This is a genomic window from Streptomyces sp. GLSS-08 (assembly GCF_056387915.1).
In genome coordinates this window covers 170044-283502 of record NZ_JBWJAQ010000008.1, presented here as the reverse complement: position 1 = coordinate 283502, position 113459 = coordinate 170044, and the positions used below count along the sequence as shown (strand labels likewise).

The 113459-nt window shown below is 72.2% G+C and carries 95 protein-coding genes and 7 pseudogenes (2 of these 102 only partly in view); 55 read left to right on the top strand and 47 right to left on the bottom strand.

Annotated elements, in window-relative coordinates; translation table 11 throughout:
- The 4 genes from AC0ZLC_RS17115 to AC0ZLC_RS17100 all read left to right on the top strand — a co-directional run.
- Window positions 1-1151: the 3' portion of an ABC transporter substrate-binding protein gene (locus tag AC0ZLC_RS17115; protein WP_476752814.1), read on the top strand. It extends 169 nt beyond the left edge of the window; the window shows 1151 of its 1320 coding nt (coding positions 170-1320); its start codon lies beyond the left edge, outside the window; its stop codon occupies window positions 1149-1151.
- A 75-nt stretch (window positions 1152-1226) separates the two neighbouring features.
- Complete coding sequence (locus tag AC0ZLC_RS17110; RefSeq protein WP_476752813.1) at window positions 1227-2222, top strand: carbohydrate ABC transporter permease; 996 nt, start codon at window positions 1227-1229, stop codon at window positions 2220-2222.
- Window positions 2215-3087: a carbohydrate ABC transporter permease gene (locus AC0ZLC_RS17105; protein WP_476752812.1), complete on the top strand. Its 873-nt coding sequence runs from the start codon at window positions 2215-2217 to the stop codon at window positions 3085-3087. The genes AC0ZLC_RS17110 and AC0ZLC_RS17105 overlap by 8 nt, the downstream gene beginning before the upstream one ends.
- A gap of 29 nt (window positions 3088-3116) precedes the next feature.
- On the top strand, window positions 3117-4475 hold the full coding sequence (locus AC0ZLC_RS17100; RefSeq protein WP_476752811.1) for a GH1 family beta-glucosidase: 1359 nt from the start codon (window positions 3117-3119) through the stop codon (window positions 4473-4475).
- A 107-nt stretch (window positions 4476-4582) separates the two neighbouring features.
- Here AC0ZLC_RS17100 and AC0ZLC_RS17095 read toward each other — a convergent pair whose 3' ends face one another.
- Complete coding sequence (locus AC0ZLC_RS17095) at window positions 4583-5437, bottom strand: glycoside hydrolase family 16 protein (RefSeq protein WP_476752810.1); 855 nt, start codon at window positions 5435-5437, stop codon at window positions 4583-4585.
- A gap of 121 nt (window positions 5438-5558) precedes the next feature.
- Here AC0ZLC_RS17095 and AC0ZLC_RS17090 point away from each other — a divergent pair.
- Window positions 5559-5913: pseudogene (locus AC0ZLC_RS17090) on the top strand (GNAT family N-acetyltransferase).
- Between the two features lie 242 nt (window positions 5914-6155).
- Here the strand turns inward: AC0ZLC_RS17090 and AC0ZLC_RS17085 are convergent.
- Complete coding sequence (locus AC0ZLC_RS17085) at window positions 6156-6785, bottom strand: TetR/AcrR family transcriptional regulator (protein WP_476752809.1); 630 nt, start codon at window positions 6783-6785, stop codon at window positions 6156-6158.
- 173 nt (window positions 6786-6958) lie between these two features.
- Between AC0ZLC_RS17085 and AC0ZLC_RS17080 the strand changes: the two genes are divergently transcribed.
- Entirely contained in the window at window positions 6959-10180 is a 3222-nt protein-coding gene (locus tag AC0ZLC_RS17080) for a bifunctional cytochrome P450/NADPH--P450 reductase (RefSeq protein ID WP_476752808.1), read from the top strand.
- 134 nt (window positions 10181-10314) lie between these two features.
- Window positions 10315-11361, top strand: a complete 1047-nt coding sequence (locus AC0ZLC_RS17075; RefSeq protein ID WP_476752807.1) for a zinc-binding dehydrogenase — start codon at window positions 10315-10317, stop codon at window positions 11359-11361.
- 305 nt (window positions 11362-11666) lie between these two features.
- Here AC0ZLC_RS17075 and AC0ZLC_RS17070 read toward each other — a convergent pair whose 3' ends face one another.
- Window positions 11667-12305, bottom strand: a complete 639-nt coding sequence (locus AC0ZLC_RS17070) for a TetR/AcrR family transcriptional regulator (protein WP_476752806.1) — start codon at window positions 12303-12305, stop codon at window positions 11667-11669.
- A 136-nt stretch (window positions 12306-12441) separates the two neighbouring features.
- On the opposite strand from AC0ZLC_RS17070, the gene AC0ZLC_RS17065 reads away from it, so the two are divergent.
- The 11 genes and pseudogenes from AC0ZLC_RS17065 to AC0ZLC_RS17015 all read left to right on the top strand — a co-directional run bounded on the left by AC0ZLC_RS17065 (window position 12442) and on the right by AC0ZLC_RS17015 (window position 24319).
- Window positions 12442-13587 carry a VOC family protein gene (locus AC0ZLC_RS17065; RefSeq protein ID WP_476752805.1) on the top strand — a complete coding sequence of 382 codons (1146 nt, stop codon included), beginning with the start codon at window positions 12442-12444 and terminating at the stop codon, window positions 13585-13587.
- Window positions 13584-14522, top strand: a complete 939-nt coding sequence (locus AC0ZLC_RS17060; protein WP_476752804.1) for a fumarylacetoacetate hydrolase family protein — start codon at window positions 13584-13586, stop codon at window positions 14520-14522. The genes AC0ZLC_RS17065 and AC0ZLC_RS17060 overlap by 4 nt, the downstream gene beginning before the upstream one ends.
- Window positions 14519-16138, top strand: coding sequence for a bifunctional 3-(3-hydroxy-phenyl)propionate/3-hydroxycinnamic acid hydroxylase MhpA (mhpA, locus tag AC0ZLC_RS17055; RefSeq protein ID WP_476752803.1), 1620 nt, complete (start codon window positions 14519-14521; stop codon window positions 16136-16138). The genes AC0ZLC_RS17060 and mhpA overlap by 4 nt, the downstream gene beginning before the upstream one ends.
- A 16-nt stretch (window positions 16139-16154) precedes the next feature.
- Complete coding sequence (locus tag AC0ZLC_RS17050) at window positions 16155-18173, top strand: acetoacetate--CoA ligase (RefSeq protein WP_476752802.1); 2019 nt, start codon at window positions 16155-16157, stop codon at window positions 18171-18173.
- A gap of 117 nt (window positions 18174-18290) precedes the next feature.
- Window positions 18291-18908, top strand: coding sequence for a malonic semialdehyde reductase (locus AC0ZLC_RS17045; RefSeq protein ID WP_476752895.1), 618 nt, complete (start codon window positions 18291-18293; stop codon window positions 18906-18908).
- A gap of 83 nt (window positions 18909-18991) precedes the next feature.
- A pseudogene (locus AC0ZLC_RS17040) lies at window positions 18992-19120 on the top strand (alpha/beta fold hydrolase); the annotation flags it as partial.
- Window positions 19121-19239: 119 nt separating this feature from the next.
- Window positions 19240-19557, top strand: a pseudogene (locus AC0ZLC_RS17035) (ABC transporter substrate-binding protein); the annotation flags it as partial.
- A gap of 145 nt (window positions 19558-19702) precedes the next feature.
- Window positions 19703-20197 (top strand): FBP domain-containing protein, encoded by a 495-nt coding sequence (locus AC0ZLC_RS17030; protein WP_476752801.1) that lies wholly within the window; start codon window positions 19703-19705, stop codon window positions 20195-20197.
- A gap of 390 nt (window positions 20198-20587) precedes the next feature.
- Window positions 20588-21865: an FUSC family protein gene (locus tag AC0ZLC_RS17025; RefSeq protein ID WP_476752800.1), complete on the top strand. Its 1278-nt coding sequence runs from the start codon at window positions 20588-20590 to the stop codon at window positions 21863-21865.
- 50 nt (window positions 21866-21915) lie between these two features.
- Window positions 21916-22965, top strand: a complete 1050-nt coding sequence (locus AC0ZLC_RS17020; RefSeq protein WP_476752799.1) for a hypothetical protein — start codon at window positions 21916-21918, stop codon at window positions 22963-22965.
- Window positions 22966-23080: 115 nt separating this feature from the next.
- Entirely contained in the window at window positions 23081-24319 is a 1239-nt protein-coding gene (locus tag AC0ZLC_RS17015) for a lactonase family protein (RefSeq protein WP_476752798.1), read from the top strand.
- On the opposite strand, the gene AC0ZLC_RS17010 is transcribed toward AC0ZLC_RS17015, so the two are convergent.
- Window positions 24287-25012 (bottom strand): DUF2470 domain-containing protein, encoded by a 726-nt coding sequence (locus AC0ZLC_RS17010; RefSeq protein ID WP_476752797.1) that lies wholly within the window; start codon window positions 25010-25012, stop codon window positions 24287-24289. The two genes, AC0ZLC_RS17015 and AC0ZLC_RS17010, sit on opposite strands and share 33 nt — an antisense overlap.
- Window positions 25013-25104: 92 nt before the next feature.
- The gene (locus AC0ZLC_RS17005; protein ID WP_476752796.1) at window positions 25105-25722 is read right to left on the bottom strand and encodes a TetR/AcrR family transcriptional regulator; all 618 of its coding nucleotides are present in this window, start codon (window positions 25720-25722) and stop codon (window positions 25105-25107) included.
- A 118-nt stretch (window positions 25723-25840) separates the two neighbouring features.
- On the opposite strand from AC0ZLC_RS17005, the gene AC0ZLC_RS17000 reads away from it, so the two are divergent.
- Window positions 25841-27331 (top strand): cytochrome P450, encoded by a 1491-nt coding sequence (locus tag AC0ZLC_RS17000; RefSeq protein ID WP_476752795.1) that lies wholly within the window; start codon window positions 25841-25843, stop codon window positions 27329-27331.
- On the opposite strand, the gene AC0ZLC_RS16995 is transcribed toward AC0ZLC_RS17000, so the two are convergent.
- From AC0ZLC_RS16995 to AC0ZLC_RS16975, 5 genes and pseudogenes are all read right to left on the bottom strand, one after another.
- The gene (locus AC0ZLC_RS16995; RefSeq protein WP_476752794.1) at window positions 27293-28138 is read right to left on the bottom strand and encodes a pentapeptide repeat-containing protein; all 846 of its coding nucleotides are present in this window, start codon (window positions 28136-28138) and stop codon (window positions 27293-27295) included. The two genes, AC0ZLC_RS17000 and AC0ZLC_RS16995, sit on opposite strands and share 39 nt — an antisense overlap.
- 123 nt (window positions 28139-28261) lie before the next feature.
- Window positions 28262-28477, bottom strand: a complete 216-nt coding sequence (locus AC0ZLC_RS16990) for a hypothetical protein (protein WP_358852076.1) — start codon at window positions 28475-28477, stop codon at window positions 28262-28264.
- Window positions 28478-28541: 64 nt separating this feature from the next.
- On the bottom strand, window positions 28542-29843 hold the full coding sequence (locus AC0ZLC_RS16985; protein WP_476752793.1) for an alpha/beta fold hydrolase: 1302 nt from the start codon (window positions 29841-29843) through the stop codon (window positions 28542-28544).
- 136 nt (window positions 29844-29979) lie between these two features.
- Window positions 29980-31005, bottom strand: a complete 1026-nt coding sequence (locus AC0ZLC_RS16980) for a LacI family DNA-binding transcriptional regulator (protein WP_476752792.1) — start codon at window positions 31003-31005, stop codon at window positions 29980-29982.
- A 76-nt stretch (window positions 31006-31081) separates the two neighbouring features.
- A pseudogene (locus AC0ZLC_RS16975) lies at window positions 31082-31342 on the bottom strand (Tat pathway signal sequence domain protein); the annotation flags it as partial.
- Window positions 31343-31760: 418 nt separating this feature from the next.
- Here AC0ZLC_RS16975 and rhaI point away from each other — a divergent pair.
- The 7 genes from rhaI (at window position 31761) to AC0ZLC_RS16940 (ending at window position 40974) form a co-directional block, all read left to right on the top strand.
- Entirely contained in the window at window positions 31761-32921 is a 1161-nt protein-coding gene (gene rhaI / locus AC0ZLC_RS16970; protein WP_476752791.1) for an L-rhamnose isomerase, read from the top strand.
- 401 nt (window positions 32922-33322) lie between these two features.
- The gene (locus AC0ZLC_RS16965) at window positions 33323-35362 is read left to right on the top strand and encodes a bifunctional aldolase/short-chain dehydrogenase (protein ID WP_476752790.1); all 2040 of its coding nucleotides are present in this window, start codon (window positions 33323-33325) and stop codon (window positions 35360-35362) included.
- A 5-nt stretch (window positions 35363-35367) separates the two neighbouring features.
- Window positions 35368-36804 (top strand): rhamnulokinase, encoded by a 1437-nt coding sequence (locus AC0ZLC_RS16960; protein WP_476752894.1) that lies wholly within the window; start codon window positions 35368-35370, stop codon window positions 36802-36804.
- Between the two features lie 101 nt (window positions 36805-36905).
- Window positions 36906-37661: a (Fe-S)-binding protein gene (locus AC0ZLC_RS16955; RefSeq protein WP_476752789.1), complete on the top strand. Its 756-nt coding sequence runs from the start codon at window positions 36906-36908 to the stop codon at window positions 37659-37661.
- Window positions 37658-39133: a LutB/LldF family L-lactate oxidation iron-sulfur protein gene (locus AC0ZLC_RS16950; protein ID WP_476752788.1), complete on the top strand. Its 1476-nt coding sequence runs from the start codon at window positions 37658-37660 to the stop codon at window positions 39131-39133. Before AC0ZLC_RS16955 ends, AC0ZLC_RS16950 begins: the two co-directional genes overlap by 4 nt.
- Complete coding sequence (locus AC0ZLC_RS16945) at window positions 39130-39777, top strand: LutC/YkgG family protein (protein WP_476752787.1); 648 nt, start codon at window positions 39130-39132, stop codon at window positions 39775-39777. The genes AC0ZLC_RS16950 and AC0ZLC_RS16945 overlap by 4 nt, the downstream gene beginning before the upstream one ends.
- Window positions 39778-39945: 168 nt before the next feature.
- Entirely contained in the window at window positions 39946-40974 is a 1029-nt protein-coding gene (locus tag AC0ZLC_RS16940; RefSeq protein ID WP_476752786.1) for a phosphotransferase, read from the top strand.
- A 2-nt stretch (window positions 40975-40976) separates the two neighbouring features.
- Here the strand turns inward: AC0ZLC_RS16940 and AC0ZLC_RS16935 are convergent, their stop codons facing one another.
- Entirely contained in the window at window positions 40977-41780 is an 804-nt protein-coding gene (locus AC0ZLC_RS16935; protein ID WP_476752785.1) for a SigB/SigF/SigG family RNA polymerase sigma factor, read from the bottom strand.
- A 432-nt stretch (window positions 41781-42212) separates the two neighbouring features.
- On the opposite strand from AC0ZLC_RS16935, the gene AC0ZLC_RS16930 reads away from it, so the two are divergent.
- From AC0ZLC_RS16930 to AC0ZLC_RS16920, 3 genes are all read left to right on the top strand, one after another.
- Window positions 42213-43712 (top strand): metallophosphoesterase family protein, encoded by a 1500-nt coding sequence (locus AC0ZLC_RS16930; RefSeq protein WP_476752784.1) that lies wholly within the window; start codon window positions 42213-42215, stop codon window positions 43710-43712.
- Between the two features lie 771 nt (window positions 43713-44483).
- Entirely contained in the window at window positions 44484-46568 is a 2085-nt protein-coding gene (locus AC0ZLC_RS16925; RefSeq protein ID WP_476752893.1) for a transglycosylase domain-containing protein, read from the top strand.
- 58 nt (window positions 46569-46626) lie between these two features.
- The gene (locus AC0ZLC_RS16920; RefSeq protein ID WP_476752783.1) at window positions 46627-47922 is read left to right on the top strand and encodes a polysaccharide deacetylase family protein; all 1296 of its coding nucleotides are present in this window, start codon (window positions 46627-46629) and stop codon (window positions 47920-47922) included.
- Between the two features lie 48 nt (window positions 47923-47970).
- Here the strand turns inward: AC0ZLC_RS16920 and AC0ZLC_RS16915 are convergent, their stop codons facing one another.
- Both AC0ZLC_RS16915 and AC0ZLC_RS16910 read right to left on the bottom strand, forming a co-directional pair.
- Window positions 47971-48423 carry a hypothetical protein gene (locus AC0ZLC_RS16915; RefSeq protein ID WP_358852095.1) on the bottom strand — a complete coding sequence of 151 codons (453 nt, stop codon included), beginning with the start codon at window positions 48421-48423 and terminating at the stop codon, window positions 47971-47973.
- A gap of 435 nt (window positions 48424-48858) precedes the next feature.
- The gene (locus AC0ZLC_RS16910; protein ID WP_476752782.1) at window positions 48859-49773 is read right to left on the bottom strand and encodes an SDR family oxidoreductase; all 915 of its coding nucleotides are present in this window, start codon (window positions 49771-49773) and stop codon (window positions 48859-48861) included.
- A gap of 197 nt (window positions 49774-49970) precedes the next feature.
- Between AC0ZLC_RS16910 and AC0ZLC_RS16905 the strand changes: the two genes are divergently transcribed.
- The 3 genes from AC0ZLC_RS16905 (at window position 49971) to AC0ZLC_RS16895 (ending at window position 54543) form a co-directional block, all read left to right on the top strand.
- Complete coding sequence (locus AC0ZLC_RS16905) at window positions 49971-50426, top strand: SRPBCC family protein (protein ID WP_476752781.1); 456 nt, start codon at window positions 49971-49973, stop codon at window positions 50424-50426.
- A gap of 69 nt (window positions 50427-50495) precedes the next feature.
- On the top strand, window positions 50496-52121 hold the full coding sequence (locus AC0ZLC_RS16900; protein WP_476752780.1) for a phytoene desaturase family protein: 1626 nt from the start codon (window positions 50496-50498) through the stop codon (window positions 52119-52121).
- 223 nt (window positions 52122-52344) lie between these two features.
- Complete coding sequence (locus tag AC0ZLC_RS16895; RefSeq protein ID WP_476752892.1) at window positions 52345-54543, top strand: FUSC family protein; 2199 nt, start codon at window positions 52345-52347, stop codon at window positions 54541-54543.
- A 22-nt stretch (window positions 54544-54565) separates the two neighbouring features.
- Here AC0ZLC_RS16895 and AC0ZLC_RS16890 read toward each other — a convergent pair whose 3' ends face one another.
- Window positions 54566-55516: a hypothetical protein gene (locus tag AC0ZLC_RS16890; RefSeq protein WP_476752779.1), complete on the bottom strand. Its 951-nt coding sequence runs from the start codon at window positions 55514-55516 to the stop codon at window positions 54566-54568.
- A 234-nt stretch (window positions 55517-55750) separates the two neighbouring features.
- On the opposite strand from AC0ZLC_RS16890, the gene AC0ZLC_RS16885 reads away from it, so the two are divergent.
- The 6 genes from AC0ZLC_RS16885 to AC0ZLC_RS16860 all read left to right on the top strand — a co-directional run bounded on the left by AC0ZLC_RS16885 (window position 55751) and on the right by AC0ZLC_RS16860 (window position 62760).
- A complete protein-coding gene (locus AC0ZLC_RS16885) occupies window positions 55751-58534 on the top strand; it encodes a SpoIIE family protein phosphatase (protein ID WP_476752778.1) in 2784 nt (927 codons plus the stop codon).
- 316 nt (window positions 58535-58850) lie between these two features.
- A complete protein-coding gene (locus AC0ZLC_RS16880) occupies window positions 58851-59039 on the top strand; it encodes a hypothetical protein (protein ID WP_476752777.1) in 189 nt (62 codons plus the stop codon).
- Between the two features lie 13 nt (window positions 59040-59052).
- On the top strand, window positions 59053-59760 hold the full coding sequence (locus AC0ZLC_RS16875; RefSeq protein WP_476752776.1) for a hypothetical protein: 708 nt from the start codon (window positions 59053-59055) through the stop codon (window positions 59758-59760).
- A complete protein-coding gene (locus tag AC0ZLC_RS16870) occupies window positions 59757-60752 on the top strand; it encodes a DUF6895 family protein (protein WP_476752775.1) in 996 nt (331 codons plus the stop codon). Before AC0ZLC_RS16875 ends, AC0ZLC_RS16870 begins: the two co-directional genes overlap by 4 nt.
- On the top strand, window positions 60749-61669 hold the full coding sequence (locus AC0ZLC_RS16865) for a DUF6895 family protein (protein WP_476752774.1): 921 nt from the start codon (window positions 60749-60751) through the stop codon (window positions 61667-61669). The genes AC0ZLC_RS16870 and AC0ZLC_RS16865 overlap by 4 nt, the downstream gene beginning before the upstream one ends.
- Window positions 61666-62760, top strand: coding sequence for a serine hydrolase domain-containing protein (locus AC0ZLC_RS16860; RefSeq protein WP_476752773.1), 1095 nt, complete (start codon window positions 61666-61668; stop codon window positions 62758-62760). The genes AC0ZLC_RS16865 and AC0ZLC_RS16860 overlap by 4 nt, the downstream gene beginning before the upstream one ends.
- Window positions 62761-62844: 84 nt before the next feature.
- Here the strand turns inward: AC0ZLC_RS16860 and AC0ZLC_RS16855 are convergent, their stop codons facing one another.
- Complete coding sequence (locus tag AC0ZLC_RS16855) at window positions 62845-64206, bottom strand: carbohydrate-binding protein (RefSeq protein ID WP_476752772.1); 1362 nt, start codon at window positions 64204-64206, stop codon at window positions 62845-62847.
- 194 nt (window positions 64207-64400) lie between these two features.
- Window positions 64401-66065 (bottom strand): alkaline phosphatase D family protein, encoded by a 1665-nt coding sequence (locus AC0ZLC_RS16850; RefSeq protein WP_476752771.1) that lies wholly within the window; start codon window positions 66063-66065, stop codon window positions 64401-64403.
- A 461-nt stretch (window positions 66066-66526) separates the two neighbouring features.
- On the opposite strand from AC0ZLC_RS16850, the gene AC0ZLC_RS16845 reads away from it, so the two are divergent.
- Together AC0ZLC_RS16845 and AC0ZLC_RS16840 are read left to right on the top strand one after the other, a co-directional pair.
- Complete coding sequence (locus tag AC0ZLC_RS16845; protein ID WP_476752770.1) at window positions 66527-67633, top strand: PP2C family protein-serine/threonine phosphatase; 1107 nt, start codon at window positions 66527-66529, stop codon at window positions 67631-67633.
- A gap of 59 nt (window positions 67634-67692) precedes the next feature.
- The gene (locus tag AC0ZLC_RS16840; RefSeq protein WP_476752769.1) at window positions 67693-68070 is read left to right on the top strand and encodes a hypothetical protein; all 378 of its coding nucleotides are present in this window, start codon (window positions 67693-67695) and stop codon (window positions 68068-68070) included.
- Window positions 68071-68236: 166 nt separating this feature from the next.
- On the opposite strand, the gene AC0ZLC_RS16835 is transcribed toward AC0ZLC_RS16840, so the two are convergent.
- The gene (locus AC0ZLC_RS16835; protein WP_476752768.1) at window positions 68237-69202 is read right to left on the bottom strand and encodes a YihY/virulence factor BrkB family protein; all 966 of its coding nucleotides are present in this window, start codon (window positions 69200-69202) and stop codon (window positions 68237-68239) included.
- Window positions 69203-69380: 178 nt separating this feature from the next.
- On the opposite strand from AC0ZLC_RS16835, the gene AC0ZLC_RS16830 reads away from it, so the two are divergent.
- The gene (locus AC0ZLC_RS16830; protein WP_476752767.1) at window positions 69381-70400 is read left to right on the top strand and encodes an LLM class flavin-dependent oxidoreductase; all 1020 of its coding nucleotides are present in this window, start codon (window positions 69381-69383) and stop codon (window positions 70398-70400) included.
- A 58-nt stretch (window positions 70401-70458) separates the two neighbouring features.
- Complete coding sequence (gene glgX / locus AC0ZLC_RS16825; RefSeq protein ID WP_476752766.1) at window positions 70459-72588, top strand: glycogen debranching protein GlgX; 2130 nt, start codon at window positions 70459-70461, stop codon at window positions 72586-72588.
- A 148-nt stretch (window positions 72589-72736) separates the two neighbouring features.
- On the opposite strand, the gene AC0ZLC_RS16820 is transcribed toward glgX, so the two are convergent.
- The 25 genes from AC0ZLC_RS16820 to AC0ZLC_RS16700 all read right to left on the bottom strand — a co-directional run bounded on the left by AC0ZLC_RS16820 (window position 72737) and on the right by AC0ZLC_RS16700 (window position 97123).
- A complete protein-coding gene (locus AC0ZLC_RS16820; protein WP_476752765.1) occupies window positions 72737-73846 on the bottom strand; it encodes a YihY/virulence factor BrkB family protein in 1110 nt (369 codons plus the stop codon).
- Between the two features lie 40 nt (window positions 73847-73886).
- Window positions 73887-74744, bottom strand: coding sequence for a DMT family transporter (locus AC0ZLC_RS16815; RefSeq protein WP_476752764.1), 858 nt, complete (start codon window positions 74742-74744; stop codon window positions 73887-73889).
- An 81-nt stretch (window positions 74745-74825) separates the two neighbouring features.
- Complete coding sequence (locus AC0ZLC_RS16810; protein WP_476752763.1) at window positions 74826-75143, bottom strand: gas vesicle protein K; 318 nt, start codon at window positions 75141-75143, stop codon at window positions 74826-74828.
- Window positions 75119-75367 (bottom strand): gas vesicle protein, encoded by a 249-nt coding sequence (locus tag AC0ZLC_RS16805; RefSeq protein ID WP_476752762.1) that lies wholly within the window; start codon window positions 75365-75367, stop codon window positions 75119-75121. Before AC0ZLC_RS16805 ends, AC0ZLC_RS16810 begins: the two co-directional genes overlap by 25 nt.
- Window positions 75364-76317, bottom strand: a complete 954-nt coding sequence (locus tag AC0ZLC_RS16800; protein ID WP_476752761.1) for a GvpL/GvpF family gas vesicle protein — start codon at window positions 76315-76317, stop codon at window positions 75364-75366. The genes AC0ZLC_RS16805 and AC0ZLC_RS16800 overlap by 4 nt, the downstream gene beginning before the upstream one ends.
- On the bottom strand, window positions 76314-76655 hold the full coding sequence (locus AC0ZLC_RS16795) for a gas vesicle protein (protein ID WP_476752760.1): 342 nt from the start codon (window positions 76653-76655) through the stop codon (window positions 76314-76316). Before AC0ZLC_RS16795 ends, AC0ZLC_RS16800 begins: the two co-directional genes overlap by 4 nt.
- A 15-nt stretch (window positions 76656-76670) precedes the next feature.
- Window positions 76671-77822 (bottom strand): SRPBCC family protein, encoded by a 1152-nt coding sequence (locus AC0ZLC_RS16790; protein ID WP_476752759.1) that lies wholly within the window; start codon window positions 77820-77822, stop codon window positions 76671-76673.
- 6 nt (window positions 77823-77828) lie between these two features.
- A complete protein-coding gene (locus tag AC0ZLC_RS16785) occupies window positions 77829-79196 on the bottom strand; it encodes a histone protein (protein WP_476752758.1) in 1368 nt (455 codons plus the stop codon).
- A complete protein-coding gene (locus AC0ZLC_RS16780) occupies window positions 79193-79474 on the bottom strand; it encodes a gas vesicle protein GvpG (protein WP_476752757.1) in 282 nt (93 codons plus the stop codon). The genes AC0ZLC_RS16785 and AC0ZLC_RS16780 overlap by 4 nt, the downstream gene beginning before the upstream one ends.
- 4 nt (window positions 79475-79478) lie before the next feature.
- Window positions 79479-80228 (bottom strand): GvpL/GvpF family gas vesicle protein, encoded by a 750-nt coding sequence (locus tag AC0ZLC_RS16775; RefSeq protein WP_476752756.1) that lies wholly within the window; start codon window positions 80226-80228, stop codon window positions 79479-79481.
- Between the two features lie 2 nt (window positions 80229-80230).
- Entirely contained in the window at window positions 80231-80746 is a 516-nt protein-coding gene (locus AC0ZLC_RS16770) for a gas vesicle structural protein GvpA (RefSeq protein WP_476752755.1), read from the bottom strand.
- A gap of 37 nt (window positions 80747-80783) precedes the next feature.
- Complete coding sequence (locus tag AC0ZLC_RS16765; RefSeq protein WP_476752754.1) at window positions 80784-81110, bottom strand: gas vesicle protein GvpO; 327 nt, start codon at window positions 81108-81110, stop codon at window positions 80784-80786.
- 595 nt (window positions 81111-81705) lie between these two features.
- Window positions 81706-82479: an SDR family NAD(P)-dependent oxidoreductase gene (locus AC0ZLC_RS16760; protein WP_476752753.1), complete on the bottom strand. Its 774-nt coding sequence runs from the start codon at window positions 82477-82479 to the stop codon at window positions 81706-81708.
- Window positions 82480-82512: 33 nt separating this feature from the next.
- Complete coding sequence (locus AC0ZLC_RS16755) at window positions 82513-84093, bottom strand: APC family permease (RefSeq protein WP_476752752.1); 1581 nt, start codon at window positions 84091-84093, stop codon at window positions 82513-82515.
- 189 nt (window positions 84094-84282) lie between these two features.
- Entirely contained in the window at window positions 84283-85533 is a 1251-nt protein-coding gene (locus AC0ZLC_RS16750; protein ID WP_476752751.1) for an MFS transporter, read from the bottom strand.
- 2 nt (window positions 85534-85535) lie between these two features.
- Entirely contained in the window at window positions 85536-86981 is a 1446-nt protein-coding gene (locus AC0ZLC_RS16745; protein ID WP_476752750.1) for an amidase family protein, read from the bottom strand.
- On the bottom strand, window positions 86978-88225 hold the full coding sequence (locus AC0ZLC_RS16740) for an ATP-grasp domain-containing protein (RefSeq protein WP_476752749.1): 1248 nt from the start codon (window positions 88223-88225) through the stop codon (window positions 86978-86980). The genes AC0ZLC_RS16745 and AC0ZLC_RS16740 overlap by 4 nt, the downstream gene beginning before the upstream one ends.
- Before the next feature lie 25 nt (window positions 88226-88250).
- Window positions 88251-89489 carry an ATP-grasp domain-containing protein gene (locus AC0ZLC_RS16735; RefSeq protein WP_476752748.1) on the bottom strand — a complete coding sequence of 413 codons (1239 nt, stop codon included), beginning with the start codon at window positions 89487-89489 and terminating at the stop codon, window positions 88251-88253.
- Window positions 89486-90688: a 3-deoxy-7-phosphoheptulonate synthase gene (locus AC0ZLC_RS16730; protein ID WP_476752747.1), complete on the bottom strand. Its 1203-nt coding sequence runs from the start codon at window positions 90686-90688 to the stop codon at window positions 89486-89488. The genes AC0ZLC_RS16735 and AC0ZLC_RS16730 overlap by 4 nt, the downstream gene beginning before the upstream one ends.
- Window positions 90685-92211 carry an aromatic amino acid ammonia-lyase gene (locus AC0ZLC_RS16725; RefSeq protein WP_476752746.1) on the bottom strand — a complete coding sequence of 509 codons (1527 nt, stop codon included), beginning with the start codon at window positions 92209-92211 and terminating at the stop codon, window positions 90685-90687. The genes AC0ZLC_RS16730 and AC0ZLC_RS16725 overlap by 4 nt, the downstream gene beginning before the upstream one ends.
- A complete protein-coding gene (locus AC0ZLC_RS16720; protein ID WP_476752745.1) occupies window positions 92208-93245 on the bottom strand; it encodes a class I adenylate-forming enzyme family protein in 1038 nt (345 codons plus the stop codon). The genes AC0ZLC_RS16725 and AC0ZLC_RS16720 overlap by 4 nt, the downstream gene beginning before the upstream one ends.
- A complete protein-coding gene (locus AC0ZLC_RS16715) occupies window positions 93242-93541 on the bottom strand; it encodes an acyl carrier protein (protein ID WP_476752744.1) in 300 nt (99 codons plus the stop codon). Before AC0ZLC_RS16715 ends, AC0ZLC_RS16720 begins: the two co-directional genes overlap by 4 nt.
- A gap of 100 nt (window positions 93542-93641) precedes the next feature.
- Window positions 93642-94043 (bottom strand): hypothetical protein, encoded by a 402-nt coding sequence (locus tag AC0ZLC_RS16710; RefSeq protein WP_476752743.1) that lies wholly within the window; start codon window positions 94041-94043, stop codon window positions 93642-93644.
- Between the two features lie 54 nt (window positions 94044-94097).
- A complete protein-coding gene (locus AC0ZLC_RS16705; protein WP_476752742.1) occupies window positions 94098-95810 on the bottom strand; it encodes a prenyltransferase/squalene oxidase repeat-containing protein in 1713 nt (570 codons plus the stop codon).
- Window positions 95807-97123, bottom strand: a complete 1317-nt coding sequence (locus AC0ZLC_RS16700) for a phenylacetate--CoA ligase family protein (RefSeq protein WP_476752741.1) — start codon at window positions 97121-97123, stop codon at window positions 95807-95809. Before AC0ZLC_RS16700 ends, AC0ZLC_RS16705 begins: the two co-directional genes overlap by 4 nt.
- Before the next feature lie 183 nt (window positions 97124-97306).
- Between AC0ZLC_RS16700 and AC0ZLC_RS16695 the strand changes: the two genes are divergently transcribed.
- Window positions 97307-98518 carry an AMP-binding protein gene (locus tag AC0ZLC_RS16695; protein WP_476752740.1) on the top strand — a complete coding sequence of 404 codons (1212 nt, stop codon included), beginning with the start codon at window positions 97307-97309 and terminating at the stop codon, window positions 98516-98518.
- An 85-nt stretch (window positions 98519-98603) separates the two neighbouring features.
- On the top strand, window positions 98604-99482 hold the full coding sequence (gene ddaH, locus AC0ZLC_RS16690) for a dimethylargininase (RefSeq protein ID WP_476752739.1): 879 nt from the start codon (window positions 98604-98606) through the stop codon (window positions 99480-99482).
- A gap of 80 nt (window positions 99483-99562) precedes the next feature.
- Here ddaH and AC0ZLC_RS16685 read toward each other — a convergent pair.
- A pseudogene (locus AC0ZLC_RS16685) lies at window positions 99563-100435 on the bottom strand (LysR substrate-binding domain-containing protein); the annotation flags it as partial.
- A 361-nt stretch (window positions 100436-100796) separates the two neighbouring features.
- On the opposite strand from AC0ZLC_RS16685, the gene AC0ZLC_RS16680 reads away from it, so the two are divergent.
- The 3 genes from AC0ZLC_RS16680 (at window position 100797) to AC0ZLC_RS16670 (ending at window position 103176) form a co-directional block, all read left to right on the top strand.
- Window positions 100797-101063: a hypothetical protein gene (locus AC0ZLC_RS16680; RefSeq protein WP_476752738.1), complete on the top strand. Its 267-nt coding sequence runs from the start codon at window positions 100797-100799 to the stop codon at window positions 101061-101063.
- A 130-nt stretch (window positions 101064-101193) separates the two neighbouring features.
- Window positions 101194-102405: a helix-turn-helix domain-containing protein gene (locus tag AC0ZLC_RS16675; protein ID WP_476752737.1), complete on the top strand. Its 1212-nt coding sequence runs from the start codon at window positions 101194-101196 to the stop codon at window positions 102403-102405.
- 270 nt (window positions 102406-102675) lie between these two features.
- Window positions 102676-103176 (top strand): SRPBCC family protein, encoded by a 501-nt coding sequence (locus AC0ZLC_RS16670; RefSeq protein WP_476752736.1) that lies wholly within the window; start codon window positions 102676-102678, stop codon window positions 103174-103176.
- A 13-nt stretch (window positions 103177-103189) separates the two neighbouring features.
- Here the strand turns inward: AC0ZLC_RS16670 and AC0ZLC_RS16665 are convergent, their stop codons facing one another.
- Window positions 103190-104155, bottom strand: coding sequence for a pirin family protein (locus AC0ZLC_RS16665; protein WP_476752735.1), 966 nt, complete (start codon window positions 104153-104155; stop codon window positions 103190-103192).
- Between the two features lie 189 nt (window positions 104156-104344).
- Between AC0ZLC_RS16665 and AC0ZLC_RS16660 the strand changes: the two genes are divergently transcribed.
- The 5 genes and pseudogenes from AC0ZLC_RS16660 (at window position 104345) to AC0ZLC_RS16640 (ending at window position 108143) form a co-directional block, all read left to right on the top strand.
- Complete coding sequence (locus AC0ZLC_RS16660; RefSeq protein ID WP_476752734.1) at window positions 104345-104692, top strand: tetratricopeptide repeat protein; 348 nt, start codon at window positions 104345-104347, stop codon at window positions 104690-104692.
- A gap of 635 nt (window positions 104693-105327) precedes the next feature.
- Window positions 105328-105552, top strand: a pseudogene (locus tag AC0ZLC_RS16655) (Tn3 family transposase); the annotation flags it as partial.
- A 137-nt stretch (window positions 105553-105689) separates the two neighbouring features.
- Window positions 105690-106424, top strand: coding sequence for a MerR family transcriptional regulator (locus AC0ZLC_RS16650; protein WP_476752733.1), 735 nt, complete (start codon window positions 105690-105692; stop codon window positions 106422-106424).
- Window positions 106421-107260, top strand: a complete 840-nt coding sequence (locus tag AC0ZLC_RS16645) for a hypothetical protein (RefSeq protein ID WP_476752732.1) — start codon at window positions 106421-106423, stop codon at window positions 107258-107260. Before AC0ZLC_RS16650 ends, AC0ZLC_RS16645 begins: the two co-directional genes overlap by 4 nt.
- A gap of 226 nt (window positions 107261-107486) precedes the next feature.
- Window positions 107487-108143 carry a peptide deformylase gene (locus tag AC0ZLC_RS16640; protein ID WP_476752731.1) on the top strand — a complete coding sequence of 219 codons (657 nt, stop codon included), beginning with the start codon at window positions 107487-107489 and terminating at the stop codon, window positions 108141-108143.
- A gap of 199 nt (window positions 108144-108342) precedes the next feature.
- Here AC0ZLC_RS16640 and AC0ZLC_RS16635 read toward each other — a convergent pair whose 3' ends face one another.
- On the bottom strand, window positions 108343-109776 hold the full coding sequence (locus tag AC0ZLC_RS16635; RefSeq protein ID WP_476752730.1) for a dihydrolipoyl dehydrogenase family protein: 1434 nt from the start codon (window positions 109774-109776) through the stop codon (window positions 108343-108345).
- A gap of 156 nt (window positions 109777-109932) precedes the next feature.
- Between AC0ZLC_RS16635 and trxA the strand changes: the two genes are divergently transcribed.
- Window positions 109933-110331 (top strand): thioredoxin, encoded by a 399-nt coding sequence (trxA, locus tag AC0ZLC_RS16630; protein ID WP_476752729.1) that lies wholly within the window; start codon window positions 109933-109935, stop codon window positions 110329-110331.
- On the opposite strand, the pseudogene AC0ZLC_RS16625 reads toward trxA, so the two are convergent.
- Together AC0ZLC_RS16625 and AC0ZLC_RS16620 are read right to left on the bottom strand one after the other, a co-directional pair.
- A pseudogene (locus tag AC0ZLC_RS16625) lies at window positions 110327-110629 on the bottom strand (FAD-dependent monooxygenase); the annotation flags it as partial. The gene trxA and the pseudogene AC0ZLC_RS16625 sit on opposite strands and share 5 nt — an antisense overlap.
- A gap of 23 nt (window positions 110630-110652) precedes the next feature.
- Complete coding sequence (locus AC0ZLC_RS16620; RefSeq protein WP_476752728.1) at window positions 110653-111687, bottom strand: LacI family DNA-binding transcriptional regulator; 1035 nt, start codon at window positions 111685-111687, stop codon at window positions 110653-110655.
- Between the two features lie 189 nt (window positions 111688-111876).
- Here AC0ZLC_RS16620 and AC0ZLC_RS16615 point away from each other — a divergent pair, with 189 nt between their 5' ends.
- Both AC0ZLC_RS16615 and AC0ZLC_RS16610 read left to right on the top strand, forming a co-directional pair.
- On the top strand, window positions 111877-113298 hold the full coding sequence (locus tag AC0ZLC_RS16615; protein ID WP_476752727.1) for an amidase: 1422 nt from the start codon (window positions 111877-111879) through the stop codon (window positions 113296-113298).
- 62 nt (window positions 113299-113360) lie between these two features.
- Window positions 113361-113459, top strand: partial view of a hypothetical protein gene (locus AC0ZLC_RS16610; RefSeq protein ID WP_476752726.1) — the 5' portion only. The gene runs 120 nt beyond the window's last position; the window shows 99 of its 219 coding nt (coding positions 1-99); it begins with the start codon at window positions 113361-113363; its stop codon lies off the right edge, out of view.

Genomic DNA, 113459 nt, shown 5'->3' with positions numbered 1-113459 from the left:
AGATTCTCACGCCCGAGCTGAAGAAGTTCGAGAAGCAGACCGGGATCAAGGTGAAGCTGGAGGTGGTCCCCTGGTCCGATCTGCTCAACCGGATCCTCGCGGCGACGACCTCGGGCCAGGGCCCGGACGTGCTCAACATAGGCAACACCTGGTCCGCCTCGCTCCAGGCGACGGGTGCGCTGCTGCCCTGGGACGACAGGAACTTCGACAAGATCGGCGGCAGGGACCGCTTCGTGGAGTCGGCGCTCGGCTCGGCCGGCGCGTCCTCCGCCGACCCGGCCGCGGTGCCGCTGTACTCGATGGCGTACGCCCTCTACTACAACAAGAAGATGTTCGCCGACGCGGGAATCTCCAAGCCGCCCGCGACCTGGGACGAGCTCGTCACCGACGGCAGGAAGATCTCCAAGGACGAGAAGTGGGCGCTGGGCGCCGAGGGTTCGAACCTCTCCAACAACATCCACCAGGTCTTCGTCCTCGCCAAACAGCACGGTGCCGACTTCTTCGACGCCGACGGCAAGCCCGACTTCACCTCCGACGGCGCCGTCGCGGCCGTCAAGCAGTACGTCGACCTGATGGCGAAGGACAAGGTCGTCGCGCCCGGCAACGCCGAGTACGCGCAGAACCAGTCGCTCCAGGACTTCGCCAAGGACAAGACGGCGATGGTGCTGTGGCAGACCGCCTCGGCCACCTTCAAGGCGCACGGCATGAGCGACGACGAGTGGGGCGTCGCGCCGGTACCGGTCCGGTCGGGCACCCCGGGGACCGGGACGGCCACCAACTCCATGGTGGCGGGCATCAACATGGCCGTCTTCAAGAACACCAAGAACATCGACGGCGCCACCAAGTTCGTGAAGTTCATGACCAGCGACGGCGAGCAGAAGATCCTCAACAAGACCTACGGCTCCATCCCGCCGGTCAAGGCGGCGCAGGCGGACCCGGCGTTCAACTCCCCGGCCCTCGCGGTCATCAAGGACACCCTCGCCAAGAGCGCGGCGCCGCTGCCGCAGGTCGCCGACGAGTCGCAGTTCGAGACGGCGGTGGGCACGGCCGTGAAGGAGCTCTTCGCGGACGCGGCCGGAGGGCGCGCGGTGACCACCGCCTCGGTGAAGGCCAAACTCGCCAAGGCACAGCAGCAGATGCCGAAGAAGTGAGCACCCGATGACCGCCACTCCCGACGGGGGTACGAGGACGCCCTCCGTGACCACGACTGCCGAAACGAGTGCCCCATGACCGTGACCGCTGCCCCCGAAGCCGGGGAGCGGGCGGTACGCAAGGACTCCCCCGGTGCGGCGCGCGGCCCGCGCCGCACCGGGCGGATCCGCCGCATCGGGCTCCCGTACCTGCTGCTGCTCCCCGCGCTGCTGCTCGAACTCCTGGTCCACCTGGTGCCGATGGTGATCGGCATCCTCATGAGCTTCAAGGAGCTCACCCAGTTCTACATCCGCGACTGGGGCACGGCACCCTGGTCGGGCGTGGACAACTACCGCCTGTCGGTGGACTTCGACGCGCCCATCGGGCAGTCGCTGCTCCACTCGTTCTGGGTGACGTGCGCGTTCACGGTGCTGTCCGTGGGCCTGTGCTGGCTGATCGGCACGACCGCCGCGGTGTACCTCCAGGAGACGTTCCGCGGACGCGGGCTGCTGCGGGCGATCTTCCTGATCCCGTACGCCCTTCCCGTCTACGCGGCCACCATCACCTGGGCGTTCATGTTCCAGCACGACAACGGCCTGGTGAACCACGTGCTGCACGACCAGCTCGGACTCACCGACAAGCCCTCCTTCTGGCTGATCGGTGACAACAGCTTCTACGCGCTGCTCGTCGTCTCGGTGTGGAAGGGCTGGCCGTTCGCCTTCCTCATCGTGATGGCGGGCCTGCAGAACATCCCCAAGGAGCTGTACGAGGCCGCGGCGATCGACGGCGCCGGGATCTGGCAGCAGATCCGCCGGATCACACTGCCGTCACTGCGGCCGGTCAACCAGGTACTCGTCCTGGTGCTGTTCCTGTGGACGTTCAACGACTTCAACACGCCCTACGTGCTGTTCGGCAAGGCGGCACCGGAGGCCGCGGACCTCATCTCGATCCACATCTACCAGTCGTCGTTCGTGACGTGGAACTTCGGCACCGGATCGGCGATGTCCGTGCTGCTGCTGCTCTTCCTGCTCGTCGTGACGGCCGTCTACCTCGTGCTGACCTCCCGGGGAAGGAAGACCGCCGATGTCTGACACCGCCCGCGCGGCCAGGTCGCCGATGGCGGCCCCGCGCTCCTTCCTCTGGTCGCGCCGGATCTTCCTCACCCTGCTCACCGGCTTCGTCCTGCTGCCGGTGTACGTCATGCTCTCCAGCTCCCTGAAGCCGCTGGAGGACGTGTCGGGGAAGTTCCGCTGGGTGCCGAGCGGGCTCACCGTCCGGCCGTACATCGACATCTGGTCGACGGTCCCGCTGGCGAAGTACTTCGTGAACTCGCTGATCGTGGCCGGCGCGGCGACGGTCTGCTCGGTGGTGATCGCGGTCTTCGCGGCGTACGCCGTCAGCCGCTACCGCTTCCGCGGCAAGCGCCTCTTCACCGTCACCGTGCTGTCCACGCAGATGTTCCCCGGCATCCTGTTCCTGCTGCCGCTCTTCCTGCTGTACGTGAACATCGGCAACGCCACCGGCATCGCCCTGTTCGGCTCCCGCGGCGGGCTGATCCTCACGTACCTCACCTTCTCCCTGCCGTTCTCGATCTGGATGCTGATCGGATACTTCGACTCGGTGCCGCGCGATCTGGACGAGGCGGCGACGGTGGACGGCTGCGGGCCGCTCGGCGCGCTGTTCCGGGTGGTGGTGCCGGCGGCGATCCCGGGAATCGTCGCGGTCGCCGTGTACGCCTTCATGACCGCCTGGGGCGAGGTGCTCTTCGCGTCGGTCATGACCAGCGACACCACCCGTACCCTCGCCGTCGGCCTCCAGGGCTACGCCACCCAGAACGACGTGTACTGGAACCAGGTCATGGCCGCCTCCCTCGTCGTCAGCGTCCCCGTGGTCGCCGGGTTCCTGCTCCTGCAGCGCTACCTCGTCGCCGGGCTCACCGCGGGAGCCGTCAAGTGACCGGCTCCTCCCCTCCCGAAAGGACTTCCGTGACCATCGATCTCGCCGCCCTTCCCGACGACTTCCTGTGGGGCACGGCCACGTCGGCCTACCAGATCGAGGGCGCCGTCGCCGAGGACGGCCGCTCCCCCTCGATCTGGGACACCTTCTCGCACACCCCCGGCAGGATCGACAACGGCGACGACGGGGACCGGGCCTGCGACCACTACCACCGCTGGCGCGAGGACATCGGGCTGATGCGGCAACTGGGCACCAACGCCTACCGGTTGTCGATCGCCTGGCCGCGCGTCGTGCCGGGCGGCGACGGCCCGGTGAACGCGAGGGGGCTGGACTTCTACGACGGACTGATCGACGCCCTGCTGGAGGCGGGCATCACGCCGTCCGTCACCCTCTACCACTGGGATCTGCCGCAGGTGCTCCAGGACCGCGGCGGCTGGCCGGAGCGGGACACCGCGTACCACTTCGCCTCGTACGCGTCGGTCGTCGCGGAGCGGCTGGGCGACCGCGTCCGGCACTGGACCACGCTCAACGAGCCGCTGTGCTCGGCGTGGATCGGCCACCTGGAGGGCCGGATGGCGCCGGGCTGGACCGATCTGACGGCGGCGGTGCGCGCCTCGTACCACCTGCTCCTCGGCCACGGGCTCGCCACCCAGGCGGTCCGCGCGGCGGCCCCGGGGGCCCAGGTCGGCATCGTCAACAACCTCTCCAGCGTCGAACCCGCCACCGACCGCCCCGAGGACGTCGCCGCGGCCCACCGGCTGGACGGGCACACCAACCGCTGGTGGCTGGACCCGGTCCACGGCCGCGGTTTCCCCGCGGACATGCGCGAGGTGTACGGGGTGGAACTCCCCGAGCAGCAGGGCGACCTGGAGACCATGGCGCAGCCGCTGGACTGGCTGGGCCTGAACTACTACTTCCCGTCCGCGGTCGCCGACGACCCGGCCGGGCCCGCGCCGCGCGTCCGCACGGTCCGCAGGCTCGGTGTCCGCCGCACCGCCATGGACTGGGAGATCGACGCCGGGGGCATCGAGAGCCTGCTGCTCCGGCTCACGAACGAGTACGGCGCCCGCAAGCTGTACGTGACCGAGAACGGCTCCGCCTACCCGGACGTCGTACGGCCCGACGGGACCGTGCACGACCCGGAGCGCGCGGAGTACCTGGAGCAGCACCTCGCGGCCTGCGCCTCGGCGGCCCGCCGGGGCGTGCCCCTGGCCGGGTACTTCGCCTGGTCCCTCCTCGACAACTTCGAGTGGGCGTACGGCTACGACAAGCGTTTCGGACTCGTGCACGTCGACTACAAGACCCAGAAGCGCACGGTGAAGGGCAGCGGGCACCGGTACGCGGACATCATCCGCGCCCACGGGGGCCGGCGGAGGAACGCGGCGTAGTACCGACGGCGGTCGCCGGCCCGCGCACGCACGGGGGCCGGCGACCGCAGCTGACCCCTGCGGACCGAACCGACGTGCGGGTGCCCGACGACGTCACCCCGGAGCCGTCACGCACTGCCCGTTCCGTAGAAGCGCACGTAGTCGACCGTCATCGTCGCGGGGGCCGGCGTAGAGGTGTCGGGCGGGCCGGGCCAGTCGCCTCCGACGGCGACGTTGAGCAGCAGGTGCATGTCCTGTTCGAAGACCCAGTCGCGTGGTGAGGGCAGCTTCGACGGGGTCAGGGTGAAGTACGGCTTTCCGTCCACGGACCAGGTGATGCGACGCAACTGCTTGTCGACGGCATAGGTGTGGAAGGCCCGTGAGGCGTCGGCCGGAAGGGTGGTGGAACCGCCGATCCCCTTCTCGTTGAAGTAGGTCGGCCCGTGCGCAGTGCCGTACACGGTCCGCGGTTCCCCGCCGACCACCTCGCAGATGTCGATCTCGCCCTGTCCGGGCCACTCGATTCCGTTGTTGCCCAGCATCCAGATCGCCGGCAGCAGCCCCGTGCCGGTGGGTATCTTCGCGCGGATCTCCACACGTCCGCGGGTGAGGGCGACCTTGCCCTCGGTGGTCAGACGGGCCGATGTCCAGGTGCAGAACTTCCTTGTGTAGCAAGGCAGTTCGGCCCCGCCCGGAGCCGGTCGCGCCGAGATCAGCAGGTGACCCGAGCCATCGAGAGCGGAATTGTCCGCGTCGTCCGTGTAGTACTGCAGTTCGTTGTTGCCCCACCCCTCGGCGTCCCGGTTGCCGGTTTCGGTGTTCCAGGACCTTTCCGACGGACGGGAGGCCGCCGCTCCGTCGAACTCGGCCTGCCAGAAGGGTTTTTCCCCCGCCGAGGAGGAGTGCCTGCCGGGAGCGGAGCCGCACCCGGCCAGCAGTCCGCCCAGCGCCAGCACGAGTGCCAGGCGGGTACGTCGGTTCATCGAGCTGCTCCTGAAAGGTCGCGCCGAAAGCGGTGAGCAGGGTATCGCTCACCGGTCCGAACGCCCGTACGCACCGTTGATCGGCTTGCCGCCGAAGAGTCCCGTCGGATGGGAATCCCGCATGCTGAGGGGCGACAAGATCGGGCTGAGGGCCCGGCACGAAAACGACATCCCGATCCTGCGGGCCGGGCTCTACGACGACGTGGTCACCCACTCGCGGTCCGACGGCCGGCCGTGGCGGCCGATAACGCCCGGCTCGAAGGATTCGCGGCTCCTGGTGGACGACAAGGACCACCAAATCGTCCCGTTCTCCGTGGTGGAGCGGGACGGCGGCACGCTGGTCGGCACCGCGGTGCCGTGGGGGATCGACAATCACAGCCGTTCCGCGCACATCGGTCTGGGTGATGGGCGAGTTCCTGGACGAGGTGCTGCTCGGACTCCTCGTCCAGGAGTGGAAGCCGGGCCCGAAGGCGTAAGCAGCTCCAGGGTCAGGACAGCCTCGTAGATGCCTCACTCCCGATCCGCAGTCAACCGGCTGCGCCGCGGCCTCCCTGCATGCTCGGACGCCGCACCCGCAGACGTGCTCCCTCCCTTGCCGAAGCGCCTCTGTCCGTGCACCCGCAGCCGGTTACAGCTCGGCGCGGCTCCGTCTCGCGATCGGTGGGGTCGTCGCCACCACTCGCCGGAGGCACCTCGACGGCTTGGAAGTGCACCGGGCTCACCAGTTCTCGCCGGCGTCCCGGCCGACGGGTTCGGCTGTGAGCCGACTCTCCAGTCCCGTGATGATCAGCGACAGCGCCAGATCGAACATCCGGCTGCCATCAGGACGGCCTGTATCCGGGCGCTCGCCACCGCCGGTAGCGGTGGGAACCGGCAGGAATGCTGACCACCGCTGAAGCGCCCCACTGATTTCGGCGATCACCACGCCGAGTACGGCAGCGCCGACAGGAGCGGCCACCTGCGGGACCTCCTCCTGCGGTACGCCCGCATCCTCCAGCGCGGCGGTGAGCCCGACCCAGAAAGGGTCCTCAGACTCAATGAAGTCCGGCCGCCCGAACGAGTAGGTCATGAGTTCGGGATGACGGTGTGCCAGCCTGCGGAAGTCTTCGGCGAGTTGGCGGAAACGGTCCTGCCATGTGGCGCCTTCCCGGGTCGCGGTGCGGAACTGGGCGCCGACCGTTCTCGCCACGCCGCGGAGCACGGCGTCCTTGTTCGGCACGTGGTGGTACAGCGACATCGGGTTCGCATCCAATGCGGTCGCAAGTTTGCGCATGGTCAGCGCCTCGACCCCATCGGCGTCGATGAGGCGCAGCGCCATGGCGTGGATGCCGTCCGTGGTGAGCGGCACGTCCCTCTTCCTCGTCCCCCGGGGAGCCTTCCTTGGAGTTTCCATACGGCGTATGGTATCACTGAGGAAGTTCCATACGGCGTATGGAAATGAGGATCCCTGCCGGTCGGCGGCCTTCCCCGCGCCGCACAGTGCCCTCGCCCCCTCCCTCTCTCCGCACGAAGGAGCAATCCATGGACACGCAACCCGTGACCGATCTGCGTCCCATCCGGTCTCCGCGGGGGGTCCCTCTGCTCGGCCACACGCCGCAGATCCCCGCCACCAACCCGGTCGCCTACTTCGGTGAGCTGTCCGAGCAGTTCCCCGAGGGCATCTACGGGATGAGCATCGCCGGCATCGAGCAGGTCTTCGTCTACGACCCGGACCTGGTGGCCGAGGTCTGTGATGAGACACGGTTCTTCAAGCAGATCGAGAAGACGCCGCTGGCCCATGTCCGGGACTTCGCGGGGGCGGGTCTGTTCACGGCTCACCAGCACGAAGAGGAGTGGGGCATGGCGCACCGTGTCCTCCTCCCGGCCTTCAGCCAGCGGGCCATGAAGGCCTACTACGGGCAGATGCTGGAGATCGCCCAGAACCTGGCGGGCAAGTGGGAGCAGAGAGAGGGCGAGCCGGTCAACATCACGGACGACTACACCCGGCTGACCCTGGACACCATCGCCCTGTCCGGGTTCGGTTACCGGTTCCAGTCCTTCGACAAGGAGGAGCTGCACCCCTTCCTCCACGCGCTGCTGGAGTCCCTGATCGAGTCGATGCGGCGCTCGCAGGAGCTGCCGATGATGACCAGGATGCGCAAGGCGGACGACAAGAAGTACCGCGGGAACATCCAGCAGATGCAGGACCTGGTCGAGAGCGTGATCAAGGAGCGCCGTGAGGGGAAGGGCGGCGGTGAGGACGACCTGCTGGGTCTGATGCTGGAGGCCACCGACCCGGAGACCGGCAGGGTGCTGGAGGACGACAACGTCCGTGACCAGGTGCTGACGTTCCTGATCGCCGGCCACGAGACCACCAGTGGTCTTCTGTCGTTCGCCACCTACTCGCTGATGCGCAACCCGCACATCCTGGCCCAGGCCTACGCCGAGGTGGACCGGCTGCTGCCGGGCGACACGGTCCCGGACTACGACACGATCATGAAGCTGGACGTCATCCCGCGGATCCTGGAGGAGACCCTGCGGCTGTGGGCCCCCATCCCGGCCTTCGGCAAGGCCCCGTCGCGGGACACCGTCATCGGCGGCCGATACGAGCTGAAGAAGGGAACGCGGGTCAACTTGCTGATGGGCCCGCTGCACACTCATCCCAAAGCGTGGGACCGGCCCGACGAGTTCGACATCGACCGGTGGCTGCCGGAGAACCGGGGCAACCAGCACCCGCACGCCTACAAGCCGTTCGGTAACGGCGTGCGTGCCTGCATCGGCCGGCAGTTCGCGCTCACCGAGGCCCGTCTGGCCCTCGCACTGGTGCTGCAGAAGTTCAAGTTCGCCGACCCCACCGACTACAGGATGGACGCCAAGGAGGCACTGACCCGCAAGCCCGGCAACTTCGAGCTGGTCGTCCGTCGCCGTCAGGAGCACCAGCGCACCGTGTTCGGCGCGGTGGACCTGCAGACCGATGACACGCAGGCTCAGGCCGCGGTCAGCGGTCTGGGTGTGAATCTGACCGTCGCCTACGGCTCCAGCCTGGGCTCGTGCGAGGACCTGGCGCGCACCATCGCCGACCGCAGCGAGCGCTCCGGATTCGGCACCACCTTGGTCGGCCTGGACGAGCTGGGCGACAACCTGCCCACCGAGGGCCTGCTCGTGGTCGTGGCCTCCAGCTACAACGGCAGGGCCCCGGACAACGCGCAGCGTTTCGACGACCTGCTCGCCGCCGGACTCCCGGAGGGCTCACTGGAGGACGTGCGGTTCGCACTGCTGGGTGCCGGCAACACCCAGTGGGTGGCCACCTACCAGGGCTTCCCCAAGCGGATCGAGGAAGGCCTGCTGGCCGCCGGCGCCACCCCCGTCATCGAGCGCGGCATCGCGGATGCGGCCGGTGACTTCGACGGCATGGCCTCCCGCTGGATGGACACCTTGTGGGCCACCCTGGCCGAGGCGTACGCCGCCGACACCTCCGAGGCGAGTGGACCGCGCCTTCAAGTCCAGCTGCTCACCGAGGCCGACGTGCGCCCGGCGATCGTCTCCGACCAGGCCTACCCCCTCACGGTCGTGACCAACGAGGAACTCGTGGCCGACGCCACCGGCCTTTGGGACTTCAGCATCGAGCCGCCGCGCCCGTCCGCGAAGTCCATCACCATCGAACTCCCCGACGGTGTCACCTACGACACCGGCAATCACCTGGCCGTCTTCGCCAAGAACGAACCCGCCCTGGTCGACCGCACCCTGGCGCGGCTCGGCATCGACCGCGACCAGGTACTTCGGCTCGACCAGCCCCTAGGCGGGCGCACCCACCTGCCGGTCGGGACGCCCGTCACGGCCGGCCTGCTGCTCACCGAGTTCCTGGAACTGCAGGACATCGCCGCCCGCTCCCAGATCCAGACCCTGGCCGAACACACCACGTGCCCGTGGACCCGGCCCCAGCTGGAGGCGTACACGGCCGACACCGGAGAGGCCAAGGAGCGCTACCAGAAGGAAATCCTCAACAAGCGCATCTCCGTACTGGGCCTGCTGGAGCGCTTCCCGGCGGTCGAGCTGCCGCTGGCGGTCTTCCTGGACATGATGGGCCCGATCCGCCCGCGGTTCTACTCCATCTCCTCCGCTCCGCTGGCCAAGCCGCGCCACGTGCGCCTGACCGTGGGCCTGCTGGAGGGTCCGGCCCTGTCCGGTGACGGCCAGTACCGCGGCACCTGCTCGTCCTACATCGGCGGGCTCGAGCCCGGAGACGTCTTCTACGGCTACGTGCGCGTGCCCTCCCCGGCCTTCGCTCCGCCGGCCGACCCGGCCACCCCGCTGGTCCTCATCGGTCCGGGCACCGGCATCGCGCCGCTGCGCGGATTCCTGGAGGAACGCGCCTCGCAGCAGGAGAACGGCATCAAGGTGGGCCTGTCGCAGGTCTTCGTCGGCTGCCGCCACCCGGAGCACGACTACTTCTACGGCCAGGAGATGCGGGCCTGGGAGCAGTCAGGGATCGCGCAGGTGCACACCGCCTACTCGGCGGTGACCGGCCACCCGGCGCGGTTCGTCCAGAACGCCATCGCCAACGCCGCCGACACCGTGTGGCAGGCCGTCGAAGACGGGGCGTACGTCTACGTCTGCGGTGACGGCCGCCGCATGGCACCCGCCGTGCGCGAGGCGCTCGCCGCCATCTACCGGAAGCACACCGGCGGCGACGACCAAGCCGCCCAGCAGTGGCTCGCGCAGCTCGAAGCCGACGAGCGCTACCAGCAGGACGTCTTCGCCTGACCCCCAGACGCCGGGAGGGTGCGACGGTCCTGACACCCCGCACCCTCCCGGCCGCCATTCCCCCAACACGAGCACCACACGGCACCCATCGGCCCGAACCGGCCGGGAGTGCCGCCCACAGAAAGCAGAGCACCATGGACACCATGCTCGCCGGACGCTTCCACCTGGACAGCAAGAAGTTCGCCGTGGAGGAGGTTCCCGTCCCCGTGCCCGGCCCGGGCGAGGTCCTCATCGAGGTCAAGGCCGCCGGCGTCTGCCTCTCGGACATCCACCTGATCGACGGCTCCCTCGTTCCGCTGTTCGCCACATCCGACGTGGTCACCGTCGGACACGAGGTCTCCGGTGTGATCCACACCCTCGGCCCCGACCTCAGGCGCGGCCTGACCGTCGGCACCCGCGTCACCCTGGAGGCCGGCAAGACCTGCGGCCAGTGCGCCGACTGCGCACGCCGCCGCCCCTGCAGCCAGATGCGCACCGCCGGCATCGACTACGACGGCGGCTGGGCCCAGTACATGGTCACCCCCGAGGACACCCTCATCCCCATCCCCGGCAACCTCCCCTTCGACCAGGCCGCGATCATTCCCGACGCGGTCTCCACCCCCTACGCCGCCGTCGTCACCACCGCGGGCGTACGCCCCGCCCAGTCCGTCGGCATCTGGGGCGTGGGCGGAGTCGGCGCCCACAACGTCCGCATCGCCCGCTTGGCCGGCGCCGCGCCGATCATCGCAGTCGATCCCCTGCCCGGCGCCCGCGAGCGTGCCCTGGCCTTCGGCGCGGACCTCGCCCTCGACCCGGCCGCCCCCGACTTCGCCGACCAGGTCCGCGCGGCCACCGCCGGCCGAGGTCTCGACTTCGCTTTCGACTGCGCAGGCGTGCCCACCGTCCGCGAGCAGGCCGCCGCCGCACTCGGCCTGGGCGGTGTCCTCATCCTGGTCGGCATCACGCCCAGGCCTCTCATCATCAGCGAGGGCATGCTCTTCAACTACATGGGCAAGCAGGTGCGCGGCCACTACGGCGGCAGCCCCGAGTCCGTCACCGAGCTGGTCCGGCTGGCCGAAGTGGGCCGTCTCGACCTGGCCCCCTCCATCACCGACCACATCCCGCTCGCCGAGGCGGCCGACGCGGTCAACCGGCTGGAGAACAAGATCGGCGATCCGATCCGCCTCATCCTCGTCCCCTGACAACTGAACAGGAAATGCATCAGGACCACCTCGGGCAGGGGTGAGCGGGCGCCAGTGCCCGAGGGAGCACCGGCGCCCGCGGCTCCCCCGGTCTCCGGGTCCGCGGCATACCGGACTCCGGGGCAGGTGAAGCCGGGCAGGGCGCGGAGCCTCAGCCGGCTGCGTCTGGCTGCGCGGCGTCCGGGACGAGTCCGGTGTCCCCGGCTGGTCGTGGTCGAGGACGAGGGCCGCGCGGCCACCGGCGGACGGGGTGGCGCCCAGGGCTGTCAGGTGTCCACGGGGCCTGGCGCAGCCGGTGCTCCGGGTCAACCGAGGTCGGGCAGCGGCCGCCGGGTCACCTCGTGGGCGTCGTCCGGCAGGACGCCGAGCATGCGCAGGACCATCTCGGCCAGGTCCGAGGCGGTCTCGTCGCCGTCGAGGTCGGGCCGGGCCAGCCGCAGCGCCACGAGGGACAGCAGGGTCCCGCCCAAGGCGGACAGGCCGGTGGTCGAGTTGCGGCAGGTGAAGCGGCCCGAGGCGATGCCGTTCTCCACGTCGCGCAGGGCTCGCGGGGCGAGTCCGCGGTCGGAGTGGATGTGGGCCAGACCGCGGTCACGCAGGATCCGCATGAGTTCGGGGTGGGAGTCGGCCATGCGGGCGGTGAGCCGGAAGCCCACGGCGACGAGCTCAGCCGGGTCGTCGATTCCTTGTACGCGGTCGTCGATGGCTCGACCGAACTCCTCCAACGCGTCCATCACGGCGGCGTCGAACAGCTCCGCCTTGGACTCGAAGTGGTTGTAGAACGAGCCGAAACCCACGTCCGCGCGCTCGGCGATGGCCTGAATGCTGACGCTGGTGTCGCCGGTCTCCGCGAGGATCTGCCGGGCCGCACGAACGAACGCCTGCCGGGTCTCGGCGCGGCGCCGCTCGAAGCGGTTCTTGGGCGGGGCTGACGACGTCGACATACGGCGAGTGTAACAAGCACCACGATGAGTCTGCCATTACTGATGAAAGCATCAGATTTTTCATCTTGCGCTATTGACGATAGTTCCCACAGAGTTGATGATTTTCTCATTACAGCAGTGTTGCTTGGAGGACACCATGTCCCGCACCCCCGTTGACAGAACCGCTTCCCTAACGCCCCACCAAAACCTCCACAGTGAGCAGGGCTCCTTGCGCGGCGAGCATCCGGGACGGTCCCGGAATCCCGTGATCAAGGCGGCCGACCTGGCCTGGCTGGAGTTCGAGAAGCCCGATCTGGACCGGGCCGAGGTCTTCGCCCGTGACTTCGGTTTCGCGATCGCAGCCCGCACCGAGGGCGAGCTGTGGCTGCGCGGCACCTTCGCCGGCTCGCCCTGCATGGTGATCCGCAATGGCCGTACGTCCCGCTTCATCGGGCCGACGTTCCGCGCGGCCGAGCGGGCCGACCTGGACCGGCTGGCCCGCGCCACCGGCAGTACCGTCCGGAACATCGGCGTACCCGGAGGCGGCCAGTCGGTCGCCCTGCTCGATCCCTCGGGCCTGCCGGTCCGGGTCGTGCACTGCGCCGAGCAGCTGCCCGCGCTGCCCGAGCAGGAGCCGCTGCTGCTCAACTTCGGCACCGATCACCGTCGTACGAACGTCACCCAGCGTCCGCCCCGTGAGCCGTCCCGAATCCAGCGGTTGGGCCATGTGGTGCTGGAGACCCGGGTGTTCTCCCGCACCCTGGACTGGTACCTGGACATGCTGGGTCTGATCGTGTCCGACTTCCTGTTCCTGGACGGGCAGCGCGATCGCGGTCCGACCATGGCGTTCATCCGCTGCGACCAGGGCAGCGTGGCCGTCGACCACCACACGCTGGCCCTGCACTTGGGGCCCGGAACGGGCTACGTCCACTCCGCCTACCAGGTCACCGACCTCGACGCGATCGGCGCCGGCGGGGAGTACCTGGCCGAGCGCGGTTACCAGCGCAGCTGGGGCATCGGCCGGCACATCCAGGGCAGCCAGCTGTTCGACTACTGGCGCGACCCCGACCACTTCATGCTGGAGCACTTCGCCGACGGCGACCTGTTCTCCTGCGACCTGGAGCCCGGCTGGGCGCCGATGTCGGCGAGCGGCCTGGCCCAGTGGGGCCCGCCCGTCACCCGCGACTTCCTGGGCGCCAGTCCGTCCCCCGCCAAGCTGCGCGAGGTCATGGCGGCCCTGCGTGGCGACAACGAACTCGACCCCGCACGCCTGCTGGGCCTGATGAAAGCGATGACCTCATGAGCACCAACGTTCTGCGCACCTCCGACGGGTGGTGGGTCGTGCGCGACGAACGCGCCGTCCGCGTCGAGACCAAAGCGGTCACCACCGCGCAGCTGCTCGCCGACCGGGACACGGTCCGCGAGGCCGCTGCCTCCGCCGGGAGCGGCACGCCCGTAGCCGACCTGGTGGCGCTGCCCCCGGTCACCACCCCGTGCCGGGTGGTCGCCCAGATGGTCAACTACCGCAGCCACGCCAAGGATTCGGGCTTCACCGGCGACATCCCGGCGACCTTCTTCCGCAAGGCGTCCGGCTCGGTCAGCGGACCGCACGAGAAGATCGTGCGCCCCGCGCACGTGAAGTTCCTCGACTACGAGGTGGAACTCGGCCTCGTCATGGGCGCGACGCTGCCCGTGGGCACCGTCGTCAAGGAGCAGGACCTGCCGCGCTACGTCGCCGGCCTTGTCCTGACCAACGACGTCAGCGCCCGCGACGTCCAGCTGACCAAGACCCAATTCTACGAGAGCAAGTCCTATCCGACCTTCACCCCCACGGGGCCGTACCTGGCCCTGCTGGAGCCCGGGGACTTCGCCCACCTGCTGGACCTGCGGCTGCGCCTGTCGGTCAACGGCGTGTCGCGCCAGGACCGCACGCTGGCCGACATGATCGTACGGCCCGCAGAGGCGCTCACCCTGCTCGCCCGCTTCCAGACCCTCGACCCGGGCGACCTGCTGCTGACCGGCACTCCCGGCGGCACGGCCCTGAAGGCCCCGCCCAAGCCGGCCGAGAAGATCGCCGCTCTGCTGCCGCCCGCACTGAAGTGGAAGGCGTTCTTCAGGGGTCAGGCCAAAAACCCTCGCTACCTGCGCGACGGTGACCTCATCACCGCCACGATCGCCACCCCCGACGGGCAGATCGACCTCGGCCAGCAGCGCACCCCCGTTACGGACGCACCGTGAAGACCTCATCCCGCAGGCCGGTGGTGATCATCGGTGCCGGGCCCGTCGGGGTCACGGCCGCCCTCCTGCTCGCCCGGCAGGGAGTGCCCAGCGTGATCCTCGAACGCCACCGGGACATCTACCCCCTGCCGCGCGCCGTCGTCGTGGACGACGAGATCCGCCGGATCCTGCAGAGCGTCGGTGTCGACGAGGAATTTGCCGCCCTCGCCCGCCCGGCGCCCGGGCTGCGGCTGGTGGACGCCAGGCGCCGCGTGATCACCGAATTCCCGCGGTCCATGCACGGACTCCACGGCTTCCCGCAGCTGAGCATGTTCAACCAGCCCGAGCTGGAACACCTGCTCCGTGACGCCGTGGCGCGCCGCCCGGAGTGCGAGCTGTGGAGCGGGGCGGAGGTCGTGTCCGTCGCAGAGTCCGTCGCACGGGACACCGACGGACCCAACTACTCGACGGATCCCGTCCGGGTCACCTTCCGGCGCGACGGCAGCGACGAGGAGGAACACCTGTGGGCCGATGCCGTCCTCGGCTGCGACGGTGCAGGCAGTCTCACCCGTGACGCCATCGGCACCGCCTGGGAGGACCTGCACTTCCAGGAGAGCTGGCGGGTCATCGACGTGCGCACCAGCCGCCCGGTGCGCACGTGGGAAGGCGCCGAGCAGATCTGCTGCCCCACCCGGCCGGCCACCTTCATGCGCATCAGCGAGGACCGCTACCGCTGGGAGTTCCGGCTGGCCGACGACCAGAACCTGGACGGCCCGGACGGATGGCAGCGCCTGCGCGAGCTGGTCGCCCCCTGGGTGCACCTGCCGGCCTCGCAGTGCGACGACTTCGAAGTGATACGGCAGGCGCAGTACACCTTCCAGGCCCGTCTCGCCGACCGGTGGCGCCGGGGGCGTGTCTTCCTGCTGGGCGACGCCGCCCACCTCACCCCGCCCTTCGTCGGGCAGGGTCTGTGCTCCGGCCTGCGCGACGCCAACAACCTCACCTGGAAACTCGCCCGCGTCCTCCAACAGGGCGCACCCGAGGGGCTGCTGGACACCTACGAACGCGAGCGCAAGCCACACGCCCGCCACGCGATCCGCGTGGCGGTCGCCGTCGGCTGGGCCATGACCGGCGGGCAGGACCGCGCTGCGGCGTTCCGCCGGGCCGTGGTGGGCGCGGTCTGTCGCATCCCCGGCGTGACCGAGGCGGTGAGCCATGACCTCAGCCCCGCCCTGACCGCCGGTCCACTCGTACGGCGCCGCCCCAGGCTGACCGGCCGCGTCCTGGCCGGCACCTTCTGCCCGCAGCCCCGGGTACGGCACGACGGCAGGCGAGTGCGCCTCGATGACGTCCTCGGGGACTCCTTCGCCGTCCTGACCGCTGTGCCGCCCACGGCGCAGATGACGGCCGTGGCCACGGCACTGGGCGCCCGGACGATCCACGTCGACGAACTGGGCGACGACGGCACCCTGGCCGACTGGCTGGCACGCGGCCGTGCCGACGCCGTCCTGCTGCGCCCCGACCGCGTCGTGACGGACACCGTTCCGGCCGGCACCGGCGACTTCACGGACACCGTCGCCTGGGCCCCCCTGCTGCACACGGCCCGTCGTACCGCCGACGCCCTGCCCGCCCCCTGACGAGGAGCACCTCACCATGACCAGCCCGCACCTTGTGCCGTATGCGGATCCCTTCTTCATTCCCGACCCGCAGTCGGCCGCCCACAGCCGCATCGCGGACTTCGCCCGATGGGCGGCCCGGCACCGGGGCGCTGATGGGATCCAGGACCCCACGGACTACCGATCCCTGTACCAGTGGTCCGTCACCGACCTCGAAGGGTTCTGGGCCGCGGTGTGGGAGTACTTCGACATCGACGCGACGACCGGGTACGAGCGGGTGCTGGCCGAGGAGACCATGCCCGGCGCCCGCTGGTTCCCGGGCGCCACCCTCAACTACGCCCACCACGCGCTGCGCAACCTGCAGCCGGACGCTCCCGCCATCACCGCGCTGGACGAGACCGGAGTCAGCTACGAGATCACGGGCCAGGAACTGCGTTCCCGGGTCGCCTCCGTCGCCGCCACTCTGCGTGACCTGGGCGTCGGACAGGGCGACCGGGTGGTGGGTTACCTGCCCAACACGCCCCACGCCGTCATCGCCTTCCTCGCTGCCGCCAGTCTGGGCGCGGTGTGGTCGGTGTGCGGCCAGGACTACGCACCCAAGGCCGCCGGCGACCGTTTCGCCCAGCTCGAGCCCACGGTGCTCGTCACCGCTGACGGCTATCTCTTCAACGGCACCACTCACGACCGCCGCGCCGCCTCGCTCGAACTCGCCGCCGCCCTGCCGACGCTGAAGGCCACGGTGCTCGTGGAGCACGTCGGCCTTGTATGGCCCGAAGGCGGGGACTCGGGGCTGACGGTTCCCTGGGAGGACGCGGCCACCCGCACCGAGTACCTCACCATCGCCCCGGTGCCGTTCGACCACCCGCTGTGGGTCGTCTTCTCCTCCGGCACCACCGGACTGCCCAAGGGCATCGTCCACGGGCACGGCGCGGTCCTGCTCGAACACCTCAAGATGCTCGGCCTGCACACCGATCTGGGCACCGGGGACCGCCTGCTGTGGTACACCACCACCCACTGGATGATGTGGAACCTGGTCGTCTCCACCCTGCTGACCGGTGCCACCACCTGCACGTACGACGGCAGCCCGGCACCGCAGGTACGTCCGGACGTCCTGTGGGAGCTGGCGGCCCGTCACAAGGTCACCGTCTTCGGCACCAGTCCTCAGTACCTGCTGGTCATGGCCAAGCTGGGCATCGAACCCTCCGTGCACGACCTGTCGGCCATTCGCGTCGTCGGCTGCACCGGCTCCGCTCTGCCCGCCTCGGCCTACCCCTGGGTCCGCGACCACGTGGGCGCAGGCGTCCAGCTGGCCTCCACCAGCGGCGGCACGGACATCGTCTCGGGCTTCGCCGGCAGCGCCTCCACGACCCCCGTCTGGGCGGGGGAACTGTCCGCCCCCGGCCTGGGCGTGGCGCTGGCCGCCTACGACGCGAAGGGCACTCCTGTCCTCGATCAGGTCGGCGAACTGGTCGTCACCCGGCCCATGCCGTCCATGCCGCTGTACTTCTGGAACGACCCCGACGGCAGCCGCTACCGTGACGCCTACTTCGGCGTCTACCCCGGTGTGTGGCGGCACGGCGACTGGATCACCCTCACCTCGCACGGCTCGGTGATCGTCCACGGCCGCTCCGACGCCACCCTCAACCGCAACGGCGTGCGTCTGGGCAGTGCCGACATCCACGAGGTCGTCGAACGCCTCCCCGAGATCACCGAGGCTCTCGTCATCGGGGCGGAGGAACCCGACGGCGGCTACTGGATGCCGCTCTTCGTGGTCCTTGCTGACGGGGTCGGCCTGGACGACACCCTGCGCGAGAAGATCCGCGACGCCATCCACGCCGGCGCCTCACCCCGCCACATGCCCGACGAGATCCTCGCCGTACCGGCACTGCCGCACACGAAGACCGGCAAGAAGCTCGAGGTCCCCGTCAAGCGTCTGCTCCAGGGCGTCCCCGCCGAGCAGGTCCTGAACCCCGCGGCGGTCGACAACCCCGAACTGATCGCCTATTTCGCCGGCCTGGGCGCGCAGCGGAACAGGCAGTCGACACACCGCACATGACGTCCGCCCGGGGGTCACAGGCCCACGTGACAGCACGGGGTCCTGGTGCCCGCCCGGCTCCCCCAAACCCGGGCACCGCAGCCTTCGCACAACCGAACCGAGAGAGAAATCATGAGCATGACCGACCGTGAACCGCAGGCCCTCGACGTCCTTGACGACGCCGGGCGAACGGTGCTGTTCACCGAAGCCCGCACCGCCAACACCTTCGCCCCAACGGCCGTTGCCGACGACGAACTCGCCATGATCTGGGACCTCGCCCGTTGGTCGCCGAGTGCCGCCAACAGTCAGCCTCTGCGTGTGCTCTTCGTGCGCACCCGCGAGGGAAAGGAGCGACTGAGCCGGCATCTCGACGAGGGCAACAGGGCCAAGACGCTGAGTGCGCCGGCCGTGGCAGTCCTGGCGTACGACGTCGACTTCCATGAGCAGATGCCTACAGTCTTCCCGGCCCGCGGCGACATGCTGCGGGCGCTGTTCGCCGACCAGATCGAGAAGCGCGAGAGCATCGCTGCCTACAACTCGGCACTGCAGACAGGTGTTTTCCTGCTCGCAGTGCGCGCGGCGGGGCTTGCCGCCGGTCCTATGGCGGGCTTCGACGAGGCCGGGGTGGACCAGGAGTTCTTCGCCGGTACCAGCTGGCATTCGCACCTGGTGGTCAACATCGGTCACCCCGGTGCCGACCCGTGGTTCCCGCGGCTGCCCCGCGTGCCCGTCGAGGACGCCGTCGCCTGGGCCTGACGGTACTGCCCCCTGGTCGAGTGAAACCCGGAGACTGTTTCCAGGACGTGGCGGAGGTGTGCGAAGCGCTTGATCGGTCAGCGCGGCCCGAGTTCGGTGAGGAACTGACGAACAGCTTCTGCGCCACCAGTCCAAGCATGGCGCGCGTTTTCGCCCGGACCACGTTCCAGTCGGATTCGCGGGGTGATCTCAAGGACGTGAAGGTGCCGACCCGAGGCCACGAACGAAGCGATCACCAGCTTCCCGGCGGGCCTGCGGTGATGTGCCGTACGGGACAGCCGTCCGGCCCGTACGACGCCGACGAGAGGACGTCGAACACGAGATCGCCGACCTCCCCGAACGCCTCAGCCCCCTCGGCGCACGCGTCGGGACGGCCCTTCGCGCGCGGCTGGCCGAGGCCCCCTCCTTCGTCGCCTTCGAGGGCTACGGCACCGTTGCCGTCCTGGCCGCCGTACTGCGTTCACGCGGCACGGACCGGGCGCGCGTGGCCGGAACCTGGCAGCGCGTCGCGGTCGAGGGCACCCGCAGGCGGATCCGGTTCTCCCGCACACCGGGCACCGGCGTGTGGCAGTGGGCCTGGGCGCCCGTCCAGGTCGTCGACCGGGATCCGGCGGAACCCGCTCGCTTCCTGGTTCTGCGCACCGGCTGACGGACCCCGCCGCTCCGCTTTGTCCGCGCTCCTCGGCCGCGCCGAAATCCGATGGCTGCTCCCCGGTGCCGCTATGTAACTTAGGCGTGAACCTAGTGGCCCTAGGTTCCCACCTCAGACGTACGCACACCCCAGGAGCTTCCCCGTGAGACCGCTCACCGAGACCGACATCCGCAGCTCGTTCGTCAACTGCTCGAAGGGGGAGGCGAAGCGTGTCGCGGTTCCGCGGGACCTGGACGAGCGGCCCTGGGAGCACCTGGACTTCCTCGGGTGGCGAGATCCCGGAGCGCCCGACCGCAGCTATCTCGTCACCGAGTACGGGGACCGGCTCGTCGGCGTGACGCTGCGGTTCCCCTCGTCCCGGCGCGGGATGCTGCACCGCAGCATGTGCTCGCTCTGTCTGACGACGCATCCGGGCAGCGGCGTCTCCCTGATGACGGCCCGCAAGGCCGGTGCGGCCGGGCGCGAGGGCAACTCGGTCGGGATCTACATGTGCAGCGACCTCGCCTGCTCGCTCTACGTGCGGGGCAGGAAGGCGCCGGAGCACGGGAGCCGCTTCGAGGAGACGCTCACCCTGGAGGAGCAGATCGCGCGGACCGTGGGCAACCTGTCCGCCTTCCTGGCGAAACTGTCCGCCTGACGGGCCGACGCGCTCCCGGGGCCGGCCCCGGGAGCGTCGGCGGGGTCGAACGGGTGCGGGTCCGGCATCCCGTGTCCGGTGACGACAGCGCCGTACGCCTGCTGATCGGGACGCGCGTGATTGACTACCTGGCGTGCGGTCCACTCACCGCAGGGCGTCCCGGCCCCCAGGCCCCGCCTGCCGTGCCGCTCCGGTACGGCCGCGACCACCTCACGCAGACAGGTGTGCGCCCGCGACAGCAACCGGATGCCCGCTGTGCCGAACAGGACGCTCCCCTTCCCTCGCCTGACCCGTACGAGAACAACTTGGGCACACTTGCGGACAGTTACGGTCCTGAATGAGTACGGAAGAAAACGTTCGTTGCACCTGTGAAAGGGGAACAGCGCAAGGATGCAAAAGGCACGTGGTGAGTGGAGGACGTCCGTCGTCCGGTTCGTGAAGCGGCGCCGGGAACCCGCCGTCGTGCAGGCGCTGAGATCGACTCTGGCGGCGACGATCGCGTACGTGGTCGCCGTGCGGCTCAGCCCCGAGGCGGCCCCGCTCACCGCTCCCCTGACCGCTCTGCTGGTCGTGCAGGTCACCCTGTACGGCACGATCAAGACGAGCATGCGCCGGGTGAACTCGGTCGTCGCCGGTGTCCTGGTCGCCATCGGTTTCAGCGTGCTGGTGGGTCTGACCTGGTGGAGTCTGGCGCTGCTCATCATCGCCTCGCTGGCCGTCGGGCACCTCGTGCGGGTCAGCGAATTCGTGCCCGAGGTGGCGATCAGCGCCATGCTGGTCCTCGGCGTGACGAAGGTGGGCGACTACGCGTGGGCCCGGGTGCTGGAGACGGTGATCGGCGCCGTGGTGGGTCTCGCCTGCAATCTGCTGTTCGCTCCCCCGGTGTGGGTGGACGCCGCCGGGGAGTCCATCGAGGACCTGGCACGCCGGATGCGGCAGTTGATGCTGCGGCTCGGCGAGGAGGCCTCGGGACACACCCCGTTTGCACAAGCGGCGGCGCGACTGCACGAGGCACGCCGGCTCGACCACGACATCGCCGAGGTGGACGGGGCGCTGCGCCAGGCGGAGGACAGCCTGAAGCTCAATCCGCGCGTCCGCGAGGGCCTGCTGCACCGGGTGGTGCTGCGCACCGGCCTCGACACGCTGGAGATCTGCACCGTCGTCCTGCGGGTGCTCGCGCGCAGCTTCACGGACCTCGCCAAGGAACACGAGCCCGAGCCGGTGTTCGACACCCAGGTGGGCGCGGCGCTGGAGGAGCTTCTGTCCCAGGTGGGCGACGCCGTCGTCAGCTTCGCGGTCCTGGTGACCACCGACGTGAGCCGCAGCGCGGAGTCCGCGGAGGCCCGCCTCAGCGCGGAACTCGCCATGGCGGCCGCCACGCGCGACAAGCTGGCCCAGTTGTTCCTGGACGGCGTGCAGCGCGACGCGCGGCTGTGGCACCTGCACGGTGCCGTGCTCACGGAGGTCAACCGCATCCTGGACGAGCTCGACATGGAGCACCGGTCACGGCGTCTGCTGGAGGAGCTGGACCGCTGCACCCGTGAGCAGCGCGAGCGCTGGCCGCGGCTCGCCCGCCTGCAGCAGCGCGCGCGCCGGCTGCGCCGCGGGCGGCGGCACCTTCGCCTGCCGTGGCGGAACCACCGCTCCCCCTCGAAGCGTTCTACCTGACGTGGCGCCGCGGCGACGCGTGGGGCCGGCTCGACGAGGGGAGCGTTGGGATGCCCGACGGCACCGTGCGGATCGACGGAAATTCACTGCTGCTGCCGGGGGACGTGCGGGTCCGGTTCATGCGCACGCTCCGGCTGCCGGAGACGGGCACGCACGGACTCCCGCCCGGCCTCGGCGAGTTCCCGGTGCGCCGTGTCGAGGACTACGCGGACCGGGTGCCCGAGGGCTGGCGGGCCCGGGGCGGGGTGATGCTTCCGGTGTATCTGCGCGAGGCCATGTGGCTGGGCTTCGGGGGTTCGCAGGAGCCGGCCGCCCTTCAGGTCGGTGTCGGCAAGGTGTGCGCGATCTCGGGCAGGCCGTGGAGCGACCGGTTGCGCCGCCGCCCTCAGAACTACGTGGTCCTGCCGCGTCAGCCCTGGCTCGACGGCATCAACTCGGGCAAGGGGACGGTCCGCCAGTTCGTGGCGGTGCCCCTCGGCCTCGGTGCCACCGTCGAGGGGCAGGTCACCGGCGAGGAGGTGTGGGGCGGCGTCCAGCTGCAGTCCTTCCCGCTGAACGCGCGGCGGCTGGCCGAGTGGCGCGAGGAGCAGCGCCTGCGGGCCGAGCGGGTCCGGGCGGTGCAGCCTCCCGCGGGCTTCGGCGCGATGCCCGCGCCGTTCGCCGCCGCGGCGCCGCCCGCTCCCGGCGGCGCTCCGGCGGGCGGCGCTCCCCGGCGGGCGGCGGCGATGGGGCTCGGGGTGGGCGGTTCGATGCGCCAGGAGGTCTACCGGGACGAGCGGCCCCGTGGCAGCTGGGCCGAGGAGCCCGCCGGACGCGTGTTCGTGCACCTGGTGACGCCTCCGGAGTGGCGTCGCATCACCGGCGAGGCACCGCCGCCGTCGCCGGTCGACCGGGCGGCGTACACCCGCGCGGGTCTGCCCTGGTTCGACTACTACGACCAGGACGCCGCGGACGTCGCCCCCACGGACACCCTCGGCGGGGTGAAGCCGGTCGGCGAGTGGCTCGGCGACGACCTCGATCCCTGGCAGCAGCCCTCGCCCCACCAGGTGAAACCGCTCGGGGACGCGCCGGGCGAGCCGGTCGGGGACGGCGACTGGTGAGCGCCGGCGCCCGTGGTGGGAGTCGCGTCGGGTGTTGCCTTCCTTGCACGGGACGGGTGCGCCGCGTCAAGGTGGCTGTCACAGCCGAGGCGACCGACCCCCTGAAGGTGCAGGCATGAGCAGTGGTGGAGCAGCGGAGCGGAGTCCGCGCGGCGGCAGGTGGAGCAGGCGCCGGTTCGTCGGGACCGTCACGGCCGCCGCCGCCGTGACGGCGATTCCGGCGCCGGTCTCGCCGAGGGCCCCTTCGTCACCGGACGCGGCGGCCCCCTCCGCGCCGTCCGAGCCGGCGCCGGACTCCGTCTCTCCGCCCGCCCGCCCCTCCGGTCCCCGCCCGCTCTTCCTCGGCACCTACACCTCGGTGGAGGGCGGTGGCCGGGGCATCGGCCTCGCGACGTACGACGCCGCGACGGGACGGATCACGGGGGCCGGGACGATCACCGGCGTCGCCGACCCGTCGTATCTGGCCGTGCACCCGGACGGCCGCACGCTGTACGCCGTCGACGAGCGCCCGGACGGCGGGGTGACGGCCGTGCGGCTCGCGAAGCGGAACAAGGTCCTGGGCACGCGCGGCACCGGCGGCTCAGGGCCCTGCCAGCTGTCCGTGCACCCGGGCGGGCGATGGCTGCTCAGCGCCAACTACGGCTCGGGAAGCGTCGCCGTGCATCCGATCGACGCCTCCGGCGCGCTCGGCGAGCGCACCGACCTCGTCACGCACTCCCGCCCCGGCCCGGGACCCGGCCAGCAGGGGCCGCACGCCCACCAGTTCGTCACCGGCCCCGACGGCGGTCATGTCCTCGCCGTCGACCTGGGCACCGACACCGTGTACACGTACCGGCTCGACGCGTCCGAGGGCACGCTGGCCGAGGTCTCCGAGGCGCACACCCGTCCGGGCGCGGGTCCGCGCCATCTGACCTTCCACCCGGAGGGCCGTTTCGCCTATCTGGCGAACGAGGTCGACAACACGGTCGTGGTCTGCGCCTACGACCGGGCCACCGGACGGCTGACGCCGGGCGACCCCCAGCCGACCGGGACGGGAGCGGGGACGAGCTATCCGGCGCAGATCCTGGTCACCTCGGACGGGGCGTTCGCGTATCTCGCCAACCGGGGCCACAACAGCCTGACCCGGTACGCGGTCGAGGCGGACGGTGCCCGGCTGCGGCTCCTGGACACGGTGCCGGTCGGCGGCGACTTCCCGCGCCAGATCGCGTTCTCCCCGGACGAGCGGCTGCTGTTCGCGGCGAACCAGAAGTCGGGCACGGTCAGCGTCTTCCAGGTCGACCGCGGCAGCGGGGAACTGCGGCTCAGCGGGGAGCCGTTCGCCTCACCGGTCGCCGTCTGCGCGCTGCCGTTGTAGGGCGCGGGGGCAGGCCGCCGCGCTCGCCTGCGCGAGCAGGACGTGCATGCGCTCCGTGAGCTGGGCGACGTCGTCGGCAGGTGCGTGGAAGGGCAGCCGTACGTCGCCGTTGCCGCGCGCCCGCTCGACGCGCAGGGTCAGTCCGTGCCGGTCGACGGCGAGCGGCTGGACGCGGACGGCGCCGTGCAGGCTGTCGGGCTCGACGAGCCGGGTCAGCCGCTCGACCGCGTCCGGGTGGGCGTCCGCGAGGTGGGTGAGCAGTTTCGCCTCCGCCGTCGCGAGCGGATCGGGCCGGGCGGCGGCCAGGTCGCCGAGGTCGACGACGACCGCTCCGGACGCCTCCCGCAGGACGGCACGCGAGGGCTGGAACGCCAGGTGTCCCTCTTCGGGCGTGAACCAGCCGGCGAGCCAGAGCCTCGCGCGGATCCGGCTCCGCAGTGGGACGGGCGCGACGTCGGCGAACTCCAGCACGGCGGACGGCTCCCCGCGCGGTGCGCAGATCGCCGCGGTGACCAGCGTGCTGTCCTCGGGCACGTGCAGGAGCACCCGGCCGTCGGTGCCGACGGTGTGCGCGCCGACGAGCTCCTCCCGGCCGCCCTCCGCGGTCACCGTGCAGGACCATGCGACGGCGAGCACCGAGCGGGCGCGTTCGGCCGCGGAAGGCGCTGCCGCCCAGGTGTGACGGTCACCCATCCCAGACTCCTTAATTAGGTAAGCCTCACCTAACTTAGCGCAGTTCGAGGCGTGCGCCAACCACGCCCCGCGCGCATCGCGAACGTCCCTTCTCAGGCGGCGATCGCGCCCAGCAGCGCCCGTGCGCACAGATCACGCACCTGCGCGCGGGAGAGCTGGGCGTCCCTGAGCCACTCCAGACAGACCGCCGTGGTGAACGCCAGCCACCCGCGGACCGCGATCCGCAGCTCCGGACGGCTCTCGGGGGCCCAGCCGAGGTCCGGGTCGGCGGCGAGTGCTTCGAGGATCTGCTGCTCCTGCACGGCGAGCGCCCGCTGGTAGACCTTCCGCACCGCCCGGTCGCCCGCCGCGTCGGCGCGGTGGAAGGCCCGGAAGCCGTGTGCGTGCTCCTCGACATAGCCGAGGAAGGTGTCGAGGCCGGCCGCGAGCTGTTCGCGCACCGGGACCCCGGGCACCGCGGCCGTCATCCGCAGCATGCGTCCGCTCTCGCGCTCCACGACGGCCGCGAAGAAGTCCCGCTTCGTCGGGAAGTAGTGGTAGAGCAGCCCGCGCGAGACCCCGGCGATCTCGGCGACCTGCTCGATCCACACCTCGTCGTACGGGCTCTCCGAGAACAGTCGCGCCCCGACCGACAGCAGCTGCTCCCGGCGTTCCTCGGTGCTGAGCCGACGGCGGGTGCGCTCCGTCCGGTCCCCCTGCTTCCCGGCCATGCCCGCACCTTACTTGACGCCGGTTCAACAAGGGGACCACACTGACCGCGTTGTTGAACTCACGTACAACAGCGCGACGGCGGGCTCGACTCGACGCGGACGCAAGGGAGACGGCGTGATGGCGCAGACGGCAGGGGCCGCACTTCCCAAGGGGTTCCGCAGTGCGGAGCTGGGCTGGCCCGAGCTTCACCGCATACCGCGTCCGCCGCTCCGGGTCCCGCTGATCGGCGACGTGGTCGGCGCCGACGTCCGTACCCCCGTGCAGGACTCGCTGCGCTTCGGGCAGCGGCTCGGGCCGATCTTCCGCCGCAAGGCGTTCGGCAACGAGATCGTCTTCGTCGGCGGTGCGCGGCTGGCCGCCGAGCTGGCCGACGAGTCGCGGTTCGCCAAGCACGTGGGTCTCGGTGTCGCCAACCTCCGCCCGGTGGCGGGCGACGGGCTGTTCACGGCGTACAACCACGAGCCCAACTGGCAGCTCGCGCACGACGTGCTGGCCCCGGGCTTCAGCCGTGAGGCCATGGAGGGCTACCACCCGATGATGCTCGCCGTGACCGAGCGGCTGACGGACCGCTGGGACCGGGAGGCGGCGGCCGGGCACGCCGTGGACGTGCCCGGCGACATGACCAAGCTGACTCTGGAGACGATCGCCCGCACCGGGTTCGGCCACGACTTCGGCTCCTTCGAGCGCTCCCGCCCGCACCCCTTCGTGAACGCGATGGTCGGCGCACTCACCCACGCGCAGCGGCGCAACGTCGTACCCGCGCCGCTGGCTCCCGTACTGCTGCGCCGCGCGAGCCGCCGCAACGAGGCGGACATGGCCTGCCTGAACCGCACGGTGGACGCGGTCGTGGCGGCCCGCCGCACCACGAGCGGCGACGGGGACCTGCTGGACCGGATGCTGGAGACGGCCCACCCGCGCACCGGCGAGCGGCTGGCACCGGAGAACATCCGCCGCCAGGTGATCACCTTCCTGATCGCGGGTCACGAGACGACCTCGGGCGCGCTCTCCTTCGCCCTGCACTACCTGTCCCGGCACCCGGACGTCGCCGCCCGCGCCAGGGCGGAGGTGGACCGCGTCTGGGGCGACACCGCCCGGCCCGCCTACGACCAGGTGGCGAGGCTCCGTCACGTGCGCCGGGTCCTCGACGAGGCGCTGCGGCTGTGGCCGACGGCGCCCGCCTTCGCCCGGGAGGCCCGGCAGGACACGGTACTCGGAAGGGTCCACCCGATGCGGCAGGGCGCGTGGGCGCTGGTCCTGACGGCGATGCTGCACCGTGACCCGGAGGTCTGGGGCGCCGACGCCGGGCGCTTCGACCCCGGCCGCTTCGACGCGAAGGCCGTACGCGCCCGCCCCGCGCACACCTTCAAGCCGTTCGGCACCGGGGTGCGGGCCTGCATCGGCCGCCAGTTCGCCCTGCACGAGGCGACGCTGGTGCTGGGGCTGCTGCTGCGCCGCTACGAGCTGCTCCCCGAACCGGGGTACCGGCTGCGGGTCGCCGAGCGGCTCACGCTCATGCCGGAGGGACTGCGGCTGCGCCTGGACCGCCGGGTCCCCGCCGCGCCGGTGCCCTCAGCGGTGCGCCGCCCAGTGTCCGGGGCGGGTGACTGACTCCGGCAGCTTCGTGCCGACGCTGCCGCGGGCCGCGTTGAGCTGGGGCTGGGTCAGGAAGAACGCGCCGGTCAGATCGGCGTCCGTGAGGTCGGCGTCACGCAGGTCGGCGCCGATCAGGTCCGCTCCGCGCAGGTCGGCGCCGGTGAGGTCGGCGGCGATGAGGTAGGCGCCGCGCAGACAGGCGCCGCGCAGGTCGGCTCCCTTCAGGCGGGCGCCCATGAGGTCGGCGCCGCGCCGGTTCCTGCCTTTGCCGCCGCCGGCGCCCGCCCGCACCAGGTCGCTCGTGCGCAGCAGCAGCACGTTGACCTGCTGCCGGTGCGCGCCCACGTCCAGACCCCGCAGTTCCTGCGGGGTCTGCCGGGTGAGCCGCTCGGTCTCGGCGCGCAGGCGGCGCAGGTCCCCGTGGACCGGGCGGGCGGCCGGCAGGGTCAGTGCCTCGTTCAGGTACCAGAGCAGTTCGTGCAGCTGCCGGACGACCGGGAACACGTCGAACATCTGCCGGGCGCGCTCGGGCGGCCCCGAGCGCCAGTCCTGGCCGCCGAAGGTGACCTGTGAGACCTGCTGGCCGGCGCCGAAGCAGTCGTAGACCGTGCAGCCGGTGAAGCCCGTCTGCCGCAGGCGGGTGTGGATGCCGCAGCGGAAGTCGGCCGCCAGGTTCGCGCAGGGCTTTCCGGCGTCCTTGTCGGCCGCGAAGTCCGCCGAGCGGGAGAAGGGCAGGGCGACGCAGCACAGCCCGAAGCACTGGCCGCAGTCGGCCCGCAGCCCAGGGCGACGGTCCTCGGCCGTCCCGCTCTCTTCTCGCATGCCCTCCACCCTACTGGCCTGCGGGCATGCGTCTCGTTCCCCCATGACTTCCTGACAGCCCAGCAGGCAGGCCGGACGACCGGTCGGCCGTTCCGAGAGGCGCCGACCGGCACTCCGCTCCCGCTACGCCGCTTCGTAGTGGTGCGCGTCGGCGCCGCGCCATTTCACCCACGCGGGGTCGTCGAGCAGGTCCTCGGCGTCGGGCAGACCGGCGCGGCCGAGGAACTCGACGACGTCCTCGTCGGAGAAGGCCAGGCCGAGGATCTCACCGCGTGCGGTCACGCGGCGACCGCCGGTGCCGTTCGGCGGATGCACGACTACAGGGGCCCGTCCGGACATGTCTCCAGGATGGTCCCGCGCGCCGGGACGCGCATCCGGACCGGTATCCGGATGCCGTGGACGGTCAGACCTCGTCGCGGCTCAGGGCCAGCAGGCGGTCCAGCACCCGGGGGCCGCCCGCGCGCAGCCCGTCGTGCTCGAACTCGTCGGTCACCCAGGTGCGCAGCCCGCGGACGGCGCGTGCCGTGCGCAGGGAGTGCCCGGTGTCGACGTACATGTCGTCGTGGTAGACGGCGGCGGCGACCGGTACCTCGTTGACGGCGAGGCGGGCCGGGTCGTAGAGCGGTGCCCAGTCCGTGCGCGCGGCGAGTTCCTCCGCGGTCTCGCGCAGGGGGCGCAGCGCGGGATCGGTGTCGAACATCCAGGGGTGCACGGACTCGCCCGTGAACAGCAGCGGCTCGTCCCCGGCAAGTGTCTTCGCCGCGTCGAACTGCGGGAACTCGGCGCGCACCCGCTCCGCGGACCAGGCGGTGGGGCGGCTGTCCTGGGCGTAGATCGCCTCGTGGACGAGCGCGTACAGGGGGTGGCCCGCGTAGGAGAGCAGGCTCCGGACCTCCTCCTGGAACGCGTCGGAGAGGGCCGGGCCCTGCGCGGTGCGGACGAAGGCGTGCTCCAGGAGGTAGTGCAGGCGGTGGCTGCCCTCTCCCCCGCCGAGCAGGATGCCGAGCGACTGGAAGGCCTCGACGGTGAGCCGGTGACCGCCGGGCAGCACCGGTTCGTGCCCGGTCAGGTGCTCGGCGATGCGCCGCGCCCGCTCGACGTCCTGCGGGTAGCGCGCGTAGTGGGCGGCGACCTTGCGCTCGATGCGCGGGTACGCGGCCCGGTAGACGTCGTCCGCGTGCGCGTCGAGGGAGGGCAGCCCGCCGGTGAGGAGGGCGGCGCGCAGTCCCTGGGGCGCGGTGGACAGGTAAGTCACGGCACAGAAGCCGCCGAAGCTCTGGCCGAGCACCGTCCAGGGTGCGCCGCCGGTGACGGCGGGACGGATGGCCTCGCAGTCGCGGACGATGGAGTCCGCGCGGAAGTGCGCGAGGTGCTCGGCCTGCTCGCGGGGTCCCCCGCGCAGCGGCAGCGTCTGCCGGTTGGCGGGCGTGGAGTGGCCGGTGCCGCGCTGGTCGAGGAGCAGCACCCGGTACTCCTCCAGGGCGCGGCCGAGCCACGCCTGCCTGCCGACGAAGCGGTTGGCGCCGAAGCCGGGACCGCCCTGGAGGTAGACGAGCCAGGGAAGCTCCTGTCCCGCCCGGTCGCTCGCGACGACCTCGCGGGCGAACAGCTCGATGCTCTCCCCCGTCGGGCGGTCGTGGTCGAGCGGCACGGTGAAGTGCCGGTCGGTGAGGACGACACCGGGCTGACGATAGCTCGTGCTCAACAGGGCTCCCGAGACGTACGGATTCCAGGCCGCGTCCCAGTGGAGCACATGTTCCACCCGTGGCCGAGGCCGGGGATCAAGAAACCGGTACTGACCGGTCGCTCAGTGCGGAGATCGGCCGGAACTGAACGGCCGGTCAGCGTGCCGCCAGGCTGGAGCGGCGCACGACGAGCTCCGGCTGGAGGACGACCCGGCGGTGCTCGTGCGGGGCGGGCGCGGTCTGCGTCTCGGTCTCCTCCAGGAGGAGTTCCGCCGCGAGGGCGCCCATCGTCACGGCGGGCTGCCGTACGGAGGTGAGGGGGACGGCGGCGGCGGCCGCGAACTCGATGTCGTCGTAGCCGACGATCGCGAGGTCTTCGGGGACGGCGACACCGGCCGCGTACATGGCCTGAAGCAGCCCGAGCGCGAGCAGGTCGTTGGCGCAGAAGACGGCGGTCGGGCGCTCGGCGAGTCCGAGCAGGCGGGCTCCCGCGTCCCGGCCGGCCGCCACGTCGAGCCGCTCGGTGGGCAGCTCGCGCAGCAGGTCGGGGCCGAGTCCCGCCTCGGCGAGCGCGTGCAGGGCGCCCTCGCGGCGGTCCCTGACCTGGTTGAGGCCGGGCGGCCCGCTCACGTACGCGATGGAGCGGTGCCCGGCGTCGACGAGATGGCGTACGGCCAGGGCGCCGCCCGCCACGTCGTCGACCGACACCGAGCACTCCGTGGTGCCCTCGGACACCCGGTCCACCAGCACGAAAGGGATGCCGTGACGGCGGAACGCCGCGATGTTGCGTCCGGTCGCGTCGGCGGGCGTCAGCAGCACTCCGCGGACCCGCTGCTCGGCGAACAGCGACAGGTAGTCGGCCTCCTCGCCCGCGCTCTGCGCGCTGTTGCAGACCATGACCCCGAGCCCGGCCTCGCGTGCCGCGCGCTCGGCGCCGCGGGCCACGTCCACGAAGAACGGGTTGCCCATGTCGAGGACGAGCAGCCCCATGATGCGGCTGCGCCCGGCGCGCAGCTGGCGCGCGGACTCGCTGCGGACGTAGCCGAGCCGCTCTATCGCGGACTGGACGCGGGCCCGGGTCTCGGAAGCGACCGTGTCCGGGCGGTTGATGACGTTCGAGACGGTGCCCACGGAGACTCCGGCGACGCGCGCGACGTCCTTGATTCCCACCGACTGGGCCATCAGGCAGGGACCTCCAGAGGGGGGAGAAGCGGCGGGCAGGGGCTCACATTACCCGCGGGCCCGGCGAAACCGGTGGTCATGAGGGGAGCCGGAAGTCGACGACGCGCAGCGCGGACGGAGTCGTGCCGCTGGACGTCTCCTGGTACATGACCGACAGGACCCCGCCCCGCGGGACGCGCATCTCGTCGATCAGGACATCCCCGAAGGCGTTCAGCGCGCCGCCGTCGTACAGCAGCCGCCGGTCGGTGTACCCGGAGGACTTCGACGCGCCGGTGATCCGGCCGCATGGCAGGACCGCGTAGGCGTTGTCGTACCGGTCGAGGGCGAGCCCAGTTCGACACCGAGGCGCCGCATGAGGGCCAGGGCCGCGGCGCGGACGGCCTTGTGGTCGATGCGGCCGAGGGTGCGCCGGGGCCGAACGACTTCGATATGTCCCTGAGCGCCGGCACGGGGGCCGGACCCGGGCCGGACCGGTGGGTCATGTGGGCTCCTCAACGATGCCGGCCGGGAGGCCTCACGACGTCGTGAAAGGTTTCAACCGGGTTGCCGGACGCTGGGCGGGTCACGCAGGTCACGTCAATGGGTGCGGCTCGAAATTTTCGATACGCGGAGGTCACGACCAGACTACGGAAAGCAGTCCGGGTCGAGGGGGTTGACAGCCCCGCGGGGTGCTCATACCTTCTGGCTTCTGAATCGTTTCAGACAGACTCGTTCAGAACCGATGTCGCACCCGAAGTCACCACAGGAGCCCTGAAGTGACCGAGCTCGCCGCGGTGAAGGCCGCACTCAAGACCCAGGCAGTGGAGACGCCGTCATGGGCGTACGGGAACTCGGGAACCCGCTTCAAGGTGTTCGCGCAGCCGGGAGTGCCGCGCGATCCGCGCGAGAAGCTGGACGACGCCGCCAAGGTCCACGAGTTCACCGGGGCCGCGCCGGCCGTCGCGCTGCACATCCCCTGGGACCGGGTCGACGACTACGCGGCTCTGGCGAAGTACGCCGAGGAACGCGGCGTGCGGCTGGGCGCGATCAACTCCAACACCTTCCAGGACGACGACTACCGGCTCGGCAGCGTCTGCCACCCCGACGCCGCGGTGCGCCGCAAGGCCGTCGACCACCTGCTCGAATGCGTCGACATCATGGACGCCACCGGGTCCGGGGACCTGAAACTGTGGTTCGCGGACGGCACGAACTACCCCGGCCAGGACGACATCCGCGAGCGCCAGGACCGGCTCGCCGAGGGCCTCGCCGAGGTCTACGAGCGGCTGGGGGACGACCAGCGGATGCTGCTGGAGTACAAGTTCTTCGAGCCCGCCTTCTACACCACGGACGTCCCCGACTGGGGCACCGCCTACGCGCACTGCCTCAAGCTCGGCCCCAAGGCGCAGGTCGTCGTCGACACCGGGCACCACGCGCCCGGCACCAACATCGAGTTCATCGTCGCCACGCTGCTGCGCGAGGGGAAGCTCGGCGGCTTCGACTTCAACTCGCGCTTCTACGCGGACGACGACCTCATGGTGGGCGCCGCCGACCCCTTCCAGCTCTTCCGGATCATGTACGAGGTGATCCGGGGCGGCGGCTTCGCGCCCGAGGTCTCCTTCATGCTCGACCAGTGCCACAACATCGAGGCCAAGATCCCGGCGATCATCCGCTCGGTGATGAACGTCCAGGAGGCCACGGCGAAGGCCCTCCTCGTCGACGGGTCCGCGCTCGCCGAGGCCCAGCGCTCCGGCGACGTGCTCGCGGCGAACGCGGTCGTGATGGACGCGTACAACACCGACGTACGGCCGCTGCTCGCCGAGGTCCGTGAGGAGCTCGGTCTGGATCCCGACCCGGTCGCCGCGTACCGCCGGTCCGGCTGGCAGGAGCGGATCGCCGCGGAGCGGGTCGGGGGGCGGCAGGCGGGGTGGGAAGCGTAGCCGCTGCGCTCGGCCTGGGCGGGGTTCGGTCCGGTCCGGTCACCGTCGGCCCCGGTGCCGGAGGTGGGCCTGCGGTTGGTGGCCCGCTCCGGTGGGCGTCTTCGGCCGTCCGCCGGTGCGGGCAGCCGCTCGGCGTACGGCCTGGCGGCCGGTGGTGGGCCTGCGGTCGGCGTCGGCCGGTCGCGCAGTTCCCCGCGCCCCTCACGGGGCACAGCCGGCCGTCCGCCGGTGCGGGCAGCCGCTCGCCGTACGGCCCGAAGACCAGTGGGAAACCTGCCGTCGGACTCGGCCGGTCGCGCAGTTCCCCGCGCCCCTCACGGGGCACAGCTCAACGCGCGGATGTCCGCGCCTCCCGTATGACACGAGCACTCGTTCACCCTCTCTCTCCCAAGGAACGGAACATGGCACCCCATCCCGAAGCCGCCGCTCTGCTGGCCCGTTCGCGTCGGCTCGGCGCCGATCCGCGCAACACGAACTACGCGGGCGGCAACACGTCCGCCAAGGGAAGCGGGACCGACCCCGTGACCGGCGGCGACGTCGAGCTGATGTGGGTCAAGGGGTCCGGCGGCGACCTCGGCACCCTCACCGGGTCCGGTCTCGCGGTGCTCCGCCTCGACCGGCTGCGCGCGCTGACGGACGTGTACCCGGGGGTGGAGCGCGAGGACGAGATGGTCGCCGCGTTCGACTACTGCCTGCACGGCAAGGGGGGCGCGGCCCCGTCCATCGACACGGCGATGCACGGACTCGTGGACGCGGCGCACGTCGACCATCTGCACCCCCACTCCGGTATCGCGCTGGCCTGCGCCGCCGACGGCGAGAAGCTGACCGCGGAGTGCTTCGGCGACAGCGTCGTGTGGGTGCCCTGGCGCCGCCCCGGCTTCCAGCTCGGCCTGGACATCGCGGCCGCCAAGGCGGCCAACCCGCGGGCGGTCGGCTGCGTCCTCGGCGGACACGGCATCACGGCGTGGGGCGAGACCGCGGACGAGTGCGAGCGCAACTCGCTGCACATCATCCGCACCGCGGAGGCGTTCCTCGCGGAGCGGGGGAAGGCCGAGCCGTTCGGACCGGTCGCCGAGGGATACGAGGCGCTCCCCGAGGGTGAGCGCCGGGAGCGCGCCGCGGCGCTCGCACCGTACGTACGCGCCGTCGCCTCCCAGGACCGCCCGCAGGTCGGCCACTTCACGGACTCCGACGTCGTCCTCGACTTCCTGGCGCGCGCCGGACACCCGCGTCTGGCCGCGCTCGGCACCTCCTGCCCCGACCACTTCCTGCGGACGAAGGTCAGGCCGCTCGTGCTCGACCTGCCGCCGTCAGCCCCCATCGACGACGCGGTCGCCCGCCTCGGGGAGCTGCACGCCGAGTACCGCGAGGAGTACGCGGCCTACTACACCCGGCACGCCGACGCCGGCTCCCCCGCCATGCGCGGCGCGGACCCGGCGATCGTCCTCGTCCCCGGGATCGGCATGTTCAGCTTCGGCAGGGACAAGCAGACCGCGCGGGTGGCGGGCGAGTTCTACGTCAACGCGATCAACGTGATGCGCGGGGCCGAGTCGGTCTCCACGTACGCGCCGATCGAGGAGTCGGAGAAGTTCCGGATCGAGTACTGGGCGCTGGAGGAGGCCAAGCTCCGGCGGATGCCGAAGCCCAAGCCGCTCGCCACCCGGGTGGCGCTCGTGACAGGTGCCGGCAGCGGCATCGGCAGGGCGATCGCCGGGCGGCTGGTGGCCGAGGGCGCCTGCGTGGTGGTCGCGGACCTCGACGCGGAGGGCGCCGCCCGGGTCGCCGAACAGCTCGGCGGACCGGACAGGGCCGTCGCCGTGAGCGTCGACGTGACCTCCGAGGAGCAGATCAAAGAGGCCTTCAGGACGGCGGTGCTCGCGTTCGGCGGGGTCGACCTCGTGGTCAACAACGCGGGCATCTCGATCTCCAAGCCGCTTCTGGAGACCACGGCCCGCGACTGGGACCTCCAGCACGACATCATGGCCCGCGGCTCCTTCCTCGTCTCGCGCGAGGCGGCCCGCGTGATGATCCGGCAGCGGCTGGGCGGCGACATCGTCTACATCGCCTCCAAGAACGCGGTCTTCGCCGGCCCCGACAACATCGCCTACTCCGCCACCAAGGCCGACCAGGCCCATCAAGTGCGGCTGCTGGCAGCCGAGTTGGGAGAGCACGGCATCCGGGTCAACGGCGTGAACCCGGACGGCGTCGTACGCGGCTCCGGAATCTTCGCGGGGGGCTGGGGTGCGCAGCGCGCGGCCACGTACGGCATCGAGGAGGAGAAGCTCGGCGAGTTCTACGCCCAGCGGACCATCCTCAAGCGGGAGGTGCTGCCCGAGCACGTCGCGAACGCGGTGTTCGCCCTGACGGGTGGCGACCTGACCCATACCACCGGTCTGCACGTCCCGGTCGACGCCGGCGTGGCCGCCGCCTTCCTGCGGTGACGGCAGTGCAGACGTACGCCGCGGTCGACCTGGGCGCGTCCAGCGGGCGCGTCATGGTCGGCCGCGTGGGCCCCGGGTCGCTGGAGCTCACCGAGGCGCACCGCTTCCCCAACCGGCCGGTGCGCGTCCCCGAAGGGCTGCGCTGGGACGTCCTCGCGCTGTACGCGGGTGTCCTGGACGGCCTGCGGGCCGCGGGGCAGGCCGACTCCGTGGGCATCGACAGCTGGGCGGTGGACTACGGGCTGCTCGACGCGGACGGGGCGCTGCTGGGCAATCCGGTGCACTACCGCGACCCCCGCACGCAGGGCGTCGCGGAGCGGGTGTGGGAGACGGTGCCGGCCGCCGAGCTGTACGCGGCGACCGGACTGCAGTACGCGCCCTTCAACACGCTCTACCAGCTGACGGCCGCCCGGTCGTCGGCCCAACTGGCGCATGCCGAACGGTTGCTGCTCATCCCCGACCTGCTGACGTACTGGCTCACCGGCGAGGCGGGCACCGAACTGACCAACGCCTCCACCACGCAACTGATCGACCCGCGCACCCGCGACTGGTCCCACGACGTGGCGGACCGGCTCGGCATCGACCTGAAGCTGTTCGCCCCGCTGCGCGGGCCCGGCGACCCGGCGGGACTGCTGCGGCCGCACGTCCTTCAGGAGACCGGGCTGACGGGGCCGGTGCCGGTGACGGCCGTCGGCTCGCACGACACCGCGTCCGCGGTGACCGCCGTCCCCGCCGCGGGCGAGCGCTTCGCGTACATCTGCACCGGCACCTGGTCCCTGGCGGGATTGGAACTGGACGCGCCCGTCCTCACCGAGGCGAGCCGCGCGGCCAACTTCACGAACGAGCTGGGGCTGGACGGCACGGTCCGCTTTCTGCGCAACATCATGGGCCTGTGGCTGCTCCAGGAGTGCGTACGCGAATGGGGCGGCCCGGATCTGGCCGGGCTGCTCCGGGACGCGGCCGAGGTGCCGTCGCTGCGCTCCGTCGTCGACGCGGGCGACACGGCGTTCCTCGCGCCCGGCCGGATGCCGGCCCGGATCGCACAGGCGTGCCGGGCGTCGGGCCAGCCGGTGCCCGAGTCGCGGGCGGAGATCACCCGCTGCATCCTCGACTCCCTCGCGCTCGCCCACCGGCGGGCGGTCACCGAGGCGCAGGCGCTCGCCGACCATCCGGTCGACGTCGTGCACATCGTCGGCGGCGGCACCCGCAACGCCCTGCTGTGCCGGCTCACCGCGGACGCATGCGGCCTGCCGGTCGTGGCGGGGCCGTCCGAGGCGGCGGCCCTGGGCAACGTCCTCGTCCAGGCCCGCGCCCGGGGCCTGGTCGGCGACCGCGCCGCCATACGCGAACTCCTCGTGCAAACCCAGCCGTTGGTGCGTTACGAGCCGCGCGGCGACCCGGCGGCGTGGGAAGCGGCGGAGAGCCGCCTCACCGGCCGGTGAGCGCGGACACCCGTTCCGCGCCGCCCGTCCGGTCCCCCACTACGCTGAGCGCGTGTGGCGGGACCCAGCACCCATCCGATGACTGACCGCAAGGAGCCGCGATGCGTGTCGCCCTGTTCCTGACCTGTGTCAACGACACGCTCTATCCGGACACGGGCCGCGCCGTGGTGAAACTGCTGACCAGACTGGGTGTCGAGGTCGACTTCCCGATGGCTCAGACGTGTTGCGGGCAGGCGCACTACAACACCGGGTACCGCCACGAGGCCGAGCCGATGGCCCGGCACTTCTCCGATGTATTCGGTGGCTACGAGGCGATCGTGACGCCGTCCGGGTCGTGCGGCGCGATGGTCCGGGAGCTGTACCCGCGGATGGGCGAGCGGGCACGGTCGGAGGGCCGCGGGGGCACCCTCGCGGCGAGGCTCGCCCCGGTCGTGCCGAAGACGTACGAATTCACCGAGTTCCTCGTCGACGTCCTCGGGGTGACCGACGTCGGCGCGTACTACCCGCACACGGTGACGTACCACCCGGCCTGTCACGGGCTGCGCGGCCTGGGCCTGGGTGCGAGGCCGCGCCGGCTGCTGGAGGCGGTGAGGGGGCTCGAACTGCGTGAGCTGCCGGGTGCGGAGGAGTGCTGCGGCTTCGGCGGGACCTTCGCGGTGAAGAACCCCGACGTCTCGATGGCGATGGGCACCGACAAGGTGCGGCACGCCGAGTCGACGGGCGCGCAGGTGCTGTGCGCGGCGGACAACTCCTGTCTCATGCACATCGGCGGCACCATGGCCCGGCTCGGCACGGACATGCGGCCGGTGCACATCGCGGAGATCCTGGCGAGCACGGAAGAGGAGCCCCTGACATGAGCGGGACCTTCGTCGGCATGCCGGCCTTCCCCGCGGCGGCGCGCGAGGCCGTCGGCAACCCGACGCTGCGCGGCAATCTGCGCCACGCGACGCACACGATCCGCGCCAAGCGCGCGCACGCGGTCGCCGAACTCGGTGACTGGGCTGCCCTGCGCGAGGCGGGCAAGCGGATCAAGGACCACACACTCCGTCACCTCGACCGCTACCTGGTGCAGTTGGAGGAGTCGGTCACGGCGGCCGGGGGCACCGTGCACTGGGCCGCCGACGCCGCCGAGGCCAACCGGATCGTCGCGGACCTCGTGAAGGCGACCGGCGAGAGCGAGGTCGTCAAGGTCAAGTCGATGGCGACGCAGGAGATCGGGCTGAACGAGGCGCTGGAGACCGAGGGCATCCGCGCGTACGAGACCGATCTCGCCGAGCTCATCGTGCAGTTGGGCAAGGACCGGCCCTCGCACATCCTGGTCCCGGCCATCCACCGCAACCGCGGGGAGATCCGGGAGATCTTCGCGCGGGAGATGGGCGAATGGGGCCGCCCGGCGCCCGAGGGCCTCACCGACACGCCCGCCGAACTGGCCGAGGCGGCCCGCCTCCACCTGCGGGAGAAGTTCCTGCGCGCCAAGGTCGGCATCTCCGGCGCCAACTTCATGGTCGCCGAGACCGGCACCCTGGTGGTCGTGGAGTCCGAGGGCAACGGCCGGATGTGCCTGACCCTGCCCGAGACGCTGATCTCGGTCGTCGGCATCGAGAAGGTCGTGCCCACCTGGCAGGACCTGGAGGTGTTCCTCCAGACCCTCCCCCGCTCCTCGACGGCCGAGCGCATGAACCCGTACACCAGCACGTGGACCGGCACCACCGAGGGGGACGGCCCCCGCCACTTCCACCTGGTCCTCCTGGACAACGGCCGCACCGACACGCTCGCCGACGAGGTCGGCCGGCAGGCCCTGCGCTGCATCCGCTGCTCCGCCTGTCTCAACGTCTGCCCGGTGTACGAGCGGGCCGGCGGGCACGCGTACGGCTCGGTGTACCCGGGCCCGATCGGCGCGATCCTCAGTCCACAACTGCGGGGCACCGGGAGCGAGATCGACGCCTCACTGCCCTACGCCTCCTCCCTGTGCGGTGCCTGCTACGACGTCTGCCCGGTCGCCATCGACATCCCCGAGGTGCTGGTGCATCTGCGGGAGCGGGTGGTCGAGGGCGGTGTGGTGACCCGCGACGGCGCCAGGGTCGTCCTGAAGCCCGCCAAGGGGCACGCCGCGGAACGGGCCGCGATGCGCGCGGCACGGTGGACGTTCGCCCGTCCGGGCGCGCTGCGCGCGGGCCAGCGGCTGGCATCGCGGACGCGCCGTTTCCATCCGCGGACGCTGCCCGGCCCCGGCAGGGCGTGGAGTGCCGGCCGTGAGCTGCCGGCGGTGCCCGCGGAACCGTTCCGCGACTGGTGGCAGCGTACGCACGGCGGAAGGGGCCCCAAGTGAGCAGCAGGGACGTGATCCTGGGCCGGGTACGGCGCGCGATCGCCGACGTCCGGCCGGACGACACGCCGTACGAGCGGGCCTTCGCGAGGGACTATCTGCGCGAGCACGGGGAGCGCAGCGTCGCGGAGACGGTGGATCTGCTGGCGGAGAACCTCGCGGACTACCGGGCGGTGGTGCACCGCACGGATCCCGGCGAACTGCCGTACCTCGTCATGCGGTTGCTGGCCGCGCGGGGGCCGCGGTACGTCCTCGTGCCGCCGGGGCTGCCGCCCGAGTGGATGTCGGCCGCCGACCCCACCCGGATCCACGACCGCGCCGTGAGCACCGCGCACGAGCTGGACCGGGTGGAGAGCGTGGTCACGGGCTGCGCGGTAGCGATCGCCGAGACCGGCACCATCGTCCTGGACGGCGGCCCTGACCAGGGCCGCCGCCGGATCACGCTGGTCCCCGACCACCACGTCTGCGTCGTACGGGTGCCCGACCAGGTCGTCTCCTCCGTCCCGCAGGCCCTCGGCCGCCTGGACCCGGCGCGCCCGCTGACCTGGATCTCCGGACCGTCCGCGACGAGCGACATCGAGCTGGACCGGGTCGAGGGCGTGCACGGCCCACGCACCCTGGAGGTGGTGCTGGTGAGCGAGGGGTGACGTGCGGGCCCCGTGACCGCACCCGCTCGGGCGGGACCGGCGCGTTGTGGGGGCCCGTACGGGTCTTTGGCGCCCGGCCGCGCTCCACCGCCGCGGGGTGCGGCCCGATCCGGCCGCACCCCGCGGCGTTCCGGACCACGCCGTTCGGCCGCGTGGCAGGATGAGCGCATGCGAGGGCGACTGCCGTTCGGGGACGCGCTGCGGGCCGAGTTGGGAGCGCCCCGGCGCTCCCACGCACTGGACAGCAGCCCCCGCTCACACGTGTGGCGCGTCGAGTTGCCGGAGACGACGGCCGTGCTGAAGCAGATCGTCGACGGTCCTGACGCCGACGAGCGGTACGCCCGCGAGGTGGCCGCCCTGCGCCTGGCCGCCCGGGCCGGGCTGCCCGTGGTGCCCGCGTTGCTGGCCACCGATCCCGGCCGGCGGATCCTGGTGCTCGAGCACCTGGACCACCGGCGCCCGGCCGGGGACTGGATCGTCGGTTACGCGACCGCGTTGGCACGGCTGCATGCCACCGGCCGCCCGGAGGACGCCGGGGTACTCCCCCGGTGGCAAGGCCCGAACCACGCCGATGCCGAGTCCTTCCTGCGGCTGGCCGGGGCTCTGGAGGTTCCCGTCGGCGCCGGCGTGTCCGGCGAGCTCACCGGCCTCGTGGACCGGCTCGGTCAGGTCCCCGGGCATGCCCTTCTGCACGGGGATCCCTGTCCCGGCAACGACCTCCACACCGCAGAGGGGATCAGGTTCATCGATTTCGAGCAGGCGTCACTGGGCAGCGGCCTGATGGAACTGGCCTACCTGCGCATCGGTTTCCCGACGTGCTGGTGTGTCACGTCGGCGCCGGAGCAGCTGCTGGCACGGGCGGAGAGCGCGTACCGGAAGGAGTGGCGGCTCCGTACCGGCTCCGAGATCGGCGACGGCCTCGCCGACGCGTGCGCCGGCTGGCTGCTCCGCGGCGACGCGCTGGTCGAGCGGGCACACCGCGAAGGCACCGATCATCTCGCCCGGATTCCGCACCAGGACTGGACGTGGGGCACCGCGACCGCCCGAGAACGGCTGGTCCACCGGCTCGGGGTCGTCGGCCGGATGACGGCCGGGGACACCTCGCTCGGCGGCGTCAGCGGTCTCTGCACCGCCATGCGCCGGCGCGTGCTCGCTCGCTGGCCCGCGCTTCGGCCCGTCCCGGCCGAGCGCCCCTGACCTCATTCCCGCTCCGACTCCTCCGCCAGTGCGCCTTCGCGCACCTTGTCGTAGCAGCCGCTGAGCAGCCGGGAGACGTGCATCTGCGAGATGCCGAGCTGCTGCGCGATCCCGCTCTGGGTCATACCGCAGAAGAACCGCAGGTAGAGGATGGTCTGCTCGCGTTCCGGCAGGGCCCGCAGGCAGGGCTTCACGGACTCGCGGTCGACGACCAGGTCGAATCCGGCGTCCGGTTGGCCGAGCGCGTCCCCCAGTGCGTAGCCGTCGTCGCTCCCGGGCAGTTCGGCGTCGAGCGAGAGAGCGGTGAAGCTGTCGAGCGCCTCGAGACCGGTGCGCACCTCGTCCTCGGTCAGCTGTGCCTCGGCGGCGATCTCGGCGAGGGACGGGTTGTGCCCGGGGGCTGTCTGCGACAGCTCCTTCAACGCCGTACGGACGCGGTTCCGCAGGTCCTGGACGCGCCGGGGTACATGCAGGAGCCACATGTGATCACGGAAGTGGCGCTTGATCTCGCCGGTGATGGTGGGGATGGCGTAGCTCTCGAAGGCGTTGCCGCGGCCGGGGTCGTAGCGGTCGACGGCCTTGACCAGACCGAGGGCGGCGACCTGGCACAGGTCCTCGGCGGACTCGCCCCGGCCCCGGAACCGGCCCGCGATGCGCTCGGCCATCGGCAGCCAGGCCCTGACCAGTTCCTCGCGCAGGGCCTGCCGCTCGGGGCCGTCGGGCAGATGGCGCAGGTGCTCGAAGGCGGCGACGGTGTCGGGAGCGTCGTCGTGCGGATGCTTCTTGTTGCGGACCGTGACACTCATGGCGGGGCAACTCCTTCGAAAGGTGAACGTCACCTGGGAGCGGCACATGAGGAGTACGGGACACACCCGGGTTTCTGAGCCAGCTCCCACGGACGTGCCTCCTGTCCGAAGCACTGAAGGGAAAATTCCCGTTTACCGAACAATTGAAACAAATAACCGCCCGGATTGACTGGCGGCAACGGGCTGCTTCCGAGGTGTGATCGAGTGATTGAAAAGGGTGCTGTTCAAAGGCGAGAACATTGACAGCGGGAATTCTTTTGGAAACGCCTTCGGATTTCGAATTATCCCTTCGAAGGGGGCCGGTTGCCGTACCGCGCGGGCGAAGTGGGCCGCATACGAGGCGAGTTGGGGAGCGACGCCCGGCGTCCGGCGCGTGGGCCGCAGGCATGGCCCGGCTGCCGGGGCGGACGGACTCGTTGTTACGGTTCCCCGATGTCTGACTCTTCACGGGACACCGCCGGGGGCGCCGGCTGGGGCGTCTCGGAGCTCGGGGACTACAAGCGTCTGATGCCGCAGCGGGTCGAGAAGCTGTCGTGGCTCGACCCGAGGACGCTGTGGCCGGCCCGCAACGGCGTGCTGGCGTCGTGGTTCGGGGACCCCACGGGTCGCACCCGCAGCCGCTGGGCAGAGCAGCGCACAGCCGCCGGCGCTCCCGCGGACCGCGTGATCCGGCGCGACGTTCCGGACCGTTTCTCCTTCATGGTCATCGGGGACACCGGCGAGGGCGACGACTCCCAGTACGCCGTCGTGCCGGGCTTTCTGAAGATCGGTCAGGACACGAGTTTCGCCGTCCTGGCCAGCGACGTGGTCTATCCGGTGGGCAGCGCCGACGAGTACGGCACGAAGTTCTTCCGGCCGTATCAGGACTATCAGGCACCCGTCTACGCGATACCCGGCAACCACGACTGGTACGAGGACCTCCAGGGCTTCATGCGCGTCTTCTGCGACGCCCCGCCCATCGCCTCGCAGCCGGCCTCCCGCCGACCGGCGTCGGCGTGGCTGCGTTCGCTGCTGTGGCACAGGCCACGCCCGGTCGACGAGCAACGCCTCGCCGCGGCACGCGCGTTGCGCTCAGCACCCGCTCAACAGGCCGTGCAACCCGGCCCGTACTGGGCGATCGACGCGGGACCCGTACGCATCGTCGGCATCGACACCGGGCTCCTCGGCACCGTCGACGCCGAGCAGGGCCGGTGGCTGCGCGAGGTGTCCGCGGGGGACGTCCCGAAGATCCTGATCACCGGATCCCCCCTGTACGTGGACGGCGAGCACCACCCCTGCGCCATCGAGGGCGGCGGCACGGTCGACGACATCGTCCGCGACCCCCGCCACCACTACGTCGCGGCGATAGGCGGGGACATCCACAACTACCAGCGCTATCCGGTGCGGGTGGACGGCCGCACCGTCCAGTACGTGGTCGCCGGGGGCGGCGGCGCGTTCATGCACGCCACCCACACCATTCCCCGGGTCTCCGTCGCCGGCGTCACCGAGGACGACTTCCGCTGCTACCCCCTGCGCGGAGACTCGCTGGCCTTCTACAGCAGGCTCTACGGACGGCGGCTGCGGATGCGCCGCTTCTTCACGCTGGGCGAGGCCGAGGCAACCGCAGTGACCGCCGAGCGGCTCGGCATCCGTCCGACCCGCCCCCAGGGGGCGCCCGTCCGCATCACCCGGCGCACCCGGCTGGTGGCGGGGCTGCTGGGCGCGGGCCGCCGCCCCGGCCGGCGCGCAGGGTTCCGGCTCCCCGTGCGCAAGACGTACACGCAGCTCTTCTCGCCGGGATCGGCGACGTACAGTCCGCCCTTCTTCAAGTGCTTCCTGCGTCTGGACGTCGGCCCGGACGCGGTCCGGCTGCGCTGTTTTTCGGCCACCGGGAACCGTGATCAAGAACTCGAACCGCCCGTCGAGGACGAAGTGATCATCCCGCTGCGGTGAACCGGGAACCGGGCCGGCGGCCCGCCGCGTCCTTCACGTGACCGAAACGGAATGCAACTGTCCGCTTTCTGTCTGGTATCCGACGGAAGGGATCACTGTGACCACTGATAATTTGTGGGTGCCGCGATGTACCGAAAGGTCGGGGAGGGGGGCTCGCAGCCGCGTGCGCGGCAGCTGCATCGACCCGCGCGAGCAAGACTGAGTGCGAGGGAGACGCAGGCATGTCCACGTCATGGCAGCGAATACGCGAGGTGCACCCCGGTGGGGGGCCGCGGCCGGAAACCTTCCATGGCTAGGCCCGAGGAGAGCGGCGGCCCGCACCGTCGCGAGGACGCCCCGCAGCAGTCCGGCTCCCCCGAGCCCGCTCGCCGCACGCCCCCGTCCGACGGCGAGGACCCGGCGCCGTCCCGCCCCGGCGCCCCGGAGCGGTCCGGCCGGGACGCGGACGCCCCGCCGCGCACCGATCCCGAAGCCACCATGGCGCTGCGGGTCCCGGACGCCCCGGAGCCCGCACCCCGCCCGCGGGAGCGAACCGATCCGGAGGCCACGATGGCCCTCCGGACGCCCGACCTCGATGCCCTCGCGGCACGGGCCCGGGCCCTCCACCCGAAGCCGGACGCCGCGAAGCCGGGTGCCGCGAAGCCGGGTGCCGCCAGGTCCGGGGCCGCGAAGCCAGGTGCCGCGAAGCCGGGCGTCGCGAAGCCGCCGCGTACCGGCGACACCCCCGCGGCCTCCCCCGGCCGGCCGGCCCGCACCGACCCGGAAGCCACCATGGCGCTCCGGGTGTCGGACCTGCCGAAGCCCGTGGAGCCGCGCAGCGGGCCCCGCCGCAAACCCGGTCCGTCGAAAGCCTCGGGCGTCGTGGCGGCCGCCGTCTCCGCACGCCTCGCCCCCGTCCTCGAGGGCGCCGCGCCCTACGCCCGGCGCCTGCGCCCGAAGTACCCGCGGCCCGGCCGCACCGACTGGCGGCGCTGGATACCGTCCTGGCGCCAGTGGCTGGGCGCCTTCCTGACGCTCTTCACCGCCACCGCCTCCCTCCTGGGCGTCGCCTACGCCACCACGGAGATCCCGGACAACCTCAACACGTACGCCACCCAGCAGGACAACGTCTACTTCTGGTCGGACGGGACGCCCATGGCCCGTACCGGCTGGGTGCGACGCCAGGAGATGCCCCTCAAGGACATCCCCGAGCAGGTGCGCTGGGCCGTGCTGGCCGCGGAGAACCAGAGTTTCTACTCCGACCCCGGCATCTCCGCCAGCGGCATCACCCGCGCGCTGTGGCGCACCGTCGGCGAGGGCGACACGCAGGGCGGCTCCACCATCACCCAGCAGTACGTCAAGAACGTGTACCTCTCCCAGGACCGCTCGGTGGGCCGCAAGCTCACCGAGGCCATGATGGCCATCAAGCTCGACCAGAAGATGAGCAAGGACCAGATCCTGGAGGGCTACCTCAACACCAGCTGGTTCGGCCGGGGCACCTACGGCATCCAGCGGGCCGCGCAGGCGTACTACGGCAAGGAGGTCAGCGAACTCAACGTCAGCGAGGCCGCGTTCCTCGCCTCGCTGCTGAAGGGCGCCGGCCTCTACGACCCCTCGCTCAGCGGCGGCAACCACGCCCGGGCCGTGGAACGCTGGTCCTGGATCCTCGACGGCATGGTGAAAACCGGCAAGCTGTCGGCGTCCCAGCGGGCGAAGTACACCGAGTTCCCCGAGCCCCTCAAGCAGTCCCAGGTCTACGACACCGGCCACCAGAGCGACTACCTCGTCGAGCTGGCGACCCAGTACGCCAAGAAGTCCGCGCACATCTCCGACCAGGAGTTCGACCTGGGCGGCTACCAGATCTACACCACCTTCGACCGCAAGCGGGAGAACGCCCTGACCGCGGCCGTCGCCCGCGCGCGCAAGGCAGCCGGGAAGGACGACCCCGACAAGGCGAAGACCGCGCACTACGGGGCCGCCTCGGTCGCCGACGACGGCCGGATCCTCGCCGTCTACGGCGGCCCCGACCACCGCAAGCAGGGCTTCAACGAGTCCAACGCGACGACCGTGCCCGCCGGCTCCGCGTTCCTGCCGTTCGTCTACGCGGCCGGACTGGAACACGGTGTCCGCAAGGAGCGGGACACGACGACCACCACCGCCGTCGGCCCCGACTCCGTCTACAACGGAGACGACGACGTGCCCGTCACCACGCCCGAGGGCCCCTACTGGGACCGCAGCGGCAAGAAGGTGACCGCCCACAACGACGACGGCAAGTCCTGGGGACAGATCCCCCTGCACAAGGCGCTCGCCTCGTCCGTCAACGCGCCGTTCATGCAGCTCGGCCTGGACACCGGCCTCGACAAGGTGCGCCTGACCGCGCAGGCGGCCGGCCTGCTGTCGTCCAGCATGGGCCCGCAGGTCCCCGAGCTGTCGCTGGGCAGCTCGACCCCCAGCGCGATCCGCATGGCCAGCGCGTACGCTACGTTCGCCGCCGAGGGCACCCACACCGAGCCCTACTCGGTGCGCCGCATCACCCGCAACGGCAGTGTCGTCGCACTGAGCACACCCAAACCCCGCCGAGCGATCAGAGCCGAGGTCGCCGGCCAGGTCACCGACGCGCTCAGGGAGTCCTTCCGCACCCAGCACCCGGACGCGGCGCCGGCCTCGGCGACGGTCGCGGGCAAGGGCGGCACCAACCAGAAGGACACCGCCGGCTGGTACGTGGGCACGCACCGCTCGGTGTCCACGGCGGTCGTCACCTACCGCATGGACCTGTCCGAAAGCCTGGAACCCCTCCCGCTGAAAGGCGTGGCCGGTACGCCCGCCACCTCCGTCCCCTACGACATCTGGTCGCGTGCCATGAGCCCGCTCAGCTGACGCGAGCGGCGACGGCACCATTCCGCTCCGCTCTCCCTCCTCGCAGAATGCGCCACCGATGAACTCCAACGCCCACCGCCGGCGCCGCCGCCGCAGCGCCGCCGACGTCCTCGGCCAACTGACGGCCCGCCCCAGGATCCTGCTGGCGGCCGTCGCCCTGGCCGTCTCCTGCATCACCGTGCCTCTGGTCGTGTGGGGCATGAAGGACGACCCGGCGCCCAGCGGGTCGGCGGTCGGCAAGTCGCCAGGCGACGGAACCGCCAAGGGGAAGGAAAACCGGTGGGACGGCAGGACGAAGGTGATCGGGGACGGCTCCACCTCCTACACCGGCCCGCAGCGCGGCGGGCTCAAGGCCGAGCCGCTCAAGCCCGGTGAGAAGCCGCCCCAGTTCGTGGTCTTCTCCTGGGACGGCGCGCTGCAGGGCGACGACCAGCTCTTCTCGCACTACCGGGAGATGGCCAAGGAGTACAACGCCCACATGACGTTCTTCCTGACCGGCATCTACCTGCTGCCCAAGGACAAGAAGACGCTCTACCACCCGCCGCTGCACGACCCGGGCGACTCGGCGATCAGCTACCCGACCGACGAGCACATCCGCACCACGCTGACGGAGCTGGGCAAGGCGTGGAAGGACGGGAACGAGATCGGTTCCCACTTCAACGGCCACTTCTGCGGCGCCAAGGGCGGCGGCGACTGGAGCGTCGCGGAGTGGAAGAGCGAGATAAGCCAGTTCTACTCGTTCGTCGAGAAGTGGAAGACCAACACCGGCTACAGCGACCTGCCGGCCCTGCCCTTCGACGCGGAGAAGGAGATCGTGGGCGGTCGCGCGCCGTGCCTGGAGGGCCAGAAGAATTTGCTCGAGGCGATCAAAAGCTTCGACTGGCGCTACGACGCCAGCTCGGCGGGGGACTTCCAGATCTGGCCGGCGAAGAAGGACGGCGTCTGGGACTTCCCGCTGCAGATGCTTCCGTACGAGGGCGGCAAGTACCAGGGCCTGTCCATGGACTTCAACTTCCTCTACAACCAGTCCGACGGTGAGACCGACGGCGAACCGGCCCAGTACGACAAGTGGCGCGAGGAGACCACGCAGACCTATCTCAACGGCTTCAACCGCGTGTACTACGGCAGCCGGGCCCCGCTGTTCATCGGCAACCACTTCGAGGACTGGAACGGCGGCATCTACATGAAGTCCGTCGACGACGTGATCAAGAATGTGTGCGTCCGCAAGGAGGTCCGCTGCGTGTCCTTCCGTGAGCTGGCCGACTGGATGGACGCGCAGAAGCCCGCCGTGCTGGAACGCCTGCGCAGCCTGGACCCCGCGCAGTCGCCCGACTGGTCGACCGTCGTCAAGTAGCGCCGGGGCGCCCCCGCCCGGGCGGGGGCGCCGCTCACCGCCGCCGGGTCAGGCCCGGCCGGGCCTCGCCGCGTGGTCCGGGTGGCCCGTGGTGCGCCGGTCCTCCTTCATCTCCGCCTCGTAGAGGTGGTCGCGTCCTTCGACGAGGTCGTCCCGCGCCTGCTTCTCCAGGTCCTTGAAGGGCTCGTAGTAGGTGGCGTTGTAGGCCTCCACGATCTGGAACGTCCAGTGCCCGGGGATCACGTTGCGGCCCAGGATGTCCCGCTCCACCCGGTCGCCGTACTCGCCGTGCCCGGCCTTGCGCAGCAGCGCCACCGCCCGGTCGAGCTCCAGGTCGGCCGTGCCGGTCAGCTGGTGGAACGCGTACAGGTGACCGCGGGCCCGTTCCGTCGTCTCCAGCGCCTTCGAGAGGGCGCCGAGGGCTTCCACGGTGGTGTCGTCGACCCCGTCCGGCCGCCGGTGGGCGCGGTCGGGTCCTTCTTGGTGCTGAGGATCGTTCATGGATGTCCAGATCCCCGCACTCCGGCGGCTCATACCAGGGAACGCCCGAGATGATCCGCTTGGCGGGACCGCACGCGGTGAGCTTCCGCCCCGTGGCCCGCGGCACCTCCGTGCGAAAGGGGATTCGAAGGCATGATCGTGGTGCGCGGGGAACCCGTGAGCCGATCCCTGTCCGCCGAGAGAGAAGGTGGCCGATGAGCTTCCCGCCGACCGACCCCACCCCGCCCAACCCGACCCCGCCGCCCGGACCGACGGATCCGCAGCCCGGCCCCGCGCCCGGTCCCGTGCCCGCGCCGGCTCCGGACCCGGTTCCGCCGGCCCCTCCGCAGCCGGCCGGCCCGGACCCCGTGCCGCCGGCCCCGCATCCGGGGCCCCTGACCTAGGGCGTTCGCGGACGGTCGCGTCCGTCCGTGCCGACGACCGGTCCCGCCCGCGTCACCCCGGCCGCTGTGCGCTGCCCCCGCGCCTGCCGGCGGGGTCGTCGCGGGCCCCCGCTCCCAGCAGGCCGGTCGCCTCGAATTCGGCCGCGGCCGCCAGCCGGGGAAGCTCGGTCCGGGAGATCCGGGTGACCAGGGGCGGCAGGACTGCCCGGGTGATCTGGGCGAACCGCAGCCAGCCGGGTACGTAGACGGCACGGGAGCGGCGTTCGACAGCCCTCACCATGCGCTCGGCGACCTGCTCGACCGGGTAGACCTTCCGGGCCGGAGCCGGCATGTGTGCCCGCAGTTCCCGCAGTACGGCGTGCCGGTCCGCGTCCCGGATCATGTCCGTGTCGGTCCAGTTGAGGTAGGCGATGCCCACGGCGACGCGCTGGTGGGCCACCTCGGCCTGGAGGGCGTGCGCGAAGGACTCCACGCCGGCCTTCGAGGCGCAGTAGGCGCTCATCATCGGAGAGGCCCCGATGGAGGCAAGGGACGCGATCTGCAGGTAGTGGCCGCGCGTCGCGACGAGGTCCGGGAGGAACGCCCTGGCGGTGATCGCGCTGCCCGTCAGGTTCACGTCGATCACGCGGCGCCAGGTCGCGGGGTCGGACTCGGCGAACGGCCCGCCCTCGGCGATGCCTGCGTTGGCGATCACCGCGGACGGGGTGCCCAGGCGTACGCGGATCCGGGCGGCGGCGTGCTCCATGGCCGCGTCGTCGGTGACGTCGGCCTCCCACCACCCCGCCCGGCCGGGCAGCGTCTCCGCGACCGCCGAGATCGTCTCCGGCTGCCGCCCCAGCAGGGCCACGACGGCGCCCCGCTCGGAGAGGAGGCGTGCCATGGCCGCCCCGAGGCCGCGGGAGGCTCCGGTGACCACCACCACGCGGCCCGCCAGCGGGCCGGTACGACGGGAATCGGCATCAGGCATGGTCACCACGCTAACCGCGGGCCGCGAGGACGGCCTGCGGACCTCCGTCCCGTCCCCGGGGCTGAGCGGGAGCGCGAGGGTCCGTGCCGCCGGTCCCGGCAGAAAAGGCGTAACTCCGCCAAAGATGGAAACCTGAGTGCAGCCATCTCGGACGGACAGCGCCGAGCTGCGAACACCGGTTTCCCCAGGAGGGTTGCATGGCTGTGCGGCACCAGCTCATCAAGAGGCCTCCCCACGTGGTGTGGGCCGTCCTGGCCGACCCCGACTGCTACAGCGAATGGGTGGTCGGCACGTCCGACACCCGGCCCGCCGAGGGACAGTGGCCCGAGGTCGGCGCGGCCCTGACCTTCGACGTGCGGATGGGTCCCTGGACGGTGAGCAACCAGACCGTCGTACGCCGCTGCGAACCCCCGCGGCAGCTCGAACTCGAAGCCAACTCCGGCCCCCTCGGCACGGCCAGGATCGCCCTGGACGTACGGGAATGGGGAGACGACACCCTGCTGATCGTCGACGAGCACCCGCTGCGCGGTGCCGGAGGCACGCTGCACAACGCCGCCTTCGAGGTACTGGTCCAGCTGCGCCATCGCGCGATGCTCAACCGGCTGGCGGACCTGTGCGAGAACCGTGGCCTCACCGGGCTCGCGAGCCGGTAGGACCCGGCGGGCCCCCGCGGCGCCTTCCGCCCGCGGCCGGGCCCGCCCCGGCGACACAGGAGGCAGAACATGCCGGACGCGGTGGTGATCGGCGCCGGGCCCAACGGTCTGGTGGCGGCCAACCTGCTGGCGGACGCGGGCTGGAGCGTGGAGGTCCTGGAGGAGCAGAGCGAACCCGGCGGCGCGGTCCGGCACGACCGCGGGGTGCACCCGGACTACGTCAGCGACCTGTTCAGCTCCTTCTATCCGCTGGCTGCCGCGTCCCCGGTCCTGGCCGGCCTGCACCTCGAACGCGAGGGACTGCGCTGGAGCCACGCCCCGTACGTGCTGGCCCACCCCCTGACCGACGGCAGCTGCGCCGTGCTGGGCCGCGACCTCGACGACACCGCCGCCGCCCTGAGCGAGTTCAGCCCCGCGGACGGCGAGGCCTGGCGGGAACTGCACCGGATCTGGGCACGGCTGGGGCCCGACATCGTCGAGGCCCTGTTCACCCCCTTCCCGCCCGTACGCGCCGCGGCACGGCTGGCCGTGCGGCTGCGCGGGGCGGGCGGCCTGCGTCTGGCCCGGTCCCTGGTACTGCCGGTACGGCGGCTGGGCGAGGAGGAGTTCGAGGGTCAGGGCGGCAGGCTCCTGCTCGCGGGCAACGCCCTGCACGCCGACCTCGCCCCCGAGGCCGCGGGCAGCGGCGGCTTCGGCTGGCTGATGTCCATGCTGGGCCAGACGTACGGCTTCCCGGTGCCGGCCGGCGGAGCGGGCGCCCTCACCCGGGCCCTGGTACGCCGGCTGGAGAAGCGTGGCGGCGTGGTCCGCTGCGGTGAGCGCGTCAGCCAGGTGGTGGTGCGGGGCGGCAGGGCCGTCGGCGTGCGCACGGCCGCCGGGGAGGCCGTCTCCGCGGCCCGCGGCGTCCTGGCCGACGTCTCCGTGCCCATGCTCTACGGCGCTCTCGTCGACGAGGCGCACCTGCCCGCGCAACTTCTCGCCGACCTGCGCCGTTTCCAGTGGGACTTCGCCACCTTCAAGGTGGACTGGGCCCTCGGCGGGCCCGTGCCGTGGACCGCGCAGCGGGCGGCGTCGGCGGGCACGGTCCATCTCGCCGACGGTATGGACGAGTTGACCAGATTCGCGGCGCAGATCGCCATGCATCAGGTCCCCGACCGGCCGTTCGCCGTCTTCGGTCAGATGACCACGGCGGACCCGACCCGCTCACCCCTCGGCACCGAATCCGCGTGGGCCTACACCCACGTGCCGCAGCGGATCACCGGTGACGCGGGCGACGACGGACTGACCGGCGCCTGGGACCGGCGCGAGCAGGAGGTGATGGCCGACCGGGTGGAGGCCCAGGTCGAGCGGTTCGCCCCCGGTTTCCGGGCCCTCGTGCGGGCCCGCCGCATCCTGGCGCCGCCCACCATGGAGAGCATGAACGCGAATCTGCACGGTGGCGCCATCAACGGCGGCACCACGGCGATGCACCAGCAGCTGGTCTTCCGTCCCGTGCCGGGCAGCGGGCGTCCCGAGACCCCGGTCAAGGGGCTCTTCCTCGCCTCCGCCGGCGCGCATCCCGGTGGCGGTGTCCACGGCGCCCCGGGCGCGAACGCCGCACGGGCCGCCCTGCACGGACGCCTCCCCACCGGCCTCACCCGGATCCAGCGCGTCCTCACGCGCCGCGACCGCAAGGGCGAGCGGGCCGCGACCTGACCGGCGTGATGCGGCGTCACTCCCCCGGCGGGGGCGCACTCGTACGCCCGCACGACGGCCCGCCGCCCCGGGGGCCCGCGTGCCCGGGGCGCCGTGACATGCTGGAGCTTGCGGATCATGACGGCGAGCGAGGACGTACGGCAGGGTGAGGAAAGCGACACGGCCGACCTGGAGAGGCACCTGGGACCGGTTCGCGGCGTCCGACCCGGGGCTGCTGCGGCTCATGGCGGGCCTGCGGACCGTGGGCGCCATCGCGCTCGCACTCGCCGTACTGGCCCTCATGGACGCCGATGTGACGCACATGGTGGCCGGGGCCATGGCGGCCATGGTCGCCACCTTCGCCATCCGGGAGAAGCAGCGGCGCGAACAGGCGATCACCCTCGCGCTGGGCCTGCCCGTGTCCCTCGCGGCGATGTCCCTGGGCGCCCTGCTGAACACCCACGTCATCGCGGGTGACCTCTTCTTCCTCGCCCTGATCTTCGGCGCGGTCTACAGCCGCCGGTTCGGCGACCGCGGGACGGCCCTGGGCCTCATCGGGTTCCAGGTCTACTTCGTCTCGCTGTTCGTACAGGCCGACTCCGGCACGCTGCCCGGGCTGTGCCTCACCCTGGTGCTCGCCTTCGCGTGCAGCGCCGCCGCGCGTTTCGGCCTGGTGGCGGAGACACCCGAACGCATCCTGAAGCGGCTGCGGGAGGCCTTCCGGGCGCGCCTGGCCCAGCTGGTGTCCGCGCAGACCGAGCTGCTGGACGCGGGACCCGACCGGATGGAGAAGGCCCTGGAGGAGGTACGGCGGCACACCGCCCGCCTCCACGAGACGGCCATGATGATCCAGGGCCGGCTGGAGGAGGGGACCAGCGACAGCGCCGCCGCCTCGCACGTGCAGCGCCGTATCGCCGACGCGGAGATCGCCGCCGAGCGGCTGGGCGTCCTGCTGCTCACCGCGCGCAGCGCCGAGCGCGCCGACACCCTCACCCTGCACCTGCCCAACGCCCCGGTGCCCGCCGCCGGGAACCGGCTGCGCGCCCAGGACGACGTCACGGCCACACTGCGCCGCGACCTCGACGCCCTGCGCATGCTCGTCGCCCGGCCCGTCGCCGGCGGCACCGCGCTCGCGCACGTGCGCAACCGGTTGCTCGCCTACCGCGACGAGGAGAACCTGCCGCACGCCCCGGCCGCCGTCCAGGACGTCTTCCGCGGCATCGGCGAGGCGGCGCGCTCGGTGCTGGGCCTGCGGCTCGCATTCGACGGGCCGCAGGACGAGTCCGACGACTCACCGGCCACGACCCGCTCGCGGGAGGAGCTGGACGCCGAGGACATCGCCATCGCGGGGGCCGAGGACAACCAGCGGGACAAGGACGAGGAGCGTACGGGGCTGCGGCGCCCCACGACCCGTGCCGCCGTCCAGGTGTCGGTGGGGTCGGCGCTGGCCATCGTCGGCGGCGAGTTCCTGTCCAGCCAGCGCTGGTACTGGGCGGTGCTGACCTGCTGGGTGGTCTTCCTGAACACGGCCTCCACCGGCGAGATCCTCGTCAAGGGCTACCGCAGGCTGCTGGGCACCGTCTTTGGTGTCGTCGCCGGTGTCCTGCTCGCGGGCGTGGTCGGCAACCACACCTGGACCGCGTTCGGGCTGGTCCTGCTGTTCATCTTCGCGATGTTCTTCACCGCGCCGCTGTCGTACGCCCTGATGTCGTTCTTCGTGACGGCGATGCTGGGCCTGCTGTACACGCTGCTCAACACCTACAGTCCCGAGGTGCTCGTCCTGCGGATCGAGGAGACCGCCCTCGGTGCCGTCTGCGGTGTCGTCGCGGCCGCGCTGGTGCTGCCGGTGCACACCGACCACCGGACCGACGAACTGCTCGCCACGGTGCTGGAACGCCTCGGGGACGTGACCGGCGCCGCGGTGGAGCAGCTGAGCGGCGGACCCGCGCTGGACCTGCTGGACATGGCACGCGATCTCGACACGGCGCTGGAGGACCTGCGGGCCTCCACGCAGCCGCTCACGCACCCGATCACTCCGCTGCGCTCCCGGCGGCAGACGGCCCGCTACCTGGTGGCGCTGCTGGAGACGTGCGCGTACCACGCGCGGTCGCTGGCGGCGACGGCGGAACTCCTCCCGCACAGCAGAACGGTCGCCGCCGATCCGCGGCTGAAGCGGGCCGGCCGGCGCATCGCGCAGAACATCGACGCACTGGTGGCCCATGTCGAGGACCGGCACGACGCGGGCGCGGTGGAGACCGGCGCCAGTCTCGCGTCCATGCTGGAGACCGACCGGTCGGGTGTTCCGCGGCACGACCGGGTCACCGGCCGCGTGCTGCGGCATCTGCAGCGGCTGGACGAGGGGGTGGTGGGCCTCGCCCGCCCGCTCGGTGTGCCCGTCTCCACCCCCGACCAGGCCGCGTCCCGGCGCTCCGCCGCGCTGTGAGGGCGGCCCCTCGGGGGGTGCCTCAGAGGCCCGCCCTGTTCCGCGCGTGCTCGAAGGCGGCCAGCGGATCGCCGGTGCTGTTCCAGGGCCAGGCGGTGACGGCGGTGCCGATGGCTTCGAAGACGGGGGCGGCCTGCTGCCTGCGGTCGGCGGCCATCAGCGCGTAGGCGAGGAGATTCAGGTCGGCGAGCTTCTTCGCGTGGTGGAAGAACGCGGGCTGCGGCCAGGTGTGGTGGGCCCGCTGGAGCGACTCGACGGCCTGCGGGTTCGTCCAGTGGTTGCGGGCCACCAGGGCGTCCACTCCCCCACGGGCGAGGGCGGCGTTGTACTGCATGACCTGCGCGGTGAGTTCGACCGCGGCGCACGGGGCGTTCGCCGGCATCCGGGGTCGTATGGAGTCGATGAAGTCGAGCACCTGGACCCGCGAGCCCGCCTCCTCGGGCGAGAGGTGGGCCAGCATGCTCAGGTATGCCTCCCGGTGCCAGCGGTCGCGGGCGAGGATCTCGTTCCAGGCGCCGAAGACGTCCGACTGCACGTAGCGCTCCAGGCGGGCGATGCCGAGCAGCACCACCCACGGGGCGGGGTCCCGGGGGTCGATCTCCGACGCCCGGAGGCACTGCTTGGCCGTGCCCGACGCGTCCGCAAGTCCTCCCGCCGCACGGCTGCGGACGAGTTCGGCCCAGGCGCCCAGGACCAGCGCGCTGGCGTTGCCCGGTTCACGCGTCGCCCACGCGGACGGCAGGTGCGAGTCGGACAGGTAGTCCGCGAGGACGGACATCCGGTGCGCCCGCCGGTCCCAGTCGTCCGGGTCCTGCTCGAAGAGGCGGGACAGCTGGGCCACGCACAGGTCCGTCGTGCCGAACGTGCCGGACCTGGTCGTCGCGCGCAGAGACTTCAGCAGCCTGCCGAGGTCCCCGTCGTCGAGTTCGGGGGCAAGGCGCGGCTTTCTGCGGCGACTTGAGAGAAAAGACATGATCGCATGCTATGAGCGGGGAGACGTGCCACAAGGTGCGCGGCACGATCGTTACCGGATGCTGGCCGCAACCCGGGGTTACCGGCCCGTAGCGCGAGACGGGCGGGTGCGCCGGGTGTCCCGGGCGGCGGCCCGACGGGTCCGGAACCGGTCGCGCGGGGGCGGCGGCGGTCCCCGTTCGCCCGCATGTGTGCCCTCTCGCCTCCTGACGCCCGGCAGTGTAGACATGGGCACATGGTCCGACTAAGGGGTCGATCCCGGGCCCGGTCGACCCGCCGGCTCGATGCTCCGCGCCCCGGGCGCGGGCGTGCTCGCGACACGCACGCGGGACGGTCACGGCACGCGCACGGCTCGTCCGAGCCGCGCGGGCCCGGCGGAAGCGGGCCCGCCGCCCGGCTGTGGTCGGCGCTGAGCGGACGCAGCGTCGCGGGCCAGGTGTTCGTGTTCCAGGTGGTCATCGTGGTGATGCTGGTCGTCTCCGCGGTGCTGGCGCTGGTGCTCCAGGTGCGGCACGACAGCACGCAGGAGGCCCGCAACCGTTCGCTGGCCGTCGCCGAGACGTTCGCCAACGCGCCGGGCACGCTGGAGGCCCTGCGGAGCCCGGACCCGACCGCGGTGCTCCAGCCGCGGGCCGAGGCGGCCCGCAAGCAGTCCAAGGTGGACTTCGTCGTCGTGCTGAACACCGACGGGATCCGCTACACACACCCCAAACCGGACCGGATCGGCAAGAAGTTCGTCGGGACTCTCGCGCCCGCGCTGGCCGGCCGGTCCTTCACCGAGGAGATCACGGGCACGATCGGTCCGCTCGTGCAGGCCGTGGTGCCGGTCCGGGCCGCCGACGGCTCGGTCGCGGGCCTGGTGTCGGCGGGCATCACCACCGCCAATGTGGGCGGCGCCGCCGACCGGCAGCTGCCGATCCTCATCGCCGCCGCGGGCGCGGCGCTCGTCCTTGCGACGGCGGGCACGGCGCTCGTGAGCAGACGGCTGCTGCGCCAGACCCACGGCCTCGGCCCGTACGAGATGACCCGGATGTACGAACACCACGACGCGGTGCTGCACGCCGTCCGGGAGGGCGTGATCATCGCCGGGGGCGAGGGGCGGCTGCTGCTCGCCAACGACGAGGCGCACCGGCTGCTCGGCCTGCCCGAGGACGCCGAGGGGCGGCACGTCTCGGAGCTCGGCCTCGACCCCGGCACAGCGGACCTGCTGGCCTCGGGGCGCGTCGCCACGGACGAGGTGCGTCTGGTCGGGGACCGGCTGCTGGCGATCAACCAGCGTCCCACCGACCTCAGGGGCGGGCCGCCCGGCAGTGTCGCGACGCTGCGCGACTCCACCGAGCTGCGTGCGCTGTCCGGCCGGGCCGACGTGGCACGTGAGCGCCTGAAGCTGCTGTACGACGCCGGGGTCGGTGTCGGCTCCAGCCTGGACGTGGCCCGCACCTGCGAGGAACTGGCCGAGGTGGCCGTGCCGCGGTTCGCGGACTTCGTCACCGTGGACCTGGCCGACGCGGTACTGAACGGCGAGGAACCGGACGTCATCACCGAACTGCGCCGCACGGCGTCCGGTGGGATCCGCAAGGACGCGCCCCTGTACCCGGTGGGCGAGCGCATCGTCTTCGTGGACACCTCGCCGCAGGCGCGCAGCCTGCGCACCGGCCAGGCCCTCGTGGAGCCCGCCCTGAGGCGGGCGCCGGGCTGGCTCGCCCAGGACCTGGAGCGTTCCGCGCAGGTGGTGGAGTACGGCATCCACTCGCTGATCACCGTGCCGGTGCGGGTGGGACCGCTGGTGATGGGAGTGGTCAACTTCTGGCGGTCGGAGAAGCCGGAGGCCTTCGACGCGGAGGAGGTGGCCCTGGCGGAGGAACTGGTCGCGCGGGCCGCGGTCTCCATCGACAACGCGCGCCGCTACACCCGCGAGCACACGATGGCGGTGACGCTCCAGCGCAGCCTGCTCCCGCGCAACCTGCCCGAGCAGAGCGCCCTGGAGATCGCCTACCGCTACCTTCCCGCGCAGGCGGGTGTGGGCGGGGACTGGTTCGACGTGCTGCCGCTGTCCGGCGCGCGGGTGGCCCTCGTGGTGGGGGACGTCGTCGGTCACGGACTGCACGCCGCGGCCACCATGGGGCGGCTGCGCACCGCCGTCCACAACTTCTCCGCCCTGGACCTGCCGCCCGACGAACTCCTCGCGCTCCTCGACGAACTGGTCGGCCGCATCGACCAGGACGAGGCCGCGGAGGACAGCGCCGCGGCGATCACCGGCGCCACGTGCCTGTACGCCATCTACGACCCGGTCACGCTGCGGTGCACCGTCGCCCGGGCGGGCCATCCCCCGCCGGCGCTGGTGGGTCCCGACGGCACGGTCACGTTCCCCGAGGTGCCGGCCGGTCCCCCGCTGGGCGTGGGCGGCCTGCCGTTCGAGACGGCCGAGCTCGAACTGGAGGCGGGCAGCCGGCTGGTGCTCTACACGGACGGGCTCGTCGAGGACCGGGACCGGGACATCGACGCCGGGCTCGCACTGCTCGGCACCGCGCTGGCCCGGGCGGACCGGTCGCCGGAGGACACCTGCCGAGCCGTCCTCGACGCCCTGCTCCCGGCCCGCCCCAGCGACGACATCGCCCTGATCGTGGCCGGCACCCGGGCGCTGGGGGCCGACCGCGTCGCCGAGTGGCAGGTGCCGAGCGACCCGGCGGCCGTCGGTGAGGTGCGCGCCTCGGTCACCCGGCGGCTGGCGGAGTGGGGTCTGGACGACATGGCGTTCACCACGGAGCTGGTCCTGAGCGAGCTGGTCACCAACGCGATCCGGTACGGCGGCGCCCCCATCCGGGTCCGCGTGCTGCGCGACCGCAGTCTGGTGTGCGAGGTCTTCGACAGCAGCAACACCTCGCCCCACCTGCGCTACGCGGCGAGCACGGACGAGGGCGGACGCGGTCTGTTCCTGGTCGCCCAGCTCTGCGACCGCTGGGGCACCCGTTACACGCCCACGGGGAAGGTCATCTGGGCGGAACAGCCGCTGCCCTGAGACTCCGTGCCGAGGCGTCACCTCGGGTCACGGATTCCGAGCGCGGAATGCGGAGCCAACTGCCACCGCAAGTGCGTATATTGATAACGCGTCAGCTCACGCCGCCCTTCCCTCGGGAAATCCCTCGACACTCACGGTTCTCCTTTCAAATGTCGGTCGTTCAATCATTTCCCGGCCGCAGCCCGGGAATTCCCGGCGGACGGAGCCCGGAAATCCCGTGCCCCCACAGGGCAGCCGCGTTCCTTTTGCGCAACTTTGCCCGAGGCGTTCCACTGGGAGACGGAGAACTACGTAACTCTCATGAAGGAGTGGTGGTATGTCTTCCACCGAGTTTCTGACCGACGACATCACCGAAGTCCAGGGCATCGACGTAGAGGCGGCCCTCGACCCGGCCGAGGCCGACGGCCAGTTCCGCGACAGCCGTGAGTGCGCCGCACTCGCCCTGGTCTCCGGATCCGGCAGCCTTCTGCTGTCGCCTCCGACGCCGCGGCCGAAGAAGGGCTGACGGGGGAAGCTGAATGGAGCAGTCAAGCACGCCGACCCGATTGTCGGGCGCTGTGCGGGACCTTGCTTCGGACGTGGTCTCCGCCCTTGGGGGCGGGGACCCTTTCCGACTGTCCGGCAAGGTGACGGCACGCGGCCCGGCCGCGAACGGCGATCCCGCGCTGGCCGCCGTACGCGTCCTGGGAGCCGACGTACTCCTGCCGGCCGTCCTGCACCGCGCCCCGGCCGACCGCGAGGACCTGGCCGTCTTCGACAGGGCCGTACAGGCCTATCCGCCCCCGGCCGGCGCCTCCCCCACCTCGGTGTGGAGCCACTGGGCGATGCGGCAGACCCTGATGCGGCTGGACGCGTCCTTCGACGGCACCCCCGCGCACCATCTCGAACCCGACGGGACCTGGCTCGACGACGCGTCGTGGCAGTTCCTCGCCCATCAACTCGCGGTGCTGGCACCGCTCGCGGTCCCCGCGGGTGACTGTGCGGTGTTCCGCGCGGCCCGGCGCCGGCCCGTCGACGTCGCCCGCGGGTTCGTCCGGGCGGTCCGCCGCCGCGACTGGCTGCAGGCGGCAGGCGCGGGGCGCTGGCTGGTCCTGCTCGACGGGGTGCCGGACACCCTGGGTCTGGAGACCGGTCTCGAGTTCGTGGCCCAGATGGGTCAGGACGACCCGCGGGTCGCCCTGCAGGTCGCGGTGGCGCGGCTGATGCGGGCCGGAGCACCGGTGTGAGGGCGCTCGACGTCCGCGGGGTGGGCGAGGCCGCGCTGGCCTGGGTCTTTGCCAACCGCGAGGGATTTCGGCTGGACGAGGGCGCACTCGCCGCGTACGGGGACGTGAACACCAGCTGGAAGCCCCTCGGGGAACTGGCCCAGGTGTGCGTCTGCGTCCGCCGGACCACCGCTCCCGGCGACCCCCTGCACGAAACCGCCTCCGACCTGCTGGAGTTCGCGTGGCGGCAGACCGGGAACGGCGCCCTCTTCGGCGAGTTGCAGCGTCTCGAACCCTTCGCGACCTATCCGCTGGAGGTCTACGCCGCGTTCGCGTCCGCCGGCCTGCGGCACCCCGGCTACGAGAGCGCCGCCGCGACGGTGGCCCGCACCCGCGGCTGGCGGGTGACGGAGCAGGAGCCGAACCGGCGGCTCGGTGTGCTCAACTCCGAGCGCCGCAGCGGGATCCCGGAGCACGCGGACCCCACGCAGGGCCTTCGGCACACCTGGCTGGGCGGCCTGCCCGAGCCGTGGACCTTCGAACGCGCCGCCGGATACACGCTGACCCACGTGGTCTTCCACCTCACCGACTGGGGTCTGGTCCCCCAGGGCGTACCCCCCTCGGTCGCCGCCTATCTGCGGCACTGGCTCCCGCCCTGGCTCGACACCTGCCTGGAGGACGAGCAGTGGGACCTGAGCTTCGAGCTGCTGGCCGTGGCGGCGAGTCTGCCCCGGCTGCCCGAGCAGGTGGTGCTCCAGGACGCCTGGAGCAGACTCGCGACGGCCCAGGACGCCACCGGCGCCGTACCCGAAGTCGGTCCGGGGCGGGAGGGACGGGCTGCGGCGGGGGGCTTCCGGTACTGCTACCACTCCACGCTGATGGCGGCCTTCGCCGCCGCGCTCACCACCGGCCGTCTCGGCGGGAACGGCACCGAGGACCAGGCGCCGGGCGGTCCGCGCCCCCTCCAGCACGCGGCGCGGCAGGACCGGAGCGGACAGGGAGCGCCGGGATGACCAGTACCCGCCTGATCCACACCGTCGGAGTCGGCGCCATCGCATGGCTGCACGCCCACCGAGAGGGATTCCGGCTGGAGCCCGACGTCGACCCCGAGGTGGGCTTCCTCGACCGCTTCAAGCCGGTCGGTGAACTCGCCCTGATCTGCAAGGTCCTGTTCCGGGAAGGGGTGGCCGGGTCCCGGCAGGCCGAGCTGGCACGGCAGTTGCTCGACCATGCCTGGCGGAACACGCTCGACGGCGGCCGGCTGCTTCTGCACGGGCAGCGCATCGAGCCCGTCTCCCCCATCCCGTTCGAGGTGTACCTCCCGTTCAAGGAACTCGGCTACAGCCATCCCGGACTCGAGGAGGCGATCCGGCTCAACCACCGACTCCTGAGCTGCGCCGCCTTCGAGGCGCGGCCCGTACGCCGCCTCGGACTCTCCGCGTTCCAGCGCCGCTTCGGGCTGCCGCCCCGGCCGCCGGAGGCGGACGTCGTCGGCGGGACCTGGCTGGGACGCACCCCCGAGCCCTGGACCGTGGAAGGGCACATCGCGTACGACATCACCCACACCGTCTTCCACCTCACGGACTGGGGCGAGAAACCCGAGGCCCTGCCCGCGGACATCGCGGACTACCTCGCCCTGTGGCTGCCGGTCTGGCTGGACGACTGGCTGGACCTGCAACGCTGGGACCTGCTCGGCGAGTTGCTGGTCGTCGACGCCTGTCTGCCGCGCCCCTCGCTCGACGAGCGGGCCTGGGAGGGCTTCGCGGCGGCCCAGCAGCCCGACGGCGCGATGCCCGCCGTGCGCACGATGCCGCAGGGCGAGCCCGACGAGGTGTTCGACCTCGTCTACCATCCGACCCTGGTCGCCGCCTTCGCCTCGGTGCTCGCCACGTCCCGCGCGCTGTCACGGTTGGCGACGGCCCCGGCATGACCGGCCGCCCCGCGCCCTGGCCGGGCGACGTGCGCCTCGGCGCCGCCGACACGCTCACGCTCCGCAGCGCTCCGCCGGACGTGTCCGCGGACGACGAGGCGGTGCGGTGGCGGCTCGACGCCGCCGTCGGTGCCGTGGACGCGCCCGACGTCGTCTTCGCCCTGTCCCGGCACGGGCGCCGCACCGTGCGCTGCGGAGGCACCGCGCCGCTCCCGTCCGTGCACCGCGCCGACCTGCGCTACGAGATCGGCTCGGCCTCCAAGACGTTCACCGGGCTGCTCCTCGCCCGGCTGACGCACTCGGGTGTGCTGTCCGGCGGTGAAGCGGCCGCCACCCTGCTGGATCCGGGCCGCCCGGCCTCCCGGGACCCCGTCACGCTCGCGCACCTGATCACCCACACGTCCGGGCTGCCCGCGCTGCCGGCCGACTTCTTCCTCCGGGCGCTGCCCACCTGGCGCTCCAACCCGTACGCCGGCTATCCGGCCGAGCGCGTGATCGACGCGTTTCTGCGGTACCGGCCACGGCACCGCCCCGGTACCCGCTGGCACTACTCCAACTTCGCCGTCTCGGTGCTCGGGCACGCCTTGGCGGCGGCCACGGCGACCCCGTGGGAGGACCTGCTCACGGCTCATGTGCTCGGGCCGCTGCGGCTGGGCGAGGTCGCGCTGCACGCCGAGGGCCCGGGCACGGACGCCACCGGGCACCGCAGGGACGGCGCGACCCCGACGCCGCCGCTGGCCGTCGGCGGGTTCGAGGCGGCCGGTGCGGTCCGGGCCACCCCGCACGACCTGCTCACCTTCCTCGAGGCGCATCTCGATCCGTCCGCCTCGCCCCTGGCCGGCGCGCTGCGGGCGGTACGCCGCCCCGTGCTCCGGCGCGGCCTCGGGCACCGGCACCTCCACACTGTGGCCTGGTTCCAGCACCCCACCGACCGCGGGCCCATGTACTTCCACTGCGGGGCGACACTCGGGCAGCAGGCCTTCCTCGGTTTCCACCCCGGCACCGGCACGGCACTGGCCGCCGTGTGCACGCGCCGCTTCCGCGCCCGCGACGCCTTCGTCCCCACCGCGTACGCGCTGCTGGCCGAGTAGGCGCCGCGGCTCCTCGAACGCCGGAGGGGCGAGGCGCACAAGCCCGGCCGGCGTTCGAGGGTGGACCTCCCGGCGGCTACGCCGTCAGAGGCGCTGCCACAGGGCCGGGGTGAACGCGGGCTGCCATGCGTCCTGCGCCTGGTGCGCCTGGAGGCACTGGTAGGTGACGCCGTCGTACTTCACCCGCGCCCCGGTGTCGTAGACCCGGCCCGCCGACCAGCCGTCCTGGCCCTCCTGTGCGGAGGGCGTGCCGCCTTGCGCCGTGCCGGTCCTGAGTGTCAGGCCGTACTCTCCGAGCATCGGGTTGACCGGCTGGTAGAAGGTCGTCCCGCCCCTCGTGCAGTCCCCGGAGCCGCCCGATGTGACGCCCTGGGCCTGCGCTCCGGAGACGTACGAGCCGCCGGAGTCGCCCGGTTCGGCGCACACCGTCGTCCGGGTCACGCCGTCGACGGTGCCCTGGGCGTAGGTGACGCTGGTGCCGTGTGCCTCGACCGTGCCGCAGTGCCAGCCGGTGGTGGACCCGGAGCGGCAGACCGCGGCGCCCACCAGAGCCTGCACGGATCCGGCGACCTCGACGTCCTCTTCCCCCTCGCCCTTGACGTTGGGCGTCGCGGTCCAGTCGCTGGTGACGGCCACCCACGACATGTCGTGGCCGGGGAAGACGGAGCCCTGGAAGGTCCCCTGTGCCACCCTGTTGAACCCGGTGGTCCTGGCGCCCGCCTTCCCGCAGTGCCCGGCGCTCACGAAGCCCTGCTGTTCGGCCTTGGTCACGGAGAACCCGACGGAGCACCGGGCCTGGTCGTCGATGTAGTACGCGTCGCCGCCCCGCACGTCGTGCAGGAGCCGCGGCCGGTCCGGCGACACCCGGACGTCCACGAGGGCGCGGTCCACTCCGGCGGCCGCGACGAGCGCGGCCGCCGCCGCCCGGCTCGTCGCCTGGAGGGTCACCTGGTTGGTCCGCACGTCGACGTACCTGACCGGCGTGCCGAGGCCCTTGGCTCCGGCCGTCGCGCGGTCCAGCTTCTCCTTGGTGGCGGTGAGGTCGGCCAGTCCCCGCTCCACGACCGAGGCCTCGGCACCGCCGGCCCTGATGGCGGCGACATCGGCGGCGTCGGTGGTCGCGACGGTGAGGTCGGCGGAGGTCGGGCCTTCCACCCAGGCGCCCGCGAAGTGCTTGCCCAGGGCGTTCTGCAGCCGCCCCGCGCGGGTGCCGGCCTCCGCCTCGTTCACCAGCCGGGTCCTGGCCTGAGCGGCCGTCAGGCCGAGATCGCGCTGCATGGCGCGCAGCAGCGTCGTCGACGGCCGGTCGGCGCCGAGCGTCAGGGCGGCGGAGGGACCGGGCGCCGGCACGGGGTCGTCGGCCGCGGTCGCGGGCAGTCCCGCCAGTGCCAGCGTGCCGAGCACGGTGAGGGCGGCACAGCCTGCGCCGGCGTATCTGTGGACCATCGGTGTCTCCTCGGGTTCGGAGCGGAAAGGCCTCGAAACCGTAGGTTTTGCCGATAATCACTCGGACGATGTCTGTTTTCCGTCCGTTCCGCGCATTGGCCGACAGGAAGGGGCCGCCCGGCGGAGCCCCGGACGCTCCGCCGGAGTACCGCGAGTTCCGCCGGAGCACCGGGGATTGCGCCCGGCCGCTCCCCTCACGCCGGCTTGAGGCCGGGGTTGCCCGCCTCGGTGACGAAGGACGCGGCCGTCGTGATCGCCGCGCCCGGCGTCGTCACCGCGGAGACGGTTCTGAAGTCGGCGCGCCCGGAATCGCGGCCGAGTCCGACGCGTACGTAGCCGCGCCGGCCGTCGTAGAACTTCAGGTGCGGGTTGGCCTTCGTGTAGGTCTCCCAGTTGTCCGGCCGCTCGACGCCGTCCCTGCCGCTCGCGACGGACGTGGCGACGATCTCCGTGCCCACGGTTCTGGACCCCGGATCGTCGAAGGAGTCCTTGATGTCGAAGGCGTAGCCCACGTGGACGTCACCCGTGAGCACCATCAGGTTCTTGATCCCGGCCGACCTGGCGCCGGCGAGCACCCGGTCGCGTGAGGCGCGGTAGCCGTCCCAGGCGTCCATGGACACCTTCGCCGGGTCGTTCAGATCGAGTTTGCGCTGGGAGAAGCAGACCTGTTGCGGCACCACGTTCCACAGGGCGTTCGAGGCCCGCCAGCCGTTGATCAGCCACTCCTCCTGGGCGGCTCCGGTGATGGTGCGCTCGGGGGCGTCGGACTCGGGGCCGGGGACGTGCTGGACATCGCCGTACGCCTGGTCGGAGCGGTACTGCCGGGTGTCGAGGACGTCGAACTGGGCCAGTGAGCCCCACTGGATGCGGCGGTAGAGCTGCGCGTCGGGGCCGCTCGGCAGCTGGGCGGCGCGCAGCGGCTGGTTCTCCCAGTAGGCGCGGTAGGCGGCGGCGCGGCGCAGCAGGAACTCCTCCGGCGGGTTGCCGTTCTCGTCGATGTCGCCCGCGTAGTTGTTCTCGGTCTCGTGGTCGTCCCAGGTCACGATGTAGGGATGCGCCGCGTGGGAGGCCCGCAGGTCCGGGTCGCTCTTGTAGAGGGCGTACCGCAGGCGGTAGTCCTCCAGGGTCGTGGCCTCGCGGTTGAAGACGTCGGGCAGGGTGCGGTCGGTGTACTTGCGGGCGCCTCCCTCGGAGTTCACGGCGTACTCGTACAGGTAGTCGCCGAGGTGGAGGACGACGTCGACGTCGTCCTCGGCGAGATGGCGGTGCGCCGTGAAGTAGCCGTCGTGGTACGCCTGGCAGGAGACCGCGGCGAAGGTGAGCTTCGCCGCGGCGGCCGCGGTGTCGGGCGCGGTGCGGGTGCGGCCGGTCTCACTGATCCAGCTTCCCGTCCTGAACCGGTAGAAGTACTCGCGGTCGGCGGCGAGACCGTCGACGTCGACGTGCAGGCAGTGGTTGTACTCGGGAAAGGCGGTGGCGAGGCCGGTGCGGACGAGCAGGGCGAAGCGCTCGTCGGACGCCACCTCCCACTGCACGAGGACGGACTGCTCGGCCAGTCCGCCGCCCGGCTCGTACGGGGAGGGCGCGAGCCGGGTCCACAGGAGCACCGAGCCGGGCGCCGGGTCTCCGGAGGCGACGCCGAGGGTGAAGGGGTCGTCGGTGATCCGCGCCGCGTCGAGTGCCGCGGCGCGGGCGGCGCCGGGCGTCGGCAAGCTGGTGGAGAAGGCGAGGGCCGCGGCCGCGGCGGTGACGGTGAGGAAGCGGCGGCGTCCAAAGTGCCGGGCGGCGGCCCGCAGTTCGGGGTCGTGGCGGGAGGGCGTGCGCGGCGGCAGCGGTCGGTGGCGGCCTGCTCGGGTCATGTGGTCTCCTCTCACGGTGGCGTGCGCGGGGCCCCATGACTTCCGGACGTCGAACGACAGGGCGGCGAACTCCTGCATGCTAAACGGACAATGATCGCAATCCCGGCAGGCGGTGATGTTCGCGAGCGTCCCGCCCGTCCCCTCCGCCCGCTCGGCGGCGCACCGCAGTTGACGGGGCGTCGGACGTGGTCGGTGATCTGCGGCGCCGGCGACCGTCGTGGACGAGACCGTCCGGGCGGGTCGGCCGCGGTCGGGGGCGGCCCGGGCGGGCGGCGACGGCGTACGGTCCCGGGCCGGGCACCACGGCACCGGGCACCGGGCACCGGGCACCGGCGGCGGGCGGCTGCCCGGCCCGATGGGTTCACTCAGTGAAGCTTCCTTCGCGGCGAGGGGTCGTCCGGGCCCCACCCGGGTGCGCCGGGCGCGCGGACGGAGGAGCGTGGTGGGTGAGGAGGGCTGCCATGGGTGTGACCATGCCCCGGCGCGGGGAGGGCGAGGACCGCGGCTGGCTGCGCGGTGCGCCGGCCCCTTACTGGGTCCGTGCGCTGCCCGTCGTACTGCTGGCGGGGGTCGGCATCGCGGAACTCGTGAGCCGCCGGCCACTGGACATCGGCTTCCTGCTGGGCGCCATTCCCTCGCTGGCGGTGCTCTCCTACGGGCCGGCGGCGACCGCCGCGTTCGGCTGCCTCGTGGTCGGCCTGCTGAACATCCCGGCGCTGCACATCAACCACCCCGGCAACACGGACCTGTTGACCATCACGTTCATCGCGGCGCTCAGTGTGTTCGTGTCCCTGGTGCGCAGCCGGCGCGACGCGCAGCTGGTGACGGTGCGCAGTGTCGCCGAGGCCGTCCAGCTGGCCGTCCTGCCGCCGCTCGCCGAACGCATCGGTCCCGTGAGCTGCGCCGGCCTGTACCGGGCGGCGCAGGACGGGACGCTGGTCGGCGGCGACTTCTTCGACGTGCGCGACGGCCCCTACGGGGTGCGGGCGGTGATGGGCGACGTCCAGGGGCACGGGCTGTCGGCCGTCGGGACGGTCGCCTCGCTGCTTGGCGCGTTCCGGGAAGCGGCGCTGGACCGGCGGCATTTGACGGCAGTGGCGGGCCGTCTCGACCGCCGGCTGTCGGTGGACTCGGCCTCGACCGAGCACACGGAGCTGTTCGCGACCGCGGTGCTCCTGGAGTTCTCGCGGGACGCCGACGCGGTGCGGCTCGTGTCCTGCGGCCACCCGCAGCCGCTGCTCCTGCGCGAGGGGAAGGCCGTCGAACTCGACGTGGAACCGGCGGCGCCGCTCGGGGTCGGGCTGCTGGGCGTCTCTCCTCCGCGCGAGTGCCGGGTGCCGCTGAATCCCGGTGACCGGCTGCTGCTCGCGTCCGACGGGGTCACCGAGACCCGCGACGCGGCTGGCGCCTTCTATCCGCTGGCCGACAGGCTGAGCGCCTTCGCCGACGCCGCGCCCGACGCCCTCGTCGGCCTCCTGTGGGAGGACCTCGTACGGTTCGGCACCACCGTCCGCGACGACGTCGCGATCCTGGTCCTCACCCCGCACCCGGGGAACCCCCGGGACTGAACGGGTGCCTGTGCCGCCTCTTCCCGGGCATACGGACGCCACTGGGGAGGAGAGGTGTCATGTATCTGGCACGAGGAACAGGTGGCGATCCCGAGAGCTGGCTCTGGGCGCTGGGCGCGCTCGTGCTGTACGTCGTGATCAGCTACGGCCTGCAGTACCGGGCGCGGGTACGCCGCGGCTCCCGGCACCCGGCCGGCGACGCGCTGCACGATCTCAAGGACCGCGAGGAACCGCAGCGGCCGTGGCAGCGTTTCCTCAGCCGCGTGATCATGCTGGCCGGGGCGGGTCTCACCGCGCTGGTCGCGCTGACGACGTCCGGCACGCTGCGCGTGGTGACCGTCGGGCTCACCGCGGTGGTGGCCGTGATCGCGTGGGCGTACTACGACCACCGCACGGAGGTCCCCGCCTCGTCGGGGCGCCGAGGCGGAGCGCGGTGACCGGGCCGGGCTCTCCCGGGCCCGGCCCGGCTGCGTCTCCCGGCCCCCGGTCACGTCTCCCGGCCCGCACGCGGCTGCCGGCCAGGACGCGCCTCCCGGCCATGACGGTCCGGCCGGATGCGCGTCGGCCGTCACCGTCCCCGGCCGGGAGGCGCGCCCCCGGCCGTCACGGACCCGGCCCGGGGTCCGGCCTCACCGGGTCGGTGATGCCGGCACGGGCCGCTTCGAGCTGGGCGGCGAAGGCGATGCCGAGGAAGAGGGCGACACCGGTCAGGTTGGCCCACAGCAGCAGCGCGACGAAAGCCGTCAGTGGCCCGTACAGCGCGCCGAAGGAGCCGCTCTCGGCGACGTACAGGGCGAGCAGCCAGGTCGCGGCGACCCACAGCACCAGATGGACGGCCGAACCGAACGCGAGCCAGGTGTAGCCCGGCTGGACCCGGCGGGGCGCCCAGCGGAAGATCACCGCCGAGGCCACCCACGCGAGCGCGACGCCCAGCGGCACCTGGGCCGCGCTCCACCAGTCGAGGCGGTCGATGGGCCAGCCGAAGGCCTGCACCACCGACTCCCCGACGGCCTCGCCCGCCACGAGCACGAGGAAGCCCAGCACCATGGGCATACCGGCGGCGAGCGCGAGCAGCAGGGACCGGCCGTACTTCCGCAGGAAGGGCCGGTCGCGCTCGATGCCGTAGATCCGGTTGGCGCCCCGCTCGACCTGCGCCATCGCCGAGGCCAGGTTGAGCACCGCGAATCCCAGGCCCAGCCACATGGCGACCGCGCTCCAGATCCCGGAACCGGCGCTGTGCCGCGTCTTCGCCAGCGCGTCCTCGACCAGGCCGCTGCTGGCGCCCGGCACGATCCGGCCGAGGGTGAGCTCGATGATCCGCCCGACGCTCTCGGTGTGCACCGTGGTGGCGACGCCGACCAGGGCGATGGTGAACGGCACCATGCCGAGGACCACCTGGAAACCCATGGAGCGCGCGCTGGTGAAGCCGTCGGCGTAGCGGAACCGGGAGAACGCGTCCATGAGCAGGCGGCGGCCGCCGTAGTGCCGCAGCGCGGTCAGCGCCTCGTCACCGGACAGCTCCTCCCCGATCATGTCCCGGGTCTGCGGGACGTGTACAGCGGTCCCCATGGCGCGCGTCTCCTCGTGTCGTCCGGCCGGCTGTGGCGGGCGGGCCGCCCGCCGGGAGCACGGCCCGCCCCTCGGTCTCCCCCGCGACGCGGGATTCAGCCGCTCCGCAGGACGATCACCTGAGACAATCGGAAGAGTACTGGTGTACGACCGGGTGCCGGGGACGTCGGAGGAGCTTGTGCCACTCAGTTCACAACCGCTTCGGAAGCTGGGCTTCCTGACCCTCGGTCTGTTCGACGGGGCCGACCCCCGCCGCGGTCACGAGGCGACCCTGGACCTCATCGAGCTGGGCGAGCGGCTCGGCTTCGACAGCGCGTGGGTGCGCCACCGCCATCTCCAGTACGGCATCTCCTCCCCCCTCGCCGTCCTGGCCGCGGCCTCGCAGCGCACCCGCCGCATCGAGCTGGGCACGGCCGTCATCCCGCTCGGGTGGGAGAACCCGCTGCGGCTGGCCGAGGACCTCGCGACGGTCGACCTGCTGTCCGGGGGCCGCCTCAACCCCGGTGTCAGCGTCGGCCCGCCCATGCACTACGACCGGGTCAAGGACGCGCTGTACCCGGACACCGCGGACGCGGAGGACTTCGGCCACGACCGGGTACGGCGGCTGCTGGACTTCGTACGCGGCGAGCCCGCCACCGGCTTCAGCGGCACCGAGGGCTTCGAGGTGTTCTCGGACCGCGTCCAGCCGCAGTCCCCGGGGCTCGGCCGGCGCCTGTGGTACGGCGGCGGCGGCCTCCGGTCGGCGCGGTGGGCCGGCGAGAACGGGATGAACCTGCTGACCAGCAGCGTCGTCAAGGCGGAGGAGTCCGAGGACTTCGCCGAGATCCAGCTCTCCCACGTACGGGCCTTCCGCGCCCACCACCCCGACGGTGCGCGCGCCCGCGTCTCCCAGGGGCTCGTCGTCATCCCCACCGACAGTGCCTCGGCGGAGCAGCGCGCCAGGTACGAGAAGTACGCGGCGGGGCGGCTGCCGCGGACCGCCGCCCCGCAGGGACCGGCACGGCTGATGTTCGCGCCCGACCTGGTCGGCAGTTCGGCCGAGATCGCCGAGCGGCTCCACGCCCACGCCGCGTTCCGGGAGATCGACGAGGTCGCGTTCGCGCTGCCGTTCACCTTCGGCCACGAGGACTACGTCCAGATCCTCACCGACATCGCCACCCGTCTCGGTCCTGCCCTCGGCTGGTGTCCGGCGGCCTGACGGCGGCGTCCCGGGCGTCGCCGCGCGGTCCGAACTGCGGCGTGGTTGTCTGCCGTTCATGCAGACATGGTCAGGACGCCCCTACCCGCTCGGTGCCTCCTACGACGGCTCCGGTACGAACTTCGCCCTGTTCTCGGAGTGCGCCGGGAAGGTCGAGCTCTGTCTGATCGACGACGAGGGCAGCGAGCGGCGCGTCACCCTTCCCGAGGCCGACGGAGGGGTCTGGCACGGCTTCCTGCCCGACGTGCGTCCGGGGCAGCGCTACGGCTACCGCGTGCACGGTCCCTGGGACCCCGCGGAGGGCCTGCGCTGCAACCCGGCCAAACTGCTCCTGGACCCGTACGCCACGGCGGTGGACGGCCAGATCGACGGGCACCCCTCCCTGGCCGGGCACCGCCCTGACGATCCTGGGCGGCCGGACGAACGCGACAGCCTGGGCCATGTGCCCCTCGGTGTCGTGACCGACCACCGGTACGACTGGGAGGGCGACCGTTCACCCGACCGGCCGTACCACCAGTCGGTGATCTACGAGGCCCACGTCAAGGGCCTGACCCGGCTTCACCCCGACGTGCCCGAGGAGATCCGCGGCACCTACGCCGGTCTGGCGCACCCCTCCGTCGTCGGCCATCTCCAGCGGCTCGGGGTGACGGCGGTGGAACTGATGCCGGTGCACCAGTTCGTCCAGGACGGCTTCCTGACCGGCCAGGGCCTGTCCAACTACTGGGGCTACAGCTCCATCGGGTTCTTCGCCCCGCACAACGCCTACTCCTCGGCGGGCAGCCGGGGCGCTCAGGTCGACGAGTTCAAGTCGATGGTCAAGGTCCTGCACCGGGCCGGCATCGAGGTGATCCTCGACGTGGTCTACAACCACACCGCCGAGGGCAACGAGAACGGGCCGACCCTGTCGTTCCGCGGCATCGACAACCGCACCTACTACCGTCTCGTCGACGACGACCCGGCCCACTACTTCGACACCACCGGCACCGGCAACAGCCTGCTGATGCGCCATCCCAACGTCCTCCAGCTGATCATGGACTCGCTGCGGTACTGGGTCACCGAGATGCACGTCGACGGTTTCCGCTTCGACCTCGCCGCGACGCTCGCCCGCCAGTTCCACGAGGTGGACCGGCTGTCCGCGTTCTTCGACGTGGTGCAGCAGGACCCGGTCGTCAGCCGCGTCAAGCTCATCGCGGAGCCCTGGGACATCGGCGACGGCGGCTACCAGGTCGGCAACTTCCCGGCGCTGTGGAGCGAGTGGAACGGACGGTACCGCGACACGGTGCGCAGCTTCTGGCGCGGGGACGAGCACACGGTCGCCGAGCTGGCGGGCCGGCTGCTGGGCTCGTCCGACCTGTACCAGCGCGACCGCCGGCGGCCCCGCGCGAGCGTCAACTTCGTCGTGGCCCACGACGGTTTCACCCTCCGCGACCTCGTCTCCTACAGCGAGCGGCGCAACGAGGCCAACGGTGAGGGCGGACGCGACGGCGAGAGCGACAACCGGTCCTTCAACTGCGGGGCCGAGGGCCCGACCGACGACCCGGGCGTCCTGCGGCTGCGGGCCCGCCAGCAGCGCAACCTGCTGACCACCCTGCTGCTCTCGCAGGGGGTGCCGATGCTCGCCCACGGAGACGAGTTCGGCCGCACCCAGGAGGGCAACAACAACGCCTACTGCCAGGACGACGAGGTCTCGTGGGTGGACTGGGACCTCGACGAGGAACAGCACGGCCTGCTGGCCTACACGCGGAAGATCGTGGCGCTGCGCCGGGCGCACCCCGTGCTGCGCCGGCGCCGGTTCCTCCAGGGTCCCGCCTACGGCACGCCGCCCGAGCGCGCGGACGTGGTGTGGCTGCGGCCCGACGCGTACGCCATGACGGACGAGGACTGGCTGCGCGGCGACGCCCACGCGCTGGGTGTCTATCTGTGCGGCGACGCCATCAGTGAACGCGGCCCGGAGGGCGAGCGGTTGAGCGACGACTCGTTCCTCGTGCTGTTCAACGCCTGGCACGAGCCGGTGGAGTTCCGGCTGCCGTCCGCGGCCTTCGGCGACCTGTGGCGGACGGTGGCCGACACCGCCGATCCCGCCGGCGAGGAGGCCGACGAGACCGAGTTCAAGGCGGGGGTGCGGCTGACGCTGGACGCCCACAGCCTGCGCGTACTGAGCCGCCCCCACCGGGGCCCGGGCGCCTGACCGACGGCTCCCGCGGACCCCGCGGCCCGGCGTCCGCGGGACAGGGCCGAGCGGCGCGAAGCCAACTGGTCCCACAGCTGTCTTCGCGCCGCTCGGGGTTCGAGGGGTGCCCGTGGGGCCTGGTCGCCCGGACGTCAGCGGGTGGCGGTCACGGGTTTTCCATCCGGCGCCGGTCCTGGTCGTCCCACTTGCTGGTGTCGCGCGGCTCGGCGTACGGCTCCTCCTCCGGGGGATGCCCGCCGGCCACCGCCCGCTGGCGCGCCGTCTCCGCGTCGAACTCCAGGCCGAGCAGGATCGCCAGGTTGCTGATCCACAGCCAGACCAGGAACACGATGACGCCGGCCATGGTGCCGTAGGTCTTGTTGTACGAGGCGAAGTTGGACACGTAGAACGCGAAGCCGGCGGAGGCGATCAGCCAGATGACGAGGGCCAGGAGGCTGCCGGGAGTGATCCAGCGGAAGCCGCGGACCTTGGCGTTGGGCGTGGCCCAGTACAGGATCGCGATCATGACGATGACCAGGACGACGAGGACGGGCCACTTGGCGAGCGACCACACCGTCAGCGCCGTGTCGCCGATGCCGAGGGCGGCGCCCGCCTGACGGGCCAGGCCGCCGGTGAAGACCACGATCAGGGAGCTGATCACGGCGAGGACCATGAGCACCACGGTCACACCGACGCGCACGGGCAGGACCTTCCACACCGGACGCCCCTCGGGCATGTCGTAGACGGCGTTGGCGGTGCGGATGAACGCCGCCACGTAGCCGGACGCCGACCAGACCGCCAGGACCAGGCCCAGGATGGCCATGAACGAGCCGGTGCCGCCGTTGCCCTGGAGCTGGTGGACGGCGTTCGTGATGATGTCCCGGGCGGACCCCGGAGTCAGCTGCTTGAGGTTGTCCATCAGCTTGTCGGTGGTCGATTTGCCGGCCACACCGAGCAGGGACACCAGGACGAGCAGGGCCGGGAAGAGGGACAGCACGCTGTAGTAGGTGAGAGCGGCCGCACGGTCGGTCAGCTCGTCGTCCTTGAACTCGCGCAGCGTGCCGCGCATCGCCGCCTTCCACGACTGCTTCGGCAGCTTGGTGGGACTGTCCGGCGCCCTGCGCTCCACGCTCGGGTCGGGCCCGTAGCGCTCGTCGCCCCCGGTGCCCGCCGCGGACGGTGTGCCGGCCTCCCCGCGCGATCCGTCGGCATGATCCCGTGACTCGTCGGGACGAGCCTCGCGCTCTTCGTGATGAAAACCAGGTATCCGCGCCATGAGCACCGAGTAACCGCGCCTGCCGCACTCACACGCCCCGCTACCCGGTGACTTCCCGGACGTGGGGCACGACGCGGGTCAGCCGCAGGACACCCCACAGGATCAGCGCGCCTCCGATCACCTCGGGCACGAGCCACCAGCCGGTGCGCACGCTCTCCCCGAACAGGGTGATACCGAGGACCAGGCTCACCACCGCGTCCCCGACGGTCAGCGCGGGCTGCGACGCCGCCAGCGAGCCGGCCTGCAGCGCGTTCTCCAGCAGCAGGACGGCACTGACGCCGGTCAGCGCGAACCCGTAGGTCTGCCACTCGCCGAGGAACGCGCGGAAGCCGTGGTCGGCGAGCGTACCCGTCGCCGACTTCAGCAGGGCCGCGGTCAGAGCGTTGCTGACGGCCGACGCGGAGCCCAGCACGGCGGCCCGGAACAGCGGCGGACGCCCTGGGCGGGCCAGCACGACCGCCGCCGCCATCGCGCCCAGACACAGCACCAGGGCCGGGATCCACCGCGCCATGCTCGCCTGGTGGCGGGCCCCGCTCGGAGCGGCCGCGCCGAGGAGCAGGGCGAGACCGCCGACGACTCCGGCGACGCCCCACCAGCCCGGACCGGGCAGCCGCCGGTGCAGCAGCGGAACCGCGATCAGCAGGGCGAACGGCAGCTCCAGGATGAACAGCGGCTGCACCAGGGCGAGCGGCCCGTTCACCAGGGCCAGGGCCTGGAACAGCGCGGCCCCTACCACTCCGGCGATCCCGATCAGCCAGGCCGGGCGCCGGGCCAGCTCCAGGATCAGCCGCAGACCGCCGCCGCGCGCGACCGTGGACGCCGCCTTGCGCTGGAAGGCGGTGCCCACGGCGTTGCTGGCGGCTCCCAGAACGGCGAACAGCGCGGCCAGCTCGATCACTAGTCCACCATGTCCCTTCCGTGGGACCGGCGCGGGCCGGCCCTGTCCGACCCGCCCCGCCGGTCTCCGCCGCCGGTGGCCTCAGCCGCCGGGATCCGCCAGCAGGGGGCCCAGCGGCCCGAGATCGAGGTTGAGGTCGCTGCGCTCCAGTCCGTGCCGGGCACACAGATCGTCCATGCGGACGTCGAGCAGCATCAGGGCCGTGCCGAGGCGGTCCTCCTGTTCCGCGCTCAGCGTGCCCTCCTCGAAGCGGCGCACGGCCTGGCGCTCCATCAGCTGCCGGACGAGTTCCACCACGGTCAGCACCAGGGCGGCCAAATCGTTCGCGACCCGCTCGGGATCGAGGTTCAGCGCGTCGGTCCGGGGCGGCGCCGTCACAGCGGCCCGCTGTCCGACCACGGGGCGGGCACCCTGTCGTTCACCGACGACAGCAGGGCGTGCAGTGAGATCCGTACCAGCGGCACGTCGGCGATCGCGAGGACCAGGTCGCCGCTGACCACGACGCCGGTGGCGAGCACCCGGTCCAGCAGGTCTACGAGGGGCACCCCGATCGGGGCGTACGGTTCGGCGCCGTCCCACGGAACCGGGGTGTGCACGGCCTCGCGCAGGTGCGGGGCCGTCATGCGCCCACCCCGCCTTCCGAACCGTCCGGGGTGTCGTCCAGCTGGGCGAAGGAGTAGGGGATCCAGGGCCCGGACTCGTCGATCTCCAGACCGCGGTACCGCTCGTCGGCGCGCAGCCCGTCCAGGGCCCGGGCGAAGGCGGCCCGCTGTCCGTCGTCGACGAGGTAGGCGGCGTTCAGGAGCTGCGGGGTGCTCCGGCCGGTGAGCTGCTCGCTCTGGGTCCTGTGCCGTGTCGCGGCGACGACGTGCCGGCGCAGCTCCAGGTCGAGGGCGTGGGCGCGGGCGAGGGCGTCCTCGCGCCGGACCCGCTGGGCCCGCTGCCGGGCGCTGGCCCGGGTCAGGTAGGCCCGGCCGCCCGTGGCGGCGTTCTCCGCTCCCGCCTCCGGCGCCGGGGAGGGATCGCCGTCGTGCTCCGCCGTGTGCACCTTGACCGCCCACTCGGTACGCCCCCGCAGCCGGTCGAGCAGCGTGCGCACCGCCGCTTCCCGGCCGGCGAGCGCCTCGGCGGCGTTGCGGTCGCTGAGGTACAGGGTCGCCAGCGGCAGTGGCACCACAGGACCGTGGCCGGCTGCCGCCTGTACGCCGCGGTGGTGGGCCCGCGCGCAGCGTTCCAGCTGGTAGCGGTCGTTGAACCGTTCCGTCAGGGCCTCCTTGCCGAAGGCCTCGGCGGGGACGTCCTGGACGACCAGGGCCAGCGACCCGGCCCGCAGGACGCGCAGCGGTCCTCCGCCGTCCTGCCCGGCGACCCCGGCCAGCACGTCGTCGGGCGGCGGCGTGCGGGTCACGGCGAAGAGGTAGGTGACGGCGGGCCCGGCCGGATCCCGTGCCGCGAGGGCCCGCGGATCCCGGTCCGTGTCGGGGGGTTCGGGCTCGCGTTGTCCGGCGACGGCAGCCCGCGGCTCGGGAGCCGGTCGCACGGGGGCCTGCGGCACGTCCTGGGGCCGGCTCATCGGGTGCGCTCCTCTTCGGCGTCGCGGCTCGTCAGGGCGTCCAGCCGCGCCCGCAACTGCGCGTTCTCCTCGGCGAGCGCGTCACGCCTGGCGTGGGAGGACAGCGCCGGATCGGTCTCCCACCAGTCGATGCCCGCCTTCTTGGCGGTGTCCACGGAGGCGATGAACAGCCGCAGACGGATGGTGAGCAGTTCGATGTCGAGCAGTTCGATCTTGATGTCGCCCGCGATGACGATGCCCTTGTCGAGCACGCGTTCGAGAAGGTCGGCGAGGTTGCCCGTCACGGGCCCGGCGGACTGCGGGGCCGGGCCCGTGTTCCAGCTGCTGACGTCGGTCACAGTGCTCCCAGGTGATCAGCGACGCGCACGGGACCGGCGGCGGGGCTGGTCCTCTTCGTCCTCGTCGTCCTCTTCCTCGTCCTCTTCGCCCTGGTCGGCGTCCTCCTCCTCGTCGTAGGGCTCCTCGTCCTCGTCGTACTCGGCGTCCTCGTCGTAGCCGTCGCCGTCCTCGTCGGCCTGGTCGGCGCCTTCGGCGTCCTCGCCGTCCTCGGCCTCTTCGTCGGCGTCCTCGGCGTCCTCGGCGTCCTCGTCCTCGTACGCGTCCTCGGCGCCGTCCTCGTCGTCAGCACCCTCCTCGCCCTCGGCGTCCTCGGCGTCCTCCTCGCCCTCGTCGGCGCCCTCCTGTTCGCGGCGCTCTTCCTCCTCCATGGCGTCCTCGTGCGACGTGACGACCTCGCCCTCGCGGATCTCGCCACGCCAGCCCTCCAGCTCCTCGTCGCCGTGCAGGGTCACATGGCGGGCGAAGTGCTTGAGGTCCAGCCGGATACGGCGGCCCACGGCACGCCAGATGTTGCCGGTCTTCTCGAAGAACCCGGCCGGGTAGTACTCGATGACCAGGACGATCCGGGTGAGGGTGGGGCCCAGCTCGTGGAAGGTCACCGCGCCGCGGGTGCTGCCCTTGGCACCGTCGGAGGTCCAGACGATCCGGTCGTCGGCCACCTGTTCCTGGACGGTCGCCTTCCAGCCGCGACTGGACGGACCGATCTTGGCCTTCCAGTTCGACTCGGTGTCGCCGGACTTGCTGACGCTGCGGACACCCTTGGTGAAGCTGCTGAAGTCCTCGAACTGCGTCCAGTGGTCGTAGGCGGTGCGCACCGGGACGCCGACGTCGATGCTCTCGACGATGTTCGTCGCCTTGATGCTGCTGCCCTTCTTCGAGCCGCTGCCGCCCTTCTTGCCCGTGACCTTCTCGACGATGTTGTCCTTGACGCTCTTGCCCTTCTCCATCATCAGGGCCTTCACCGGCGAGTCACCGCCCATGACCCGTTTGGCGACCCCGCCCAGCAGACCCGCGCCGGATCCCTCGGCGGTGTCGGAGAGGTGGCCGGTCAGATCACCCAGCTTGTCCTGGGCCTTGTCCGCGAGTTTGCCGCCCATCGCCCCGAGATATCCGGTCAGGGCATCCTTCAGGTCGTCGACGGGTGACTTCTCCTGCGTGTTAGCCATTTCCGCTCACCTCCCCCGCCGCGCGCCGGAGCCCCGGCCGCCGCCGGCGGATCTGCTTGTCTGACGCGACTGGTTGCTTCCGGACGGGCGCGCGGTCTTCTTCGCCGCACCGCCCCCTCCGCTGGTCTTCTTCGCCGGTGCCGTCTTCTTGGCGGCGGACTTCTTCGCGGGAGCCTTCTTGGCGGGCGCCTGCTTCGCCGCCGACTTCTTGGCGGGTGCCCTCTTGGCCGCGCTCCTGGCGGGCGCGGCCTTCTTGGCGGGCGCGGACTTCTTCGCGGGAGCCTTCTTGGCGGGCGCCTGCTTCGCCGCCGACTTCTTGGCGGGCGCCTTCTTGGCCGCTGCCTTCTTCGCCGGGGGCGTCTCGGCGGCCTTCTTGCCCGCCGCCTTCTTCGCCGGGGCCGAGCCGGTGGACTTCCTGGCCTGCTGTCCGGCCGGGGCCTTGCGGGCAGCGGCCTTCTTGGCCGGTGCCTCCTTGGCGGGGGTCCTGCCGGCCACCCTCTTGCGTGGTGGCGGCGCCTGGCGGCTCGCGGACCTCTTCTCGCTCCGTGACCTCCTGCGCTCGTCACGGCCGTGCCGGGGCCGCTCCGAGCCGCGCTTCCTCTCGGGCTCCTCGTCCTCGTCCGGCTCCTCGTCCTCGTCGGGACCCTCTTCTTCTTCCTCTTCCTCTTCCTCTTCTACGTCCGGCTCCGCCTCCTCGTCCGGACCCTCTTCCTCTTCCGCCGGCTCCGCGCCCTCGTCGGGGCCCTCTTCCTCTTCCTCCTCCAGCTCCGCGTCCTCGTCGGGCGGACCCTCTTCCTCTTCCTCTTCCTCTTCCTCCAGCTCCGCGTCCTCCTCGGGCGGACCCTCTTCCTCCTCGTCGGGCTCCTCGTCCTCGTCCTCCTCCGGCCTTCTCCCCTCGCCCCTCCCGGCGCCCTCGTCCTCTTCGTCCTCCTCTTCCCCTTCCTCTTCCTCCTCTTCCTCGCCCTCTTCTTCGTTCTTGTCGGTGTCCTCGTATCCGTCGTCGTCGTACTCGTCGGATTCGTCGTACTCGTCGTCGTCATCCCGGCGGCCCTTGCCGGCGGAGTCGGCGAGTGCGTCCGTACGATCGCGGAGCATGTCGCTGAGGGTCGACAGACGGCGGTTGGCGGCAGCGGAGACCGCCGAGCGTCCGACGCTCAGCAACTCGCCGCGAACCTGCTCGCTGAGGTCCTGGAACTGCGGTGTCTCCTGGAGTTTGGCCAGTCCCTGGTTGAGCAGCTGGCCCGGCGAGAGGCTGAAGCGCCGTCCCGCGAGATAGGTGCCGATGGCGAAGGCGACCTTGGCCTTCCTGGTGCGTCCCAGGACGTACCCGCCGGCCACGGCGGCCGCCATGGCCGCTTTGGTGCTGTCGTTCATGCGTGCCTTCCCAGTGAAGAGGCCACGGTCGGGGGTGCGCAGCCCAGATAGCGGACGGGTTGGTCGAGGAGATCGAGAAGACGCTCCTCCTCCTGCTCGAAGGTCGCCTCGTCGATGACGCCCTCGTCCAGGTCGCGATTGAGCGCGGCCAGGCGTGACTGGACCGCGCGCGGGTCGTGGGCCTGCCGCTCGGCCTCCTGGAGGAGGTGGTCGGCGACCCACAGGGTGGCGCGCACCGGGGCCAGCGGGAGCAGCAGCACGCCGCTCACGAGACCCACGGCGTCACGCCCCGGCCGCGGCGGGCGCGGTCTCGACGAAGCTGTAGCAGGGCAGGGGGCCGGTCACACTCAGTGCCAGCCGGTCCCCGAACCGGTGCGCCAGTTCCGCGACGGCTTCCCGGAACCGCTTCTCGTCGGCGGCGCGCAGCAGGAACGACGTGCTCAGCACATGGGTGTCGTCGAGCGCGCCCCGGACGGTCCGTTCGGCGAACGGCGCCAGCCGGGCGAGGGTTTCGCGCGCGGCGCGCTCCGCCTCCTGGCGCACGGCGCGGGCGATGGCCTCACCGAGGCGCACGTTGGCGTCGTAGTCCGGCCTGCGCCGGGTCCGGCGGGCCAGGTTGCGCAGTCCTTCGTCCTGGTGGACGAGGCGGGCGAAGTAGCCCGGGACGGTCGCGCCCTTGAGGTTCATCTCGATTCGCCCCCTGACGGCGTCGAGCTGCGCCGACAGATGGGCCTGCCCGTCCCGCAGCTGGGCGCGCACAGCCTCGGCGTCACGGGTGAGGACGGCGAACTGCATGGGGATGACGGGGCCCTGGGCCGACAGTTCGCCGAGGACGGCCTGATGGGCCATCAAGTCGCGTCGCCGTGCCCGTAGTCGACCGGGGGCCGCCGAGACGGCGGCACACAGGCCGGACTCGGTCAGCAACCGCACCGGGGCACCGCCCACACCGAGGGCGCGCGGCGCCCTGACGGGGGCGGGAGCGATGCCGTAGACGTACTGGGCGTCGAGGGCCGCGGAGGTCGTCGCGGTCACGGTCAGCCCTCCTCGTCCGTGCGCCGGCGGGAGCGGGAGCGGGGACGTTCGTCGTCGTCCCGGTCACGGCCGGCGGTCCTGCGGCGTTCGCCGGCGGGGCGGCGACGCGGACGCTCCTGCCGCTGCTCGCGCTCCTCGCCCTCGTCCTCGGCTTCGTTGTCGTCGTCTTCCTCACCGGGGCTCAGGGCGCCCTTCACCCGGTCGGTGAGCGAGCGGGCCGTCTTCTTCGCGCCCGCCTTGCCGACGGCGCTGGCGACCGGGCCCCCGAACAGCTCGGGGACGGTCTTGCTGCGCGCGTCGTACTCCAGATCGAGGCGGTTGCACGCCTCGGCGAAGCGCAGATAGGTGTCGACGCTGGCCACGACGATCCGGGCGTCGATCTTGAGGATCTCGATGCCGACCAGGGAGACGCGGACGAAGACGTCGATGACCATGCCGCGGTCGAGGATGAGTTCCAGTACGTCGTAGAGGGTCCCGGCGCGCGGTGCGCACACGACCTCGTCGCTGTAGGTGGTCATGCGGCGGTCCTTCCGGATTGCGGGGCGAGGTGGCCGTTCACTGGTCCTGGGCACCACGCCGGTAGCGGGCGACGCGTCGGTACTGCAGCAGTTCTCCCGACGGGTCGAGCTCGACCTCGTAGGTGGCGAGCAGGCTGGTGGTGTCGGGGATGCGCTCCACCTCCAGCACGTCGACGTTGACGAGCCAGCCGTCGTCCGCGCTGCGGGAGACCGCGGAAACGCCTTCGAGGCGGTGATGGATGAGTGCGGTCAGCGCGTCCGCGGCGCGGTGCGCGGCGTCCTGTGCGCCGCGCACCTTGCGTCCGCGTGACTCACGCGTCGTGGATGAGGACGTGCTGCGCCGCCGCTCGCCGGTTTCTGCCATGCCTCCACTCTTGGCTCAGAACCGGCGCGGGCGCGTGCTCAGATAGACCATCCGTGCGGGCGCGGGCACGGTGAGTGGTCACGCCGGCGGGCCGGAATGCCTCGGCGGACCTCTGTCAGCCGTCCGTCCGGGGCCGCAGGACGACCTTGTCCCCAGGCTGGGGCAGCGGCGTGCTGCCGCACGACGGGCCCCTCCCGAGGTGTGCATGCACCCGGGCGCCACACCTGTCGGCGCCCGGGTGGGCATGGCGGACGGCATCGTGTCACCGGACGGGCACCTGACCGGCCGCGGTTTCCGGGCGGACGAGCCCTGTGCCCCCGTCAGCGGCAGGCTGCTCCTGCCGATGCCGCCAAAGGGCATACGGCTCGGTGGCGCGGGGCGCGTCGCCGTCGGGCCCGGCGAGGCGCGGCGGCGGAGCCCCGGCCTGTGCCGCAAGGGCCGAGGGGGCGTTCACGCCGGAGGGCGCCGTGGCCGGGCGCGCTCGTGGCGGTCGCCGCCGTTCCCCGGTCGGTCCCCGTCGTCGGACATCGCTGCCCCGGGCGCGGATCGGCGGCTACGGCCACGCCGACGCGGATCCAGGGCCACCGGACGCCGGTCAGCGGCCCCTTTCGGCACCGCCGTTGACCTGGACGATCTGTGCGGTGACCTGGGAGGCCGACGGGGAGCAGAGCCACTGGACCGTGCCGGCGACGTCCTCGGGGACACCCGCACGGCCGGTGTGGGTCTGGCGCACGAGCAGGTCGTGCCGGGCGCCGGCGTGCCCCTCGGTGCCGAAGAACTCCGTCTGTGCGATGTAGCCGGGCGCCACCGCGTTCACGGTCACGCCCTGCGGCCCCAGGGCGGCGGCCAGGTCGTAGACGTACGGGTGCAGCGCCGCCTTGGCGCCCGCGTACGAGCCGGCTCCCGAGCCCCGGTACGCGGCGATCGAGCTGATCATCACGATCCTGCCGCCGGGAGAGGTGATCACCGGGCGGAGCGCCTCGGTGAGCAGGACGGCGGTCAGGACGTTGGCGCGGAAGTTCTCCGTCCAGTGCCAGGATGCTCCGGCCGTGCCCTCGTCCGCTCCCTCGGGGGCACCGATCAGGACGTTGCCACCGGCCGAGTTGACCAGGACGTCCACCGTCCCGTGGGCGGCCCGCAGTTCGTCCCGTACGCGATCGGCCTCCTCGGGGAGCGTGAGGTCGGCGGGCAGCGCGCGTACCTGGCCGCCCTGTTTCGTGTGGCGTTCGGTGAGTTCCCTCGCCGTGCGGTTCAGCACGTCCTCCCGCCGTCCGATCGCGACGACCTGGGCGCCCTCGGCGGCGAAGGCCGCGCACACGGCACGGCCGATGCCGGTGCCGCCGCCGCTCACTACCACGGTGCGTGTCATGGAAAGCCTCCGAGTCGGGTCTGCCGGGGTCGGTCAGGTCAGGGCACGACGGGCGCCGGAGCGGACACCCCACCGGTGGACGAGCAGGGCTGCGCCGCCCACCGCGACGGAGTCCCAGGGCGCGGGCACCTGCCCGGAACCGCCGGTGGAACCCACGGCCGCCGCGACGAAGAGCAGCAGAAGGTAGCCCAGGAACCAGGCGCCTGACCGGAGTTCCGCTGTCAGCCGGGCTCGATCCTGACGGTACCTGACGGCGAACAGGATGACGGCGGCCGGCATCAGGGGGATCGCCGCGCGCAGGTGGTGCCAGCCGGCCCAGTGGATCAGCTCCGTGGAGACCACGAACCCGGCGGGCGCGATCCACCCCATGCCCCGCATCCGCCAGGTGAGCGCCTCGTGGTCCGTCGCGCGGAAGGTGCTCACGGCGACGGAGCAGGCCGCGTAGGTCAGCAGGGAGAGCACCCCGACCACGCCGATGATCTCCTGCCAGCCGCGGAAGGGGACGAGGAAGACCGTGGCGAGGACGAAGTTGGCGAGCAGGGTCCGCCGGGGGACGCCGGACGCGGGGTGCACGGAGGCGAAGAAGGCGGGCAGGACGCCGTTGCGTGCGGCTGCGTACGTCTCGCGGCTGCCCGAGGCGACGAAGATGCCGGCGGCGCCGGTCGGCGAGAGGACGGCGTCCGCGTAGATCAGGGTGGCGAGCCAGCCGATGTTGAGTGCCAGCGCGAGCTGGCCGAAGGGCGAGTCGAAGTTGAGCCCGTGCCAGCCGCCCGCCAGCCAGTCGGCCGGGACCGTGACCAGGAAGACCAGTTGGAGGACGGTGTAGAGCACGATCGCCATGACGATGGCCGTGACGACGGCACGCGGCAGGTCGCGGCGCGGGTCGCGGGCCTCGGCGGACAGCTCGATGGGGGCCGCGAAGCCGTTGAAGGTGTAGATGATGCCCGCACCGGCCACGGCCGAGAGCGCCGCCGACCAGCCGTACGGGGCGACACCGCCGCCCGCCTCGATGCTGTCCGAGTCGAAGCCCGCGGCCACCAGGACGGCGATGGTGACCACCGGGACACCGAACTTGAAGACGGTGAGGGCCGTGGTGATCCGGGCGAACAGGCGGACGCCGAACCAGTTGAGGAGCGCGAGCACTGCCAGGAGCGCGACGGCCGCGGCGATGCCCCGCGCCGTGAGCCGTCCGTCCCGGTACAGACCGGGGACGTAGTGGCCGGCGTACTGCGCGATGGCCGACGCCTCGGCGGCCAGGGCGCTGGCGACGGAGAGCAGGACGGCCCAGCCTATGGCCGTCCCCACCAGGGGCCCGTTGGCCTCCAGGGGCCAGCGGACCATGCCGCCGGCCCGGGGGCGCGTCGCGCCGAGCTGTACGAGGACCAGGCCGACGAGCATCATCGCGGCGCCCGCGAGAGGCCAGGACAGCAGTGCGGCGGGGCCCGCCGTCTGCGCGGCGTAGTAGGCGCTGAAGAGCCAGCCCGACCCGATCATGCCGCCGAAGGCGATGGCGGTCAGGCTCCATCGGCCCAGCTCACGGCGGAGCCCCTCCTCGGGCGGAGTGGCCTGCGGTGCGTGCTTGTTCAGTACGGGGGGCAGGGGCGGTGCGGACATGTGTGGTCTCCGGGTCGGGTGGTCGCGGTCGCGTTTTGGGGCAGGCGCGAGCCGGCCGCGGTGCAGGCCGGGCCCGGGCGCACGGACGGGTGCGCCGGCGCATGAGGGGCCTGGGCGTGTGCGCCGGGCGGGCTACGGGCGCGTACGGGCTCGGGTGTGCTGGGCTGTCGGGGCGGGCGGGGTGCGCCGTCAGCGCGGGGAGCTGGACGCGGGGGTGGGTTCCTCGTCGTGCGGGGCCGGGCCGGGCACGGGCGTACGGCGGGCGAGGAGCACGAGCAGGGAGGCGAGCACGATCGCCCCGACCGCGAACGGCAACGCGGGGTCGACCTGGTAGAGACTGGTCGCCGCGAGCGGGCCTAGCACCAGGGTGAGAGCGTTGACGGAGGCGCTGAGTCCGGCCGCGCTGCCCTGTTCGTTGGCCTCGACGCCGAGGCTCATCGCCGAGTTGTAGCCGGGGATGGCGAGACTGTGGCCGAGCCCGGACAGGGTGACGGCGGCCAGGAAGACCGGCAGCGAGTCGGCCACGCAGATGACGACGAAGGCACCCGCGGTCAGCGGCACGCCCACGCGGAGAAGGCGCTGCGGCCGCCACGCCAGCCTGGGGATGATCACGCCCTGGACGACGAGCATGGGCAGGCCGCCGGCCAGGAGCACCATGCCGGAGAGCTCCACCGTCCGCGCCGTGGTGAGGTCGAGCCGGTCCATCAGCAGGAATCCGATGCTGGACTGGAGCAGGCTGGTGGAGAGGTAGATGCCCGCGCCGGACACCAGGAACCGGCGGATGCGCGGGTCCAGCGGGCTGAGTCGCCCCGGTGCCGCCTTGCGGTCCGTGTGCCGTTCCTCGGCGGGCAGCCAGACCCAGACCACGACGCCGACTAGGCCGATCAGCGCGGGCGCGGTGTACAGGGCGGGGAGCATGCCGAGGTCGCCCAGGAGGCCGCCGAGCCCCGGCCCCAGGACGAGCGCGAGGCCGATGGCGGCGCCGACACGCGCGATCCCCTTGACCCGCTCCTCCTCCTCGACGGTGGTGTCGGCGACGTACGCCTGCGCCGCGACGGGCAGGGCCGCGAGGGAGCCGCCGAAGAGGATGCCGCGGGCCAGCAGCAGCAGGACGAAGACGGTTGTGGCCCCCAGGACGCCGCGCAGGCCCAGATGGGCGAAGACGGCGAAGGCCGCGAGACCGAGGGCCGCGCCGAACAGCGCCACGACCATGAGGGGTTTGCGGCCCCACGCGTCGGCGCGGCGGCCCCACAGGGGGCTGACGAGCGCGACCACGGCGGCGGACGCGCTCATCACCATGCCGTACTGGAACTCGCTGATGGACAGCTCCCGCGCGAGCGGCGGCAGGATCGGAGTCAGGATCTGCTGGCCCGCGTACCCGCCGAAGACAGCGAGGTGGAGGAGGCCGACGCCCCCGGCCTTCCGACGTGTGGTGGCCATGGTCACTCCTTCGAAGCGCCGGGTACGGGTGGGACGTCGACGCCTCGGGGGCGCAGCCGGAGGTCGCCGAGCGTGTCGGACACGTCCCGGGCCGCCGCGATGAGCGCCCCCTCCCGGTGCGGGCCCGCCACGAGCTGCATGGCCACGGGCGCGTCGGACGCGGGGTCGACACCGGTGGGAAAGGTGATCGCGGGGAGTCCGGCGAAGCTGGCGACGGGGGTGAAGCCGATCTCCCGGTCGTAGCGGGGATCGCCCGGTACGGGGATCGTGGAGGCGGCGGGGGGCACCGTTCCGCGCGGCCGGGGCAGTGCCGGGTCGAGCGGCAGCAGCCAGGCGTCGACGCCCCGGTCGGCGAAGTGGGCCGGCAGTGAGGCACGCAGCCGCGTCATCCGGTCCCGGATGACGGCGTACTCCTCGTCCCCGACGTCGGCGCCGGCGCGCAGGGCGGCGAATGTCGAGTCGAGGAGGTCGTCCTCGATGTGGGCGCGCCAGTGCTGGAACCCGTCCCAGGCGTCGCGGGCGCACAGTTGCCAGGCGTCGGCGCGGCAGTCCCAGAGCTCGCCGAGGTCTGCCTCGGCCACGTCGTGCCCCGCGGTGCGCAGGAGTTCGGCGGTGCGGGCGACGGCCCGGGTGATCTCCGGGTCGAGCACGCCTGGGCGGCTCAGCTCGCGTGGGACGCCGACCCGCAGCCGGCCGCCGGTGGGCACGGGCCCGCCGAGCCCCATGTGCTGCCAGGCGAAGGCCAGGTCGTCGGCGGTGCGCGCGACCCAGCCGGGCGCGTCCATGGCGGGCGAGAGAGGAAAGACCCCGGGCAGGTTGCGCGGGTGATGGGTGACGCGCAGTCCGACGACGCCGCAGCGCCCGGCGGGCCAGCGCACGGAGCCCAGAACGTCCGTGCCGAGTGAGACGTCGCAGATGTTCGCGGCCACGGCGACCGCGGAGCCGGTGCTGGACCCGGCGGGGTCGATGTGCGGGAAGTACGGGTTCACGCATCCCGAGCCGACGCCGATGTTCAGTTCGGTGGTGACCACCTTGGCGACGACCTCGGCGTTCGTGACGTCCCGCAGGACGGCGGCCGTGGTGCGCGGGTGGTGCCGGTAGTGGCGCAACCCGAGCCGGGTGGCGAACCCGTGGACGTCCACGGTGTCCTTGACACCGAGCCGCAGGCCGCCGGTCGGTACGCGCAGTTCGGCGCAGGCCCGGTAGTGGCCGTCGGCACAGGCCGCCCAGTGCGCGGCGCCGGCGCGGAACTCCTCGGCGCCGATCTCCCCCGCGGCCAGGAGGCGGTGGCGCTCGGACAGGGGCAGGGCGAGGACGTCGGGCAGGGCGTCGCCGGCGGCCGTCGTGCCCAGGAAGTCACTGATCGCCCGGGGGGTGGTCGCGGACGCAGGTGTGGCAGCCGTCCGGGGTGCGGGGACGGCCGGGCCGGTGTCGGGTCGGATGCTCATGACAGTTCGTAGAGCCCCTCGCCGTCGAGGAACCGCAGGGTTCCGTAGTCGCGGAGGACGACCTCGGCGACCTCGTGCCGCAGGTTGACGATCATGGGGTAGGTCAGGTCGTCGACCGTGGGCCGGATCTGGCCGCCGGGTTCCACGAGGGGACGGATCTCGTGGAGGCTCTCCAGGTTCCCGATGGTGTCCATGTGCCGGATCCGCTTCAGTGTCCCGGACTTGGGCGAGATCATGGCGACGGAGGCGAAGTGCTGTTCGACGACGTAGTCGGTCAGGCGGCGCTCATGGAAGCGCTCCGGCGCCACGTAGGCGTCGACCGTCCAGTCGATCTGCGAGGAGCCGGTGCCGAGGCTCGCGTAGTACGGGATGTCACCGCCCGCGATCCGGGCCCCGGCCTCCACCAGGCAGGGACCGTCCGGGGTGAGTTTGACCTCCAGATGGCCGGGGCCGTGCCGGATGCCGAGGGCGTCGAGGACCTCCTCGGCGTAGCGGCCGAGCACCGTGCCCTCGGGCGAGCGGCGGGCCAGCAGGTGCACCGAGTCGCAGAGGTCGAGGACGCCGTTGGCGGTGATGCGGGTGGTCTTCCAGATGTCGGTGACGTGGTGGTGTCCGTCGCGGCTCACGGTGTTGACGACGTATTCGCCGCCCACCAGGTACTCCTGGGCGACGACGCCTTCGTTGTCGACGGAGAAGAAGTTCTCGGCGCGGGCCAGCGCCCGGTAGGCGTCGACCGACTGGTCCGGGGTGTCGCAGAAGTGGATGCCGTCACCGCCCGTCGAGCGGATCGGTTTGACCACGACGCGGCGGCCCAGCTTGGTGTGCCAGTCCCGCAGTTCCGCCTCGTCGGTGACGAGGATCTGCTCGGAACCGTGGACGCCGGCCTTCTTGACGGTCTCCACCATCGTGTACTTGTCGCGGCGCGCGGGGCTCAGGGCCGTGCCGTTGGTGGGCAGGGACATGGCCTCGCTGAGAACGTCGGCGAACTCGACGCCGAACTCGCCGCCGGGCACCACCGCGACGGGTTCGTACGCGGACACGGCGCGCACGGTCTCCGCCAGGTCGCCCCGGTGCACGATGTTGGCGGCGTAGTTGTCGAGGCTGAAGGTCGACCGGTACACCTTCGGCACCTCGGGAGTGCTCTGCACGCGGACGCAGGCGTATCCGGCCTTGACGAACTCCGGGGCGAGGCGTCGGGTGGGGTGGTAGGCGTCGACGATGACGACGTGGCCCTTGACGGACATGGGGGGCTCTCCAGGGTGCGTGGGGTCAGTGAACGGGGGTCAGCGCGAGGGGCTCGGCGCTCACGCGGAAAGCGGCGGCCGTCGTGGTCAGCGCCTGCTCGACGGCGGCGGAGCCGGCCGCCCGGAACCGGAAGCGTCCGCCGACGTGCTCGTAGTAGGCGTCGGCCGCGGGAAGCACCTCGCCGGGCTTGAGGAGCACTTCGGCGTAGGGCCCCGGTTCCCGGCCCGTCATGGGCGTGACCTCGGTGACACGGCACGGCCGGGCCTCGGGCGCCGGGACGAGCAGCCAGCCGCCGACCTGTTCCATGGGCGCCGGTCCCACGGGGCGCACCGGCAGGCCGAGTTGGAGACGGAAGGCGGCTTCCATCAGGTCGTACCCGTGCAGTTCCCGCCAGATGAAGGGGATCTCGGCGCCGCCGACGCGTGCCCCGACCTCCAGGAAGCGGCACGTGCCGCTCCGGGCGTCGACGAACACCTCCAGGTGGAAGGGGGTGGGCCGGTCCGTGAGCGCGGCGAGCGCCGCCCGCGCGTGCTCGCCGACGGGGGCCAGGACCGCCGGGTCGTCTTCCTCCACGGACCCTAGGAAGGTGCCTTCGCGAAAGCCCAGGCAGGTGTTGACGTAGCGGGAGGCGCGCCAGCACATCAGCTCCGCGCCGTCGAAGATCCCGTCGACGTGGTAGATCGCGTCGGGCAGGAACTCCTGGACGAGCATCGGCTCGGCCCAGTCGTGTCCGTCGAGTTCCTCGGGTTCGCGGACCAGGGACACGCCCGCGCTGGAGCTGCCGACACGGGGTTTGAGCACCACGGGCCACCCGTGCGTGGCGCCGAACGCGGCGACCTCCGCGGCGCCGGTCACGGCCGCGCTCGCGGGAGCCGGGACACCGGCGGCTGCCACGGCCTCGACCATCAGGTGCTTGTCGCGGAACCGCAGCAGGTCCTCGGGGCGGTCGCCGGGGCAGTCCCACTCGACGCGCAGCGCGGCCCCGATGAGCAGGTCGTCCTCCTTGAGGGCGACGATCCGGTCGGGTCGGCCGTGGCGTGCGGCCAGGAGGCGTACGGCGGCGCGGACTTCGTCGAGGTCGTCGGTCCTGGCCACGGTGACGACGTCGGCGGCCGCGGAGGGTATCGCCGGGAGCGCCACCTCGGTCGCGACATAGGTGACCGTGTGGTCGCCGTGGTCGAGGTAGTGGCCGTATTCGGCGTAGCGCTCCTGCCATCGCGTGACGATCACGACGTGCGGGCGGGGGGTGTCAACGGTGGTCACGGGGTGTCCTTTCGCGCGAGCAGGTCGGCTGTCGCCAGGAGCAGGCCGCGGGCCTGGGCGGGGGCGAGGCGCGGGTCGCAGGTGGACCGGAAGCGGGGCAGCCCGTCGGTGGCGAGGCCGGCCGGGTCGTCGACGCACTCGGTCACGTCGTCGGGTGTCATCTCGACGTGCAGGCCGCCGGGGGGTACGCCGTGGGCGCGCAGCACGGCGATGAAGTCGGTGACCTCGCGCAGCACGTCGGTCAGCACGCGGGTCTTGCGCCCCGAAGGGTGGCGGACGGTGTTGCCGTGCATCGGGTCGCACAGCCAGACCACGCGGCCGGTGAAGTCGGCCGCGGCCTCGACGAGGGCGGGCAGGCGGCGGGCGGTCTCGGCGGCTCCGAGCCGGGTGATGAGTGACAGGCGCCCGGCGCCGTGGCCCCGGGTGAGCCGTTCGCACAGTTCGTGTACGTCGTCCGGGGACGCGCCGGGGCCCAGTTTGACGCCGACGGGGTTGTTCACCGTTTCGGCGAACCCTACGTGCCAGCCGTCGAGTTGACGGGTGCGCTCACCGATCCAGAGCATGTGCGCGGAGGAGCTGTAGTGACCTCCGGCTTCGGTGTCCTCCCTCACGAGGGGGGTCTCCAGGTCGACGAGCAGTGCCTCGTGGCTGGTGTACACGGAGCCGGCGCCGGCGTCCCCGGCCAGGTGACCCTGGAGCAGGAGGGCGTCCAGGCACGCGGCGGCGTGGTCGTAGGCGGCCCGCAACCGTGCCGGATCGGGGCGGCGCGCGGCGGGGTCCGCCGTCGGCCGGTTGACCGCGTCGCCCCGGTAGACGGGCAGCACGGTGCCGTCGGCGAGGGTTTCGACGGCTTGTGAGCGGGGCTTGGCGTACTGCCCGGCGAACCGGCCGATCCGTACGACCGGCAGGCCCGCGCGGGTGGCCAGCAGATCCGCCAGAGCGGACAGTTGGGCGGCCTTGGCGGTGATCCTCGCGGGCGCGGAGTCGGCGAAGGGTTCGGCGCAGTCGCCGCCCTGGAGGACGAAACGGGTGCCCTGCGCGGCGCGGGCCAGCTCGGCCCGCAGCCGGTGCGCGGCGCTCGCCTCCACGAGGGGAGGCAGCGCGGCGAGGTCCGCGCGGACGTTCTCGACGAGGCCGTCGCGGGTCCATGGAGGTTGCTGGGCGGCGGGCAGGCGGATCCGGTGGGGTGCTGTCGTCATGTGCGCGGTCCCTGGGGAGTCGTGAAGTGGCGTTCGAGCCGTCGGGCGGTGGCGGCGACCTCGCCGGCCAGGGGCCGGTCGCGGTCCAGGGGGGTCCAGTCGCAGGCGAGGTGCCGCCAGACGCCGTGCGCGGGAGCGGTCCCGCTCAGGCGGGCCAGCTGGTTGAGGGCGAGGGCGAGGGAGGCGACGATCCACCAGGCGCGGTCCAGGGCGGTGGACACCGCGTTGGCGCTGTTGAGAGCCAGCGGCACGTGGTCCTGGTTGCCGAGGTTGGTGGGGACCGGGGTGAACGAGGCGGGATAGCCGTGCTGGCGGATCGCGCCCAGGTGCGAACCGGCGGCGATCTGGACACCGGCGAACCCGCTCTGGCGTCCGGGGGCGGGTGTCAGCATGGGTGGGAGGCCGCCGTTGTGCTGCGGGTCGAGGGCGAGGTGAAGCTGGCGTTCGGCCAGGTAGGCGAGCTGGTGCAGGCAGAGCATGTGCTGCTCGCTCGCCAGGGCCACGGGCGCGGCGTGGAAGTTGCCGCCGTGCAGAACGTCGTCGTCGACGAAGACGGGGTTGTCGGTGGTGCCCTCTCCTTCGGTGATCAAAACCTGGCCCTGGAAGCCGAGTTGGTCGAGTACGGCGCCCACGACCTGGGGGGCGCAGCGCAGTGAGTACGGTTCCTGGAGGCGGCGCGCGGCGTCCTCGGTGCGGACGACGGCGCCGCGGGCCGCACGGATCAGGGCGGCTGCCTGTCGCTGCCCCCGGTGCCCCCGGACGGCGGAGAGGCGGTCGTCGTAGGGCTCGGGGCTGCTGCCGAGGAGTCCCGCCAGGTGGCCGGTTCCGGCGGCCACGGCGTGGGCCAGGGCCTGGAGCCGTACGTGGTTGTGCAGGGCGCGGGCGAGAGACGCGCTGGTGCCGTTGGCGAAGGCGAGGGCGGAGCGGGCGTCCCAGCGGACCGGGGCGGCGCCCAGCGCGCGCAGCGCCTGGGCCGCGGGCTCCTGCCGCCAGCTGCCGTCCGGGGCGCGCCGCCAGGCGTCGCCCTTCCCTGCCGCCGCTTGTGCCGCGTGGGCCAGTGGGACGAGGTCGCCACTGGCGCTGAGGCTGCCGTCCTGGGGCACGACCGGGGTGAAGCCCTGATTCCACTGGGCGGCCAGGGCGTCCCAGACGTCGACGGCCACGGCGGAGCGGCCCAGGGACATGCTGCGCAGCCTCAGCCAGACCATGGTCCGGGTGACCTCGGGCGACAGGGCCGGGCCCTGACCGGTGGTGAGGTGATCGAGCAGCCCGGCTCCCTGGACGTGCGGGTCGTGGTCGGCGTCGTAGGAGACCAGCGGACCGAAGCCCTTGGTCAGGCCGTAGACGGGGCGGCGGGCGGCGATCTCGGCCAGTGACGCGCGGCTCGCGGCGAGGCGGGCGCGGTCTTCGGGCCCCAGGGCGAGGACCCGGTCCGGTCCTGCGGCCCGGAGAAAGTCCGGGACCGCGGTGTCGGGTGCGGTGGGGGCCCCGGCGAGGGACGCAGGGGCGGGTGATGCCGTCATGCCACCCTCGCCGGTGTCGGGGAAGTCGTGGTGGGAGGGGTGGTGAGCCGGTTCAGCAGGGGTTTCCCGGTGGCGGAGCGGTCGATCCGGTCGACGCGGTGGACGGCGCCGGGAAGGGGGCAGCCCGGGAGCGCGGCTCGGAGGGCGGTACGGATGGTCCGCGCGTCGATACGGGCGGGTCCCGCGGTGTGGAACAGGTCGTAGCGCTCACCGCGCACGGCGTCGCCGGCGGTCGTGCACACCACCTCGGTGCCGGGGAAGGCGGAGGCGATCGCGTCCTCGACGGCGCCGAGGTCGCAGCGGACCCCGTTGACCTTGATCATCCGGGAGGCGCGTCCGCGCCACAGGAAGGAGCGGGGCCCCACCGGGGTCACCGTGTCGTCCATGGTCCACGCGGTGAGGGGACGGTCGCAGCCGTCGCGCCGGGCGAGCCGGGGGCCGCGCACGGTGAGCCGGTCGTCGTCCTCCACGTCGGCGACGACGTCGTCCAGGAGCTGCCAGGGCGTCTCCTCCCCGGGGTGGTCGGCCAGGCGGCGCAGGGCGACCGCGCCGGTCTCGGTGGAGCCGAAGACCTCGACGGCGGTGAACGGCGTGCCCCGCCGGTCCCGCACGAGGTTGCGGGCGGCGTCGGTGACGGGCCCGGTGCCGTGGAGGGCGACCGCTCCCGGGTGGTCGGCGGTGGACGGCACCAGGGAGCGCAGGACCAGCCAGCTGGACGGCAGGCAGACGAAGAGGGTACGCAGTCCGGGGCGCGGGGCCGGCACGCTCATGGGGTCGTCCCAGGCCCGCACGACGGGGACGCCGAGGAGGCCGGGCAGGACGACGCCGAAGAGGCGCCCGAAGAGGTGCCGGGGCGGGGCGAAGCAGACGACCTGCTCCACGGTGCCCAGCGCCGTCCGGGCCACCAGCAGGGCCTCGTCGCGCAGTTGGCCGGGGGTGCGCCACCAGCGCACCGGGTCGCCGCTGTGGCCGGAGGTCTCGAAGGGGGCCTCGGCCACCGCGCGCTCGGTGGCGGCGGCGGAGACGGGAGTCACGAGGAGGCTTCCAGGGCCGTGCGGTCCTCGATCAGGTCGCGTACGAAGGCGGCGATGCGTCCCACCGTGGCGAAGACGTGCCGGACGTCGTGGGCGACGAAGTCGACCTCCACGTCGAACGCGGCCTCGACACGCGAGACGCACTCCAGGGCGGTGAGGCTGTCGTAGCGGTCGCCGAGGGCCCTGGCCAGGTCGGCGTCGTCCGTGACGGCCGCGAGGGAGTCCCCCAGGACGGGGCTCAGGGCGGCCCGTACCTGCGTGGTGAGTTCGTCGAGGGCGGGGACGGTCGTGGTCATGAGGGGTCCTGCCTTTCAGGAGCGGCGGCGCTGGTCGTTCCGTGGATCGGAGAGTCCGGAGGTCCGGGCACGGCGGGCACGCGGGAGGCCTCTCGGCGGCTCAGTGAACTCGCGGGGTCGCCGCGAGCCGGAGGCGTCCTTGGTCGGCCAGGTGGACGAGCGCGGGGTCGGTGGGCCGGAACTCGATGTAGAGGAAGGGAGTCCGCTCGGTCATGCCGAGCGCCGCCGCAATCTCCTGCGCCAGGTCGGAGCGGAAGGTCGCGTCGCGGTCCGGGCCCACGCACACGGTCACGCGTGCGTGGTGCAGGCCGTCCTCGACGGCGGGCAGCGCCTCGGCGGACATCCCACCGCTGAACAGCGAGTGGGGTTCGGCGGTGCTGAAGTGCACGACGACGTGACCGGCGGGCACACCACGGGCGGTCAAGTGCCGGGTGAGCCGGATGGCCACGGCCCGCCGCGCGGGCACTGTCAGTTCGGGGGCGAGGATGTCAATGGTGGGCATGGGTGCCTTCGGTGGGCCTCGGGGACGCGTTGGCCGGGGTGACGGGGACAGGCATCAGGACAGGACCAGGTCGGGCAGGGACCCGGTGGGGCCCTGCCCGACCCGGTGCCGCAGCAGCGTGCCCAGGCAGTCGGCCAGGGGGCCGCCCGTGGCGGGGGCCAGCGGCGTCCAGGCGGTGCCGTCGGCGGTGTGGACGCGGTCGACGAAGCGGCGCAGGTGTTCGGGGTCGAGCGCGACACCGAACAGGTCCGCTGTCGCCACTGCCTCGTACGTGGACAGCAGGTCGGGCATGCGCGAACCGGTGTCCGCCCAGCCGCCGCCGCGCACCCGGTGGGCGTCCAGGACGGCACGGACGGGAGCGTCGTCCAGGTGCCCGAGCGCGTGGCGGACACGCAGGGCGCGCAGGCGCGCGCGTGCCCCTTCGCCCGGGCCCCGGCCGGCGAAGGCCTCCAGGGCGTCGGCGTCGAGTACGACGCGCAGGTCGGCGCCCAGCAGCCGGACGACCGCGACAGCGGCGGCCGTCGACAGGGAATCCGAGCCCCTGCCCTCCCAGAACCCGAAGCCGCCGTCGGGGTTCTGCAGGGAGCGGAGCCAGCCGAGGACGCCGGCGCGCTGCGCGGCATGGCGTTCGGGATCGGCGAAGACCCCGGCGGTGAGGCCCCACAGGGTGCAGCGGATCTCGCTGCCCCGCCCGGGCATGTACATCAGGCCTGCCTCGTTGGGCAGCAGGCACCCTTCGAGCCAGGCCCGGTGGGCGGGTACGGCGGGGTCGTCCGGGTGCGCGAGGACGGCGGCGGCGGTGGTCAGCGCGTCGGCGGCGAGGGCCGGTTCGCGGTAGGTGTAGCCGCCGCCGGGGCAGGCGAGTTCCGCGATGCGGCGCACCACGTCGTCGGCGATGCCCTTGACGTCGGCGCCGACACCGACGAGCGCACCGACGGCGCAGAAGGACGCCCACACGTCCTCGACCGCGTAGCCCTCCCACCGCACGAACGCCCGCCCGGGGCCGCGCAGGGCAAGCACCCACGGCTCGATGTCGTACGTGGGCATCGCGCCGAGGAGACGCAGGGCGGCGACCGACCGGTAGGTGGCCCACATGCACGGGGTCCTGGCGTCGGGCGAGAACCGGAAGCCGCCCTCGGGGGCCTGTTGGGCCTGGATCCAGGCGACCAGGCGCGCTACGTCCCACGGGGGGCGTACGGGCTCCTGGGCGTTCAGCGCGGCCCAGGCGGCGGCGCCGTAGTGGCAGGCACGCACGTCGGCGGTGGTGTGGCCGGGGCTCCAGGAGAGTCCGCCGTCCGCGGTCTGGAGGCCGTGGAGCCAGGCCAGCAGGCGCTCCCGGTCGGGAACGGTGGAGCGGGCGGGGCCCAGGACGGTGCGGGTGGAGAAGTGGGTGGCCCAGACCTCGGCGTCCTGGCCGGGCGTCATGGCGTACGCGTCGCCGGTCCAGGTGGTGGCGAGCCATGCGGCGGTCGCCTCCGGTTGCGGGACGGGGTGGCCGAGATCGGTGAGCGCCTGGGTGCAGTAGAAGGTCGCCCAGGCGTCGGAGGGCATGCCGACGGACCACGCGTAGCCGCCGTCGGCGTTGCGGCGGCCGCTCAGGTAGCGGGCGGTGGCGTCCGGGGCGGTGGCTTCGGCGGTCCGGCCGAGCCAGGCGAGGGTGCGCGTCGCGGCGTACGTGCACCACAGGTCGGGATCGCCCAGGACGGCGCCGCCGGGAGCAGGGGACGCGGCGGGGGTGGACTCGGGGGGCACGGTGGGGGCGGTCATCGGGCGGTCTCCACGACGCGTACGTTGGTGCGCTTCCAACTCTTCTGCGATCCCCCGCTCTTGGTGGTGGAGGGCAGCGCGTTGAGGAAGGCGACACCGTCCCAGGCGAAGCCCAACCGGTGCCGGCAGGCCTCCTGCACGGAGTCGGCGTCGGCGGCTTCGCCAGCGCGGTCGGAGCCGGGCAGGCGTTCCAGGAGGAGCCGGGCCTGCGTGCCCGCCTCGTCGACCTCGACGAGATAGCCCGTGGCCGACGTCAGCCCGTAGACGATCTCCTCCACGTCTCGGATCGCCAGGTCCGCGCCCCGTATGCGCAGGCCTTCGCTGGACCGGCCACGGACGACGATCGTGCTGCCGGGGGTGGCGCAGTCGCACCGATCACTGCTGATCTCCACCTCGTCGCCGGTGTCGAGGCGCAGCAGCGGGCGGGCGTGCAGGTTGAGGGGGGTGACGACCAGCCGCCCCGCGCCGTCGGCCGGCAGGGGCGCCGTGCGTTCGCCGTCCGTCAGCTCGAAGTAGTGGGCGTGGGTGAGCAGGTGGAGGTTCCCGGCGGGGCAGGTCGCGGCGAGGGTGCCGGTCTCGGTGCTGCCGTAGCTCACGTCGTGCGCGGTGGCGTCCCACCAGGTGCCGAGCCGGGCGCGCAGAGCCGGGGTGCTGACCTCACCGAGCAGCATCAGTTTGGATATGGAATCGCGGAGTCCGGGCAGCGTGCCGCGCTGGACGAGCAGGCGGGTGAGTTGCATCAGCACGCCCGGGGCCGCGAAGACGGCGGTGGGCCGCAGGGTGGACCACAGGTCGCTCAGGCGGTCCCAGTCGGAGATGCCGGTGGCGAACGGGTACATCCGGGTGTGCGGCAGTCCGAGGTACTCGCAGACGCCGACGATGAGGTCGGCGACCGGCACGATGTCGGAGGGCAGCAGGATCGCGACCCGGTCGTCGGCGTTCAGGACGGAGCGCCACGCCTCGGCGACGGAGACCGTGTTCCACACGATGTCCTCCAGGTGGCGCGGGGTGGGGGTGACCCGGCCGGAGGTGCCCGTCGTCTCGTAGTACTTGGCCGCCTCGGCCAGCTCCCCCACCGCGAAGCTCCAGGGGTCCTGCTTCAGCCGGTCCTTGGGGGTGACCTGGAGTCGCTCGAAGCCGTCCCAGGAGAAGGCACCGATGTCCCGGAAGGCCTGGGACTTGGCGGCTCGCGCCCATGCCGCGGACAGCTTGCGGGTGTGGAAGTCGGCGGTGGGCGGGTGCCGTCGTGCCCACCGGGCCTCCTCCTGTGCCTGTCGCAGCAGCCTCAGTCCCGCTTCATCCCGGATCAACATGCTTTCTTCCCAACTCACTGTGGCATGTGGGCAACTCGATGACGCGCGCTCCGAAGAATTCAGCCACAGCCCCTGTCACGCGTCCAATAACCATCTCGAATCAACGCGCGATAAGCGGCGCTGATCACGTGAGTCGGAAATCTGCTTGGACAGCGGATGGCGGCGCCGGGCCTACTTGTTGACATGACGAAGAACAATGCGGCGCTCTCCGTTCCCGCCCTGCTGGAACGCATGGCGGAGATTCCGTCCCTCAGTGACCGGTACGACGACGCGCGGGCCCTTGCCGAACCGGAACTGCGAGATCTGCCGATCCTCACGAAGGACGATTTCCGGGGCGCTCTTCCCGATGTCCTGCGCCTCGCACGGTCGCGGCGGCACGGCTCGATCGTCCTCGGGAGCGGCGGGACCACCTCGACCCCGAAGCTGAGCTTCATCGCCAGTGGCCAGCTGATCGAGGCGATCGCAGCCGAGTGGAGTCCGCTGGACCACCAGGACGTCCTCGTGAACTACGACACTCCCGGCCGGTTGTCCTCGTCGCACAACTTCTTCAACGCGGTGGCCCACCGGGCCGGCGCCGTGACGATCCCGCTGGGCGCAGTCGACGAGGCGCAGCTCGGCGAGTGGCTCGACTTCGTGGGTCTGCTCGACGCGAGCGCCCTGAACGCGACGCAGAGCCAGATAGGCAACCTGCTGGAGTTCTACGAGCGCACGAACCGCAGGCCCCCGGCCTTCAAGAAGCTGCTGTGGACGGGTGAACCGTTCGGCGACCGCGCGCTGGAGACCGTCCGCCGGGTCCTTCCGGACGCGGAGCTGCACGGTGTGTACGGGTCGACGGAGACCTGGGTGATCGGGCACAACGGCCCCGCCTGCGCCCTGGACACGTTCCACCTCATGCCCTACCAGCACGTCGAGCTGGAGGACGGGGCGATCCTCGTCACCAACCTGCACCCGGAGTGCGTCAACCCGGTGGTGCGCTACCGGCTCGGCGACCTGGGCGAGTTCGTTCAGTGCGCCTGTGGCCGGGCGGACACCGCGCTGCGGGTCGTGGGCCGTGACGATCCGCAGATGAAGTTCCTGAGCATCCTCGTCACGCCGCAGGAGATCGTCGAGGCGACCCGGCTGCACCCGGCGGTCAGCGGCGTGCAGATCGCGCTGTTCGATCACGGCTCCCCCGCGGAGCGGATGGAACTGCGGATCAGGACCGCCCAGGGCGCCGATCCGGCCGAGGTCGAGCTGGAGGTGCGCCGCACGGTCCTCACCCAGGTCTACCGGCTCGGCTACGAGGTGGAGACCGAAGCGCCCCACGCGTTCGCGGTCCGGGCGGTCGAGCGGTTCACCGTCAACGAGCGGTCGAACAAGACGCCGCTGGTCGTCAAGGACCAACCGCTGCCCTGACTCCGCCGGGGCAGTCGTCCGGATCGCCCCGCACCGAGGACATCCGTCACGGGACCCACAGGTCCGACTCGAGAGAAGAGTTCCCATGCCCGAGCGCACTACCCGAACCGCTGTTCCGCGCCGTTATCTCATGTGCCGGCCCACACACTTCGAGGTGACGTATTCCATCAATCCGTGGATGAATCCCGAGAAGCCGGTCGACCGCGAATTGGCCGTCCTCCAGTGGGAGCGCCTCCGTGAGATCTATCTGGAACTCGGGCACACCGTCGAATTGATCGAGCCGGTGCCCGGCCTGCCGGACATGGTGTTCGCCGCGAATGGCGCCACCGTCGTGGACGGGCGCGTGCTCGGCGCCAAGTTCCGCAACGAGCAGCGCGTCGCCGAGGGACCCGCGTATTCCCGGTGGTTCCGCGAGAACGGTTTCCCCGAGGTACGGGACCCGGAGTTCATCAACGAGGGTGAGGGCGACTACCTCGTCACCGGGAAGTGGGTGCTGGCCGGTTGCGGGTTCCGTACCGATCCCGCCTCGCACCAGGAGGCCCAGGACTTCTTCGGCCGCCCGGTGATCGGTCTGCGCCTGGTCGATCCGCGCTTCTACCACCTGGACACCGCGCTCGCGGTCCTGGGCGACGACGAGATCATGTACTGCCCGGAGTCGTTCTCACCGGGCAGCCGGGCGGTGCTGCGCCGCCTCTTCCCGGACGCCGTCCTGGTCTCGGCCGAGGACGCCGGCGTGTTCGGCCTCAACGCCGTCTCGGACGGGTACAACGTCGTCCTGCCCCAGGCGGCGACAGGTCTCGCGGAACAGCTCGCCGCGCGCGGTTACAACCCGATCGGCATCGACCTCTCGGAGCTCCTCAAGGCCGGCGGGAGTGCCAAGTGCTGCACCCTGGAGATCCGCAGAGCCACTTCGGAGGCCTCGGAGCGCGCGGCGACGCCCGCACGCACGGCCTGCGTGGTGTGACGCAGGCGCTTCCCCACCTCGGCGGGACCCTGCTCCCGCCGGGCGGGGCGCGGCGGCTGGTCCGTCGCGGAGGCCATGAACGACAGGAAGGCCCGCAGGGCGGACTTGGTGTTGTCCTTGCGCCACACGAGGGCCAGCGGCACGGTGGGCGCGCCCTCCAACGGGCGGAGTGCCACGCCGGGTACGTCCAGCAGGGCGACGGCATCCCGGGTGACCAGGGTCATGCCGTGCCCCTGGGCGACCGCCATCAGCATGTGGACCTCGTCGGGCTCCTCCCGGACGATGTGCGGGGTCCGGCCCACGGGATAGACGGCCTGGATGATCGACTCCCATAACCCGCCCGACTCGCGGGGGAAGTAGACCAGCGGGTCCGCGGCGACGTCCTCGAACCGGACGGTGAGTTCGCCTGCCAACGGATGAGCGGCGGGAAGGGCGACGAGGATCTCCTCGTGGCCCACGCCGAGGAGCCCCAGGTCCTGCCCCAGGTCCACCGGCGGCCGCACGAAGCCCACGTCCACGCGGCGGGTGCGCACGCGTTCCACGTTGAAGGAGCTGAAGCCGGCCGAGGTCCGCAGGTTGATGTGCGGGCGGACCGAGCGGAACGCCGCGGTCAACTCGTGGGCCTGGCCGAGGCTCGCGGAGGCCGTGTGGGCCAGAGTCAGGGTCGCGTGGTGCCGGTCGACCATGTCGTTGGCGAAGCCCTTCACCTCCTCGGCGTGCGCGACCAGACGCTTCGCCCTGGGCAGGAGCTCCTCGCCGATCGCGGTCAGCGAGACCAGTTGGCGCGACCGGTGGAAAAGGGGAGCGCCGATCTCACGCTCCATCACCTTGATCGCCTGAGAGAGGCCGGGCTGCGAGATGTGGAGTCTCTTCGCCGCTCTGCCGAAGTGCAGTTCGTCGGCCACAGCGATGAAGTACGTGAATGCTCGAATGTCCACGGGTGCAACCTCCATGCGCGCCTCACGGCGCCCGTAGCGGTGAGGAGGGGGCCGTCCCGTCCGCCCGCCCGCCGGTGGGGCGGGCCTGCCACGGCGGGTGGATCGGCGTCCCGGCGCGCCGGGAAAGTTCCGGATGCGCCGCTGACGCCTGTTCCGCCCCTTCGCGGGGCGCTCCGGACCCGTCGTCCCCCAAGATCTCCAACTGGTTCACATTGAAAATAAGCAAGTCAGTCAAGTCCTGTCAAGGATTGACTACACTCGTCAAGGGCCTCTAGCCTCGGCATGCGGCCCCGCGCCACCGAAGCAGGACGAGCGTCCGGACCGACCCGCGGGGTCGGCGCCGCAGACGCACCCGACCCAGGAGAGAAGAACTGCCATGCGCCTCGCCCACAGCCTCGCCACCCTGGCCACGCTTGCGGCGGCCACGCTGCTCACCATCACCTCGGCACACGCCGAGGCGGCCCCCGACCGCCCGGCAGCCGCCATCGCGCCCCAGGAGATCGAGTGGCCGGCGCCGAGCGGGGCGACCCCGCAGGAGATCGAGTGGCCGGCGCCCGGCCGGGCGATCCCGTCGGAGATCGAGTGGCCGACGGCGGGCCGGGCGACCCCGCTGGACATCGAGTGGCCGACCCCGACTCCGTGAGGATCCAGCCCTCCCGACCGGGACCGGCCGACCGGCCTCGACCGGGCCGCACCCTCATTCTTGACAGCCCGAGTAAAGGATCGATAATGTGTTGACAAATCGAGGACGGGGCTGTCCGTAAGGAATGAAGATGCTTGAGCAGCCGGCATTCGGCCGCCGCCTCCGTCAGCTCCGACAGCAGCAGGGGCTCACCCAGGCCAGCCTCACCGGTCCCCGCATGTCGGCCGCTTACGTGTCGCGACTGGAGGCGGGGTCCCGCCCGCCCACACCGCAGAGCGTGGAACTTCTCGCCGCCAAACTCAATGTTCCGCTCAGCATGTTCGACGAGGTCGAAGCCACCGGCCTGTCGGACATCCTCGCCACCACGGCGGCACTGTGGGAGTCGGCCGACAAGTGCGCACTCCGGCACCAGCTCGAACAAGCACTGGAGACGGACACCGAGGCCGACCCCACCCTGCGGTGGCAGGCGTACGCCCAACTCGCCAAGCTCCAGTGCGAGGAAGGGCAGCGCCAGGAGGAGTACGACAACCTCCGGCAGCTCGTACAGGTGAGCGAGGAGCTCGGGCACCCCGTGCTCCTCGTCCATGCCCGCTTGCGCCTCGCGCGATGCCAGAGATCCCTCGGCCGCATCGACGACGCACGCGCCACCGCGCGGGAAGGTCTGCGTCTCGCGCAGGAGGTCGGTCTCGGCACCGACGACACCACCCGCCTCCGGATCCTGCTCGTCTCCACCGCGGCCGAACTGGGCGACCTGGCCGAGGCGAAGCGCATGAGCGAAGAGATCTGCGCCTCTCTCGGCGACCGCACCGGCTCCGTCGCCGCAGAGGCCTGGTGGGCCGCGGCCACCGTCACCACCCGCATCGGCGACCACAAGCGCGCCGGCCTGCTCCTGGACAGGGCCCTCGCGGCGGTCAGCAGCCGTGAGGACCTCGCGCTGTGGATGCGCCTGCGGCTGGCAGCCGCCGCGCTCAAGCTCCAGGCCGGCCCCCTGCGCCTCGACGCCGTCGAGCACTATCTGGCGGAGGTCAAACCTGCCCTCGACCTGGTGGGCACCCCGGCGAACCAGCAGGAGTACACCTTCCTCACAGCCCAACTCCGTTACGCGCAGGGCGACTTCGCAACCGCCCGTACCCTCTGCGACAGCATCGATCAGGACGCGCTCCTGCTCAGCTACCGCGATCGGATCCGCTACCGCATGCTGGGCGCGCAGATCCGCCTGGCGGAGGGTGACAAGACGGCGACCGCGGACCTCACGGCACTCGCGGAGCAGGCACAGGACGCGGAGATGATCGATCTGGCGGCCGAGGTGTGGAGGACGGCGGCGCGGGCGCACGCGCACTGAGAGGCCCCGGGGAGGCCGGGACGGGCAGGACCGGGCGGACTCACCCGGCGCCTCCCGTCAGACCACACCGCCCCCTGGCCGTCACCGGGGCCGCTGTGGCGCTGGCCGGCGGAGGGTGTCGTACTCAGCCGCCGCCGCAGCGAGCGCGGCCCGCGATCCGGACCGTCAGCGCATCGGACATGTCCCGCCGGCGAGATCGCGGCCTGCGGCATGGGTCCTTACGATGAGCATGGCGGTCAGTCTCGGCGCCCTCGGCGGAGGAGGTTCGCGATGACGCACGACGGCGGGCCGAGGCTGCGTCTGGACCGGGTCCTGCGCGCATCGCGCCCGGACGTGTTCCGTGCGCTGACCGAAGCGCAGGAACTGGTCAAGTGGTGGGGCCCCGACGGGTTCACCATCCCGAGTGTGGAGAGTGACCTCCGGCCAGGCGGTGGCTACCGGATCGCGATGCGGCCTCCGCAGGGCGATCCGTTCTTCCTGGTGGGGGAATTCGTCGAGGTGGACCCCCCGGAACGCCTGTCCTACACCTTCCGGTGGGAGGAACCCGATCCCGAGGACCGGGAGACGGTGGTGACTCTGTCACTCCGCGATATCGGCGGCACACGGGTCGAGTTGGTCCTCAGCCAGGGCGACTTCGCCACCGAGAGGCGCCGAGCTCTGCACGAGGAGGGCTGGTCCCAGAGTCTGGACAAGCTGGCGGAGCTGATGTCGTCGGCTGCCTCGGCCTGGGATGTCTGCCGCGGGGAGGGGCCCGCGGCCCGACTCCCGTGACGGACCCAGAGGGTCAGCGCACCCTGCCGCGCGGCTTCAGCGGCACCGGAGGAAGCGCGGGCGCGGGCAGCGGACCGCCGTCGTAACCCTTGACCTCACCGAAGCGGGAGCCGGTCATCCAGTCCTCGCGGGCCTGTTCGATGTCCTGCTGGGTGCGGCCGATGAAGTTCCACCACATGATGAGTTCCTCCTCGAAGGGCTCCCCGCCCAGGAGCATCAGTCCAGCGTCGGACTCGGCACGCAGGGGGAGTTCACTGCGGCCGCAGCCGAGGTAGAGCATCGAGCCGGGCAGCAGCGGGACCCCGTCGACGTGCGCCTCGCCGGACATGGAGAGCACGGCGTACTCGAAGTCCGGCTCCAGGGGCAGCCGCAGGTCGGCGCCGCGGGTCAGGCGGAGGTCGGCGCCGACGATCGGGGTGTACGTCGTTCCGGGCGAGGTCGCTCCGTCGACGCTGCCGAGGATGAGGGTGGCGGTGAGGCCGGGGGCGGTGACCGTGGGCAGTCCGGCGTGGTGCTCGAAGCGCGGGTCGGTGTGCCGGTGTCCGTCCGGGAGGGCCACCCAGAGCTGCGCGCCGTGCAGGAGGCGCGCGTGCGACCTGGGGCTTTCCTCGGAGTGGCTGATGGCGCGGCCCGAGGTCATCAGGCCCAGCTCGCGCGGGCGGATCGTCTGCAGGCTGCCGGTCGAGTCGCGGTGCAGCACCTCGCCCTCGTGCAGCCAGCTGACCGTCTGCAGACCCATGTGCGGGTGCGGCGGGACCTGCATGCCGGGCTCGTCCGCGATGTCGTCGGGTCCGTAGTGATCGACGAAGCACCAGGCGCCGACCATGCGGCGGCCCAGGTTCGGCAGCAGGCGGCGGACCTCGGTGGCCTCGCCGAGCTGGACCCGGCGGGGGCTGAGGAGTTCACGCACCGGCTCCGCCACCACGAAACCACGGCCGCCGCACAGTGCGGGAACCGCCTCGCGATCAAGATTGCTCATGACGCCCAACCTAGTCCCGTCCGGGACCTGTCGTCAGCCGGTCGGCCCGCCCATTGCCGGGCACTTGCGCACAAACCTGACGGCATACGCGTTTCACCCCGTCCTGGCCGAGGTCCGACGGCCGGAACTCGCAGCGTAGTGGAATATTCAACCACCTGCCCTCGTTGTCGCCGCCGAAGGAGGTCAGCAGTGGACATGACGTACTACGACCACGGGACGGCCGCGGAGCGCTGGGAGCGCGCGCGGATGTTCTTCGACGCCAGGGACTTCGCGGCTGCGGCGCGGGTGCTGGGCGGGCTGGTCGAGGAGGTGCCGGAGCAGGTGGGTCCCCGGCTGCTGCTGGCGCGCTCGTACTACCACTCGGCCCAACTTCGCCGCGCCGAGTCCGAGTTGAGGATCCTCGTCGAGCGCGACCCGGTCGAGCACTACGCCCGGTTGATGCTGGGCCGGACCCTCGAACGCCAGGGCCGGCACGAGGAGGCGGAGTCGCACCTCAGGATCGCCTCGGCGCTCGCGGGGGACTTCGACCGCCTGTGACCGCCGGCCTCCCCCGCGGTCACGCCAGACCCTGGGAGGTCACCCGGAGAGGCCGGGAGCCCAGCGCCCGGCCGGTCACCCGAACGACCGGCCGGACCGCGGTTCCCGGCCCCTTCCTGCCAGGCGCCGTCAGTCCTGGTACCGCCACCGCCCTCACCGGCGCCCCCGGGGTCCGCGTCCGGCGCACATCCGCGGGGATGTCGGGCACCTGGACCAGATCAGGACCTGGTTCGGCCGACCGTTGTGGGACATGGAGGCGGCCGACGCTGACGCGTACTTCGGGAAGGTGCTGCGGGATTCTCCGAGTGGTACCCGGCTGGGTCGGTCGCAGGCCCTGACCACGTATTTCGTGATCCTGGAGTTGCGGCACGAGGTCGAGCTCCATCGAATGACGGGCCGGGTCGTCGAGTGCCCGACGCGCAGGGTGTAACCCTGGCCGCGTCGTATGGTCACGCCCTGGTCGAGCGTGGCGCGCTCGGCGGGCTCCAGGTCCGGCGGAGCGACTGATGGCGACGAGACTGATCAGCACGGCGAAGCGGGCCACCGACAAAGAACGGCTCTCGACGCTGCCGCAGCTGGAGAAGGCGTCGCGGACCCTGGCGCGGGCGGCGAAGGTGCTGTTCGAGGAACTGGAGCTGGTGCTCTGGACCACCCGGTACATCGACGCCGCCGTCGCCCGGCTCCGTGCCCAGGGTGACGAGATCCGGGACGAGGACATCGCCCGTCTGTCCCCGCTCAAGCACCGCAACCTCAACGTCCTGGGCCGTTACAGCTTCACCGCCTCCACCCCGGCTGGCGGCGCCCTACGCCCTCTTCGCGACCCGGACAAAGTGAAACTCGACGAGGACGACGAGGGGTAGCGGGAGCGGACTCTGGCCAGATACGTGCGCTGGCGAAGACGTACCACTCCGGTATGCAGACACGTTCGAATCGTTTCGCACCCGACGATACTTTCAGCGCTTGACCTTGACGCAACGGCAGGGTTTCTACTGGCGGCATGCGAATCGGAGAGATCGCCGCGCTCGTGGGGCTCACCACCCGGGCGATCCGGCACTACCACCATGTCGGTCTGCTTCCGGAACCGGAGCGGCGCCCCAACGGCTACCGGGCCTACAGCGTCCGCGACGCCGTCCTGCTCGCCCGGGTGCGCCGGCTCACCGAACTCGGCCTCAGCCTCGATGAAGTGCGCGACGCACTCGCCGACGATGCCGGGCGCGAGCTGACCGAGATATTGGAAGAACTCGACGCCGACCTGGCCCGCCAGGAAGCCGACATCCGGGAGCGCCGCTGCCGGCTCGGCGCCCTGCTCGCCGAGCCGCCCGGCGCGACCGGGCCCGTCTCACCCGCCCTCGCCGCACTGCTGGCACAGGCCCCCCGAACAGACTCGCCGAGCGCGGCCAAGGACCGCGAGTACCTCACGCTGCTGGACGCCACCAGCACCGGTAACCAGGAGATGCTCGGGCTGCTCGGGACGCTGGTCGCCGATCCCGCGGTTGTCGAACTGTATGAGCGCCTCGACGCTCTCGCCGAAGCCCCTGTCGACGATCCGCGGATCGCACTGCTGGCAGCTGACCTGATGGCAGCCGTCCCCGAGGAACTGTTCGCCGCGATCCCCGAGGACGGGGTGGTCGTGACGGGGTTCAAGGAGGCGCTTCTCGCCGAGTACACCCCAGCGCAGGCGGAAGTCGTGGGCCGGCTCATGGACGCCTTCATGGAGAGGGGCCGGGGATGAGCGGCCGGCCAAAAGGCGTACGGGCGGCGCGGGTCGCGGTAGCCGCCGTACTGCCGGGGGAACTGGCCCTGGCGGCCTGCCTGGTGACCGGGGTCCGGCCGCCCGGATGGGCGCTGGCGGGCGCCGAGGCGCTGGTGCTCGCAGTGCTGCTGCTGGACGCCTGGGTGCTGCGCTCTCTGTACGTCGCCGCGCGCGCCCGCGGCGCGGACCGCCGGGCGGCGCGGCGAGCCGCCGTACGGGAGGCGGTGCCGGTGACGGTCCGCCGTTTGGTCCTCCACGAGCTGCGCGCCCTCGCCTCCCTGGGGCGGTGGGTCCGGCGCGGCACGCACGGGGTGCGCCCCGGGGACCTCGCTGCCGCGTACACCGGGCCCCAAACCGCGATGATGTACGGGCTGCTCTTCGTGATGGTCATCGAGACGGTGGGCCTGGCCTTCCTGATACCTTGGCCGGTCGTCCACCGGGTAGTCCTGGTACTCGACCTGTACGGCGTCGTCCTCGTGCTGGCCTTGCACGCCGCCTGCGTCACCCGGCCGCACGTCGTGCGCCCCGACGGCTCTCTGCGGATCCGCTACGGAGCCCTCTTCGACCTCGCCGTACCGCCGGACGCGGTGGCCTCGGTCCGGGTCGACCGGCGCTATCCCGAAGGCGGCCTGATCACCCTCTCCGAGGACGGGGTCCTCGACCTGATCGTGGGCAGCCAGACCTCGGTGACCCTGGAGCTGAACCGGCCACTCCCTTTCACCCGCCCGCTCGGCGCCACGGAAGAGGCCCACACCATCCGCTTCCACGCAGACGACCCGCGCGCACTGGTCAGCGCACTCCGTCAGCCCGCCTGAGCACACAGGTTGGTCCTCGCCGCGACGTGGCGCCCGGCAAGGCGCTCCGATCGGGCACCCGCCCGGTTGCATGTTCGACTTGAAGCGCGCGCAGCACCCGCGCGCCGGGCCGGGGACAGCGCGAGGACGAAGCGCCGCCCGCCGTGGTCAGCGCCCTGGGCTCCGGTGCGTGATCCCGCCGAGGCCTCGCCTCGCGCCGTGCCGCCCGGCTTGGCATCCTGGCCCGATGGCATCCGAACACGACCCCGGCCCCTCCCGCTCCTTGACCGACCAGGTGGAGGAACTCCTCTCCCGCGCGGGCCCGTTGCAGATCGTCGCCGCCGGTGAACCGGTGCTGCGGCGCGAAACCGAGCCCTTCGACGGCCAGTTGGACGCGAGGCTGCTGGACCGCTTCGTGACCGCGCTGCGCGAGACGATGCGCGCGGCGCCCGGCGTGGGGCTCGCCGCGCCACAGGTCGGCGTACCGCTGCGGATCGCGGTGATCGAGGACCCGGCGCCGGTGCCGGAGGAGGTGCGGCTGGCGCGCGGCAGGGTGCCGCAGCCCTTCCGGGTGCTGGTGAACCCGTCGTACGAGCCCGTCGGCGCCGACCGGGCCGCGTTCTTCGAGGGCTGCCTCAGCGTGCCGGGCTGGCAGGCGGTGGTGGCCCGGGCCGCCCGCGTCCGGCTCACGGCACAGGACGAGCACGGCCGCGCGGTGGACGAGATCGTCACCGGCTGGCCCGCCCGCATCGTGCAGCACGAGACGGACCACCTGGACGGCACGCTCTACCTGGACCGCGCGGAACTGCGCTCGCTGTCCTCGACGGAGGCGGTGGTGCGGCGCTGGGCCCAGCCGACTCCGCGCGAGGCCGCGGCGGCCCTCGGTTTCGGACTGCCGGACTGACCAGGACGCGTCCGCGGGACTGACCGGCACCGCCGGGCCGACCAGGACGCCCGGTGGAGACCGGAGACGAGGCCCGACCGCACCCCGGCCTCCCGGCCTCCCGGCACGCAACCAGCTGTCCCCGAGGGGCGCCCGGAGCCCGCGTCACCGGCCCGGCGCCGGGGGTGCCACCGACCGGCGGCACCCCCCTTGTCGCGGCTCAGGCGTCCCGGTACGCCTCCAGCAGCCGCAGCCACACCTCGCTCACCGTCGGGTACGAGGGCACCGCGTGCCACAGCCGGCTCACCGGTACCTCGCCGGCCACGGCGACGGTCGCCGAGTGGATCAGCTCACCCACTCCGGGGCCGACCAGGGTGACCCCGAGGACGACCTCCCGGGCGACGTCGACGATCATCCGGGCCCGGCCTCGGTAACCGTCCGCGTACAGCCCCGCGCCCGCGACCGAGGCGAGGTCGACGTCGACGGCGCGGACCCGGAGGCCGGCCTGCTCCGCCTCCGCGAGGGAGAGACCGACAGCCGCGGCCTCCGGGTCGGTGAAGACGACCTGGGGGACGGTCGCGTGGTCGGCGGTCGCCGCATGGGCACCCCAGGGGTCCGTCTCCAGCAGGGGCACCCCGGACGCGCGGGCGGCGATGGCGGCGCCCGCGATACGGGCCTGGTACTTGCCCTGGTGGGTCAGGAGGGCGCGGTGGTTCACGTCGCCCACGCCGTAGAGCCAGCTGCTGCCGGTCACCAGGAGCGTGTCGTCGACCGGCAGCCACGAGCCGGGCTCCAGACCGACCGTCTCCAGGCCCAGGTCGTCGGTGCGCGGCGTCCGCCCGGTGGCGAACAGGATCTCGTCGGCCTCGATGCGCTCCCCGCCGTCGGTGACGGCCACCACCGTTGGTCCCTCGCGCGTCACCGACGTCACCGAGACGCCGGTGCGCACGTCCGCGCCGGCCTCCTTCAGCGACTCCGCTACCAGTTCTCCGGCGAAGGGCTCCATCCGGGGCAGCAGCCCCGTACCACGGACGAGGAGGGTGACCTGCGAGCCGAGCGCCTGCCACACCGTGGCCATCTCGACCGCGACCACACCGCCGCCCACGACGATCAGCCGGTCCGGCACGGCCTGCGCGCTGGTGGCCTCGCGGCTGGTCCAGGGCTTGACCTCGGCGAGGCCCGGCAGGCCGGGGAGCGACGCACGGGTGCCGGTGCACACGGCGACGGCGTGCCGGGCCGTGAGCACGCGCCGTCCGCCGTCCGCGCCCTCGACCGTCACCTCGCGTGTTCCCGAGAGCCGCCCGTGCCCCCGGTAGAGGTCGGCGCCGATGCCCTCCAGCCAGCCGACCTGGCCGTCGTCCTTCCAGTGCGAGGTGTAGTAGTCCCGGTGGGCGAGGACCGCGGCGGCGTCGAGGGGGCCCTGCACCGACCGGCGCAGTCCCGGCACGCGGCGGGCGTCGGCGCGGGCGAGGACCGGGCGCAGCAGCGCCTTGCTCGGCATGCACGCCCAGTACGAGCACTCACCGCCGACCAGCTCGGCCTCCACGACCGCGGTGGAGAGTCCGGCCGCACGGGTGCGGTCGGCGACGTTCTCCCCCACGGGCCCGGCACCGAGCACCACGACGTCGTACGCGATGGTTTCCGTTTCCGTCATGGGGCCAGTCTGATAGGTGGTGCGAGGCGTGGCCACACGGGGTGTGCGCCCCGGCCGCAGGGGTACGTGCGCGGAATACGCCACCGTGGGGCAGCGTTGTCGACAGCGGCTCGCCCCCGGGCCCCGGGCCCCGACACGAGGAAGTGGGAAATCGCCATGAGCAGCACCGTGGAGCTCACCAAGGAGAACTTCGACCGGACGGTCACGGACAACGAGTTCGTCCTGATCGACTTCTGGGCGTCCTGGTGCGGACCGTGCCGGCAGTTCGCCCCGGTCTACGAGAAGGCCGCGGAGGCCAACCCGGACCTGGTGTTCGCCAAGGTGGACACCGAGGCGCAGCCCGAGCTGGCCCAGGCGTTCAACATCCAGTCGATCCCGACGCTGATGATCGTCCGCGACCAGGTCGCGGTGTTCGCGCAGCCCGGCGCCCTGCCGGAGGCGGCCCTCGATGACGTCATCGGCCAGGCCAGGAAGCTCGACATGGACGAGGTCCGCAAGGCCGTGGCCCAGCAGCAGGCACAGCAGGCGCAGGAACCCGGGCAGGGCGGCGAGTAGCCTCCGGGCGTGTGTGCAGCATCCGCGTCAGGTCGTAGGAGAAACGGGTCGCCTGCCGCACCCGGCGGGGACAGGGTTCCCCGTAGCGTCAAGCACGGCGAGGTTCAGCTCCTTGGCGCCCGTCGGCGGCACGATGTGGGCGGCGTCCCCCGGCGAGGAAGAGCAGCCCGTACCGCATCGGTTCGTGGACGTGACTGCGCATGGGCGTCACCGACTTGGCCGTGATGGGACCGCGCCGGAGCCCGCGGGCGTAGACCAACTCCTCGCAGGAGGGCGCCACATCGGCGAGGACGCCGAGCACATGACGTGCCTCCCCGGTGTTCAGCTCGATTCGCGGTGCACGACCCTCGCCCCCAGCACGTCGTGCGCCTGGGGCGCGGCGCCCGGTTCGCGGACCGCCCGGTCGACCAGCTCCGCGAGGTCACGGCCGGCCGGCAGCTCGATGTGGACGGTGCTCAGCCGCGGCCGGAGCAGTCTGCCGAGCATCAGGTCGTCGGCGCCGATCACCGCCGTCTCCTCGGGGACGGCGATGCCTTCGTCCTGAAGGGCCCGCATCAGCAGCATGGCGTACTCGTCGTTGTACGCGAACACCGCGTCCAGGCCGAGTGACCGCCATTTTCCGGCCAGCCGGGCCGCCGAGTCCTCGTCGTGGGCGAGCGGCAGCTCGGTCACCACGGCGTCCGTGCCGTGCACGGCGCGCCGTACGCCGTCGAGCCGGGGCCGGGAGAAGACCTCGAAGCCGGGCTCCTCGGGGACGACCACGCCGATACGGCGGCGGCCACGGGCGACGAGGTGCTCGCCGGCGCTGTGGCCGACCCCGGCGTGGTCCATCAGCAGCGCGTGCGCGCCCTCCACGCGCTGGGTGCCGAGCGTGACGACGGCCCGGGCGCCGGAGCGCTTGAGGACGGCCACGCCCTGCGGGCCGAGGTCGCTGCCGGGTACCAGGACGGCGACGGGCCGCAGCTCCGCCCACGCGCGGGCGGCCTCGTCGCCGTTCAGGCCGACGCTGCCGTACTGCACGACGGTGTAGTCGAGGCGGCCCAGAGCCCCTTGCAGCTCGCTGAGGAACTGGCTGTAGAGCGGGCCCACCGGCACGTTCGGGGCGGGCATCAGGACCAGGCGGCTGTGGCCGGCGCGCAGGCTGCGGGCCGCGGCGTGCGGGACGTAGCCGAGTTCCCTGGCCGCCTCGTGGACACGGCGGCGGGTGGGCTCGCTGATGCGCACGGCGCTCGTGTTGTTCAGGACGTACGAGACGGTCGCGCGGGAGACACCCGCCAGTCGGGCCACATCCGCGCTCGTCGGCACGGCGAGCGGTGCGGGCGACGGCGGGACGGAGTCTTTCGGTATCTGCACCATGACGTACGGCATCCTTGCAGAAGCCCGGCGCGCCGCATTGCGCCGGGGGAACATCCGGTGTCCAAGCACGCGACCGCGGGGGTATACGAGCATCAACTCCCCCCTCACAGAGCGACGTTCGACACCCCGTACCGCTGTGGGCGCCCGGACGCTACCGTTCGGCAGACGCCCTGTATCGGAGGTGCCCGGATGGCTGCGGACCCCGTCCCCGGTCTGGCGGAGTGCGCCCGCGCGCTCGCCGAGGGGGAGCTGAGCGCGCGCGAGGCGGTCGCGTGGTCGCTGGCCCGGATCGAGGCCACCCAGCCGTCGCTGAACGCCTTTCGCCGGGTGCGCGCCGAGGCGGCCCTGGCCGAGGCCGACGCGGCCGACCGGGTACGGGCGGCGGGCGGGCGGCGGCCCCTGCTCGGGGTGCCGGTGGCCGTGAAGGACGACATGGACGTGGCGGGGCTGCCGACGGCGTTCGGCTGCCGGGGCGAGTTCCCGCCCCAGGCCCGGGACGGCGAGGCGGTACGCCGGCTGCGGGCGGCGGGCGCCGTGATCGTCGGCAAGACCAACACCTGCGAGCTCGGACAGTGGCCCTTCACCGAGGGGCCCGCCTTCGGCGCCACCCGCAACCCCTGGCACGGTGAGCACACCCCGGGCGGTTCGTCCGGGGGTTCCGCGGCGGCGGTCGCGGCGGGGCTGGTGCCGGCCGCGCTGGGCTCCGACGGCGCGGGTTCGGTCCGGATCCCGGCCGCCTGGACACATCTCGTCGGCATCAAGCCGCAGCGCGGCCGCATCTCGACCTGGCCGCGCCCCGAGGCTTTCCAGGGGATCACCGTCAACGGGACGCTGGCGCGTACGGTCGCCGACGCGGCGCTGCTCCTGGACGCCGCGAGCGGTTGTCACAGCGGCGATCTGCACCGCCCGCCCGAGCTGCGCGTGTCCGACGCGGTGGACCGCGATCCCGGCCGGCTGCGGATCGCGCTCTCGTTGCGGCCGCCGTTCACCGCGCTGCCCGCGCGGCTCGATCCCCGCGTACGGGCCCGGGTCGTCGCCCTCGCGGAACGTCTCGCCGTGCTCGGTCACGTCGTCGAGGAGGCCGAACCGCGTTACGGACGGATCGGGCTCTCGTTCGTGCCGCGCGCGACCGCGGGTATCGCCGAGTGGGTGCGCGAGGCGCCCTTTCCCGACCTCCTCGACCGGCGGACCCGTGAGGCCGCCCGGCTGGGACGGCTGCTGGGCGGCACCCCGCTGCGGCTCGCCCGCCGGACGGAGGGCGCCCTGCACCGGCGGATCGGCGCGCTCTTCGACTCCTACGACGTCCTCCTCGCGCCGACGACCGCCGCTCCCCCGCCCCGCATCGGCGCCATGCTGGACCTCGGCGGGCTCGGCACCGACCGCGCGATGATCGCCGCCTGCCCCTACGCCTGGCCGTGGAACGTGCTCGGGTGGCCCGGCGTCAACGTCCCCGCGGGCTTCGTGGACGGGCTGCCGGTGGGCGCCCAGCTCCTCGGCCCGGCGCACAGCGAGCCGCTGCTGGTGTCGCTGGCCGCCCAACTGGAGGCGGACCAGCGCTGGCACGAACGCCGGCCCCCGCCCGCTGCCGCCACGCATGCCGCCGCGGCGTAGGCGAGTTGGCGAGTCGGGCGCACCCGCGGTGACCGATGGCCCGGCGGCCGTACGCTGTCGGCATGGGTGATGCGTCGATGGTCGGGTTGATGGGGCGGGTCACCGGCACGGTCGGGCCCGGGCTCGTCGGCGAGGTGATCGTCCGGGTGCGTGGCGGCGCC

Excerpts from the sequence above, each read along its gene's own strand:
- AC0ZLC_RS16670 (WP_476752736.1), top strand. The coding sequence starts at position 102,676 with ATGACGCACGACGGCGGGCCGAGGCTGCGTCTGGACCGGGTCCTGCGC.
- AC0ZLC_RS16875 (WP_476752776.1), top strand. The coding sequence starts at position 59,053 with ATGGAGCAGTCAAGCACGCCGACCCGATTGTCGGGCGCTGTGCGGGAC.
- AC0ZLC_RS16710 (WP_476752743.1), bottom strand. The coding sequence starts at position 94,043 with ATGCCCACCATTGACATCCTCGCCCCCGAACTGACAGTGCCCGCGCGG.
- AC0ZLC_RS16840 (WP_476752769.1), top strand. The coding sequence starts at position 67,693 with ATGTATCTGGCACGAGGAACAGGTGGCGATCCCGAGAGCTGGCTCTGG.
- AC0ZLC_RS16805 (WP_476752762.1), bottom strand. The coding sequence starts at position 75,367 with ATGACGGCCCCGCACCTGCGCGAGGCCGTGCACACCCCGGTTCCGTGG.
- AC0ZLC_RS17065 (WP_476752805.1), top strand. The coding sequence starts at position 12,442 with ATGTCCCGCACCCCCGTTGACAGAACCGCTTCCCTAACGCCCCACCAA.
- AC0ZLC_RS17020 (WP_476752799.1), top strand. The coding sequence starts at position 21,916 with ATGCCCGACGGCACCGTGCGGATCGACGGAAATTCACTGCTGCTGCCG.
- AC0ZLC_RS16895 (WP_476752892.1), top strand. The coding sequence starts at position 52,345 with ATGGCGGGCCTGCGGACCGTGGGCGCCATCGCGCTCGCACTCGCCGTA.
- AC0ZLC_RS17015 (WP_476752798.1), top strand. The coding sequence starts at position 23,081 with ATGAGCAGTGGTGGAGCAGCGGAGCGGAGTCCGCGCGGCGGCAGGTGG.
- AC0ZLC_RS16635 (WP_476752730.1), bottom strand. The coding sequence starts at position 109,776 with ATGACGGAAACGGAAACCATCGCGTACGACGTCGTGGTGCTCGGTGCC.
- AC0ZLC_RS16730 (WP_476752747.1), bottom strand. The coding sequence starts at position 90,688 with ATGACGACAGCACCCCACCGGATCCGCCTGCCCGCCGCCCAGCAACCT.
- AC0ZLC_RS16835 (WP_476752768.1), bottom strand. The coding sequence starts at position 69,202 with ATGGGGACCGCTGTACACGTCCCGCAGACCCGGGACATGATCGGGGAG.
- AC0ZLC_RS16785 (WP_476752758.1), bottom strand. The coding sequence starts at position 79,196 with ATGAACGACAGCACCAAAGCGGCCATGGCGGCCGCCGTGGCCGGCGGG.
- AC0ZLC_RS16850 (WP_476752771.1), bottom strand. The coding sequence starts at position 66,065 with ATGACCCGAGCAGGCCGCCACCGACCGCTGCCGCCGCGCACGCCCTCC.
- AC0ZLC_RS17010 (WP_476752797.1), bottom strand. The coding sequence starts at position 25,012 with ATGGGTGACCGTCACACCTGGGCGGCAGCGCCTTCCGCGGCCGAACGC.
- AC0ZLC_RS16920 (WP_476752783.1), top strand. The coding sequence starts at position 46,627 with ATGAACTCCAACGCCCACCGCCGGCGCCGCCGCCGCAGCGCCGCCGAC.
- AC0ZLC_RS17045 (WP_476752895.1), top strand. The coding sequence starts at position 18,291 with ATGACCGACCGTGAACCGCAGGCCCTCGACGTCCTTGACGACGCCGGG.
- AC0ZLC_RS16715 (WP_476752744.1), bottom strand. The coding sequence starts at position 93,541 with ATGACCACGACCGTCCCCGCCCTCGACGAACTCACCACGCAGGTACGG.
- AC0ZLC_RS16650 (WP_476752733.1), top strand. The coding sequence starts at position 105,690 with ATGCGAATCGGAGAGATCGCCGCGCTCGTGGGGCTCACCACCCGGGCG.
- AC0ZLC_RS16800 (WP_476752761.1), bottom strand. The coding sequence starts at position 76,317 with ATGAGCCGGCCCCAGGACGTGCCGCAGGCCCCCGTGCGACCGGCTCCC.
- AC0ZLC_RS16910 (WP_476752782.1), bottom strand. The coding sequence starts at position 49,773 with ATGCCTGATGCCGATTCCCGTCGTACCGGCCCGCTGGCGGGCCGCGTG.
- AC0ZLC_RS16770 (WP_476752755.1), bottom strand. The coding sequence starts at position 80,746 with ATGACCACCTACAGCGACGAGGTCGTGTGCGCACCGCGCGCCGGGACC.
- AC0ZLC_RS17070 (WP_476752806.1), bottom strand. The coding sequence starts at position 12,305 with ATGTCGACGTCGTCAGCCCCGCCCAAGAACCGCTTCGAGCGGCGCCGC.
- AC0ZLC_RS16745 (WP_476752750.1), bottom strand. The coding sequence starts at position 86,981 with ATGAGCATCCGACCCGACACCGGCCCGGCCGTCCCCGCACCCCGGACG.
- AC0ZLC_RS16925 (WP_476752893.1), top strand. The coding sequence starts at position 44,484 with ATGGCGCTCCGGGTGTCGGACCTGCCGAAGCCCGTGGAGCCGCGCAGC.
- AC0ZLC_RS17105 (WP_476752812.1), top strand. The coding sequence starts at position 2,215 with ATGTCTGACACCGCCCGCGCGGCCAGGTCGCCGATGGCGGCCCCGCGC.
- AC0ZLC_RS17110 (WP_476752813.1), top strand. The coding sequence starts at position 1,227 with ATGACCGTGACCGCTGCCCCCGAAGCCGGGGAGCGGGCGGTACGCAAG.
- ddaH (WP_476752739.1), top strand. The coding sequence starts at position 98,604 with ATGCCCGAGCGCACTACCCGAACCGCTGTTCCGCGCCGTTATCTCATG.
- AC0ZLC_RS16880 (WP_476752777.1), top strand. The coding sequence starts at position 58,851 with ATGTCTTCCACCGAGTTTCTGACCGACGACATCACCGAAGTCCAGGGC.
- AC0ZLC_RS17025 (WP_476752800.1), top strand. The coding sequence starts at position 20,588 with ATGCAAAAGGCACGTGGTGAGTGGAGGACGTCCGTCGTCCGGTTCGTG.
- AC0ZLC_RS17050 (WP_476752802.1), top strand. The coding sequence starts at position 16,155 with ATGACCAGCCCGCACCTTGTGCCGTATGCGGATCCCTTCTTCATTCCC.
- AC0ZLC_RS16665 (WP_476752735.1), bottom strand. The coding sequence starts at position 104,155 with ATGAGCAATCTTGATCGCGAGGCGGTTCCCGCACTGTGCGGCGGCCGT.
- AC0ZLC_RS16760 (WP_476752753.1), bottom strand. The coding sequence starts at position 82,479 with ATGACACGCACCGTGGTAGTGAGCGGCGGCGGCACCGGCATCGGCCGT.
- AC0ZLC_RS16965 (WP_476752790.1), top strand. The coding sequence starts at position 33,323 with ATGGCACCCCATCCCGAAGCCGCCGCTCTGCTGGCCCGTTCGCGTCGG.
- AC0ZLC_RS16725 (WP_476752746.1), bottom strand. The coding sequence starts at position 92,211 with ATGACGGCATCACCCGCCCCTGCGTCCCTCGCCGGGGCCCCCACCGCA.
- AC0ZLC_RS16700 (WP_476752741.1), bottom strand. The coding sequence starts at position 97,123 with ATGTTGATCCGGGATGAAGCGGGACTGAGGCTGCTGCGACAGGCACAG.
- AC0ZLC_RS16740 (WP_476752749.1), bottom strand. The coding sequence starts at position 88,225 with ATGTCCGTCAAGGGCCACGTCGTCATCGTCGACGCCTACCACCCCACC.
- AC0ZLC_RS17060 (WP_476752804.1), top strand. The coding sequence starts at position 13,584 with ATGAGCACCAACGTTCTGCGCACCTCCGACGGGTGGTGGGTCGTGCGC.
- AC0ZLC_RS16955 (WP_476752789.1), top strand. The coding sequence starts at position 36,906 with ATGCGTGTCGCCCTGTTCCTGACCTGTGTCAACGACACGCTCTATCCG.
- AC0ZLC_RS16930 (WP_476752784.1), top strand. The coding sequence starts at position 42,213 with ATGTCTGACTCTTCACGGGACACCGCCGGGGGCGCCGGCTGGGGCGTC.
- AC0ZLC_RS16885 (WP_476752778.1), top strand. The coding sequence starts at position 55,751 with ATGGTCCGACTAAGGGGTCGATCCCGGGCCCGGTCGACCCGCCGGCTC.
- AC0ZLC_RS16615 (WP_476752727.1), top strand. The coding sequence starts at position 111,877 with ATGGCTGCGGACCCCGTCCCCGGTCTGGCGGAGTGCGCCCGCGCGCTC.
- AC0ZLC_RS16905 (WP_476752781.1), top strand. The coding sequence starts at position 49,971 with ATGGCTGTGCGGCACCAGCTCATCAAGAGGCCTCCCCACGTGGTGTGG.
- AC0ZLC_RS16855 (WP_476752772.1), bottom strand. The coding sequence starts at position 64,206 with ATGGTCCACAGATACGCCGGCGCAGGCTGTGCCGCCCTCACCGTGCTC.
- AC0ZLC_RS16705 (WP_476752742.1), bottom strand. The coding sequence starts at position 95,810 with ATGACCGCCCCCACCGTGCCCCCCGAGTCCACCCCCGCCGCGTCCCCT.
- AC0ZLC_RS16750 (WP_476752751.1), bottom strand. The coding sequence starts at position 85,533 with ATGGCCACCACACGTCGGAAGGCCGGGGGCGTCGGCCTCCTCCACCTC.
- AC0ZLC_RS17080 (WP_476752808.1), top strand. The coding sequence starts at position 6,959 with ATGGACACGCAACCCGTGACCGATCTGCGTCCCATCCGGTCTCCGCGG.
- AC0ZLC_RS16695 (WP_476752740.1), top strand. The coding sequence starts at position 97,307 with ATGACGAAGAACAATGCGGCGCTCTCCGTTCCCGCCCTGCTGGAACGC.
- AC0ZLC_RS16980 (WP_476752792.1), bottom strand. The coding sequence starts at position 31,005 with ATGGCCCAGTCGGTGGGAATCAAGGACGTCGCGCGCGTCGCCGGAGTC.
- AC0ZLC_RS16755 (WP_476752752.1), bottom strand. The coding sequence starts at position 84,093 with ATGTCCGCACCGCCCCTGCCCCCCGTACTGAACAAGCACGCACCGCAG.
- AC0ZLC_RS16680 (WP_476752738.1), top strand. The coding sequence starts at position 100,797 with ATGCGCCTCGCCCACAGCCTCGCCACCCTGGCCACGCTTGCGGCGGCC.
- AC0ZLC_RS17075 (WP_476752807.1), top strand. The coding sequence starts at position 10,315 with ATGGACACCATGCTCGCCGGACGCTTCCACCTGGACAGCAAGAAGTTC.
- AC0ZLC_RS16995 (WP_476752794.1), bottom strand. The coding sequence starts at position 28,138 with ATGCGAGAAGAGAGCGGGACGGCCGAGGACCGTCGCCCTGGGCTGCGG.
- trxA (WP_476752729.1), top strand. The coding sequence starts at position 109,933 with ATGAGCAGCACCGTGGAGCTCACCAAGGAGAACTTCGACCGGACGGTC.
- AC0ZLC_RS16640 (WP_476752731.1), top strand. The coding sequence starts at position 107,487 with ATGGCATCCGAACACGACCCCGGCCCCTCCCGCTCCTTGACCGACCAG.
- AC0ZLC_RS16675 (WP_476752737.1), top strand. The coding sequence starts at position 101,194 with ATGCTTGAGCAGCCGGCATTCGGCCGCCGCCTCCGTCAGCTCCGACAG.
- AC0ZLC_RS16935 (WP_476752785.1), bottom strand. The coding sequence starts at position 41,780 with ATGAGTGTCACGGTCCGCAACAAGAAGCATCCGCACGACGACGCTCCC.
- glgX (WP_476752766.1), top strand. The coding sequence starts at position 70,459 with ATGCAGACATGGTCAGGACGCCCCTACCCGCTCGGTGCCTCCTACGAC.
- AC0ZLC_RS17005 (WP_476752796.1), bottom strand. The coding sequence starts at position 25,722 with ATGGCCGGGAAGCAGGGGGACCGGACGGAGCGCACCCGCCGTCGGCTC.
- AC0ZLC_RS16940 (WP_476752786.1), top strand. The coding sequence starts at position 39,946 with ATGCGAGGGCGACTGCCGTTCGGGGACGCGCTGCGGGCCGAGTTGGGA.
- AC0ZLC_RS16890 (WP_476752779.1), bottom strand. The coding sequence starts at position 55,516 with ATGTCTTTTCTCTCAAGTCGCCGCAGAAAGCCGCGCCTTGCCCCCGAA.
- AC0ZLC_RS16860 (WP_476752773.1), top strand. The coding sequence starts at position 61,666 with ATGACCGGCCGCCCCGCGCCCTGGCCGGGCGACGTGCGCCTCGGCGCC.
- AC0ZLC_RS17095 (WP_476752810.1), bottom strand. The coding sequence starts at position 5,437 with ATGAACCGACGTACCCGCCTGGCACTCGTGCTGGCGCTGGGCGGACTG.
- AC0ZLC_RS16900 (WP_476752780.1), top strand. The coding sequence starts at position 50,496 with ATGCCGGACGCGGTGGTGATCGGCGCCGGGCCCAACGGTCTGGTGGCG.
- AC0ZLC_RS16865 (WP_476752774.1), top strand. The coding sequence starts at position 60,749 with ATGACCAGTACCCGCCTGATCCACACCGTCGGAGTCGGCGCCATCGCA.
- AC0ZLC_RS16820 (WP_476752765.1), bottom strand. The coding sequence starts at position 73,846 with ATGGCGCGGATACCTGGTTTTCATCACGAAGAGCGCGAGGCTCGTCCC.
- AC0ZLC_RS16620 (WP_476752728.1), bottom strand. The coding sequence starts at position 111,687 with ATGGTGCAGATACCGAAAGACTCCGTCCCGCCGTCGCCCGCACCGCTC.
- AC0ZLC_RS16790 (WP_476752759.1), bottom strand. The coding sequence starts at position 77,822 with ATGGCTAACACGCAGGAGAAGTCACCCGTCGACGACCTGAAGGATGCC.
- AC0ZLC_RS16950 (WP_476752788.1), top strand. The coding sequence starts at position 37,658 with ATGAGCGGGACCTTCGTCGGCATGCCGGCCTTCCCCGCGGCGGCGCGC.
- AC0ZLC_RS16915 (WP_358852095.1), bottom strand. The coding sequence starts at position 48,423 with ATGAACGATCCTCAGCACCAAGAAGGACCCGACCGCGCCCACCGGCGG.
- AC0ZLC_RS16645 (WP_476752732.1), top strand. The coding sequence starts at position 106,421 with ATGAGCGGCCGGCCAAAAGGCGTACGGGCGGCGCGGGTCGCGGTAGCC.
- AC0ZLC_RS16765 (WP_476752754.1), bottom strand. The coding sequence starts at position 81,110 with ATGGCAGAAACCGGCGAGCGGCGGCGCAGCACGTCCTCATCCACGACG.
- AC0ZLC_RS16845 (WP_476752770.1), top strand. The coding sequence starts at position 66,527 with ATGGGTGTGACCATGCCCCGGCGCGGGGAGGGCGAGGACCGCGGCTGG.
- AC0ZLC_RS17000 (WP_476752795.1), top strand. The coding sequence starts at position 25,841 with ATGGCGCAGACGGCAGGGGCCGCACTTCCCAAGGGGTTCCGCAGTGCG.
- AC0ZLC_RS16990 (WP_358852076.1), bottom strand. The coding sequence starts at position 28,477 with ATGTCCGGACGGGCCCCTGTAGTCGTGCATCCGCCGAACGGCACCGGC.